The following is a 113,815-nucleotide window of genomic DNA, read 5'->3' on the forward strand; positions in this document are numbered from 1 at the left end:
CTCAAGCGGTCGGCAGGAGGTGGTGGCTGCGGCCGGTCGAGCCTCGTCACGAGAACGGTACCCATGCCGACGGGGCTACGGAGTGGATCCTGCCCGGGCAACCGCTTCGGCAGGGACAGCGCCGGCGAACTCATCCGCTCCTGGGCGTCCTGCGACCAGTGGTGGTTGTCGCGCTGCCGGCTGTGGCGGAGGCGGACCCGCGTCCGTCTGAGCCCGGAGAAAGGGCCGCGCCCGGCCCGCGGGTTCCGGGTGGGGAACTGGCGGGCCGGGCGCGGAAGGAAGGACCGGTGGGTCCTGGACGGGCCGGGGACGGGCCCCGGAACCCGGGTCAGGCCTTCTTGGTCTCCCAGAAGATCTTGTCGATCTCGGCGATGAGGTCCAGCAGCTTCTGGCCCGTGGCCGGGTCGGTGGAGCCCTTGGCGGCCGAGGCGGCCTTGAGGGCGTCGTTCACCAGCTGGTGGAGCTGCGGGTACTTCTCGAAGTGCGGGGCCTTGAAGTAGTCGCTCCACAGCACCGAGATGTGGTGCTTGGCGAGCTCGGCCCGGTTCTCCTTGATGTACGTCGCACGAGCCCGGTAGTGCGGGTCGTCGTTCGCCTGGTACTTCTCCTGGATGGCCTTGACCGACTCGGCCTCGATGCGGGCCTGGGCCGGGTCGTAGACGCCGCAGGGAAGGTCGCAGTGGGCGCTGACCTTCACCTTCGGGGCGAACAGGCGGGAGAGCATAGAGCTGTCCTTCCTCGTGATCGTCTTCTCACGTGCGAGATTACTCCGTGAGGAGCGCCTTTTCGCGTGTGCCCCCGCATCCCTGGGACAAAAGTCCGAGGGATGCGGGGACCAGGGGGGTACACGGGCAGGGCGCAGGGGCGAGCACGGGACCGGGAGGTACGGCGGATGCCGGAGCGGGCGGACGAGCAGGAGGGCCGCGGGCTGCTGCGGACCGGGCTGGCCGAGGTCTACAACCCGTCGATGGAGCCGACGCTGCGCCCCGGCGATCTGCTGGTGGTGCGCTACGGGGGAGCGGTGCGGCCCGGGCACGTGGTCGTGGTGCGGCATCCCTTCCAGCACGACCTGCTGATCGTCAAGCGGGCCGTGGAGCGGCGGGACGGCGGCTGGTGGGTGCGGGGCGACAACCCGTCGGTGCGCAACGACAGCCGCGAGTTCGGGGTGGTGCCCGACGAGCTCGTGGTGGCGCGGGCGTGGATGCGGCTGCGGCCCCTGCGGCGGGTTCAGCGCACCCCGGGGGCGTTGCTGGGCTGGGTCTTCTCGGCGCTGCGGCCGCTGCTCTCCAGGCGTTTGCGGGCCCGGTAGGCGGCGACGTTGGCGCGGGTGGCGCAGCGGTCGGAGCAGTAGCGCCGGGAGCGGTTGGTCGAGGTGTCCAGGTAGGCGTTGCGGCAGGGGTCGGCCTGGCAGACGCCCAGCCGGTCCACGCCCAGGTCGGTGAGGTGGAAGGCCAGGCCCATGCAGGCGACGGCCGCGTATCCGGCGGTGGCGTTGGCGGGGTGGTCGGCCAGGTGCATGTGCCAGCGGGGGCGGCCGGCGTCGTCCAGATGGCCGTGGCCGGAGATCTGCGGGCTGGCCGGGAACTCCAGCAGCAGGGCGTTGAGCAGGTCCACGGCCCTGGTTTCGTCGCCTTCCGAGGCGGCCGTGAAGACCGCGCGCAGCCGGGTGCGCACTCCCCGCAGCCGGGTCACGTCGGCCTCCGTGGCGCGCCGCGCGGCGCTCTGGCCCGGTCCGAAGAGGGCGCGTACGGCCTCCACGGAGGTGAGCGTGTCCTCGCCTCGCCGCGGCTGCTCGGTGTTGACCAGCCGCACCGCGAAGTCCGAGTAATAGTTCAGTTCCACTTGTGGTCCTTACGGGCGCGCTCTATGGTCGGGGAGAGGGGTGGGTAAGGGTTGCCTCTCGGTACAGGCTATTACGTATCCAGGGTGCGGGAGGCTGTCGTGACACGGGCGGACACGGAGACCGGGACGGGGTCGGGCGAGCCGGCGGGCACGGCCGAGGGCGAGCGGTGGAGGCACTGGCAGGAGAGCTGGGACCGGCAGCAGGAGTGGTACCTGCCCGACCGGGAGGAGCGCTTCGCGGCGATGCTCGACGCCGTCGAGGCGCTGGTGGGGACCGAGCCGAAGGTGCTGGACCTGGCCTGCGGCACGGGGAGCATCACCGGTCGGCTGCTGCGCCGGTTCCCCGGGGCCGCCGGCACCGGGGTCGATCTGGACCCGGCCCTGCTGGCCATCGCGCGCGGCCACTTCGCCGCCGAGCCCCGCGCCGCGTTCGTCACCGCGGACCTGCGCGACCCGCGGTGGACGGACGCCCTGCCGCACCGGTCGTACGACGCCGTGCTCACCTCCACCGCGCTGCACTGGCTGCGCACCGACGAACTGCGGGCGCTGTACGGGCGGCTCGCGGGCGTCCTGAGGGACGGCGGGGTCCTGATCAACGCCGACCACATGCCCGACCCCGCCACGCCCCGGATCAACGAGGCCGTGAACGCCTTCCACCGGGCGCGGCGCGAGCGGGAGAAGGCCGCGGGCACCCAGGACTGGGCGGACTGGTGGGCGGCGGCCGCCGCCGACCCGGTGCTGGCCGAGCCGGCCGCCGAGCGCTTCCGGATCTTCGGCGACCCGGTGGCGGGGGACCACGCCGACGGTGAGACGCAGTCCGCGGCCTGGCACATGGAGGCGCTGCGCGCGGCGGGCTTCGCCGAGGCGCGGACGGTGTGGGCGTCGCCGGCCGACGCGATGGTGCTCGGCCTGAAGTGACCGGGCCGGCGGCCCGGAGACGGCTCGCGGGTGGAAAGGCTGCGGGGGGCGGTACGGGCCTGGTCCCGTACCGCCCCCCGCGGCCGTGTCACACAGTGGGCGCTCAGCCGGCGCTCAGCGCCGCGCCACGCCCTCCGCGCGGGCGGCGGCGGCGACGGCGGAGGTCACCGCCGGGGCGACCCGCTCGTCGAACGGGGAGGGGATCACACAGTCGGCGCTCAGCTCGTCGGCGACCACCGCGGCCAGCGCCTCGGCGGCGGCCAGCTTCATACCCTCGGTGATCTTCGAGGCCCGCACCTGGAGGGCGCCGGCGAAGATGCCGGGGAAGGCGAGGACGTTGTTGATCTGGTTCGGGTAGTCGCTGCGGCCGGTGGCGACGACCGAGGCGTACTTACGGGCGACGTCCGGGTGGATCTCCGGAGTGGGGTTGGCCATGGCGAAGACGAAGGCGTCCTTCGCCATCCTCGCGACGGCCTCCTCGGGGACCGTGCCGCCGGACACGCCGATGAAGACGTCCGCGCCGTCCATCGCGGAATCCAGCGATCCGCTCAGCTTGGCCTTGTTGGTGAAGCCCGCCAGCTCCCGCTTGACGTCGGTGAGGTCGGTGCGGTCGGCCGAGACGATGCCCTTGCGGTCGCAGACCGCCACGTCGCCGATGCCGGCCTCCACCAGGATCCGTGCGATGGCCACCCCGGCCGCACCGGCCCCGGAGATGACCGCGCGCAGCTCGCCGAGCGCGACCCCGCGCAGCCGGGCGGCGTTGCGCAGCGCGGCGAGCGTGACGACCGCCGTGCCGTGCTGGTCGTCGTGGAAGACCGGGATGTCAAGGCGCTCCTGGAGCCTGCGCTCGATCTCGAAGCAGCGCGGAGCGGAGATGTCCTCCAGGTTGACGCCCCCGAAGGAGGGCGCCAGCCGGACGACGGTCTCCACGATCTCGTCCACGTCGGTGCAGTCCAGCGCGATCGGGACCGCGTCCACGCCGCCGAACTGCTTGAAGAGGATCGCCTTGCCCTCCATCACCGGCAGCGACGCCTGCGGGCCGATGTCGCCCAGGCCCAGCACCGCGGTGCCGTCCGTGACGACCGCGACGACCTGCGACTTCCAGGTGTAGTCGTGGACCAGTTCCGGCTGCTCGGCGATGGCGCTGCACACCTTGGCCACACCCGGCGTGTAGGCCAGGGAAAGGTCGTCCGCGTCCCGCACCGGCACGGTCGCCCGGACCGCCATCTTGCCGCCGCGGTGCAGGGCGAACGCCGGATCGATGGCCGACTCGACGCCGCCGTCCAGCTCGCCCTGGGAATTGACGATCTCCGCTGCCACTGTTTGACCCCTTTGCTGAAATTCCTGATCGAGGGTGGCCGCTGCCTGGTCGAGGCGCGGGCGGGCACCACGTCCGCGGCCTCTCCGGCGGATGGGGCCGCCGTCGAGGTGGTAACGGACGCCGGGCGCGTCGCACTCACGCCCTGGTCCCCGGGTGAGGGGTGTAACTGCTCTTTCTACCGGATGAGCACCACCACGCACGAATGTCTTCCGTCTCACCGGCTGCCCGCGAAGTACGCCGGACATGGGGCATCCTGGGCAAAGGGCCTGTAGAGAGGGTGGAAGGCCGATCGACACCCCGGGAGGGGAGTGACGAAGCTCTCCCCCTGTGTGCACGCCTCCGCTCATTCGAGCGGAGCGGACGATCGGGCGGGCTGTGGCATACGTCTCGCCTGGCGCCGATCGTTCCCGGTCGCCCGTTATCCGATTTTGACATGCCAGGCATCCTGGCCTCGGGTGTCCGGATGGCAAGATGCCCACATCACGCAGTGTCGCCGCGCGCCCCGGGCGTGCCCGGACGACCCCGGACACTCCACATCACCCCGCAGGAGGACCCCCTCATGACCGCACGCACCGACCGCCCCCTGCCCTCGGTGGAGGGCTCCCGCAGGCCGTCCGCGCGCCGGCGCCTGGCCGCCGCCGCGGCCGTCGCGATCACCGGCTCCCTGCTGCTGACCGCGTGCGGGGACCAGACCGACGAGGGCGGCAAGGGGGGCGGCGGCGAGGCCAAGAGCTCCGAGGCGCCGCTGTTCGACAAGCTCCCCAAGGACATCCAGTCCGCCGGCGTCATCAAGGTCGGCTCGGACATCGCCTACGCGCCGGTCGAGTTCTACGACGAGAACGACGAAATCGCCGGTATCGACCCGGACATCGCCGAGGCCCTGGAGAAGCAGCTCGGCGTCGAGCTGGAGTTCGGCAACGGCACCTTCGACGGGCTGATCACCGGTCTGAACTCCGGCCGCCACGACATCATCATGTCGGCGATGACCGACACCAAGCAGCGCCAGGAAGGCCTGGACGACAAGGGCGAGAAGGTCGGAGAGGGCGTCGACTTCGTCGACTACTTCCGGGCCGGCTCCACGATCCTGGTCAAGAAGGGCAACCCGGAGGGCATCAAGTCCCTGGAGGACCTCTGCGGCGAGACCGTCGCGCTCCAGCGCGGCACGGCGAACGAGGAGCTCGCCGAGACGCAGAGCGAGAAGTGCGACAAGCCGATCAAGATCCTCGCCTTCGACAAGGACACCGAGGCCCTCCTCCAGGTCAAGCAGGGCCGCGCGGTCGCAGACATCAACGACTACCCGGTCGCCGCGTACAACGCCAAGACCTCCGGTGGCGGTGAGGACTTCGAGGTCGTCGGCGACCAGATCGACGCCGCCCCCTACGGCATCGCCGTCAGCAAGGAGAACACCGAGCTGCGCGACGCCATCAAGGCGGCCCTGGACGCCATCATCGAGAACGGCGAGTACCAGAAGGTGCTGGAGAAGTGGGAGGTCACCGACGCCGGAGTCGAGGAGGCCACCGTCAACGGCGGTAAGTGAGCCGCAGCGAACCTCCGTAGTTCCACAGCAAAGGTAACTCTCCGTGTCCGAACCTGAAGACAAGGCACCATCCGCGCCGGTGCCGGCCTCCAACACCGAGGGCGGTGGAGCCGGGGCGGGCGGTGCGGCACCGGTGGCCAAGAGCTCCCCGGTGCCGCCCGAGGCCGTCAAGGCCATCCCGGTGCGCCACTACGGCCGCTGGATAAGCGCCGCGATCGTGCTCGTCCTGTTCGGCCTGGTGGTGGCGGCCTTCGTCAACGCCGACATCACCTGGCCGACGGTGGGGCGCTACCTCAACCACGAGACGATCCTCACCGGTGCGGTCAACACCCTGTGGATCACCCTGCTCGCCATGTTCATGGGCGTGGTGCTCGGCACCGTCCTCGCGGTGATGCGGCTGTCGAAGAACCCGGTGATGTCGTCCGTCGCCTGGGGCTACATCTGGGTCTTCCGTGGCACCCCCGTCCTGGTGCAGCTGCTGATCTGGTACAACCTGGCGCTGATCTTCCCGATCCTGGACCTGGGCTTCTACCGCGACGAGATGAACGACGTGATGACGCCGTTCCTCGCCGCGCTGCTGGGCCTGGGCCTGAACGAGGCCGCCTACATGGCCGAGATCAGCCGCGCGGGCATCCAGTCGGTGGACGAGGGCCAGACCGAGGCGGCCCACGCGCTCGGCATGACCGGCTCGCGCACCATGCGCCGCATCGTGCTGCCGCAGGCCATGCGGGTCATCATCCCGCCGACGGGCAACGAGTTCATCAACATGCTCAAGACCTCGTCGCTGGCCTACGCCATCCAATACAGCGAGCTGCTGTTCTCCGCCACCAGGATCTCCTCGCGCAACCTGGAGGTGATGGAGCTGCTGCTGGTGGCGACCATCTGGTACCTGATCCTCACCACGATCTTCAGCGTCGGCCAGTTCTACCTGGAGCGCTACTTCCAGCGCGGCTCGTCCCGCAACCTGCCGCCCACGCCGTGGCAGCGGGTGCGCGGGAGCCTCACCTCGTTCCGCACGCCGAGCCGGGTGGGAGGGAAGACGGTATGACCACCCCAGCTGTCCCGATGGTGAAGGCGGAGGGCGTCCACAAGTCCTTCGGCCACGCCCACATCCTCAAGGGCATCGACCTGGAGGTCGCCGCGGGCGAGGTGTTCTGCCTGGTCGGCCCGTCCGGCTCCGGCAAGTCCACCTTCCTGCGCTGCATCAACCACCTGGAGAAGATCAGCGCCGGGCGGCTGTCGGTCGACGGCCATCTGGTCGGCTACCGGCAGAAGGGCGACAAGCTCTACGAGCTCAAGGAGCGCGAGGTCGCCGCCCAGCGCCGCGACATCGGCATGGTCTTCCAGCGCTTCAACCTCTTCCCGCACATGACCGCGGTGGAGAACGTCATAGAGGCGCCCGTCCAGGTCAAGGGCGAGTCGAAGACGGCGGCCCGGGAGCGGGCCCTGAAGCTGCTGGAGCGGGTCGGACTCGGCAACCGGACCGACAACTACCCCTCCCAGCTCTCCGGCGGCCAGCAGCAGCGGGTGGCCATCGCCCGCGCGCTGGCGATGGAGCCCAAGCTGATGCTCTTCGACGAGCCCACCTCGGCGCTCGACCCGGAGCTGGTCGGCGAGGTGCTGGACGTCATGCGCGGGCTGGCCGAGGACGGCATGACGATGGTCGTCGTCACCCATGAGATGGGCTTCGCCCGGGAGGTCGGCGACTCGCTGGTCTTCATGGACGACGGCGTGGTCGTGGAGTCGGGCCATCCGCGCGATGTGCTGACCGATCCGCAGCACGAGCGGACGAAGGCGTTCCTGTCGAAGGTCCTCTGAGAGGCGGACGCCGTCGCGAGGGCGGTGCGGATCCCGGACCGGGGCCCGCACCGCCCTTTTCGCCTTTCCGGCGTCGTCCGCGCCGCCCGGCTGTCCACCCGGCCGTCCGTGCGGGCCGGCGGCGAGTGTCACACGGCCGTCCTGTTTCGCGGCGGCCCGGCTCGGCCTAGGGTTTGGATCATGTTTGCTGCCTATGCCGCGCGCATCGACCGAGACAAGCCGCTGACCGGACTGGAGCTGGGCGAGCGTCCGGAGCCGGACGTTCCGCTCGGCTGGACGACCGTCGACGTCAAGGCGGCGTCCCTCAACCACCACGACCTGTGGTCCCTGCGCGGCGTCGGCCTGGACGAGGAGTCACTGCCGATGATCCTCGGCTGCGACGCGGCCGGGGTGGACGCCGACGGCAACGAGGTCGTGCTCTACTCCGTCATCGGCGCGACCGGGCACGGGGTCGGGCCGCGCGAGCGGCCCTCGATCCTGACCGAGAAGTACCAGGGCACCTTCGCCGAGCGGGTCGCCGTACCGCAGTGGAACGTCCTGCCCAAGCCGAAGGAGCTCTCCTTCGAGGAGGCGGCCTGCCTGCCGACGGCCTGGCTGACCGCGTACCGGATGCTCTTCACCAACGCCGAGGTGCGCCCCGGGGACTCCGTCCTGGTGCAGGGCGCGGGCGGCGGCGTCGCCACGGCCGCCATTGTGCTGGGCGCCGCGGCGGGCCTGCGGGTCTTCGCCACCAGCCGGGACGAGGCCAAGCGCAGGCGGGCCGAGGAACTGGGCGCCGAGGCGGCGTTCGAGAGCGGCGCACGGCTGCCGCACCGGATGGACGCGGTGATCGAGACGGTCGGGGCCGCCACCTGGTCCCACTCGGTGAAGTCCCTCAAGCCCGGCGGCAGGCTGGTCATCTCGGGCGCCACCAGCGGACCGAACCCGCCGGCCACCGAGCTGAACCGGATCTTCTTCCTGGAGCTGAAGGTCGTCGGCTCCACGATGGGGTCCAAGGAGGAGCTGGCCGGGCTGCTGAACTTCTGCGCGGCCAAGGGCGTCCGCCCGGTGATCGACTCCACGCTGCCGCTGGACCGGGCCCGCGAGGGCTTCGAGAAGATGGCGGCGGGCGACCTCTTCGGCAAGATCGTCCTGACGGTCTGACGGTCTGACGGTCTGACGTTCCGGCGGCCCGCCACCGTTCCCGGGGAGGCGGACCGCCGAATTCCCTACGCCCCCGGGTCGCCCGTGCCGCTCGGGCCGTCCGTGCCGCCCGGGCCGGGCGAGCGCAGTAGGGAGACGATGCGGGCCGCCGCCGTCGACAGATGGCGGCGGGCCTCGCGCAGCCGCTCCTCGTCCACGCCGTGGTCGCGGGCCGCGTCCCGCACGTCGTCGCGGAACCGGTCCAGCAGCCGCTCCAGATCGCGCCGGGGGTCGCCGGACGGCGTGGCGGGCTCCTCGGCCCACTCCGGGGCCGCCGCCCGCGCCGCGCCCGCCCGTTCGTCCGGCTCCGCCCGCTTCGGCCGGGGCGCGGCCCGGCCGCCCGTGCCGCCCAGGTCTCCCAGACCGCTCAGGCCTCCCAGACCGCCCAGGTGCCTGCCCAGTTCCGACATGCCCGCGCGCACCGCGCCCTGCCAGTCGCCCTGCTGGACGTGTGACTGGACCTGCTCCTGGACCTGGCGGGCGATCCGCTCGGCCTCCTGGCGGGCGGCGTCCCGCGCCTGCCGGGCCCTGCGCGCCTGGAGCCGGGCCTGCTGGGCCTCCTGGCGGGCGCGGCGGGCCTGCTCCTTCCACTGCTCACCGGCCCGGCGCATCTCCTCGCGCGCGGCCCGCAGTGTGTCCTCGTCGGCCCGGGAGTCCTCCCGGACGCTCTCCCACGCCTTCTCCCAGCCGGGCGCGGACGTGCCGCCGCCCCCGGAGCCTTCGCCTCCTTCGGCGCCCGGAGTCCGCCCGGCTCCGCGGGCCCGCTCGGCCGCCTCGCGCATCTCGCGGCGCAGGTCGCCGGCCGCACCGCTGACGTCCTCGCGGATATCGGCGGCCAGCGCCGCCAGCGACCGGTGGATCTCCAGCTCCAGCTCGGTCAGCTCGCCCTGCCTGTCGGCGAGTTCGGCGCGGCCGGCGTCGGTGAGCGAGTAGACCTTGCGGCCGCCCTCGGTGGTGTGGCTGACCAGCCCCTCGGCCTCCAGCTTGGCCAGCCGCGGGTAGACGGTGCCGGCCGAGGGCGCGTACAGCCCCTGGAAGCGCTCCTCCAGCAACCGGATCACCTCGTAGCCGTGGCGCGGCGCCTCGTCGAGCAGCTTCAGCAGGTACAGGCGCAGTCGGCCGTGGGCGAAGACGGGGGGCATGTCACACGTCCTTACGGGGGGAGGGCTCGGCCGGCGAGGGTGTGCCGCCGGTCGCGAAGGGGGCGCCGGCCTCCTCGCCGGCTTCCGGCTCCGGGCGGCGCAGCAGGGCGATCGAGCCGGAGACGGTGGTGGCCCGCAGCAGTCCGTCGCCCGTGCCGAGGGTGCCGGTGACACGCCTGGTGCCCCACTGCCCCGAGATCCGCAGCTCCTCGAAGGCGCAGGAGACGGCGCCCGCGGCGGTGCCCGCCTCCACGGCGGCGTCGGCCGGCTCCGGCAGCCGCAGGGCTATCCCGCCCGACACGGAACTCAGCCGGACGTCGGTGCGCCGCCGCTCCCGCGCCGGGGCCAGGTCGACCGCCATGTCGCCGCTGACGGAGTCGGCCCGCACCGGCGAGCCGCCGCCGTCGATGACCGTCAGATCGCCGGAGACGGAGTTGAAGCGCAGGCCCCCCGTCACGCCCTGCGCCTGCACGTCGCCGGAGACCGTGTCGGCCCGCGCGTCGCCGCGCAGGCCCACCAGCGTGACGTTGCCGGTGACTCCCCGTACCTCGGTGCCCCCCTCGATGCCGGTGACCATGGCGTCGGCCCCGACCACGCCGACCTCGACCCGGACGCCGGCGGGCACGGCGAGCGAGACGTCGGCGCTGTGCCGCCGGGCATCGCCGTCCAGGAGGGTGAGGAACGCCTTCCAGGGCAGGTCGTCGTAGGCGACCGTGAGCGTGCCGTCCTCCAGCCGGACGGCCAGCGGGGGACCGGTGACGGCCCCGACCTCCAGCCTGGCGGGCGGGGCGTCGGTGCCGACGACGTTCACCGCGCCGCCCACGACGCGCACCCGCAGGGTGTGGACGTCCTCCTCGAAGACGAGCCCGCACGGCGCGTCCACGGACCACTCGGACCGGCCTGGCACGGCGGCCTCCCCTGCATCGGCGTACGACGACATATCGCGTCCCTGGCAAGACACGATATATCGCGGTGGCGGGAAGTCAAGGAGAGGGCACAGCCGCACCGCGGGCGCGCGGGCCGCCCGCCGTCACTCGTCCTCGTCGTCCAGGCGCGCCAGCCAGGTCGCCAGCCGCTCCACGGGCACCTCGAAGTCCGGATTGAGGTCGACGAAGGTCCGCAGCTGCTCGGAGAGCCACTCGAAGGTGACCTCCTCCTCGCCGCGCCGCTGCGCCAGCTCCTCGATACCGCGGTCGGTGAAGTACATGGCCGTCTCCTGTCGGGGCCTGATGGTGTGCGTCGGTACCACGGGCGTGGGGCCCGTACCGTCGACGCGACGGTACGGGCCCCACGGGGCCTGCGGACGGCGGCGGGCCGCCCTCGGCCCCTTTGCCGGCCTTGCCGGTCTCAGAGCCTCAGAGCCTCAGAGGTCGAAGACCTCGTTGACCAGCTGCTGCTGCTCGGCCTGGTGGCGCTTGGCCGAGCCCACCGCCGGAGAGGAGGACGACGGACGCGAGACCCGGCGCAGCCGGTCCGCGTTCGGGGCCTTCCCCGAGCCGATGAACAGGTCGAGGTGGTCCACCAGGTTGAGCGCGATGAACGGCCACGCGCCCTGGTTCGCCGGCTCCTCCTGCGCCCACACGATCGTCGAGGCGCCGGAGTAACGGGCCATCTCGGCCTGGATCTCCTTGCTGGGCAGCGGGTACAGCCGCTCCAGCCGGATGATCGCGGTGTCGGTCACGCCCCGCTTGCTCCGCTCGGCGGCGAGGTCGTAGTAGACCTTGCCGGAGCAGAAGACGACCTTGCGCACCTGGGCCGGGTCCACCGAGGAGTCGCCGATGACCGGGCGGAAGCCGCCGGAGGTGAACTCCGCCGCCTTCGAGGTCGCCGCCTTGAGCCGGAGCATCGACTTCGGGGTGAAGACGATCAGCGGCTTGTGGTGCGGGTTGTGCACCTGCCAGCGCAGCAGGTGGAAGTAGTTCGACGGCAGGGTCGGCGCCGCGACCGTCATGCTGTTCTGCGCGCACAGCTGGAGGAAGCGCTCGATCCGGGCCGAGGAGTGGTCCGGGCCCTGGCCCTCGTAGCCGTGCGGCAGCAGCAGCGTGACGCCGGAGGTCTGGCCCCACTTCTGCTCGGCCGAGGAGATGAACTCGTCCACGACCGTCTGCGCGCCGTTGACGAAGTCGCCGAACTGCGCCTCCCACATCACCAGCGCCTCGGGGCGGGCCAGGGAGTAGCCGTACTCGAAGCCCATCGCCGCGTACTCGCTCAGCAGCGAGTCGTAGACGTTGAAGCGGGCCTGCTCCTCGGACAGGTACAGCAGCGGGGTGTAGTCCTCGCCGGTCTCCCGGTCCACCAGCACCGCGTGGCGCTGGCCGAAGGTGCCGCGGCGGGAGTCCTGGCCGGCCAGCCGGACGGGGGTGCCCTCCATCAGCAGCGAGCCGACGGCGAGCGTCTCGCCCATCGCCCAGTCGATCCTGTCCTCCTCCACCATCGCCGCGCGGCGCTGGAGCTGCGGCAGCAGCCTGGGGTGGACGGTGATCCGCTCGGGGATGTTGACCTGGGACTCGGCGATCCGCTTGAGGACCTCCGCGCTGACGCCGGTGTCCACCGAGACCGGGAACTCCGCCTGCGGGGCCGGAACCTCCGCCGGAGCCGGCTGGCTGGTGGCGTCGCGGACCTCGGTGAAGACCTTCTCCAGCTGCCCCTGGAAGTCCTGGAGCGCCTGCTCGGCCTCCTCCAGCGTGATGTCGCCCCGGCCGATCAGCGACTCGGTGTAGAGCTTGCGCACCGAGCGCTTCTTGTCGATCAGGTTGTACATCACCGGCTGGGTGAAGTGCGGGTTGTCGGCCTCGTTGTGACCGCGGCGGCGGTAGCAGATGAGGTCGATCACCACGTCCTTGTTGAACGCCTGGCGGAACTCGAAGGCCAGCCGCGCCACGCGGACGCAGGCCTCCGGGTCGTCGCCGTTGACGTGGAAGACCGGCGCCTCGATCATCCGGGCCACGTCCGTGGCGTACATCGAGGAGCGCGCCGACTCCGGCGGGGCGGTGAAGCCGACCTGGTTGTTGATCACCACGTGCACGGTGCCGCCGGTGCGGTAGCCGCGCAGCTGCGACATGTTCAGCGTCTCGGCCACCACGCCCTGGCCCGCGAAGGCCGCGTCGCCGTGGAGCTGGACGGGCAGGACGGTGAAGTCCGTGCCGCCCTTGCCGATGATGTCCTGCTTGGCGCGGGCCACGCCCTCCACCACCGGGTCCACGGCCTCCAGGTGGGAGGGGTTGGCGGTGAGGGAGACCTTGATCTCCTCGCCGTCCAGGCCGGTGAAGGTGCCCTCGGCGCCCAGGTGGTACTTCACGTCGCCGGAGCCGTGCATCGACTTCGGGTCGAGGTTGCCCTCGAACTCGCGGAAGATCTGGGCGTAGGACTTGCCCACGATGTTGGCCAGCACGTTGAGGCGGCCGCGGTGGGCCATGCCGACGACGACCTCGTCCAGACGCGCCTCGGCGGCGGCGTCGAGCACGGCGTCCAGCATCGGGATGACGGACTCGCCGCCCTCCAGCGAGAAGCGCTTCTGGCCCACGTACTTGGTCTGCAGGAAGACCTCGAACGCCTCGGCGGCGTTCAGCCTGCGCAGGATGCGCAGCTGCTCGTCGCGCTCCAGCGAGGAGTGCGGACGCTCGACGCGGTCCTGGATCCACTTGCGCTGCTTGGGGTCCTGGATGTGCATGTACTCGATGCCGGTGGTGCGGCAGTACGAGTCGCGCAGCACGCCCAGGATGTCGCGCAGCTTCATCAGGGACTTGCCGGCGAAGCCGCCGACCGCGAACTCCCGCTCCAGGTCCCACAGGGTGAGCCCGTGCTCGGTGATGTCCAGGTCGGGGTGCTTGCGCTGCTTGTACTCCAGCGGGTCGGTGTCGGCCATGACGTGGCCGCGGACCCGGTAGGAGTGGATCAGGTCGAAGACACGGGCGGCCTTGGTGACGTCGTCGTCGTGGGAGACGTCGATGTCGCGCAGCCAGCGCACCGGCTCGTAGGGGATGCGCAGCGCCTTGAAGATCTCGTCGTAGAAGTCGTTCTCGCCGAGCAGCAGCTGGTGCATGATCCGCAGGAACTCGCCGGAGGCGGCGCCCTGGATCACACGGTGGTCGTAGGTGCTGGTCAGCGTCATGACCTTGGAGACGCCCAGCTTGTTCAGGGTGTCCTGCGAGGTGCCCTGGAACTCCGCCGGGTACTCCATCGCGCCGACGCCGATGATCAGGCCCTGGCCGGGCATCAGACGCGGCACCGAGTGGACGGTGCCGATGCCGCCGGGGTTGGTCAGCGACGCGGTGACGCCGGAGAAGTCCTCCATCGTCAGCTTGTTGTTCCGGGCGCGGCGCACGATGTCCTCGTAGGCCTGCCAGAACTCGAAGAAGGTCAGCGTCTCGGCCTTCTTGATGGCGGCCACCACGAGCTGGCGGTCACCGTTGGGCTTGACCAGGTCGATGGCCAGGCCGAGGTTGACGTGGTCGGGCTTGACCAGCGTCGGCTTGCCGTCCTTCTCGGTGTACGAGTGGTTCATCGACGGCATCGCCTTGAGCGCCTGCACCATGGCGTAGCCGATGAGGTGCGTGAAGGACACCTTGCCGCCGCGGGCGCGCTTGAGGTGGTTGTTGATGACGATGCGGTTGTCGATGAGCAGCTTCACCGGGATCGCGCGCACCGACGTGGCGGTGGGCAGCTCCAGCGAGGCGTTCATGTTCCGGGCGACCGCGGCGGACGGGCCGCGCAGCGGCACGTACTCCGGTCCGGCCGCCTGGCCGTCCCCGCTCCCGGCGGGCGCGGGCTTGGCGGCGGGCTCGCTCTTGGGGGGCGCGGCCTTGGCGGCGGGCTCGCTCTTCGGGGGAGCGGGCTCGGCCGCGGGGGCCTTCGCGGCGGGCGCCGTCTGCCGCGGCTGAGAGGCCTGTGACGCCGGGGGCTCACCCGCGGGCTTCGACGCGCTGGGGGCCGCGGCACCTCCGGCGGCCTGTCCCGGCTTGTAGTCGGCGAAGAAGTCCCACCAGGCCCGGTCCACTGAGTTCGGGTCCTGGAGGTACTGCTGGTAGATCTCGTCGACGAGCCACTCGTTGGCACCGAAACCGGCGGCAGGACTCTTGCCCTGCCCGTCCTGTTCGGTCCTGGGAGAACTCGAAGTCTTGGGGGCCTGTGGCGACACGGCGGCAACCGCCCTCTTCCGCTTACCTGTGTGGGTGGACAGCAGAAATAAAGGCTACGCTCCCTGCGCCGTTCGGTGCAGTCGGCATGGTGTTTGCGTCGCCTAAGTCACATCCACAGGTGCGTTTCGGCGCTTTCTTCGGCGGGAAACGAACATGGTTCGACTGCTTCAGGGAAGGAGCGGCCCAGGGAGTGGTCCCTGCCTCGCTCCCTCACCTCGCGACTGCTTCGAGCCTACGTCAACTCCAGTCCGGACGTATCGCCGGGAAGGGTGACGAGGATCCGGCAGCCGCTCGGGGATTCGGCCACCCCGATCCGCCCGCCGTGCAGATCCACCGCCCAGCGCGCGATGGCCAGCCCCAGCCCCGTGCCGCCGTCGCCGCCCTCGGCCGAGGCGGAGCGGCCGAAGCGCTCGAAGACCCTGGCGCGGTCCGCCTCCGGGATGCCCGGGCCCTCGTCCAGCACCTCCAGCTCCAGGCTCAGCGGGGCCCGGCCGGGACGTGCCCGCACCGTCACCCGGCCGTGGGGCGGGCTGTGCTTGACGGCGTTGTCGATCAGGTTGGCGACCACCTGGTGCAGCCGCTCGGTGTCGGCGTACGCGACCATGTCCGAGGGGGTCACCTCCAGATGGAGGTGGACGTCGGTGCGGGAGTGCCCCTGCCCCTTGGTCATGTTGGCCTCCTTGAGCACGCCCGCCAGATAGGGCCACACCTCGAAGCGGCGCGAGTGCAGCGGCACCACGCCGTTGTCGAGCCTGGACAGATCCAGCAGGTGCTCCACCAGGCGGCCCAGGCGCTCGGTCTGCCGCAGCGCGATGTCCATCGTCGCCGGATCGGCCTCGGAGACCCCGTCCACCACGTTCTCCAGCACCGCGCGCAGCGCCGCGATCGGGGTACGCAGCTCGTGCGAGACGTTGGCCACCAGCTCCTTGCGGTGCCGGTCGGCGGCCTCCAGATCGGCGGCCATGCGGTTGAAGGTCCCGGCCAGCTCGCCCAGCTCGTCGCGGCGGTCGACGCGGACCCGCCGGCTGTAGTCGCCGCGGGCCATCCAGCGTGCGGCGTCCGTCATCTCGTCCAGCGGCGCGGCCAGCCCGTGCGCCACGAACTGGGTGACCACCAGCGAGGCGATCACCGCGAGCAGGGCGATCACCCGCAGCTCGATGGCCGAGTGGACCGCGACGATGGTCAGCAGGGTGGTGATGGCCACCGTGACGATCACCAGCGCGCCCAGCGCGGCCTTCACGGAGCGGAACGGGTCCACGGGACGCACGCTCTCCCAGAACCGGTTCCACAGGGAGCGCCGGCGGCGGCCCGCGCCCGCCTCGCTCATGCCCAGTCGGGGGCCGGGGCGGGCGCCTCCAGCGCGTAGCCGACGCCGTGGACGGTGCGTATCCGCTCCGCGCCGATCTTCCGGCGCAGCGCCTTGATGTGGCTGTCGACCGTACGTGTGCCCGAGGCGTCCGCCCAGTCCCACACCTCGGCCAGGAGCTGCTCGCGCGAGAGCACCGCGCGGGGGGAGTTGGCCAGGCAGACCAGCAGGTCGAACTCGGTCGGGGTGAGGTGGACGTCCCGGCCGGACACCCGCACCCGGCGCTGGGCGTTGTCGATCTCCAGCTCGCCCAGCCGCAGCGTGCCCGAGCGGGGGGAGGACGCGGCGATCGTGGCCCGCTCCACGCGGCGCAGCAGGACGTGGGCGCGCGCGACCAGCTCCCGCATGGAGAAGGGCTTGGTCATGTAGTCGTCCGCGCCGACCCCCAGGCCGACCAGCATGTCGGTCTCGTCGTCCCGGGCGGTGAGCATCAGCACCGGAACCGGCCGCTGCGCCTGCACCCGGCGGCAGACCTCCAGGCCGTCGAAGCCCGGCAGCATCACGTCCAGCACCAGCAGGTCGGGCTGCCACACCTCGGCCGCCTCCACCGCCGCCGGGCCGTCCCCGGCGGTGCGGACCTGGAAGCCCTCGGCGCGCAGCCGGGCAGCGACCGCCTCGGTGATGGTCGGGTCGTCCTCCACGACCAGAATCCGGCGCTGGGCGCCCGGGGTGGCCGCCGCGGCGGCGGTGCCGCCGTGGGACTGCGTGGTGTTCCTGTGGTCCATACGTCTCGCCCTACCGCTCGGTTCCTCGCTAGAGCGTAAACGGCACGTGTGCGCCGCGCTACGCCGGTCGGGTGGCGAGGTGGACCACGTCCGGGACGCCTCGGGCGACGGGCACCTCTTCGGTGCGCACCCGTGTGAACCCGGCATTCCGGAGCGCTTCGCCGAACGCCCGGGACGGCTGCGCGGACCACACGGCCAGCACCCCGCCCGGGGTGAGCCGCCGGGCGCAGGCGGCGAGCCCGGCGGGGGTGTAGAGCGAGCCGTTGTCCTCGGTGACCGTCCAGTCGGGGCCGTTGTCGACGTCCAGGCACAGTGCGTCGTACGGTTCGCCGCCGCCGGGGCCGCCGCCGTTCAGGTGCGCCAGGAGGTCGTCGCGGACGACCCGCACCCGGGGGTCGGCCAGCGCGCCGGAGGAGATCTCGCCGAGCGGGCCGTCGCGGTGCCAGTCGATCACCGCCTCCTCACGCTCGACCACCGTGATCCGACCCCAGCGCGACTCGGCCGCCGCCTCGGCCAGCGAGAAGCCGACGCCCAGCCCGCCGATCAGCACGGCCGGGGAGGGCCGGCCGCCGCCGGTGTCCAGCTCCCGGAGCGCGGCCCGCACCAGCAGGCGCTCGGAGCGGCCGTCGGAGGTGTCCATCAGGAAGCAGCCGTTGGCGATGATCTGGAACAGCTCACCGTGCCGCCGCAGCACCACCTCGCCGTGGGGACCGTCGCGGCGGTCCAGGACGCGGGGGGCGCCGGCCCCGTGGCCGGCCGCCGTCTCGTACGCGGGGTGCGGGGAGCGCGGGTTCTGCGTGTCGGCCGTCATACCGGCCATCCTGCCGGTGACGGGCGGAGCGGGGTGGGCTGGCCGGTGAGCGCGGTGATCGCTCGCAGCGAACACGAGACGGGGAACACGGAGCGCCTCCCGGACATTGAACAGGCATTGAGTCGCTTCAGCTCAACTTGTCTGCCGAGGGAGAGATCATGGCTCTGTCGCCCGCAACGCTCACCCTGCCCGTGCTGCCGCTCGACGACGAGGTGGTGCTGCCCGGGATGGTGGTGCCGCTGGACCTGTCCGACACCGAGGTGCGGGCCGCGGTGGAGGCCGCCCAGTCCGCCGCGGGAGACGCCGCGGCCGGCCCCGGCGGCCCCGACGGCAAGGACGGCAAGGACGGCAAGGACGGCAAGGGGGAGAAGCCGCAGGTGCTGCTCGTGCCGCGCGTCGACGGCTCCTACGCGGGCATCGGGGTGCTCGGCCGCGTGGAGCAGGTCGGCCGGCTGGCCGACGGCGACCCCGGCGCCCTGATCCGGGGCGTGAGCCGGGTCCGGATCGGCGCGGGCACCACCGGGCCGGGCGCCGCCCTGTGGGTGGAGGGCACCGAGATCGAGGAGAGGGTCCCCGATCCGCTGCCCGGCGCCGTCGCCGAACTCGTCAGGGAGTACAAGGCGCTGGCCACCAGCTGGCTGCGCAGGCGCGGCGCCTGGCAGGTCGTGGACCGCGTCCAGCAGATCGACGACCCCGGGCAGCTCGCCGACAACTCCGGCTACAGCCCGTTCCTGGGCTCCGGGCAGCGCGTCAGACTGCTGGAGACCACCGACCCGGTGGAGCGGCTGAGACTGGCCGTCACCTGGCTGCGCGACCACCTCGCCGAACAGGACGTCGCCGAGGCCATCGCCAAGGACGTCCAGGAGGGGGTGGACAGACAGCAGCGCGAGTTCCTGCTCCGCCGTCAGCTGGAGGCCGTCCGCAAGGAACTGGCCGAGCTGAGCGGACAGGCGGACGGCGAGGGCGACGACTACCGTGCCCGGGTGGAGGCGGCCGACCTGCCGCCCAGGGTCCGCGAGGCCGCCCTGAAGGAGGCCGACCGCCTGGAGCGCGCCCCCGAGCAGAGCCCCGAGAGCGGCTGGATCCGCACCTGGCTGGACACCGTCCTGGAGATGCCGTGGAACGAGCGGACCGAGGACGCCTACGACATCGTCGGCGCCCGCGCCGTCCTGGACGCCGACCACGCCGGCCTGGAGGACGTCAAGGAGCGCATCACCGAGTACCTGGCCGTCCGCAAGCGCCGGGCCGAACGGGGCATGGGCGTGGTGGGGGGACGCCGGGGCGGGGCGGTGCTGGCCCTGGTCGGGCCGCCCGGAGTCGGCAAGACCTCCCTGGGGGAATCCGTGGCCAGGGCGATGGGGCGGAAGTTCGTCCGCGTCGCGCTCGGCGGGGTGCGCGACGAGGCCGAGATCCGCGGCCACCGCCGCACCTACGTCGGCGCGATGCCGGGCCGGATCGTGCGGGCCGTCAAGGAGGCCGGCTCGATGAACCCGGTCGTGCTGCTCGACGAGATCGACAAGGTCGGCAGCGACTTCCGCGGCGATCCGGCCGCCGCCCTGCTGGAGGTGCTGGACCCCGCGCAGAACCACACCTTCCGCGACCACTACCTGGAGGTCGAACTCGACCTGTCCGACGTGGTGTTCCTGGCCACCGCCAACGTCCTGGAGTCCATCCCCCAGCCCCTGCTGGACCGCATGGAGCTGGTGCGGCTGGACGGCTACACCGAGGACGAGAAGGTCGTCATCGCCCGCGACCACCTGGTGCCCCGCCAGCGCGAGCGCGCCGGGCTGGAGGCCGGCGAGGTGGCGCTTGAGGAGGACGCGCTGCGCAGGCTCGCGGGCGAGTACACCCGCGAGGCGGGGGTGCGCGACCTGGAGCGGTCCGTGGCGCGGCTGCTGCGCAAGGTCGCGGCCCAGCACGAACTGGGCGAGCGCGAGCTGCCGTTCACGGTCGGCGCGGACGATCTGCGCGCCCTGGTCGGCCGCCCGCACCACACCCCGGAGTCCGCCCAGGACCCGGCCGGGCGGCGCACGGCCGTCCCCGGCGTGGCCACCGGGCTGGCCGTCACCGGCGCGGGCGGGGACGTCCTCCACGTCGAGGCGTCGCTGGCCGATCCGGAGACGGGCGGCTCCGGCCTGACGCTGACCGGGCAGCTGGGCGAGGTGATGAGGGAGTCCGCGCACATCGCCCTGTCCTACCTGCGCTCGCGGGGCGCCGAACTGGAGCTGCCGGTGGGCGACCTGAAGGACCGCGGCGTCCACCTCCACGTCCCGGCGGGCGCGGTGCCCAAGGACGGGCCGAGCGCGGGCGTCACCATGACGACCGCGCTGGCCTCGCTGCTGTCGGGCCGCCGGGTCCGCCCGGACGTGGCGATGACCGGTGAGGTGTCGCTGACCGGCCGCGTCCTGCCGGTCGGCGGGGTGAAGCAGAAGCTGCTGGCCGCCCACCGCGCCGGGATCACCACGGTGGTCATCCCCGAGCGGAACGAGCCGGACCTGGACGACGTGCCCGAGGAGGTGCTGCGCAAGCTGGAGGTCCACCCGGTCTCGGACGTCCGCCGGGTGCTGGAACTGGCCCTGGCCCCGGCCGAGGCGGACCTGCCGGTCGCGGTCTGAGCGGGCGGGCCGGAACGGGCGCCCCGGGCGCCCGGAGCCGCGTCAGCCGGGGTTCACCCCGGCTGACGCGGCCCTAGAACTCCACCAGCACGGCCGTCGCGTCGTCGTGCGCCTTGCCTCGCGGGAAGGCCGCGCCGGCGCGGTCGGCCGACTCGGCGGTGCGCACCCGCCCGATCAGCGACCGGGGTCCCTCCTTGCGGAGCACCGCCATCAGCGCGGTCCAGTCGCCCAGGCGGAAGGTGTCGGTCCAGCGCGTGACGCCGTCGCTCAGCGCGGCCAGCGCGCGCACCCGTTCGCGGGGCGCCGAGCCCACCACCGCGCGTCCGGCCACCGCCGGGTCGGCCGCCGCGGTGAAGAAGCCGCCCTCGGCGTTGCGCAGGGACTCCAGATACGCGGCCCGTTCGGCCGGCGGCAGCGCCCGCGCGGCGGGCCGCAGCCCGTCCAGCCGGGAATCGAGGACGGGCGTCACCGATCCGTCCGTGCCCTCCACCAGCAGCGCCGAGTCCGAGAGCACCAGATGCTCGACGGCCGAGTCGTCCCAGCGGACCAGCACCACCGTCGCCTGCGGGGTTCGGGAGTGAGAAAGGTCACACCCCGGGCCGTGGGAGGAGGCGGTCCGGCCGATGGCGGAGGCGAGGCACTCCCCGAGCGTCATATCCCGGCGCGAACCGGACAGTTCGAGCAGCGCCCCGCCCAGCCGGGCCACGTACCACGGCACGTCGTGCGCGCACCCGGTGTCGTCCGGGGGCGGGGTCACGCCGTCCAGCACCACCAGCGTCCCGCCCCTTCCCGCCGCAGGTAGGGCTACCGACGCGTAGTCCTCGTTGGGGACCTGGGGGCTGCCGGGTTCGCTCGCCATCTCGATCCGCATGCGCGCCAGTGTGCCGGAGGGGCCGGAGGGGAAGCGCGGGGCGGACGCCGCCGGCAGGGCGGGCGGGGGGAGCGGAATACAGGTCTGAACCACTGTCACGACCTGCGGGTTCTTCGCCGGAGTTCTACCGGAATCAGAGTGTCCGTGAAACGGTGGGCGCGAATATTGCCAAAAGGCCGGGCGGATTTCCAACCCCTGACCGGTGTGTGGCCGAACCGGTCGCGGCATCGGAGTTGTTCGGCAACTCCCCCGTGATGTTCACTCCTTCGAGTGGCCCGGCAGGGGGACCGCCTCCGCACCCGCCGCGACGATGGAAACGTCGGCCGCCGCGGGCAGCCGTGAACGGACGGGATACGGTCCCCTGCCGCACACATTGGACTGTCGCGTCCCGGACTGGTCCGGGACCGCGGAACGAGATTGCGAGCACGGGTGGGGAAGAAGCGACACCGGAGCAGCCGGCAGGACCTCCAGGACGGCACGGCCTCCGCACCGCCCCCCGCCGGGCGCCGGGCGCGGGTGCGCAACAGACTCCTCGCCTCCGTCGTCCTGTGCGCCGCCGCCGTACTCGCCGCGGGCGCGCCCTCGGTGGCCACGGCCTCGCGCGATCTGACCGACTCCCAGCGGCTGGTCGACCGCGCCGACCTGGGCCGCCGCGCGGTCTCGCTCTCCCACGCCCTGGCCGACGAGCGCGACGCCGTCGTCCGCCGCATCGCCGCGGGCAGCACCACCGGGGACGGCGAGGGGCTCTCGGAGCGGGAGCGCGCCCGGGTGGACCGCGCCATCCGGGAGCTGAGTACCGACGCCCCCGCCGACATACGCAGGCTGCTCGACGCCTTCCCCGACACCCGCCGGCAGGCCGTGGCCGGAGAGAGCGGCGCCGTCGAGACGTACGAGGCGTACACCCAGCTCATCCAGTCCCTCGGCGGCATCACCGCCGCCACCACCCGCGCCCTGCCCGCACGCGCGGAGAACGCGACGGCCGACGCGCTGCCCGACCTCGGGCGCGCCGTCGAGCAGGCCTCCGCCGCCCGCGGGCTGCTGCTGGCCGCGCTCGCCGGCGAGGGCGAGCAGCCGCGTCTGACCGCCGCCGCCCAGCAGGCGCACCTGCGCGAGCAGGCCGCCCTCGCCGACTTCGACCAGACCGCGCTCGCCGACGACCGCGACGCTTACGCCAGGACCGTCACCGGCACCGACGTGACGCTGGCCGAGCGCTATCTGGTCCGCCTCACCGACCAGCCGCGGCTGGACTACCAGGACCGCTCCCTGAACTCCGACCGCGTGGCGTCCGCGCTGACCGCCCGGGTGGACCGCATGCGCAGCATGGAGTCCTCGCTGGCGGCCGCCGAGGTGAAGAGGCTGGAGGGGCTGCGCGACGACGACGTCACGGCGCTGGAGCTGCGCGCCGCCCTGCTGGGGGTCTGCCTGCTGCTCGCGGTGGGCATCAGCGTGCAGACCGCCCGTTCGATGGCCCGGCCGCTGGCCGTCCTGCGGCGCGGCGGCGAGCGGGTGGCCGCCGACCCGGTGGGCGAGGAGCCGGTGGCGTACACCGGCCGCAACGACGAGTTCGCCGATGTCGTACGTGCCGTCAACCGCCTGCGGGCCACCGCCGCCGAGCTGCACGAGCGCGCCGTCCGGGCCGAGGCCGCGGCCGGCTCCGAGGCGGCCGGTTCCAAGCGGTCCGCCGACTCCGCGGGCGAGGCCGGAGCCGCCCCGCTCGCCGCCGAACTCGCGGCCGTACGCGAGCGGTTGACCGCTCTGACGGCCGAGAACGAGAGGCTGCTGCGCGAGCACGAGTCCGCCAGGGCCGCCGCCGGGCCCGCCGAGTCCGCCAAGGACGCCGGGGGCGAGCGCCCGGAGCGCCGCCAGGGCGCCTCCAACGGCACGTTCGTCCACCTCGGGCTGCGGACCCTGGGGCTGGTGGAGCGGCAGCTCGCCCTGATCGAGTCCATGGAGCACGAGGAGAAGGAGCCGGAGCGGCTCGCCTCCCTGTTCAAACTCGACCACCTCGCCACCCGGATGCGCCGCCACAGCGAGAACCTGCTCCTCCTGGCGGGCTCCGAGCACACCACCGGTCATCTGGAGCCGGTGCCGCTGCTGGACGTGCTGCGCGCCGCGGTCAGCGAGATCGAGCGCTACGAGCGGGTGGAGATCGCCACGCTGCCGCCGCACGCCCAGGTCTCCGGCTCCGCCGCCGACGACATCAGCCACCTGATCGCCGAACTGGTGGACAACGCCACCGCCTTCTCGCCGCCGGAGGCCGAGGTACGGCTGTCGGGCTGGATGCTGGAGAACGGCGAGATCATGCTCTCCGTCCAGGACGAGGGCATCGGCTCCTCCCCCGAGCGGCTGGCCGAGCTCAACGCCAAGCTGGCCGACGGAGCATTTGCCGCCCCCGAGGACGACGACGCGCTGGGCATGGGCCTGTACGTGGTGGCCCGGCTCGCCGCGCGGCACGGCGTACGGGTGCAGCTGCGCGAGCAGAAGCAGGGGGGCATCGCCGCGGTCGCCGTCCTGCCGCGCGCCCTGCTGCCCGACCGCCCGGTGCCCGGGGCCCTCGCGGGGGCCAGGACCGCCACCGCGGGCACGGCGCAGCCCCTGCCGGGCACGGTCGCCGAGGCCAACGGCAACGCGCTGCCGCCCCGCCCCGACCGCGCACGCCCGGCGGTGACGGACGCGCCGGACACGGGAGCGGACGCCACCGACGGCGCCGCCGCCCGCCCCGCCGATGTCACCGAGACCGCGCCGATCCCCCGGATCACCGAGGACACCGCGCCTCCCCGGGCGGCCAGGGCCGTCGACGCCGCCGACGCCACCGGTGTCGCGGAGGCCGACGAGGCCGCGGCCGACCCCGCGCGCGACGCCCTGGTCCGGGCCGCGGGCCCGTACTACGTCGAGCCCGGGGACCTCCGCGAGCACAGCCGGACCCCGGACGAGGCACCGGCAGCGGTTCCGGAAGCGGCGCCCGAACCCGCCCCGGCCTCCGCTCCGGAGGACGGGACCCCGCCCGCCCCGCGGACCGTCACCGCCAAGGGGCTCCCCAAGCGCACACCGCAGACCGTGGAGACCGGAGCCGATGTCCCCCGCCCCCGTAAGGGCGGGCTGAAGGCCGAGGAGCTGCGCAGACGGCTCGGCGGCTTCCAGCAGGGCGCCAGGGACGGCCAGCGCGACGCGGAGGCGCAGATCGCCGCCGAGCAGGTCGCCACCGGCCGGAGCGACGGCCCGGCGGACGACCGCGCGGAGGCGACGGACACGGGTGGCACTGTCGAGGAGGCACGCAAGTGAACGCGCCCACCACCGCACACACGCCCAGCAGGCAGGCACGCAACCTGCGCTGGCTGCTGTCCAATCTGGTCGACGAGGTCCCCGGCGTACGGTCCGTCGCCGTGGTGTCCTCCGACGGCCTGCTCCTGCTCTCCTCCGAACCGGGCGGAACCGCCGGCGCCGCCGGCCCCGGCGCCACCGGTCCCGGCGGCGGGCCGGACCGCGGGGAGCACGGCGGGGAGCGCGCGGACGGCCCCGCCCCGCGCCGGGAACCGGGCGGGCGGCCGGAGCGCGGCCCCAGGGACTCCGGCGCCGACCTGGCCACCATCGTCTCCGGCCTCGGCTCCCTCACCCAGGGCGCGTCCAAGCTGATGGACGCCGGGCCCGTCAAGCAGACCATGGTCGCGATGGACGAGGGCAGCCTGTTCGTGATGTCGATCAGCGACGGCTCGCTGCTCGGCGTCCACGCCGCGCCCGACTGCGACATGAGCGTCGTCGCGTACCACATGGCCCTCTTCGTCGGCCGGGCCGGACACGTCCTCACCCCCGAACTCCGCACCGAACTGCGCACGTCGATGGAGCTGGACCAGTGACCTCCCACAGCCCGCTGCCCCTACGCAAACCCGCGCGCGTGCGCCCCTACTCCCTGACCGGCGGCCGTACCCGCTTCGGGCACGTCCTGCTGGTGGAGACCCTCGTCGCCGCCATCGAGGCCCCCGAAGCACGCCTGGAGCTGACCTCGGGGGGCCTGCGCGACCGGGTGATGCCCGAGATGCGGGCCATCGTCGAGCTGTGCCGCCGGATGCGCTCGGTCGCCGAGATCGCCGCCCGCCTGCGGATGCCGCTGGGCGTGGTGCGCGTACTGCTCAGCGACCTCGCCGACCAGGGGCGCATCCGGGTCTACGGCACCGGCTACGACAACGACCGCCCCGACCGCGCACTGCTGGAGAGGGTGCTGGGCGGACTCCGCAGGCTCTGACGGCCCCTCCCGCACCCCGTCCGGCGCGGAAGCCGGGCACAGACACCGAAGCAGACCCGAAGCAGACCCCGAGAAAGACCCGTGGTGGACGCCGTGAACGACCCGGCACAGAGCGCCGAGAAGCTCCAGCCCTGGCAGGAGGAGCGCGGACGCGCCCCGATCTCCGTCAAGATCGTGGTGGCGGGAGGCTTCGGCGTGGGCAAGACGACCTTCGTCGGCTCGGTCTCCGAGATCGAACCGCTGACCACCGAGGCGGTGATGACCCAGGCCAGCGAGGACACCGACGACCTCACCGCCACCCCCGAGAAGACCACGACCACGGTCGCCATGGACTTCGGCCGCGTCACCCTCGACGCCGACCTGGTGCTGTACCTGTTCGGCACCCCCGGCCAGCGGCGCTTCTGGTTCATGTGGGACGACCTGGCGCGCGGCGCGATCGGCGCGGTGGTGATGGCCGACACCCGGCGGCTGGAGGACTGCTTCCCGGCGCTCGACTACTTCGAGAGCTGCGCCCTGCCCTACGTCGTCGCCGTCAACCACTTCGAGGGCACGGAGTACTACGAGGCCGAGGACGTGCGCGAGGCGCTGTCCGTCCCCGACCGCGTGCCCGTCGTCATCATGGACGCGCGCAAGCGGGACACGGTCGTCGACTCGCTGACGGCGCTCGTCGGCCACGCGCTGGACCTCACCCCCGCCTGACCGGCGACTCACGGTCCCGCCCCGGCGCTCCACGCCCCGGCGCCCCACGAACCCCCCACACCCAGGCACCCCATCACCCAGGCACCCCAGGGGAGAACCGCCATGCGGAAGATACTCATCGTCGGAGCCGGCCAGTCCGGTCTCCAGCTCGCGCTCGGCCTCCAGTCGCACGGCTACGAGGTCACCGTGATGTCGAACCGCACGGCGGACGAGATCCGCGGCGGCCGGGTCATGTCCACCCAGTGCATGTTCGACCAGGCCCTCCAGCACGAGCGCGACCTGGAGATCAACTTCTGGGAGGACCAGAGCCCGCGCACCGAGGGCCTGGGCGTCTCCGTCGTCGGCCCCGAAGGGTCCCGTGTCATCGACTGGGTGGGCCACCTGGACGGCCACGCCCAGTCGATCGACCAGCGCGTGAAGATGGCCGGCTGGCTGGAGACCTTCGCCCAGCGCGGCGGCCAGCTCGTCATCCACGGCGCGGCCGTCTCCGACCTGGACTTCTTCGCCCGCACCTACGACCTGGTGCTCGTCGCGGCCGGCAAGGGCGAGCTGGTGACGATGTTCGAGCGCGACGCCTCGCGCTCGCCGTACGACAAGCCGCAGCGCGCGCTGGCGGTGTCCTACGTGCACGGGCTGGAGCGGCGCCCGGAGCACCCCGACATGCTGGCGGTGCGCTTCAATCTGGTGCCGGGCGTCGGCGAGCTGTTCATGATCCCCGGTTACACCGTCTCCGGCGCCTGCGACATCATGTTCTGGGAGGGGATCCCCGGCGGCCCGCTGGACGTCTTCCGGGGCGTCAAGGACCCCGCCGAGCACCTGGACCTCACGCTGGAGCTGATGAAGCGCTTCACCCCGTGGGAGTACGAGCGGGCCCGCAAGGTCGAGCTGACCGACGCGGGCGGCACGCTCGCCGGCCGCTACGCGCCGACCGTCCGCAAGCCGATCGGCCGCCTCCCCTCGGGCGGCGCGGTGCTGGGCGTGGCGGACGTGGTGGTGGCCAACGACCCGATCACCGGCCAGGGCTCCAACACTGCCTCCAAGTGCGCCGCCTCCTACCTGGCCTCCATCCTGGAGCACGGGGACAGGCCGTTCGACGAGGAGTGGATGCGGGCCACCTTCGAGCGCTTCTGGGAGGACACGGCCCGGCACGTCACCAAGTGGTCGAACGGGCTGCTGGCGCCGCCGCCGGAGCACGTGCTGCAGCTGATCGGCGCGGGCATGGAGCACCAGGAGCTGGCGAACCGCTTCGCCAATGCCTTCAGCGACCCGTCCGACCTGGAGAACTGGTTCTTCGACCCGGAGAAGGCGCAGGCGTACCTGGCGAGCCTGGCCTCGGCCTGAGCGGCCCTCTCGCCGCCCTGCCGGGCGTCCGTCACCGGCCGCGCCGCGCCGCCTCCGCACGGCGCAGCGCGGCCAGTTCACCGTCGCCGAGCGAGGCGAGCGCCCGCTCCACCTCCGCCAGCCGCCGCCCGGCCGCGTCCCGCCGCCGCCCGCTGTCGGCGGCGAGCGTGAGCTGCCGGTCCAGGGCGCCGCGCGCCCGGGTCGCGAGCCGGTCCAGCCGCCGCTCCTCGGCCGACAGCCGGGCCGCCGCGGCCGCCCGGTCGCCCAGCACCCGCTCCACCGCCCGTCCGTGCTCCAGCACCGTGCGCACCTCCCGCTCGTCACGGCCGAACAGCAGCCGCAGGGAGGGCGGAAGCGCTCCGGAGGAGCCTTGGTAGTGCTGCCGGGCCAGCCGTCCGGCCTCGTCGCGGGCCTCGGCCAGCCGTACGCGGACGCCGGCCAGTTCGCGCTGGAGCCGGTCGACCTTCCCGCGTCGCTCGGACACCTCCTGTTCGACGGCGCCGTGCGTCTCGCCGGCGGCCTCGGCCCGCCGGTACAGGTCCCGCATCCGGGTCAGCAGTTCGCCGACGGGCGCGTCACCGGCCGCCGGGGCCGCGGCAGGGGGCGGGGGAGAGGGGGAAGCGGCGGCGGACGGCCCCGGCCCCGCGGCGATGGCGGCACCGGTCACCGCCGCCACCACCGCCCGCACCAGACGGACCCGCACCCTCGACACCGGATCACCTCCGCGCTCCGCACCGCCACCGCCACTGCCACCGCCTCGCGGGCTTCCCCGCGAAGGCCCTGCGGCGATCGTGGCACGCGCGGCCGGGGCCCACCTCCGCAGCGGCGCCCCGGCTGCGGCAAACGCCGTAGGGATCCGTGGAGCACGGTGGCCCGGCCGGCGTCTCGGACCGGCCGCTTGACGGTGACGGCCGGCGCCCGGTCGCCGGGCCGCCCGGTGCACATCACCGCACCCGCCGGATCGCTCCCCCCGGTGGACGTGACGCCGTCGCAGGGGAAGGCGTACCCGTGCCGGGGGCCGTGGGTGTGGAACTCGGCGAAGGCTGCCCGCTCAGCGGTCCCCGGTTCCTCCGGTTCCTGTGCCCGGCCGGCTCCACGGCCACCTCGGAGTGCGCCGCTGCCTGCCCTCCGGCTGGTACACGTACCGCCAGCCGCGTGGCAGCACCGACCACCTCCCGCCGCCGGTCACCGCCTCCAGCCGGTAGACGTGGACGACGGGCCGGCCGCCCGCCGGATCGGGGACGGGGATCTCGTAGTACTTCGGCGGACGCCCCGTGGGGCCGAGCAGGACGGGCAGCACCCGCCCGTCCATCGGCCCGCCGGTGAACGCCGTCTCCTCGCTTCTCACCGCTCCAGTGTCACAGCAGGTGAAGGGCGTCGCCGACCACCGGAGCCACCTGCCGGACCAGCCGGCCCGCCGGTCCGTCCGGCCGCTCCAGCGCCAGCGCGGCGCGGGCGATCCGCGCCGCCCGCGCATCACCGGCGGCGGTGGCGGCCAGCAGGGCGAGGAAGTGGTCCACCAGCCAGTCGCGCAGCTCGGGCAGCGAGGGCTGCTTGCCCTCGTCGAGCCAGATCAGCGAGGCGGCCTCCACCGCGGCGATCCAGGTGCGGACGGCCATCCGCAGCCGCGGGCCCGGTTCCAGACCCGGCTCCACCCTCAGGTGCAGCAGGATCTGCTCGGCCGCGGCCCGCCGCACCCCGTCCACGATCGCGTCCGTCCGGGACGTCTCGGCCACGCTGCCGCCCCTCAGCAGGGCGGCGAACCCCGCGTCGTGCCCGTCGACGAAGGCGAGGTAGCGGTCCAGCGCCCGCGACAGCCTGCGGCTGAGCGGACCGCTCTGCGGTTCGGCGAAGCACCGCCGCAGCTCCTCGGCCGCGCTGCCGAGGGCGGCCTCGTACAACTGCTGCTTGCCACCGGGGAAGTAGCGGTAGACCAGGGGGCGCGAGACGCCGGCCGCGGCGGCCACGTCGTCGAGCGAGACGTCCTCGGGGGCGCGGTGCGCGAAGAGGACCAGCGCGGCGCCGATGAGCTGGTCGCGCCGCTCCTCCACGGTGAGCCTGCGGTATGCCGGGGCGGTCATGCGGGCAGCGTAACCGCCGCCGGGCGCCCCCGTCCCGTCCGCACGGTCCGTCCCGTACCGCCCGGCCCCGTGGCGCCCTACGCCAGCAGCCCGGAGCTCCGCCACAGCCTGCGGCCGGCCCCGCGCAGCACCCCGATCTCGTCCAGGAACTCCGTCAGCCGCCGCGCGCCCGTCTGCATCACCTCGCGGCGGTGGCCGCTGGCCCTCACCTGGGCGACCGCCTCGCGGCGGTCGAGTCCGACGTCCGTGTACACCTGTGGGTTGACGAAGGATATGGACATCACCCGGGCCGCCTGGCCGGAGCTGATCCGGGTCAGCTCCGCCTCCCAGCGCGGACAGCTCACCATCTGGCGGCGCAGCTCCTCGCGCGCGTAGCGCACGTGCCGGGCCTCCTCGACGACGTGGATGCGGGTGATGCCGCGCACCAGCGGCTGGACGCGCTCGTCGGGGAACGTCAGCCGCTGCATCCAGTCCAGGACCTCCTCGCCCAGCAGGGTCGCGGTGAACGAACCGGGCGTGGTGGAGACGGTCTTGAGGACCCGGGCCAGGTTGTGGTGGAACCGAGAGACCGGGTACGGCCGCACGCCCGCCCGGGAGATGAAGCGGGTGAACATCTTGGAGTGCCGGCACTCGTCCTCGATCTCGGTGAGGGCGTAGCGCACGTGCGAGCTGTCCATGGGCTTGTCGTAGATGTGCCGCACCAGCAGCTGGATGAGGATGATCTCGAACCAGACGCCGAGCGAGGCGAGCGAGGCGGCCTCGCGGCGGGCGAGGTCCATTTGCTGCTCCTCGGACATCCGCCTCCACAGCGGGGTGCCGTAGAGGGAGACCAGCTCCGGCGGCCAGAACCACTTGCCCTCCTCGAAGGGCGCGTCCCAGTCCAGCTCCTTGTCGGGGTCGAAGGAGTGCTTGGCCGACGACTCGAGCAGGCGCTCGGCCACCTGTTCGCGGTCCTTGAGCAGCCCGAGGGCGTCCCGGAGCCGTCCGGCATCGGTCGCGGTCGTCATCGCACGGCCACCTCACTGTCGGGTTACTGACGGTCACACCTGAGTCGCCTCTTATGAGACCGCTCGTCAGCAAGCCCGTCAATCCCCCGCGCACGGCCGGCCGGACGCGCGAGCGCGTCCGGCCGGCCGTGGATCAGTTCCTCCGGCCGTGCGGATCGAAGGTCGTGCGCAGGTCGAACGCGTACGGCGTCGGCCCGTGCTCCCGCAGGTGCAGCAGGCGCTCCTCGGCCTCCGCCACGGTGGGCCGGTGCCCGTCCGCCACCCACCACAGGGCGGCCATCGCCTCGCCGATCCGCTCGAACCACTCGTGGCGCCGCTTGAGCAGCTCCCGGTGGCGGCCGGTGTACATGAACGCCGTGAGCGAGGGGAGGTCCCGCCACACCGACATGTTGATGATCAGCCACTCGTCCCCGAGCACGGGCACGTCCGTCGCGTTGCCCGAATCGCTCTGCAGCCGCCACAGGAAGCCGTCGGCTCCGTCGGCGGTGGCGTTGACCGGGTCGAGGGCCTCGGTGAAGTCCCGCAGCAGGGGGGAGTCCAGTGGAGCCTTGAGCCGTGCGATGTTGACCTGGGCGAGGTGGTGCGCGGCGTTGGTCGTCATGGACCGCACGCTAGCGGTGGATGCGCCGGCGGTGCGGGGGTTTTCGCCCCTCGGACGGCCCGCGCACGGCGGCGCCCGCCCCCGCCGCCGGATGGGCGACGGGGACGGGCGCTCGGAGGGCCGGCCGCGGCCGTCAGCGGTGGCAGTACTTCGGGGCCGGACCGATGTTCTGCACGTAGCGGGCGGAGACCCAGCCGTTGTGGTGGTGGTACTTGCGGTCCAGCTTGTACCAGCGCGGGTTGCCGTCGATGTTCTGGCTGTTGACCTTGCACTCGATGTGGACGATCTTGCCGTGGGGCAGGGTCGCCAGAACCCGGCTGTGGGTGGTGGGCTTGCTGCGGACGTTCAGGCCGGTGCGGGCGATGACCCGGCCCTTGTAGGTGTGGTGGTGCCTGACGTCCATCGACTCCGGCGCCATCTCCGGGTTGCGCGTCTCGGCACCGGCGCGCGGGGCCTCGACGCTCTGCCGGCCGAGGTCGGCGGAGGGGGCGGGCGGCTCGGCGAAGGCCGGCCCGGCGGCGGTGGCGAGTGCGACGGCGCCACCGGCGGCGACCAGGGCGAGCTTGCTGAGCTTCGACTTGACCATCGTGGAGAAACCTCCTGGGAGGGGAGGGCCCGGTGCGGGACCGGGCCCGGGGAAAGGACACATGGACTGCGTCACGGCCCGTGATGAGCCGATCACTACCACGCGCAATTCACGTTAAATCGGCACATATGCGCACGCAATCCATCACGGCCGGTAGCCGAATCGGCTAAGTCCCAGCTCAGAGCCCTTGTGGCCGCCCGGGGGCGCCTCCCGTCCCATTGCCCCGCACGAGTGAAGGGAGAGGTGTTTTCTCGCAGGTCAGCGGCCCGCCCCGTCACCCGTACGCCCTCGCCGCGCCGCGGCGGGTGCGTCAGTGCCCGTCCGGAGGTGCGGGTCGCCGGACCGGCCGAATCCGCGGGGCCCGTCCATGCGTGTGCCCCGCCGGACGCCTCCGGCGGGGCACACGCATGGACGGACCCGGGGGGACGCGGACGGGCACGGAAGAGCCCCGCCGGAGGAGTCCGGCGGGGCCCGGTGGGGTCAGCGCGTCCCCGGTGCGGGGCGCCTGCCGGTCACCACGTCACGTTGCCGTTGCCGCCGTCGAAGACGACGTCGGAGCAGGAGTAGAAGTTCTCCTGGCTGTCGGAGCGGGTCCAGTGGATGTACATGAGGTGCTGGCCGGAACGCTGCGGCAGCCGGACGTCCCAGTAGTAGTGACCGGTCTCGGAGCCGACGTTGCCCGACTGCGGCGGGTTGGTCACGGTGTTGATCTTCTCCAGGTCGCCCCAGGCCAGGGCCTTGTTCGGGGACCAGCCCTGCTTGGTGATGTAGACGTCGAAGCGGCCCGGGTGGTGCGCCCAGTTGCTGTGCTTGATCCGGACGTTCGCGCCGGAGGTGAGGTGGGTCTTCGGCCAGTCGCCGCGGGCGGCGTTGTACGAGGAGAAGTCGAACGGTCCCCGGTCGCCGCCGCTGCACAGCTTGCCGTCCGGGATGTAGCCCGTGGTGCGTCCGCCGCCGTTGGAGTCGAGCACGGCGAACCAGTTGTACAGCCCGGTGGTCCCGTCCTCCCGGACCGCGGCCGCGCAGGCCGGGTTGGCGGGCGTCTGGTGTCCGCTCCTGACCAGGTCCTGGTAGCACAGGTAGGTGCGCGAGCCCGGCATCATGGTCGCGCCGTGCGCCGTGGCCGGAGTGGGCGCGGAGGCCATGACGAGGCCGAACAGTGCAGCCCCGAGGAGGGCTAAGGAGCGGGGGGAGCGGGCCGGCGCCATGCGCCGGGCGGTGTGCTGAACAGCCATGGTGGGGGGTCTCCTTCGGAGTCTTCCGCGTCGGCGGGCGGCTGCCGGCTCCCGCCCGCGGAGCGGGCCGGGCCGACAGCGATCCGCCGGCTGGTGTGCGGCCATACACGGGGCGCTCCCGTTGCCGGGGTCGGCGGGAGGGGGCGTGGGGGTCATCCGCCAACCGCGTTGCTGGGAGCGCTCCCATTGCTTCAAGGTATCGCCGTATGAAGCGCTCGTAAACGTCTTCTCGCGATACGGCTTCCAAGGTTCCGTGAGATCCGGGCGGAAACCACCGCGAAACGGCCCGCGTCACCGCCCCGGCCCCCTGTATCGCCCCCTGTATCGCCCCCGGTACCGGCCCGCCGCCCCGGGCCCTGAGCGGCGCCGCCCTACACGGCCGGGCCGGCGGCCTCCCCCGCCAGATACCCGCGCATCACCTCGGTGTGCGCCGGGAAGGCCAGCTCGGCCGGCTCCTCCAGCACCATCCACTCCGTGGCCTCGGCCGTGGGCGCCGACGGGGGGAGGGAGGCGGCGTCCCGCTCGGGCAGCAGACCGAAGACGAGGAGGCTGGTGCCCCCGTTGTGGACGTCGACGAGGGCCACCTCCCGCGCCGCCGCCTCCAGCCCGGTCTCCTCCCACAGCTCACGCACCGCGGCCTGCCGCCAGCTTTCGCCCAGCTCCATGTAACCGCCGGGCAGAGCCAGCTCGCCGCGGAAGGGCTCGATGTCCCGCCGCACCACCACCAGCCCCCGGCCGCCCTGGGCGGTGGCGACGGGCTGGAGCGCGACCGCGACGGGCAGGGGGTTGGCCCAGCTCGTCTCGCCGCAGCCCGCGCAGTCCCTGGGCCACCCGGCGCCGTCCGCGTAGCGCGTCCCGCAGTACGGGCAGTGGGTGATGCGGCGGCCCGGCGTGAATCCCATGTGCTGACTGCCCCTCTTCCGCGTAAGGCCGCCCGCCGATGCACTGGCGGCGCTCCGCCCATCCAACCCGATGGACCGACCGGACGGAACGAAGGGGCCCGACCGTACGGCCGGGCCCCGAAGTCGCGTTCCGTCGCGCCGCGCGTCAGCAGTTCGGTACGCCCGGCAGCTTGGCGTAGGGGTGGTCGATGTAGATGTTGGAGATGAAGCCGCCCTGGTCGCGGAGCTTGCTCCACCAGTTGTTGGTGTAGCCCTCGGCGTTGACGGTGTCGCCCTGCTTCTGGCAGACGACCGTGACCCGGGTGGGACCGGCCAGGGTGGTCACCACGGCCGAGGAGAGGTAGGCGTCGGCGCGCACGCGCACGCCCGAACCCCAGGTGGTGAAGTTGCTCCCGCCGCCGCAGCCGTTGTCGCTGGTGAGGTAGTACTGGTAGTAGCCGCCGGGGTAGGCCAGGGCCGAGCCGTTGATGCGGATGTTCTGCCCGACGCCGTTGTAGAGCTGCTCGTAGTGGATGTGGGCGCCGGAGGAGTTGCCGGTGCTGCCGGTGGTGCCGATCTGCTGCCCCTGCCCGACCCAGGCGCCGCTCGCCACGGAGAAGGACGCCAGGTGGAAGTAGTACGTCTTCCAGCCGCCGCCGTGGTCGATGACGACGTAGTTGCCCGCGCCGCCCGCCTGGTAGTGCCGGGTGGCCGTGCCCGCCGCCGAGGCCAGGACGGGGGCGCCCGCGGTGGAGCCGCCGTCGGCGCGGACGAAGTCCAGCGCGCGGCGCACCTCAGCGGAGTGGTGGCTGTAGGTCCATCTCTGGCCGCAGGCGTAGGGGGCCTTGAAGTTGGGGGCGGCCAGCGTGCCGGCCTCCGCCGCCGCGGCGGCCGGAGCCGCGGTGAGTGTTCCGGCCAGTACGGCCAGCATCCCGGCCAGCGCGGCCAGGAGCCGCCCGAGCGGCCGGCGCCGCGAGGCGGGGGGCGTGAGGGATCGCGAAGACATGCGGTGGCTCCTCGTGGTGTGAGGGTGGGGGCGCAGCCCGCGGAACGCGCCGGCCGCCGGCTGCGGGACGGTGGGAACGTAACCGGACCGGCGCCGGCTCACAACGGGCGGCGGGAGCCTTTCGAACCAGCTGGAATGTCTTGCACCTGACAAGCTCTGGCTCTCACGATGACCGCGCCCGTCCGCCGCGACCGCGGCTCCTTCCCATCCCTCCCCTTCCCCCACCCCTGCCCCGAGGAGCCCGCACACGATGTACGCACACCTCCCGGCCACGTCCCCACCCGTACCACCGTCCGCACCGTGCGGGGCGGCCCGGCGGCGCACCACCCCGCGCCGCGTACGGGCCCCGCTCACCGTCGTCCTGCTCGCCCTGGGGATGCTCGGCACGGGCCTGGCGGCCCCCGCGTCGGCCGCCCGGAACGGGCCGGGGCCGCAGGCCCGCATCCCGGCCGGGGTCACCGCGGGCGTCGCCGTCTTCGACCGCGGCGCCGGCGCCTTCACCGAGCGGATCAACGCGGACACGCGCTTCCGCGCCGCCTCGGTGATGAAACTGCTCATCGCACTGGACCTGCTGTGGGACCGCGGCCCGGACACCCTCCCGGACGCCGACCGCGTCCGTCTGACGGCCATGCTGCGCAGCAGCGACGACTTCGCCGCGAGCCATTACTGGTCCACCCGGGGAGGCGCTGCGATCGTGAACCGGATGGTCTCCCGGCTCGCCCTCACCGGCACCGCCCCGCCGCCGTCCACCCACCCCGGCTACTGGGGCTACACCGCCACCACCGCCGCGGACACCGTACGGATCTACCGCCACGTCCTCGACGCCGCACCCGCGGCCGTACGCGACTTCGTCATGGGCAACCTGCGGCAGGCCACCCGCTGCGCGAGCGACGGCTACGACCAGTACTCCGGCATCGCCTCCGCCTTCGAGCGGCCCTGGGCGGTCAAGCAGGGCTGGTCCGGCTTCGGCTCCGGCGGCTGCACCGCCGACACCCCGGCCACGGCGTCCGCGTCCACTGCCTCCGCCGCGTCCACTGCCTCCGCCGCGTCCATCGCCTCCGCCGCGCCCACTGCCTCCGCCGCATCCGCCGGGGAACTGGACCTGGTGAGCGAGGCCCTGCACTCCACGGGCACGGTCGGCGGCGACGACCGCGCCATCGTGGCCGTCCTCACCCTCCACCCCGACGGCACCCCGTACGGCACCGCCTACTCCCGGCTCACCGAGCTGACCGGCTCGCTCGACGTCCCCGGAGCCCGGCGCCCGGCGGGCACCTGGGCCGGCACCTGGGGCTCCGGCGTCCGCGTCCGCACCGGGCCCACCACCGGCTCCTCCGTGGTGACCACCCTGCCGGCCGGCGTCGACGTCCTGGTCGGCTGCCAGAGGCGCGGCCAGACGGTCTCCGTGCCGCCCTACACCAACGACTGGTGGGCCTACCTGCCCCAGTACGGCGGCTACATGACGAACATCTACGCCGCCACCCCGGACAACAGGATCCCTGGCGTCCCCGACTGCCCGTAGGCCGCGCGACCCGTGTCCGGGCGCCCGTCCGGGGGCGCCCGGCTCAGGGCACGGGCCCGTCCAGAAGGGCGGTGCCCAGCGGGGTGCGGCGGTGCAGCACCCGCGTCCCGTCCCGCCGGGAGGCCACCAGCCCCGCGTCCCGCAGCACCGCCACGTGGTGGCTCACCGTCGACGGCGCCAGGCCCGTGAGCGATGCCAGGCCGGTGGTCGTCACCGGCTCCTCCAGCAACTCCAGCACCCGTGAGCGCGTACCGCCGATCAGCTGCGCCACCGGCGGCGCCGCCTCGTCCCGCCGCAGCCGGGGCAACCAGCCGGGCGCGGGGGAGAGCGGATGCACCAGGACCGGCGGCAGCGAGTCGTCCGCCAGCACCAGCGGGGTGCGGACGCAGAAGAAGCCGGGCATCAGCGTCAACGCCCTTCCTCGCAGAGGCAGTTCACGCTCCAGCGGATAAGGCGCCCGCAGCGCGCGCCCGCCGTACTCCCACCCCTCGGGCGCGGCGTAACTCGCCAGCAGCGCCTCCGCGCCCCCCGCCAGGGCGGCCTCGCCCCGGCGGGCGCGGTCGGCCGCGGCCTGTGCCCGGACGGCCGCCAGATACGGGGCCACCGCCACGCCGTGGTAGCGGCGCAGGGCCTCGCCCAGCCAGCGCAGCGCCTCCGCCCCGCCCTCGGCCACCCACCGCACGCTCCGCGGCACCGGACCGCGCACGTACACCCGCGCCAGCTCCTCGGCCAGCCGCCGCCGGGGCGTGGCCAGCACCCGCTCCAGGGCCGCGTCCAGGTCGTCCTCACCGCGGCCGGGGGTGAGGAAGTCGGGGAAGTACGGGGCCGGCGGGCACAGTCGCATCAGCTCCCGGACCAACGGGACCATCCGGCGCCGCTCCAGCGCGGCGCGCACCTCCTGGCGCCAGGGATCGAAGACGAGCGCGGCCTGCCGGTTCTGCAGCAGGTGCAGGCTCAGTACGGCCTCCCACAGCGGATCGGTCCGCCGCGCCACCCGCAACCGGGCCAACTCCCCGCTGTCGAAGCGCACATGCAACATGGGCACATCCCGTCGAGGCCGCGGCCCCGCCGGGCCGATTCCAGCGGAAACCTTCCCACCGCCGAACCGGGTTGAACGGCCCCGCGCGACCGTGCCACCGCGTGCCCGTGATCGGATCAGTCGCCGTGGTACAGACGGACGGGATCGATCAGCTGGACGGTGGGGTCGTCCTCGGCGAGGCGGCGCAGTTCGCCGGTGAAGCCGGCGCCGCTGTAGCACTGCAGCCGGGTCGTGTCGTGTGCGGTGCCGCGCGCGACGAGGAGGGCGCGGATCTGCCGGAGGCGTTCGAGGTGCCCCATGCCCATGACGTCGTTCCACTTGGCCTCGCCGATGGCGAGCAGTGCCTCGCGGCCGTTGTCGGTCTCGCCGTGCACCGCGACGTCGACTTCGTGGCCGGTCTTCGCGGCGGGATCGTTGACGGTCCCGGCGGCGACCCGGGTGACCTGCCCGCCGTGGGTGGCGGGGGCCGCGTGCCAGCGGGCCCACTCGCGGCAGACCTGCTCGAAGTGCGGGCCGACGACCTTGCTGCGGAAGGTGGACTGGGCGCGGCGCCAGACGGCGGGCGCGCGTCCCGGTCGCTCCAGGTCGCCCCAGGCGGGGCGCATGACCGCGTGGTAGAAGGCGATCAGGGGTTCGGCGATGCGGTAGGCGGAGCGATTGCGGCGGAAGGCGTCGGCCTCGTGGGTGATCATGCCTACGTCATGGAGAACGCTGAGTGGGTGGGCCAGGTCGGTGGACTTGCGGCCGAGGTAGTCGGCGATGCCGCCGCGTGAGGTGTTCCCGGCGGCGATGGCGGCCAGGACGGAGTGGTAGAGCGCGGTGTCGTGGAGTTCGGGCTCCTCCGCGAGCAGATAGCGGGCCTCGCGGAAGAGAGGACGGGCGGGGTTGAGGACGGCGCGGGCGACCCACGCGTCGAAGTCCTCGGGTCCAGTGGGGGCATCGCCCTGGGTGAACTCACGACGGTAGGCGGGGGTGCCGCCGACGATGGCGTGGGTGAGCAGCGCGGTGCGCGGGTCGGTGATCTCCCAGAACTCGGCGGCGAGGCGGAAGTCCAGGGTGGGGACGATGAGTTCCAGCCCGGCACGGCCGCGCAGCGGGGCGTCACCGGCGAGGAGCCCGCCCATGAAGGACAGGGCGGAACCGCACAGCAGGAGCCGTACGGGAGTGTTGGTGTGCTGGGCGGCGGGGTCGAGGGCGCGCTGGATGATCGAGGGGAGGGCGGGGGAGGCCTTGGCGAGGAAGGGGAACTCGTCGATGACCGCGGCGGTGGGGCCACCTCCGTCGGCGATGCGCATGAGCTCGGTCACCGCCTCGTCCCAGTGGGCGAAGCGGAACGGCGTGGGCTGGCCGCGGTAGCGGGCGAGCGCTTCTCCGAACTGGCGCAGGGCGTCGGCCTCGGTGGTCTCGGTGGCGGTGAACATGAAGCCGCCGCTCGCCCGTGTGACGGCGTCCAGGAGGAAGGTCTTGCCCTGGCGGCGCCGGCCGGAGACCACGCCCAGGGTGGCGCGCGGGCCGGGCAGGGTGGCGAAGCGGGTCAGTTCGGCCCACTCGAAGTCGCGGTCGAACATCTCGGCGGGCTTGTCCACAGTGCACCTCTGCATGAATAGGTGCATCTATTATAACTGGAGTTATTCATGCTGTCGGGGCTCGTTCACGATCGGCTGACCGGCGTCCGTCCGAGGACGCTCGACTCGGTGAGGCGCGCATCCCGAGCCGCTACCGACGCGTCCGGCTACGCAGGGCCCGTACCCAACTCCCGGCGGTGCGGGCCGCCTTCCGTCACAGCGGACCTGGGCGAGTTCGCTGAGGTCGTCGTGCTCGACCTGACGGGCGGGGAAGCGTCCCGGGTTCGTGCCAGGCACTGCAAAACCCGTCCTGCGGATCGAACCTTCCTGTGCAGGCGTGCCGCCGTCGTCGAAGATGTACGCGTGACCAACCGCATCAGCACGCTGATCTCAGCCTTCGGCGTCCTCGGCGGCGCGATGTTCCTCTTCATCGGCATAGGTGAGCACCAGGCAGGGACGTCCGCGCTGTGGGCAGTAGGCGGGGCCCTCGTCTTTCTGATCGCCGTCTACGCACTCGTTCGTGATCTTCGCGCTGCCGGGAAGCCGGTAGCGGGACGAGACGGCGAGGGGCGTGCCCGCTGAGCCTATGAGCCCCGGAGAGATCCGGGGCTCTCGGCATGTCCGGGGACTGGTCCGCGCGTGGTCCGAAACCGGGACTCGAACTGGGCGGAAGCGGCTTCCGGTTACTGCGGCATTACTACATGATCGCTGTCATGGGGCTGCCTTCGGCGGCGTCCGGCTGCACACGTACGAAGACCCCGCACCCAGCGTCGTGGCTGGTGACGGGGTCTGTCGGCACCTACTGCGAGGTACCCCCGGCAGGATTCGAACCTGCGCACACGGCTCCGGAGGCCACGAGCGGGCGAACCGGCACACGGGTGCTGACCTGCGGGGGAGCGGGGGCGAGAGCCGGTCGGACCCAAGATCATTACGCCATTACTACGCGGACCGCCTGTCACGTGTGCGAGGCGGCCGGTAGCGTCGTTCGCATGATCCGAGGTGATGACGAGTCTCAGGGCGGCGCGGAGGAGTTCACGGCCGAGACCGCGGGAGCCGTCCTCCTCGAAGCATGCCGTACGGCCGGGCTGGACGCGTCCGGTGCGGAGCTGCTGCGGCTCGGCTCCAACGCGGTGTACCGCCTGGCGGCCTCCCCGGTCATCGTCCGCATCGCGCGCGACCGGGACAGCCTGGAGGAGATGGAGCGGGCCGTGCGGGTGGCGCGCTGGCTGGAGGAGCAGGACTTCCCGGCCGCCCGCGTCGTCCCCGGCGTGGAGCAACCTGCGGTGATCGGCGGGCGTGTCGTCACGTACTGGGTGAACGCGCAGGACCGCACCGAGTACGCGCGCCTGGACGAGTTGGCCGACCTGCTCCGCCGGCTGCACTGGCTGGAGGAACCGGAGACGCTGGGGCTGCCGTACTTCGATCCGGCCGCCAAGGTGCGGGACTCCTTCCGTGGCCTCGACGGCGTCGCGGAAGACGACCGGGCCTTCCTGGAGGAGCGGGCCGGACGACTGCTCAAGGAGTACGACCGACTGGACTTCGTCCTCCCCTTCGGCATGATCCACGGCGACGCGAACGTCGGGAACGCGCTCCGCGACCGCGACGGCCGGGCCATCCTCATCGACCTCGACGGCCTCGCGCTCGCTCCCCGGGAGTGGGACCTCGTCCTGACCGCGCTCTACTACGACCGCTTCGGCTGGCACACCCGAGCCGAGTACGAGTCGTTCGTCCACCATTACGGCTTCGACCTCATGAACTGGCCCGGCTATCCCGTCCTCGCCGACCTGCGCGAGCTGATGATGACGCTCTGGCTCGGCCACCGGGTGACCACAGATCCCAGGTCGGCCGAGGAGTTCCCCCGCCGCGTCCGCGCCCTGCGCACGGATGGCAGCCGGAAGGACTGGCAGCCGTTCTGAGCCGCGCTCAGACCTCCGACGCTGCCGGATCGGATCACCGCTGGATCCGATCGCCTTCTTCGGTGAGGGTCAGGGTGAGCGCCCCCATGAACTCGAAGTCCGCGGTGTACTCCCAATTCGGCTCGTCTGCGAGGAGGCCGGGGAGGCTTACGCGTGGCAGCGGAGGGCCGGGTTGGAAGCCGGCGGTTCCGTCGGGAGCTGTCCAGGGGATGACGCGCGAGACGTTGATCCACCCCTTGTCCACAAGAGACAGGAGGGTGGGGACGAGTTCGGAAGCCGGGCCGCTGGCCAGAGGCTCGGGCAGATCTCCCCACACTCCGGGCAGGATGTCGATCTCGGAAGCGTTGATCATGAAGGCGCGTTCGGCAGAGGACAGATCCTCCGTAGCGGGGTAAACCATGCGTGGATCATCCCAGTCCATCGTGCTCGGGCCAGGGGCTACGTGGTGGGAAGCCTGTCGGCTGCCTCCCACAGCCGGTGATCCGCTGCCTGCTCGTAGAAGTCACGGACGACGGCCGTGGAGCCGATACGTGCCAGACGCTGCCGGAACTCGGCGAGGTAGCTGACGCAGCGGGCGGACTTGAGCTGTTCGCCGAGATCGAGGGCGTCCAGTGCCACCCGGCACGCCTCCTCCGGGTCGCCGGCCCGTAGGTGGGCGTCGGCGAGCACCATGGTCGCGAAGAAGTCGCTGCGGACGTGCGTGCCGCTCATGGCGTTCTCGGCGTGGGCGACGGCTCGGCGCGCGTGGTCGACGTCGCGGAAGCAGTGGGCGGCCTCCGCCGCGAGTTCGGCCTCGTCGAAGTAGGTGATCCACTCCGGTTCGTCGCCGCTGTTGCGGCTCTCCAGGGCCCGGGTCGCCTCGGTGAGGGCCTGCTCGCACGCTCGCGTGTCGCCGGTACGGGCCAGGGCGCGGGCCTCCATGGCGTGGAACTGGGCCAGCAGCGTCGGCGTGGCCACCCCGGAGATGCCCATACGGGCCGCGCGGGCGAGCGTGGCGGCCTGGGCGTAGTGGCCGAGGAACGTCGCCTGGTGACTCATCGCGGACAGGATGCTTCCGGCGAGTCGCCGGTCGTCGCCGTCCTGCGCGAGTCGGAGGGCCTGGAGGAAGTACCGCTGGGCGAGGCCGTGATGACAGGCGTCGTAGGACATCCACGCGGCCAGAAGCGTGGCCTCCGCGACGGTGGAGAACAGCGCGCGTCCGACGGATGCCTTGTACTGGCCGGTGAGCAGTGGCGCCACGTCTCGGCTGAGGTACTGGATCAGGGTATGCCGGGCGTGGTCTCCGCCGAAGCGGTCGTCCAACTGCGCGAACATCTCGCTCGTCGTCTTGATGGCGGCCACATCGGCGAGCCCTACACGGACGCCGCTCCGCTCCTCGACCGCCGGCGGTGAAGGCTTCGGGGCCACAAGCCAGCGGAGGGACGCCTCGCTCCACGCGGGCTCGGACGGCGCGGCATGGAGCAGCGGCTCGTACTCGTTGAGATCGGCACGCCACAACTGGGCGAGTGAGTCGATCGCGCTCTCGGGAGCCGGTGGATACCTGGTCTCCAGAAGCCGGGCGTCGTGGCCGGTGAGGTGGTTCAGCCCGAGCTCGGCACCGGTCTTGCCGAGGGCTTCGCACAGCAGCGGCCCGTAGAACTCGTCCGGAACGCTGTGGTCGTTCTCCCAACTGGCGATCCTACGCTTCACGCTGGAGTCGGCCGGGAGTGTCTGGCCCTGGCGGGCGGCGGCCTGGCGCATCTCACGTACAAGCCTCAACTGACCCCACCCGCGGTCCCTGCGGGCACCGCGTAGAAGACCCCCTATCGACTGGGCCGTTGCCACCGCCACCACTCCCTGCACGAACAGCCGTCGCGGCCTCCACTCACCATGACTCTACGCATCCGACAAGTCACACGGAACCGAAAAGCGGGGGTGCCTGCCGACTGGGGGATGACGAGGGGTGACGTGGTCGCCCCATGCGCGTCACCCCTCGTCGCCTCTCGTCATCTCCCCAGCTCAAGGCCCCGGAACCGAGTCTGATCACACGGCGGCCGAGGGGTCGCCGCATCGGTCAACCGAGGTGGTATCAGGTGCAGATGATGACGCGGCGGGGCGTTCAGTGGCTGTCCGCCGCCGCTGACGATCCGGGGGCATGCCGTGCGGCGTGGCTGGACGATCCCCGCCGACCGTACGCGCTGCCGGCCGGTCGCCTCTTCGACGTGGTGGTACTCGACCAGCGGATCGGCCTGGAGACCTTCGACCAGCTCGACCGGCGCGGGATGCCGCTCGGGCCGGTCTCGGCCGACTGGGCGGCGAAGCGGGTGGGCTTCTTCCTGCCGCCGAACTCCCGGAGCCGCTTCACGCGGATGGTGACGGGGGAGTCCCCGAGCCCTCCCGACTACCGCTACCTGGACGACGGCTCGGTCATCGTCGTTCCCGGCCCCATGCCGCTCAGCGGCGACCGCTACACCTGGCTGCGCGCTCCCATGCGACCGCCGGGCATCAGCCCGGCCCGGCTGGCGGCACTGGCAGCCATGTTCATCGCGGCCTCGGAACTGCTCGCACGGGCGGACCGGTACGGCGAGGAGCACACGCACGCGGACGGCGCGGGTCAGGAGACGGCTCGTGCACGGTGACGGCGAGGAACCGAACGACGAGGCGAGCTGGTCGCCGATCGACAGCCGTGAGTGGTACGCGGCCCGGGACGCGGTCGCGGCGCTGCGCGACGTGTTGATCGCGGCAGGGCTGTACAAGGACTTCCCCTATCTGCGAGCGGACCTCAACGCATTCGGACAAGGACTGATCGAACTGGGCCGTGTCTCCCCGCAGACGGCGGAACGACTGGCCGAACTGCTGCGGCTCGCCATGGAGTGCCCGCACGGCGCTGGAGGACATGGCGCCGCGTCGGCCGGCGACCCGCGCGGCCGACACAACGACGGAACCCAGACGTAAGTGGTGGATGACATGACAGAGCCGCTGGGCGTTCGCGGTGAGATCGCGAACAAGGAAGGCCGGGAGCTGTGATGCAGGGCGGCAACCGTGTGTATATCCGGTGCGAGTTGTCGGCGACTCCGCTCGATCAGGCGTCGCGGATCGTGCTCGGAAGTCACTGGGCCTCCACTCCGCGTCTGGCGGTCCGATGGATGCGCGGGCAGGCAGAACGAGTGGCCAGGGCGCTCGATCCCGAACCCGACGCTTCCTGGCTGCCCTCGGGATGTGCGCACGTAATCGGTCCAGGAGGTCTCGACCCTGGCGGGGGCATGCGGGAATGGGCCCGAAGTTCGTACGCGGGGGAAGACGCGCTGGCGGCTCTGAAGGAGGGACGGCCCTACACTTTCGCTGTCTGTGACGAGACAGCCTGTTATGAGCTGACTGCTGGACTGCCACTGGTTCTGCCCACGACTTTCCGGGTGTACCGGCGCGTCCGCACGGTTGCGTTGGCTGTCCTCGGCCTGCGGCAGGGCGCGAGCCTGCCCGAGAGCGCGGCTGTGAGGGGAACATGGCGTTGAGGCGGAAAGGATCACGGCGCATCGTGGTCGACGGCACGGCCTATCGCTGGCGCCTGCGCGGGAGACCCACGTACGGCCAGGGCATGTGCTGGTCTCCCTGCGCCTACGCAGTCGAGGACGCCGGCCGGCCGGGCACCGTGCTCGTCGTCACGACCGGCCGGCCGCACACCGGCAACTGGGTCGGCGTACCCGCCGACCCCGTGCTGCCCGGGGAGGTCGCGTATGCCGTCCGCACCGCCCTCGCGCGCGGCTGGAAGCCGGAGCGCCCCGGCTCTCCATTCCATCTGGACCGGTCGGACGGCTTCGTCCCGTGGGGCTGAGGGGCGGGTGACGTCCTGGGATCGCAGGTCCAAGTGCACATACGAAGACCCCGCACCCAGCGTCGTGGCTGGTGGCGAGGTCTGTCGGTACCTTCTGCGAGGTACCCCCGGCAGGATTCGAACCTGCGCACACGGCTCCGGAGGCCGTTGCTCTATCCCCTGAGCTACGGGGGCCTGTCGGCGGCGATCGGTTGATCGCTGCGACAGGTAGAACACTACCAGCTTCCCGGGGGTGGATCGGACAGGGTTTGCCGGCGCCGGGCGGGCGGAAAAGGGCGAAAGCCGGACGCAGGCGGAGGTGCGGGCCTACTCTCTGGGGTGTGCCTGGCATGTCCGGCCGGATCCTTGTGGTGGACGACAGCAGGGTCATCCGGCAGCTGATCAGGGTCAACCTCGAACTCGAAGGCTTCGAGGTCGTGACCGCGGCCGACGGTGCCGAGTGTCTGGAGATCGTGGAGCGGGTGCGGCCCGACGTGATCACGCTCGATGTGGTCATGCCCCGGCTCGACGGCCTGCGGACCGCCGAGCGGCTGCGCGCCGGCGAGCGGACGCGCGGCATCCCCCTGGCGATCGTCAGCGCCTGCATGCGGTCGGAGCTGGCCGGCGAGCGGGCGCGGGCGGCGGCGGTGGACGCGTTCGTGGCCAAGCCGTTCGAGCCGGTGGAGCTGGTGCGGACGGTGCGGCGGCTGGCCGCCGGCGGGTGCGGCGGCGGCGCGTGCGGGACGGAGCCCGCCGTGGGGCAGCCGGGGTGATACGGCAGCCCTGGTGAGCGGGACGAGCCCCGCGGTACGGGGCGGTGGGCACGGGCCGGTGTGAGGTGCGTGTCACCCCTTGAAACACGTTCGCGCCTCCCCACCCTCCCTCCCATACCCTTGACGCGTGACTCCCGCCCAGCTCTCGCGCACCGTGCTGCGCACCGTGCGCCGTGTGGCCGGCGACGGCGCGCTGGGCGAGCTGTCCCCGGGCGCGCTGGAGGCGCTGGACGGGCTGCCGGAGCGGATCACCGTGGGGCGTCCACCGCGGCCGGGCTGCGGGGACTACGCCACCAACGCCGCGCTGCGGCTGGCCGCCGTCACCGGACGGCCCGCCCGGAGCGTGGCCGAGGTTCTGCGGGAGAGGCTGGCGCGCGAGGCCGGCATCGCCGAGGTGGCGGTCGCCGGGCCCGGGTTCCTCAACATCACCGTGGCGGGCGGGGCCCGGGCGGAGCTGGTGGAGGCCCTGGCGGCGCGGGAGGGGGAGTACGCGCTCGCGGAGCGCACCGACCCCGCGCGCGATGTCCGCGGGTGGGCCGCCGCCACCGGCGTGGAGCCCGGCCCGAAGCTGCTGGAGCAGCGCGAGTCCAACCCCCTCTTCCTCGTCCAGTACGCCCACGCCCGCGCCCGCGCGCTGCTGCGCGGCGCACGCGCCCTGGGCTTCGCGCCCGAGGCCGGGGCGGGCGGGTACGCCTACGACGCGCCGCGCGAGGCGGAGCTGCTGGGGGCGCTGGCCGAGTACGAGCGGGTCGCCGCGCTGGGGGACACCGGCCGGCTCGCCCGCCGTCTGGAGACGGTCGCCGACGGCCTCCTCGGCATACACGCGTCCGTGCTGCCGGCCGGGGAGCACAAACCCCTGGCCGCCCACCGCGCCCGGCTGGCCCTCGCCCAGGCCGCCGGGACGGTGCTGGCCGGCGGCCTGTCCCGGCTGGGCGTCACCGCACCCGTACATCTGTGATGGAGAGCACGAAGCGACCATGAGCCGTTCCGCACACCCCGCCGGGCCCCGCCACGCCGACGTCCTGCCCGAGGGGCACTACACCCCGCCGCCCGCCGACCTCAATGCCCTCGACCCGCGCGTGTGGTCCCGTACCGTCGCCCGCGACGAGCGGGGGGTGACCACCGTCGGCGGGCTGGACGTCGTCGCGCTGGCCGAGGAGTTCGGCACCCCCGCCTACGTCCTGGACGAGGACGACTTCCGGGCCCGCTGCCGCGCCTGGCGCGAGGCCTTCGGCGACGAGGCCGACGTGTTCTACGCGGGGAAGGCCTTCCTGTGCCGCGCGGTGGTGCGCTGGCTGACCGAGGAGGGCCTCAACCTCGACGTCTGCTCCGGCGGCGAGCTGGCCACCGCGCTGGCCGGCGGGATGCCCGCCGAGCGCATCGCGCTGCACGGCAACAACAAGTCCACCGCCGAGATCGAGCGGGCCGTGGAGGCCGGGGTCGGCCGGATCGTGCTGGACTCCTTCCAGGAGATCGCCCGCGTCGCGCACATCGCCGAGCGGCTCGGCAGGCGCCAGCGGGTGCAGATCCGGGTGACGGTGGGCGTGGAGGCGCACACCCACGAGTTCATCGCCACCGCCCACGAGGACCAGAAGTTCGGGCTCGCGCTCGCCGACGGGCAGGCCGCCGAGGCGGTGCGGCGGGTGCTGAAGCTGGACAGCCTGGAGCTGGTGGGCATCCACTCCCACATCGGCTCGCAGATCTTCGACATGGCCGGTTTCGAGGTCGCCGCGCGCCGTGTGGTGCAGCTGCTGACCGAGGTCCGCGACGAGCACGGCGTGGAGCTGCCCGAGATCGACCTCGGCGGCGGTCTGGGCATCGCCTACACCCCCGAGGACGACCCGCGCGAGCCCCACGAGATCGCCAAGTCGCTGCACGAGATCGTCGCCCACGAGTGCCGGGCCGCCGGGCTGGCCGCGCCGCGGCTGTCGGTCGAGCCGGGCCGGGCCATCGCCGGCCCGACGACCTTCACCCTCTACGAGGTCGGCACCGTCAAGGAGCTTCCGGGGCTGCGCACCTACGTCAGTGTGGACGGCGGCATGTCCGACAACATCCGCACCGCGCTGTACGACGCCGAGTACTCCGTGGCGCTGGCCTCCCGCACCTCCGGGGCCGCGCCGATGCTCTCGCGCGTGGTCGGCAAGCACTGCGAGAGCGGCGACATCGTGGTGCGCGACGCCTTCCTCCCCGCCGACCTGGCCCCCGGCGACCTGCTCGCCGTCCCGGCCACCGGCGCGTACTGCCGGTCCATGGCGAGCAACTACAACCACTCCCTGCGGCCGCCGGTGGTGGCGGTCTCGGGCGGGGAGGCCCGGGTGATCGTGCGGCGCGAGACGGAGGAGGACCTGCTCGGCCTGGATGTCGGCTGAGCCCGGCCCGGACGGCGTCCGGACACCGCCCGGACGCCGTCCGGGCGGCGGCCCCTCACCGGGGCATCTCAAAAACGGAGGATGACGTCTCGCATGCTGGATGGAGCGGGGGATCCCGCCACCCGTGCGTGAGACTTGAGTCCTCAGGACTGTGGAGAAGCGAGGTCTGATGATGCGTACGCGTCCGCTGAAGGTGGCGCTGCTGGGCTGTGGGGTCGTCGGCTCAGAGGTGGCACGCATCATGACGACGCACGCGGAGGATCTCGCCGCCCGGATCGGGGCCCCGGTCGAGCTGGCCGGGGTCGCCGTCCGCCGTCCCGGGAGGGTCCGCGAGGGCATAGCGCCCGAGCTGGTCACCACCGACGCCGCCGCGCTGGCGGCCCGGGACGACATCGACGTGGTGATCGAGGTCATCGGCGGCATCGAGCCGGCCCGCACCCTGATCACCACCGCCTTCGAACACGGCGCCGGTGTGGTCACGGCCAACAAGGCACTGCTGGCCGAGGACGGTCCGGCCCTCCACGAGGCGGCCGAGAAACACGGGGCGGACCTCTACTACGAGGCCGCCGCCGCGGCCGCGATCCCGCTGGTGCGCCCGCTGCGCGAGTCCCTGGCCGGCGACAAGGTCAACCGCGTCCTGGGCATCGTCAACGGCACCACCAACTTCATCCTCGACCGGATGGACTCCACCGGCGCCGGGTACTCCGAGGCGCTGGACGAGGCCACCGCCCTGGGGTATGCCGAGGCCGACCCGACCGCCGACGTCGAGGGCTTCGACGCCGCCGCCAAGGCCGCGATCCTGGCCGGTATCGCCTTCCACACCCGCGTCCGCCTGGACGACGTGCACCGCGAGGGGCTGACCGAGGTCACCGCCGCCGACATCGCCTCCGCGCGGCGCATGGGCTGCACGGTCAAGCTGCTGGCCATCTGCGAGCGCGCCGCCGACGGGCGCTCGGTCACCGCCCGCGTCCACCCGGCGATGATCCCGCTGACCCACCCGCTCGCCTCCGTCCGCGAGGCGTACAACGCGGTCTTCGTCGAGGCGGAGGCCGCCGGTCAGCTGATGTTCTACGGGCCCGGCGCGGGCGGCGCGCCCACCGCCTCGGCGGTGCTGGGCGATCTGGTCGCCGTCTGCCGCAACAAGCTCGCCGGCGCCCGGGGGCCGGGGGAGTCGGCCTACGCCCAGCTCCCGGTGAGCCCGATGGGCGAGGTGGTCACCCGCTACCACATCAGCCTGGACGTCGCCGACAAACCGGGCGTCCTCGCCCAGTGCGCCACCGTCTTCGCCGAGCACGGGGTCTCCATCGACACCGTGCGCCAGCAGGGCATCGACGGCCCCGGCGACGGTGCGTCGCTGGTCGTCGTCACCCACCGCGCCTCGGACGCGGCCCTGTCGGCGACCGTCGAGGCGCTGCGCAGACTGGACACCGTACGCGGCGTCGCGAGCACCATGCGGGTCGAAGGGGAATGAGGAAGATGACCGTCACCACCGCCAGTCCTGGCAGCACCAGCGCTCCTCGAATGTCCGGCACCCACCAGTGGCGGGGCATCATCGAGGAGTACCGCGACCGGCTTCCGGTCACCGAAGACACCCCCGTCGTCACCCTGCGCGAGGGCGGCACTCCGCTCGTGCCCGCACAGGTGCTCTCCGAGCGCACCGGCTGCGAGGTCCATCTCAAGGTCGAGGGCGCCAATCCCACCGGGTCCTTCAAGGACCGCGGGATGACGATGGCCATCAGCCGTGCCAAGGAGGAGGGCGCGAAGGCCGTCATCTGCGCCTCCACCGGCAACACCTCCGCATCGGCCGCCGCCTACGCGGTGCGCGCGGGGATGGTCTGCGCGGTGCTGGTGCCGCAGGGCAAGATCGCGATGGGCAAGATGGGCCAGGCGCTGGTGCACGGCGCCAGCATCCTCCAGGTCGACGGCAACTTCGACGACTGCCTCACCCTGGCGCGCGGACTGTCCGACAACTACCCGGTGTCGCTGGTCAACTCGGTCAACCCGGTGCGGATCGAGGGCCAGAAGACCGCCGCGTTCGAGGTCGTCGACATGCTCGGCGACGCCCCCGACATCCACGTCCTGCCGGTCGGCAACGCGGGCAACATCACCGCCTACTGGAGGGGCTACCGGGAGTACGCCGCGCCCGGCCCCGACGGCGGGGTCCACGCCTCGCGCACACCGCGGATGTGGGGCTTCCAGGCCTCCGGCTCGGCGCCCATCGTGCGGGGCGAGCCCGTCAAGGACCCGCGCACCATCGCCACCGCCATCCGCATCGGCAACCCGGCCTCCTGGGAGTACGCGGAGGCGGCCCGCGACGAGTCCGGCGGGCTCATCGACGAGGTGACCGACCGTCAGATCCTGGCCGCCTACCGGCTGCTGGCCGCGCAGGAGGGCGTCTTCGTCGAGCCGGCCTCGGCCGCCTCGGTCGCCGGCCTGCTCAAGGCGGCCGAGCAGGGGAAGGTCGACCCCGGCCAGCGGATCGTCTGCACCGTCACGGGCAACGGCCTGAAGGACCCGGACTGGGCCGTGCAGGGCGCTCCGCAGCCGACCGTCGTCCCCGTCGACGCGGACGCCGCGGCGGAGCGCCTCGGCCTGGTGTGAGGGCGCCGGGCCTGTGACCCCCCGCGCCGGGTGCGCGCCCGCCGGGGCCGCACCCGGCGCGGGGGCGCATCGACGGCGCGCGACACGCATCGTGCGCCTCCCGTACGCCCTGTACCGCCACCGAACCGTCCTTCGATAGGGTGGGAGTGAAGTCCCGACCTGTCATACGGCATGTGCCAGAGGTCAGTGGACCGGTCCGGCCCCCAGCCGCGGTTTTCGAAGGCGTCGCGCCGCGCGTCCGCGACCCGCGCCGGACCGGCGTCCGCCCGCACATCCGACCGAGCATCCGAGCAGCACAGTCCCCGCAGTCCCACAGGACAGTCACATCAAGGAGAGTCAACGAGCGATGGCCGGTCCCGCGTTCCGCGCCGCCGCCGTCCGGGTGCGCACCCCCGCCACCAGCGCAAACCTCGGCCCCGGCTTCGACGCCCTCGGTCTGGCCCTCGGCCTGTACGACGACGTCGTGGTCCGCGTCGCCGACTCCGGACTGCACATCGACATCGCCGGCGAGGGCGCCGACACCCTGCCCCGCGACGAGAGCCACCTGCTCGTACGCTCCCTGCGCACGGCCTTCGACCTGCTGGGCGGCCAGCCGCGCGGCCTGGAGGTCGTCTGCGCCAACCGCATCCCGCACGGCCGCGGCCTGGGCTCCTCCTCCGCGGCCATCTGCGCGGGCATCATCGCCGCCCGCGCGGTGACCACCGGCGGCGCCGAGAAACTCGACGACACCGCCCTGCTGGAGCTGGCCACGGAGATAGAGGGGCACCCCGACAACGTGGCGGCCTGCCTGCTCGGCGGCTTCACCCTCGCCTGGACCGACGGCGGCGCCGCCCGGGCGATCAGGATGGACCCGGACCCCGCCGTCGTCCCGGTGGTCTTCGTCCCCGACCGGCCGGTGCTCACCGAGACCGCCCGCGGACTGCTGCCCCGTACCGTCCCCCATGTGGACGCCGCCGCCAACGCGGGCCGCGCCGCCCTGCTCGTCGAGGCGCTGACCCGCCGCCCCGAACTCCTGCTGCCCGCCACCGAGGACCGGCTCCATCAGGAGTACCGGGCCCCCGCGATGGAGGAGAGCGTGGAACTGGTGCACCGGCTGCGCGCCGACGGGGTGCCGGCCGTCATCTCCGGCGCCGGGCCCACGGTCCTGGCGCTGGCGCGGGACGCCACGGCCGACAAGGTCGCGCGTCTGGCGGGCGATGGATGGGCGGCCAACCGGCTGTCCCTCGACACGGCGGGAGCCGGTGTGCTGCCGCTGGCCGGCACGGGCCGGTGACACGAATGCGGGCCTTGGAGAGGGGGAATGTTTGTTGGGTCCGGTAGTGTTAACCTCAAGTCTGCACTCGCAGCCTCCTGGGACGACCCGAGGGCGGTGCGGTGCTCTCCGTGATCCCATGGGTACAGTCCCATACGGGGCCACTCCTTCTTCCGGGAGCCTCCAGAACTGCCTGAGCAGCCTGCCGAGCAGTGCCGAGCTCGCTCCGGAACGGCGTGATTGACGCACGTCATCCCCTCACGCCACACCATGTATTGACCATGTCCTGATTCCTCCGCCGTACATCCGGGCGGAACCACCGCCCCGGCCCGGTCGAGACGAAGACCGCCGCCGGACAGCACAACCGGTCGCCGAGCCAGACAGGCCGACGCCCGCTCCAGGGAAGGACCCTTCGTGAGCGATACCACCGATCTGATGGGCGTGGACGCCGCCGAAGCCGCCGCGCCCGCCACGGACGCCCCTGCCGCGCCCGCATCCGGTACCGCCCCCAGGCGTCGCCGCTCCGGCACGGGCCTCGAGGGCATGGTTCTCGCCGAACTGCAGCAAGTAGCCTCCGGCCTCGGTATCAAGGGCACGGCGCGGATGCGCAAGAGCCAGCTGATCGAGACGATCCGGGCCAAGCAGGCCGAGAACGGCTCGGGCTCCGCCGCCGCAGCCGCCGAGGCCCCCGCTGCCCCCGCCGAGAGCAAGCCGCGCCGCCGCGCGACCTCCAAGGCGCGTACGGGCGAGAGCGCCGAGGGCGCCGCCGGCGAGGCCGCTCAGCAGCAGATCGACATCCCCGGCCAGCCCGTCAGCGACGAACCCGCCGGCGAGCGCCGCCGCCGCGGCGGCAAGGGCGGCGAGGGCAGGGGCACCGAGGCCCAGGCCACCGCCGAGACCGCCGAGGACAGGCCCGCCGAGGGCCGGGGCGACGGCGGCAGGCAGGACAAGCAGGAAAAGCAGCAGGACAAGGGCGGCGACCGCCAGGACAAGGGCGGCGACCGCCAGGGCAAGGGCCGCCAGCGCGACCGACGCGGCAAGGACGGCGGTCAGCAGGGCCAGGACGGCGGCAACCGCCAGGGCCGCGGCGACCGTGACAACCGCGGCGACCGCGACAACCGCGACGACGACTTCGAGGGCGGCCGCCGCGGACGCCGGGGCCGCTACCGCGACCGCCGGGGCCGCCGGGGCCGCGACGACTTCGCCGCCGAGCCGCAGATCTCCGAGGACGACGTCCTGATCCCGGTCGCCGGAATCCTGGACATCCTCGACAACTACGCGTTCGTGCGCACCTCCGGCTACCTGCCCGGCCCGAACGACGTGTACGTCTCCCTGGCCCAGGTCCGCAAGAACGGCCTGCGCAAGGGCGACCACGTCACCGGCGCGGTCCGCCAGCCGCGCGAGGGCGAGCGGCGCGAGAAGTTCAACGCGCTGGTGCGCCTGGACTCGGTGAACGGCATGTCGCCCGAGAGCGGCAAGGGCCGGCCCGAGTTCGGCAAGCTCACCCCGCTGTACCCGCAGGAGCGGCTGCGGCTGGAGACCGAGCCGAACCACCTCACCTCGCGGATCATCGACCTGGTCTCGCCCATCGGCAAGGGGCAGCGCGGTCTGATCGTGGCCCCGCCCAAGGCGGGCAAGACCACGGTCCTGCAGTCGATCGCCAACTCCATCACCCGCAACAACCCCGAGTGCCACCTGATGGTCGTGCTCGTGGACGAGCGGCCGGAGGAGGTCACCGACATGCAGCGGTCGGTCAAGGGCGAGGTCATCTCCTCCACCTTCGACCGCCCCGCCGAGGACCACACCACCATCGCCGAGCTGGCCATCGAGCGGGCCAAGCGGCTGGTGGAGCTCGGCCACGACGTGGTGGTGCTGCTGGACAACATCACCCGCCTGGGCCGCGCGTACAACCTGGCCGCTCCCGCGTCGGGCCGCATCCTGTCCGGCGGTGTCGACTCCACCGCGCTCTACCCGCCGAAGAAGTTCTTCGGCGCCGCGCGGAACATCGAGGACGGCGGCTCCCTGACGATCCTGGCCGCCGCGCTGGTCGAGACCGGCTCGCGGATGGACGAGGTCATCTTCGAGGAGTTCAAGGGCACCGGCAACATGGAGCTCAAGCTCGACCGGAAGCTCGCCGACAAGCGGATCTTCCCGGCGGTGGACGTCGACGCGTCCGGCACCCGCAAGGAGGAGATCCTGATGGGCTCCGACGAGCTGGGCATCGTCTGGAAGCTGCGGCGCGTCCTGCACGCGCTGGACCAGCAGCAGGCCATCGAGCTGCTGCTGGACAAGATGAAGCAGACGAAGTCGAACGCCGAGTTCCTGATGCAGATCCAGAAGACGACGCCGGCGCCCGGCAACGGCGACTGACCGGCGTCCCGCACGGACAGCACCACAGCACGGCACAGCACGGCAAGGCACGGCGAGGGCCGCCCCACCGCACACGGTGGGGCGGCCCTCGCCGTGTGCCACGGGCCCGTCACCGCCCGGGCCCGTCACCGCCCGGGCCCGTGCCGCCCGCCGGAGCGGGCGGCACGGAGTGATCAGGCCCGATAGGGGTACGCCGTCGCAAGTGGAGAGGGAGGTCCCTCGCCGACCGCTGTCCGTCCGGCCCGGCCCGGTCCGACGGCTCCGACAGGCGCCGGACGGCCCCGCGGCAGTCCCGCACGGCAGGGGAGAGGCACGGCAGACGAGGAACGACATGGCGGACGAGGACACCACCACCGGTGGCGGGGAGAGCGGCGGGCAGGAACGCCGGAGCCCGCGCCCGCGGCGGCGCAGGGGGCTGTACGCGGCCGCGTGGGCCGCGGTCGGCGTCCTCGTGCTGGCCGGGGCCGGACTCGGGCTCGTCTACTCCAGGATCGACGGCAACATCGCCGGCATCGACATCGACTCCGTCCTGGGGCCGAACCGGCCCGCCGACGTCCCCGACGGCACCCTGGACATCCTCCTGCTCGGTTCCGACACCCGCGCCGGGGACAACTCCCGCTACGGCCGCGACGACGGCACCGCCCGCTCCGACACCGCGATGATCGTCCACGTCAACAAGGAGCACGACCGGGCGTCCGTCGTCTCCATCCCCCGCGACACCCTCGTCGAGCGGCCCGAGTGCGAGAAGACCGACGGCGGCACGGCGCCCGCCGCCCGGCGCACGATGTTCAACCGGGCGTACGAGATCGGCGGCCCGGCCTGCACCGTCAAGACGGTCGAGTCGATGACCGGAATCCGCATGGACCACTACGTGGAACTCGACTTCGACGGCTTCGAGAAGGTGGTCGACGAACTGGGCGGGGTGGAGATGACCGTCACCGAACCGATCGAGGACGAGGACAGCCGGCTGGACCTGGAGCCGGGACGCCACACCCTGGACGGGGAGCAGGCCCTGGCCCTGGTCCGCACCCGCAAGGGCGTGGGCAACGGCAGCGACCTGGGCCGCATAAAGCTCCAGCAGGCCTTCGTCAAGGCCCTCGCCGACCGGGTGGGGGACGTCGGGGTGTTCTCCGACCCCAAGAAGACCTACGACCTCCTCGACGCCGTCACCTCCCATCTCACCACCGACGCGGCCCTGGCGTCGGTCTCCGACCTGGCCGGTCTGGCCGGTGTTGTGAAGGGCGTCGACCCGGACGACATCGAGATGGTCACCCTGCCGGTGCGCTACTCATCCGCCGACCCCAACCGGGTGGTGCCGATCGGGGTGCAGACGGAGCGGGTCTGGGACGCGCTCAAGACGGACCGGCCGATCCCCGACTCCGCCACCAAGGGGTCGGCGGCCCGGGAGGCCACGGAGGCCGAGAACGCCGTGGAGGCCGGGGAGGCCGGGGAGGCCGGGGAATAGCATCCTCTGCCATCTGGTTTTGGGAGGTGCGGCCAGTAGTGGCAGACTGGTGCGTCGGTCCCGGTTCACGCGCAGGCAGCCATCCCCGTCGCCCGACCGTCGGGCGCGAGGAGCCGGTGCGACCCGGAACCCTCCCGATACCTAGGAGAGACCTTGAAGCGCGACATCCACCCGGAGTACGTGGAGACCCAGGTCAGCTGCACCTGCGGAAACTCCTTCACCACCCGTAGCACCGTCACCGAGGGCGCCATCCGTGCCGACGTGTGCTCCGCGTGCCACCCGTTCTACACGGGCAAGCAGAAGATCCTCGACACCGGTGGCCGTGTGGCCCGCTTCGAGGCCCGCTTCGGCAAGAACGCCGGGTCGAGGAACAAGAAGTAGCGACCCCGAACGCCGGTCCTCGGCCGTCCCCCAGGGAGGGCCGGACCGGCGTTTTGCCGTCCCGGCAGCCCTCTCCCCACACGAAGGACTCAACGATGTTCGAGGCGGTCGAGGAACTGATCGGCGAGCACGCCGACCTCGAGAAGCGGCTCGCCGATCCCGCCGTCCACGCGGACCAGGCCAACGCCCGCAGACTGGGCAAGCGCTACGCCGAGCTGACCCCGGTCGTGGGCGCCTACCACGAGTGGAAGCGCACCGGTGACGACATCGCCACCGCCCGCGAGCTGGCCGCCGACGACCCGGAGTTCGCCGCCGAGGTCAAGGAGCTGGAGGCCCGGCGCGAGGAGCTCACCGAACGGCTGCGGCTGCTGCTCGTCCCGCGCGACCCCAGCGACGACAAGGACGTCATCCTGGAGATCAAGGCGGGCGAGGGCGGCGAGGAGTCCGCGCTGTTCGCCGGCGACCTGCTGCGCATGTACCTGCGCTACGCCGAGCGGCAGGGCTGGAAGACCGAGGTCATCGAGGCCAACGAGTCCGACCTCGGCGGCTACAAGGACGTCCAGGTCGCGGTGAAGGCCCGCCAGTCCTCCGGCGGGAATCCCGCCGAGCCCGGCCAGGGCGTGTGGGCCCGGCTGAAGTACGAGGGCGGCGTCCACCGCGTCCAGCGGGTGCCCGCCACCGAGTCCCAGGGCCGCATCCACACCTCCGCCGCAGGCGTCCTCGTCCTGCCCGAGGCCGAGGACGTCGACGTCGAGATCAATCCGAACGACCTGCGCATCGACGTCTACCGCTCCTCCGGCCCCGGCGGCCAGTCCGTGAACACCACCGACTCGGCCGTCCGCATCACCCACGGGCCCACCGGCATCGTCGTCTCCTGCCAGAACGAGAAGAGCCAGCTGCAGAACAAGGAGCAGGCGCTGCGCATCCTGCGCGCCCGCCTGCTGGCGGCGGCCCAGGAGGAGGCGGAGAGGGAGGCCTCCGACGCGCGCCGCAGCCAGGTGCGTACGGTGGACCGGTCGGAGCGGGTGCGCACCTACAACTTCCCGGAGAACCGGATCTCGGACCACCGGGTGGGCTTCAAGGCGTACAACCTGGACCAGGTGCTGGACGGCGACCTGGACGCGGTGGTCCAGGCGTGCGTGGACGCCGACTCCGCGGCCAAGCTGGCCGCGGCTCAGTAACCGTGCGGCGCCCCGGGGCGGGGCACGCGGGGACGGGTGGAGGACGAGGAACGTGAACGTACTGCTCGCCGAGGTGGCCCAGGCCACCCAGCGGCTCGCCGACGCCGGAGTGCCCTCCCCGCGCTTCGACGCGGAGGAGCTGGCGGCGTACGTGCACGGCGTAAAGCGGGGGGAGCTGCACCGCGTCGCCGACGCCGACTTCGACGCCCGCTACTGGGAGGCCGTCGCCCGCCGCGAGGCCCGCGAACCGCTCCAGCACATCACGGGGCGGGCCTTCTTCCGCTACCTGGAACTCCGGGTGGGCCCGGGGGTGTTCGTGCCGCGCCCCGAGACCGAGTCCGTGGTCGGCTGGGCGATAGACGCGGTGCGCGCCATGGACGTCGCCGAGCCTTTGATCGTCGACCTGTGCACCGGCTCCGGAGCCATCGCGCTCGCGCTCGCCCAGGAGGTGCCGCGCTCGCGCGTGCACGCCGTGGAGCTGGACGAGGGGGCGCTGGAGTGGGCCCGCAGGAACACCGAGGGCTCCCGCGTCACCCTGCACCACGGCGACGCGACGACCGCCCTGCCCGAGCTGGACGGCCAGGTCGACCTCGTCATCTCCAACCCGCCCTACATCCCGCTCACCGAATGGGAGTACGTCGCCCCCGAGGCACGTGACCACGACCCGCAGATGGCGTTGTTCTCCGGCGAGGACGGACTGGACGTCATCCGCGGCATCGAACGCACCGCGCACCGCCTGCTGCGCCCCGGCGGCCTGGTCGTCATCGAGCACGCCGACACCCAGGGCGGCCAGGTCCCCTGGATCTTCACCGAGGACCGCGGCTGGGCGGATGCCGCGGACCACCCCGACCTCAACAACCGGCCCCGTTTTGCCACAGCCCGCAGGGAGGTGCCGTAAATGGCACGGCGTTACGACTGCTCCGACGCGACCGACCGCGCGACCGGCCTGCGCGAGGCCGCCTCGGCGGTCCGCCGAGGCGAACTCGTCGTGCTGCCCACGGACACGGTCTACGGCATCGGCGCCGACGCCTTCACCCCGGAGGCCGTCGGCGACCTGCTGGAGGCCAAGGGGCGCGGGCGCGGCATGCCCTCGCCCGTCCTGATCGGCTCCCCGAACACCCTGCACGGCCTGGTCACCGACTTCTCCGAGCAGGCGTGGGAGCTGGTGGACGCCTTCTGGCCCGGCGCGCTCACCCTCGTCGCCCGCCACCAGCCGTCGCTGACCTGGGACCTGGGCGAGACCGGCGGCACGGTCGCCGTCCGCATGCCGCTGCACCCGGTGGCGATCGAGCTGCTGACCGAGACCGGCCCGATGGCGGTGTCGTCGGCCAACCTCACCGGCCACCCCGCCCCGCAGACCTGCGACGCCGCCCAGGAGATGCTGGGCGACTCCGTCGCCGTCTACCTCGACGGCGGCCCCACCCCCGACTCCGTGCCCTCCTCGATCGTCGACGTCACGGCCCCGGTGCCCAGGCTGCTGCGTGCGGGCGCGATCAGCGCGGAGGAGCTGCGCAAGGTCGTACCCGGCCTCGAGGCCGCCAGTTGACCCCGCCCGCCGGGGCGTCCGAGGAGCATGGCATACCGGTCTTCCGCATCCTCCACGTCTCCACCGGAAACGTCTGCCGCTCACCCATCACCGAGCGGCTGACCAGGCATGCCCTGGTGGCCAGACTCGGCGACGAGCGGGCCGGCGGGCTGGTGGTGGAGAGCGCGGGGACATGGGGGCACGAGGGCGCGCCGATGGAGGAGCACGCGGCGGAGGTCCTGCTGGAGTACGGCGCGGACCCGTCCGGCTTCCTCGGCCGCGAACTGCTGGACGAGCACGTCATCAGAGCCGATCTGGTGCTGACCGCCACCCGCGACCACCGGGCGCAGGTGATCTCCATGGGGCACTCGGCGGGGCTGCGGACCTTCACGCTCAAGGAGTTCACCCGTCTGGTGCGGGCCATCGACCCGGCCACCCTGCCCGGCCCGGACGCCGACGGCGGGGTGGTCGGGCGCGCCCGGGCCCTGGTGCGGGCCGCCGCGGCGCTGCGCGGCTGGCTGCTGGCGCCCAGTGCGGAGGCCGACGAGGTCTACGATCCCTACGGCGCCCCCATCACCTACTTCCGCAGTGTCGGCGAGGAGATCAACGCGGCGCTGGATCCGGTGGTCACGGCCCTGACGGGTGTCCCGGCGCGGACGTGAGACCGTGCCGGGCGCGCAACCGTCCGCACCGGGCCGTTGTCTAAGGTGTGGTGTCCCGGGCGTGAGCCCGGGGAGCCCGCGAGAATTCTGGGGAATCCGTGCGTGAATACCTGCTGACGCTGTGCGTCACGGCCGCGGTCACCTACCTCCTCACCGGCCCGGTGAGGAAGTTCGCGATCGTGGCGGGCGCGATGCCCGAGATCCGGGCCCGCGACGTGCACCGCGAACCGACGCCCCGGCTCGGCGGCATCGCCATGTTCGGCGGGCTGTGCGCGGGTCTGCTGGCGGCCTCCCAGCTCACCAACGTAGGCGACGTCTTCCGGCTCTCCGACGAGCCCCGCGCCCTGCTGGCCGGCGCCGGCCTGATCTGGCTGCTGGGGGTCCTGGACGACAAGTGGGGCGTGGACGCGCTGATCAAGCTCGGCGGCCAGATGATCGCCGCGGGCGTGATGGTCTGGCAGGGCCTGACGATCCTGTGGCTGCCGGTGCCGGGCGTGGGCAACGTCGCGCTGACCCCGCTGCAGGGCACGCTGCTGACGGTGGCGGTGGTCGTCGTCACCATCAACGCGGTCAACTTCGTCGACGGTCTGGACGGCCTGGCCTCGGGCATGGTCGGCATCGCGGCCGCGGCGTTCTTCATGTACGCCTACCGGATCTGGTACGGCTACGGCATCGAGGCCGCCGCCCCCGCGACGCTCTTCGCCGCCGTCCTGATGGGCATGTGCCTGGGCTTCCTGCCGCACAACATGCACCCCGCGCGGATCTTCATGGGCGACTCCGGGTCGATGCTCATCGGCCTGGTGCTGGCCGCCGGGGCGGTCTCCATCACCGGCCAGGTCGACCCGGACGTCATCACCGACACCACCGGCTCGGTCAAGACCACGGTCCAGACGATGGTGCCGGTCTACATGCCGGTTCTGCTGCCGCTGACGATCATCGCGGTGCCCATCGCCGACCTGGTGCTGGCGGTGGTGCGGCGCACCTGGCGGGGCCAGTCGCCGTTCGCCGCCGACCGCGGCCATCTGCACCACCGGCTGCTGGAGATCGGCCACTCCCACAGCCGCGCGGTGCTGATCATGTACTTCTGGTCGGCGCTGATCGCCTTCGGCGCGGTGGCCTTCTCGGTGCGCTCCTCCAGCCTGGTCATCGTGCTCGCGATCGTGCTGCTGAGCGCGGTGGGGCTGGTGATCCTGCTGTTGCCGAGGTTCACCCCGAGGGTGCCGGGCTGGGCGCAGCGGCTCGTGCCGCCGCGCTACCGCGCCCGGCGCGGTCCGGCCGAGCGGCCCGGGGAGGAAACGGCGCGGCGGCCCCCGGCGGAGGCGGACGGCGTGGACGAGGGGGCCGCGCGGACCGGCCCGGGGGCCGGGCGGCGTCCCGCGGGGGCGACGGCGCTCGGCGAGTACGATCGTGCGGTGCGCGGCGGCCGTCCCAGGGTGGACAACCGCTCCTAGCAGTCCCGCCGCCGTTCGTCACCGCGGAGTACCGCCGGCTGACCCGCTCGTGTGACAGTCCGCACACGAACTAGGTAAAGACCTCATCAAATAGTTTGTGATACCGTTCACGAGTCCGGTGAGAAGGCCGGTGGCCTCCAGTGCCCCCGATCAGCGAGTCCGTTCCGCCGGACGACCACAGCTTTCGAAGGTCACGCACCGCCCCCCGTAGACCACCCTGCTGGAGCAGCGTTTATGCAGTCGAACGACGCCCGGATCCTTCGTGGCGCCGCGATTCCCTCAGCCGGTGCCGGCCTGGTCGGCGTGATCGTCGGCGCGGTCGTCTCGGGAGGCGAGGGCGCCCTGGGAGCAGGCCTGGGCACCGCGGTGGTCCTCGCGTTCTTCAGCGTGGGCCTCCATGTGCTCGGCCGGATCGGACGGCAGTGGCCCGAACTCCTCCTCGGTGCGGGATTCCTGGTCTACACGACCCAGGTGATCGCCATGTTCGTGGTGATGAGGCTCCTGCGGGACGCCACCTTCATGGACGGCCGCGTGTTCGGTTTCACGGTGCTGGCCTGTCTCCTGGTGTGGCTCGCCGCCCAGGCGTGGACACAGACCCGGCTCAAGACCCCGTACGTGGAGCCCTCCGGGACCGGCAAGGCCTCCCCGGGCTCCCCCACCGCGGAATCCCGCGCGTGATCGCGAACAGAGCGAAGGCTCGGGGCAGGGGCGGTGGTAAGCCGCACCCGCCGGGCTGCTATCGTCCGACGCCGAGAGGGCCGCGAGCCTTGGCGAAGGCGCTGTGCGGGACAGCGCCGGACGCTCCTCGCCTCTTCACGGGGCCGTCCTGTCGCATAGCCGGCCGGTCCCTTCCCGCCCACCCCCAGTCCAGTGCCGCCCCGTGGCCCAGCGCCATGCCGACACCCCGAGGTAGCCGTATCCATGCGTCCGACCGAAGGAGCTCGCGGTGAGTAGTGACCAGTTGCTCGCCTTCGAGGTTGACTGCCACCTGTTCAAGGACTGTGGCTTCCAGGCCCCCAGTGTGTGGTCGTTCATCTTCGACCCGATCTTCGAGGTCGGCGGGTTCGAGTTCAACAAGCCGATGCTCCTCGCGATCATCGGCACGGCCGCGATCCTCACCTTCTTCTGGATGGCCTTCTCCAAGCCCAAGGTGGTCCCCGGCAAGCTGCAGATGGTCGCCGAGGCGCTGTACGAGTTCGTGCGCCGGGGCATCGCCCGGGAGGTGATGGGGAAGAAGGGCGACGCCTTCATCCCGCTGCTGGTGTCGCTGTTCTTCTTCGTGTGGATGCTGAACCTCTGGGCGATCATCCCCATCGCCCAGTTCCCGGTCAGCTCGGTCATCGCCTACCCGGCCGGCCTCGCGGCCGTGGTCTGGGTCACCTACATGACGGTGACGTTCAAGACGAACGGATTCATCGGCGGCATCCGCAACCTCTGCGTCCCCAGCGGACTGCCGAAGCCGATCTACGTGGTGCTCACGCCGATGGAGTTCATCTCCAGCGTCTTCGTGCGGCCCTTCACGCTGACGGTCCGGCTCTTCGCGAACATGTTCGCCGGCCACATCCTGATCCTGATCTTCACGATCGCCACCTGGTACATGCTCGGGACCTTCCTCGGCACCCTCTACGCGACCGCCTCGTTCGCGATGACGGTGGTGCTGACGGTCTTCGAGCTGTTCATCCAGGCGCTGCAGGCCTACGTCTTCACCGTGCTGACCGCCACCTACCTCTCCCAGGCCCTGGAAGAGGCGCACTGACCGGGCCAGCACCGCGGTCCCGACCAGCCACCACCCGCCCAACCCCAGACGTCCGGTGGACCAACCACCCACCGGCCCACCAAGAGAAGGAACCCAAGGAATGTCTGCTCTGGAGACCCTCGCAGCTGTCGAAGGCAACGTCGGCGCCATCGGCTACGGCCTCGCCGCGATCGGCCCCGGTATCGGCATCGGCATCATCTTCGGTAACGGTGTGCAGGCCATCGCCCGCCAGCCCGAGGCCGCCGGCCTCATCCGCCAGAACATGCTGCTCGGCTTCGCCGTCGTCGAGGCCCTGGCGCTGATCGGCTTCGTCGTTCCCTTCATCCTCTGACGAAGCCGCAAACGGAACCGACGAAAGGTCCACCATGATGAACCTGGCAGCTTCGGAAGCGCAGTCCCCGCTGCTTCCGGTCTGGCCCGAGGTCGTCATCGGCCTGATCGCCTTCGGCATCGTCTTCTTCGTGTTCGCCAAGAAGCTCCTCCCGGCCATCAACAAGGCCCTGGACGAGCGCCGCGAGGCGATCGAGGGAGGCATCGAGAAGGCCGAAGCTGCTCAGGCCGAGGCGCAGCAGACGCTCGAGGAGTACCGAGTCCAGCTCGCCGAGGCTCGTCACGAGGCCGCGCGCCTGCGGCAGGAGGCGCAGGAGCAGGGCGCCGCGCTCATCGCCGAGATGCGCGAGGAAGGCCAGCGGCAGCGTGAGGAGATCATCGCCGCGGGCCACGCCCAGATCGAGGCCGACCGTCGGCAGGCCGCGCAGTCGCTGCGCCAGGACGTGGGCAAGCTCGCCACCGACCTGGCCGGCAAGCTGGTCGGCGAGTCCCTGGAGGACGTCGCCCGGCAGAGCCGCACGATCGACCGCTTCCTCGACGAGCTCGAGGGGAAGGCGGCCTCCGCCGAGTCCTCTGGAGCCGCCCGATGAACGGAGCGAGTCGCGAGGCACTGGCCGCCGCCCGCGAGCGACTGGACGCGCTGACGGACTCCACGTCCGCCGACGCGGCCCGGCTCGCCGAGGAACTGGCCGCGGTCACCGCGCTGCTCGACCGCGAGGTGTCGCTGCGCCGGGTCCTGACCGACCCGGCGCAGCCCGGCGAGGCCAAGGCCGAGCTGGTCGGACGCCTGCTGGGCGGCCAGGTCGGCGGCGAGGCCGTCGATCTGGTCTCCGGCATGGTCCGCTCCCGCTGGTCGCGCTCGCGCGACCTGGCGGACGCGGTCGAGCAGCTCGCCGACGTCGCCGACCTCACCGCGGCCGAGCGCGACGGCACGCTGGACGACGTGGAGGACGAACTGTTCCGGTTCTCCCGGACGGTGGCCTCCTCCCCGGAGCTGCGTGCGGCTCTCGGCGGCAAGATCACCGACGACGCCCTGAAGGCGGCCAAGACCGAGCTGCTGCGGCGGCTGCTGGGGGGACGGGCCAAGCCCGCCACCGAGCGACTGGTCGTCCGCCTCGTGCGCCAGCCGCGTGGACGTAGTCTTGAAGGAGGGCTCGAAGCCCTCTCCGGGCTGGCCGCCGAGCGTCGCAACCGCTCGGTGGCGGTGGTCACCTCGGCCGTACCGCTCAGCGACCGCCAGAAGCAGCGCCTGGGCGCCGCCCTGGCGCGGCTCTTCGGACGCGAGATGCACCTCAACCTGGACGTGGACCCGGAGGTCCTCGGCGGAATCCGGGTGCGGGTCGGCGACGAGATCATCGACGGCACCGTCTCGGAGCGTCTCGAAGGGGCGACCCGGCGGATGGCGAGCTGAGCCCACGGCCGGCGGACACCGCGGGCGGTAGGCCACACCAACTCAAGAAGCAGTACTGGCGGCCCGAGTTGGGCCGTAGCAGACACATACGGGCCCAACAAGGAGAGCAGGGAACCCAGATGGCGGAGCTCACGATCCGGCCGGATGAGATCCGGGACGCGCTGGAGAACTTCGTCCAGTCGTACAAGCCGGACGCGGCCTCGCGCGAAGAGGTCGGGACGGTCAGCCTTGCCGGTGACGGCATTGCGAAGGTCGAGGGTCTTCCCTCGACCATGGCGAACGAGCTGCTGAAGTTCGAGGACGGCACCCTCGGCCTCGCCCTCAACCTCGAGGAGCGCGAGATCGGCGCGGTCGTCCTCGGCGAGTTCAGCGGCATCGAGGAGGGCCAGACGGTGCGCCGCACCGGCGAGGTCCTCTCCGTCGCGGTCGGCGACGGTTACCTCGGCCGTGTCGTCGACCCGCTGGGCAACCCGGTCGACGGCCTCGGCGAGATCGAGACCGAGGGCCGCCGCGCCCTCGAGCTGCAGGCCCCCACGGTCATGCAGCGCAAGTCGGTGCACGAGCCGATGGAGACGGGCTACAAGGCCGTCGACGCGATGACCCCGATCGGCCGCGGCCAGCGCCAGCTGATCATCGGCGACCGCCAGACCGGCAAGACCGCCCTGGCGATCGACACGATCATCAACCAGCGCGACAACTGGCGCTCCGGCGACCCGAGCAAGCAGGTCCGCTGCATCTACGTCGCCGTCGGCCAGAAGGGCTCCACCATCGCCTCCGTGCGCGCGGCGCTGGAGGAGAACGGCGCGCTGGAGTACACCACCATCGTCGCCGCCCCGGCGTCCGACCCGGCGGGCTTCAAGTACCTGGCGCCCTACACCGGCTCGGCCATCGGCCAGCACTGGATGTACCAGGGCAAGCACGTCCTGATCATCTTCGACGACCTGTCCAAGCAGGCCGACGCCTACCGCGCCGTGTCCCTGCTGCTGCGCCGTCCGCCGGGCCGCGAGGCCTACCCGGGCGACGTCTTCTACCTGCACTCCCGGCTGCTGGAGCGCTGCGCCAAGCTCTCGGACGAGATGGGCGCCGGCTCGATGACCGGTCTGCCGATCATCGAGACCAAGGCGAACGACGTGTCGGCGTTCATCCCGACCAACGTCATCTCCATCACCGACGGCCAGTGCTTCCTGGAGTCCGACCTGTTCAACGCGGGCCAGCGCCCGGCGCTGAACGTCGGTATCTCCGTCTCCCGAGTCGGTGGCTCGGCCCAGCACAAGGCCATGAAGCAGGTCTCCGGCCGGCTCCGTGTGGACCTCGCCCAGTTCCGCGAGCTGGAGGCGTTCGCCGCCTTCGGCTCCGACCTGGACGACGCCTCCAAGGCGGCGCTGGAGCGCGGTAAGCGCATGGTCGAGCTGCTCAAGCAGTCGCAGTACGCGCCGTACCCGACCGAGGACCAGGTCGTCTCCATCTGGGCGGGCACCACCGGCCGTATGGACGACGTCCCCGTCGAGGACATCCGGCGCTTCGAGAGCGACCTGCTGGAGCACCTGCACCGCGAGCGCAAGGACCTGATGACCGGCATCCGCGAGGGCGGCAAGATGTCCGACGACACCCTTCAGGTGCTGTCGGACGCCATCGCCTCCTTCAAGAAGCAGTTCGAGACCTCGGACGGCAAGCTGCTGGGCGAGGTCTGAGCATGGGCGCGCAGGTCAGGATCTACAAGCGGCGGATTCGCTCCGTCAGCGCGACCAAGAAGATCACCAAGGCGATGGAGATGATCTCCGCGTCGCGCATCGTCAAGGCACAGCGCCAGGTGGCCGCGTCGACTCCGTACGCCGAGGAGCTGACCCGGGCCGTCGCGGCCGTCGCCACCGGTTCCGACACCCAGCACCCGCTGACCACCGAGACCGAGAAGCCGACCCGGGCCGCGGTCCTGCTCGTCACGAGCGACCGCGGTCTGGCGGGCGGCTACTCGGCCAACGCGATCAAGGCGGCCGACCGGCTGACCGAGCGGCTGCGGGCCGAGGGCAAGGAGGTCGACTCCTACATCATCGGGCGCAAGGGCGTGGCCTACTACGGCTTCCGCGACCGGAAGATCGCCCAGTCGTGGACGGGCTTCACCGACCGGCCGTCGTACGCCGACGCCAAGGCCGTCTCCGGGCCGCTGATCGAGGCGGTCCGCAGGGACACGGCCGAAGGCGGCGTGGACGAGCTGCACATCGTCTTCACGGAGTTCGTGTCGATGATGACGCAGAACCCGGTCGAGAAGCGGATGCTGCCGCTCAGCCTCGACGAGGTCACGCGGCAGGTGGAGAAGCAGGAGCGGATCCGCCCGCTGTACGACTTCGAGCCGTCGGCGGAGGAGGTTCTGGACGCGCTGCTGCCGCGGTACGTCGAGAGCCGCATCTACAACGCGCTGCTCCAGTCCGCCGCCTCCGAGCACGCCGCCCGCCGGCGCGCGATGAAGTCGGCGACGGACAACGCCGAGGACCTCATCAAGTCGCTCACGCGGCTTGCCAACCAGGCCCGCCAGGCCGACATCACCCAGGAAATCAGCGAGATCGTCGGTGGTGCCAGCGCGCTGGCCGACGCTTCTGCGGGGAGTGACTGACAACTATGACCACCACTGTTGAGCCGACCGCTGCGGCGGGCGTGGCCACCGGCCGCGTCGCGCGGGTCATCGGCCCGGTCGTCGACGTGGAGTTCCCCGTCGACGCGATGCCGGAGATCTACAACGCGCTGACCGTCGAGGTCGCCGACCCGGCCGAGGAGGGTGCGAAGAAGACCCTCACCCTCGAGGTCGCCCAGCACCTGGGCGAGGGCCTGGTCCGCGCGATCTCCATGGAGCCGACCGACGGCCTGGTCCGCCAGGCCCCGGTGACCAACACCGGCCGCGGCATCACCGTGCCCGTCGGCGACGTCACCAAGGGCCGGGTGTTCAACACCCTGGGCCGCATCCTGAACGAGCCGGAGGCCGAGTCCGAGGTCACCGAGCGCTGGGAGATCCACCGCAAGGCCCCGGCCTTCGACCAGCTCGAGTCCAAGACCGAGATGTTCGAGACCGGCCTGAAGGTCGTCGACCTGCTGACCCCGTACGTCAAGGGCGGCAAGATCGGCCTGTTCGGCGGCGCGGGCGTCGGCAAGACCGTCCTCATCCAGGAAATGATCATGCGTGTGGCCAAGCTGCACGAGGGCGTTTCCGTGTTCGCCGGCGTCGGCGAGCGCACCCGTGAGGGCAACGACCTCATCGAGGAGATGGCCGAGTCCGGCGTTCTCCCGCAGACCGCGCTGGTCTTCGGCCAGATGGACGAGCCCCCGGGCACCCGTCTGCGCGTGGCCCTGGCCGGTCTGACGATGGCGGAGTACTTCCGCGACGTCCAGAAGCAGGACGTGCTGTTCTTCATCGACAACATCTTCCGCTTCACCCAGGCCGGTTCCGAGGTCTCCACCCTGCTGGGCCGTATGCCCTCCGCGGTGGGCTACCAGCCGAACCTGGCGGACGAGATGGGTCTGCTCCAGGAGCGCATCACCTCCACCCGCGGCCACTCGATCACCTCGATGCAGGCGATCTACGTGCCCGCGGACGACCTGACCGACCCGGCCCCGGCGACGACCTTCGCCCACCTGGACGCGACCACCGTTCTGTCGCGTCCGATCTCGGAGAAGGGCATCTACCCGGCGGTGGACCCGCTGGACTCCACCTCCCGGATCCTGGACCCGCGCTACATCTCGCAGGAGCACTACCAGTGCGCCACCCGCGTCAAGGGGATCCTGCAGAAGTACAAGGACCTCCAGGACATCATCGCCATCCTCGGCATCGACGAGCTCGGCGAGGAGGACAAGCTGGTCGTCCACCGCGCCCGCCGTATCGAGCGCTTCCTGTCGCAGAACACCCACGCGGCGAAGCAGTTCACCGGCCTGGACGGATCGGACGTTCCGCTGGACGAGTCGATCGCGGCGTTCAACGCGATCGCCGACGGTGAGTACGACCACTTCCCGGAGCAGGCGTTCTTCATGTGCGGTGGCCTGGACGACCTCAAGGCCAAGGCCAAGGAGCTGGGCGTCTCCTGACGTCCGCGCCCCACGACAGGGGGCGGGTGAAGCCCGCCCCCTGTCCCGCGCACCGTTATTCTGTGAAAACCCCAGTTTCGAGGAGCCACTGTGGCTGAGCTGCACGTCGAGTTGGTCGCCGCGGACCGCAAGGTCTGGTCGGGCGAGGCCAGCCTGGTCGTCGCGCGCACCTCGTCGGGTGATATCGGCGTCATGCCCGGCCACCAGCCGCTGCTCGGTGTGCTGAAGCCGGGCCCGGTGACGATCCGTACGACCGGCGAGAGCGGGGGCGGCACCGTCGTCGCCGCGGTGCACGGCGGCTTCATCTCCTTCGCGGACAACAAGCTGTCGCTGCTCGCGGAGATCGCGGAGCTGTCCGAGGAGATCGATGTCCAGCGCGCCGAGCGCGCGCTGGAGCGGGCGAAGTCGGAGGCGGACGCCGCCGCCGAGCGCCGCGCCGAGATCCGGCTTCGGGCCGCCTTGGCGAGCGCGCGCTGAGACCCGCGCGCATGTACGTGCCTCAGCCGCGGACCGCTTCGGAGCATCGCTCCGGCGCGGTCCGCGGCTGAGGCGATTGCTGGCTGCTGTACGGACGGACGAGGCGAGGAGGTCGGTGAAGATGGTCCTCGCTCTCGTGCTGTCCGGGGCGGTGCTGGCTCTGGTGCTGCTGGGGCTGTTCGCCTTCGGGTTGCGGCGGCGGCTGATCCAGCGGTCGGGCGGCACCTTCGACTGCAGTCTGCGGTGGGACGCGCCGGATCCCGGCGAGGGAGCCGAGGCCGGCGGCAAGGGCTGGGTGTACGGCGTCTCCCGCTACAGCGGGGACCGGGTCGAGTGGTTCCGGGTCTTCTCCTACGCGCCGCGGCCGCGCCGGCTGCTGGAGCGGGAGGCGATCGAGGTGCTGGAGCGCCGCAGGCCCGAGGGGGACGAGGAGTTGGCGCTCCTGTCGGACTCGGTGATCCTGGCCTGCTCGCACCGCGGCACCCGGGTGGAGCTGGCGATGAGCGAGGACGCCCTGACGGGCTTCCTCGCCTGGCTCGAAGCAGCCCCCCCAGGCCAGAGGGTGAATGTCGCCTGAGCGGTGCCCCCGGTGCCTGGGGGTGCCCCCGGACGGAGTCCGGGGGAGTAAGGACAGCGAACCGGGGAGACGGCGTGCGGGCCGTCTCCCCGGTTCTGTCACTTCAGGTGGTGCGTGGGGCGGATCACCGCCCGGGCGTCACTTGTTCAGCCCGTTGTGGATGGCGGTGATCAGCTCGCCGTTCGCGGTGTCCCCGCTGATCTCCCAGAAGAAGGCCCCGCCGAGCTTCTGCTGCTTGGCGTAGTCCATCTTCCCCGCGATGGTGGCCGGGGTGTCGTAGCTCCACCACTCGTCGCCGCAGTGCGCGTACGCGGTGCCGGCTATGACTCCGTTGGCCGGGCAGCGCTCCTTGAGGATCTTGTAGTCCTCGATGCCCGCCTCGTACTTGCCCGGTGCGGCGCCGGTGGCGGTGCCGCCCGGCTCCTTCTGGGTCACGCCGGTCCAGCCGCGGCCGTAGAAGCCGATGCCGAGCAGCAGCTTCTCGGCCGGGACGCCCTTGGCCTTGAGCTTCTTGATCGCGGCATCGGTGTTGAACGCCTCGTTCGGGATGCCGTCGTACGAGGTCAGCGGCGAGTGCGGGGCGGTCGGCCCGGTCTTGTCCCAGGCGCCGAAGTAGTCGTACGTCATCACGTTGTACCAGTCGAGGTACTGGGCGGCGCCGCCGTAGTCCGCGGAGTCGATCTTGCCGCCGCTGGAGGCGTCGGCGGTGATCGCGGCGGTCACGAGCTGGTCGCCGAACTCGGCGCGGAAGGCCTGAGCCATGGTCCTCATCACGGCCGGGCCGCTGGTGTCACAGGTCAGACCGCAGGCGTTGGGGTACTCCCAGTCCAGGTCGATGCCGTCGAACAGGCCCTGCCAGCGCGGGTCGTTGACCAGCTCGTTGCAGGACTTGGCGAACGCGGCCGGATTCTTCATGGCGTCGGGGAAGCCCCCGGACCAGGTCCAGCCGCCGAAGGACCACAGGACCTTGATGTGCGGGTACATCTTCTTCAGCTTCAGCAGCTGGTTGAAGTTGCCGCGCAGCGGCTGGTCCCAGGTGTCGGCCTTGCCGTCGACGCTCTGCTCGGCGGTGTAGGCCTTGTCGGTCGCGGCGAAGGCGTCACCGATGGTGCACTTGCCGCCCTGAACGTTGCCGAACGAGTAGTTGATGTGGGTCAGCTTCTCGGCGGAGCCGGAGGTGACGATGTCCTTCACGTGGTAGTTGCGGCCGTAGATGCCCCACTCGGTGAAGTAGCCCAGGTTGACGTACTCGCCCGGGTCGCCGCCGCCGTCGCCGCCGCCGGTGGTCTTCACCGTGACGGAACCGCTGGCCGGCCCGGTCTGGTCGGCGGTGTCGCGTGCCACCACCGAGTAGGTGTAGGTGGTGCCCGCCGTCAGGCCGGAGTCGGTGTACGAGGTGCCGGTGACGGTGGTGACCTTGGCGCCGTCGCGCAGGACGTCGTAGTTCTTGACGCCCTTGTCGTCGCTCGCGGCGCCCCAGTTCAGCTTCACCGATGTGTCGGTGATGCCGCTCGCGGTGGGGGTGCCGGGTGCGCCGGGCGGGGCGTCGTCGGGGTTCCCCCCGTCCGAGCCGTCGCACGGGCGGCCGTTGAGGGTGCAGTCGGAGGGGGAGCCGGTGCCGGTGCCGTTGAAGCCGAAGCTGACGCTGGCCCCGGGGGACAGGGTGCCGTTCCAGCCCATGTTCTTGGCGGTGTAGGTGTTGCCGGAGCTGGTGACGGCGGCGTCCCAGGCGGAGCCGACCTTGGTGCCGGTGGGGAAGTCCCACTTCAGCGTCCAGCCGCTGATGGTGGTGTCACCGGTGTTCTTGATCGTCCACTTGCCCTCGAAGCCGCTGCCCCAGTCGGAGGGCTTGGAGAAGGTGGCGGTCGCCTGCTCGGCGGCCTGGGCCGGGGAGGCCAGGGCGACCAGGGCGCCGAGGGGCATCAGCATCGCGGCCGCGGCCGCTACGGCTTTCCGTCTGATGCGATGTGCGGTGGTGTTCGTTCTCAAGAGCGCTCCTCGCACAGGGCCCGGTGCCGGACCGGGCCGTTGGGGGTCTCCTGCGCCGCTCGTGGAGAGTGCCATGTGCATGGCATGGGCGTGCAGTTGAACTGGAGCGTAGATTGGTCTGGACCACCGGTCAACAGGTATGCACCAATGAGGAATTCAACCTCCGGTCACCCCCAACTCCTGCGCCAGCACCGCGGCCTGCACCCTGCTGCGCAGCTCCAGCTTCGCCAGCAGCCGGCTGACGTGCGTCTTCACCGTCGCCTCCGCCATCGACAACCGCGCGGCGACCTCCGCGTTGGACAGCCCCTCGCCCAGGCACGCCAGCACCTCGCGCTCGCGCCGGGTGAGGGCGTCGAGCACGGCGGGATCGGTCCGGCGCCCGCCCCCGGGTGCGGCGGAGGAGCGGGCGAACTCCCGGATCAGCCGCCGCGTCACGACCGGGGCGATCACCCCCTCACCGCGCGCCACCGCCCGTACCGCGTCCACCAGTTGCGCCGCCTCGCTGTCCTTGAGCAGGAAGCCCGCGGCCCCCGCGCGCAGCGCGCCGAAGACATAGGCGTCGAGGTCGAAGGTGGTCAGCACCAGCACATCGGCCAGCCCCTCGCCGACCACCCGCTCGGTCGCCGACACCCCGTCCAGACGCGGCATCCGCACATCCATCAGCACCAGATCCGGCCGGAGTTCACGGGCCAGCCGCACCGCCTCCTCGCCGTCCGGCGCCTCCCCGACGACCTCGATGTCCGGCGCGCCGCGCAGGATCAGGACGAGCCCGGCGCGCACCGCCGACTGGTCCTCGGCCACGAGCACCCGGATGGTCATGCCCCGTCTCCTCTCCTCGTACCGGCACCGCCGTCCGCGCCGTCCGCGCCGTCCGCGACGCCGTGGACGGCGTCCCCCAGGGGCAGCACCGCCCGCACCTCCCACCGCGTGCCGCCGGCCGCCCCGGCCGGGCCCGCGCCGAAGACGCCGCCCAGCAACTCGGCGCGCTCGCGCATCCCGACCAGCCCGGCGCCCGAGCCGGGGGCGCGCGGTCCGGGGTGCCGGTCGCAGGGGCTGGTGACGGTGACGCTCAGCGCGCCGCCACCGCTGCCGCCGCCCTCCCGGCCGGGCGACTCCAGCACGACGGTCACCTCTCCCGGGGAGGCGTGCTTGAGCGCGTTCGTCAGAGCCTCCTGCACGATGCGGTAGGCCGCCAGCTCCACGGGCGCCGGCAGGGGGCCGCCGGAGCGCTCGTCGCGCAGGGTGAAACGGAGCCCTCCGGCCGCACCGTGCCTGCGGGCATGGGCCAGCAGCGCCTCCAGGCCGTCCAGGGTCGGCGCGGCGGACACCTCCTCGTCAACCCCCGCGGTCCGCAGCAGACCGATCAGACGGCGCATCTCGGCCAGCCCGTGCACGCTGTTCTCGCGGATGACCGCCAGCGCCTCCCCGGTGGCGGCGCGGTCGTCGAGCGACTGCGCCGCGGTGGCGTGGATGGCGATGGCGGAGAGGTGGTTCGCCACCACGTCGTGCAGTTCGCGGGCCATCCGGGCGCGCTCGGCGGTGACGGCCTGGACGCGGTCCATCTCCGCCAGCAGCGCGGTCTGCTGGGCGCGCAGCCGCTCGGCGGCCGCGGCGTTGCGGTGGTCGCGGACGATGACCCCCGTCCACGCCGGGCCGACCGTGAGCAGCCCGCAGACGACGCCCACCAGCAGCGCCTGGGGTTCGCGGGTGGCGGCCAGGGTGCCCACGGTCACGGCGGCGGTCAGCGCGGCGCTCGCCGGCGGCACGGCCCGTGACAGCCTCGGTCCGCCGTAGAGCACGGCCGCGTAGACCACGTCGGAGAACATCACGATCGTCGCCAGCAGCGACCGGGTGAGCAGGTCGCCGACCAGCGCGACCGCCCCCAGCACCAGCGCCGCGGACGGAGCGGTACGGCGCAGCGCCTCCGCCAGCGCCACCACCGCCAGCGGCAGCAGCACCCAGCCGTCCCCCAGCGGAGGGTGCGGGTTGTTGAACAGCCCCAGGGCCCACGACGCCAGCCCGCCCACCAGGCCGGCGGCGGCGATCAGCAGGTCCCCGCGGGGAGGGAGGGGCAAGCGGAGACGGGCGGTGCTCACCCGGCCATCCAACACCGCCGCGCCGGCCGCCCGCCTCCGCGTACGGGCCGGTACGGAAGCGGGCGGGATACATCGAAGGATGCAGTCCGGGATCGTCGCGGCGGACGACGTGCCGGGGCCGGACGGCGGCCAGGCTGGAGGCAGCGAGGGAAGAGGAGTGGTCCGCCGTGGTCGTCACACTGATCATCGCCTGCGAGGTGGCCTTCTGGGTGCTGCTGGCGGCCGGGCTGGTGCTGCGCTACCCCGCCCGGAGACCCCGTCTGGGAGCCGCCGTGCTGCTGTGCGAGCCGCTGCTGGAGGTGGTGCTGCTGGTCGTCACCGCGATCGACCTGAGAAACGGTGCCGAGGGCGACTGGAAGCACGGCCTGGCGGCCGTCTACATCGGCTTCACCGCGGCCTACGGCCACTACATGGTCAAGTGGGCGGACGGCCACTTCGCCCACCGCTTCGCGGGCGGTCCGCCGCCGGTGAGGCCGCCGAAGTACGGGATGGCGCGTGCCGTCCACGAATGGAAGATGTGCGCCCGCTCGGTGCTCGGCGCGATGGTCGCCCTGGCACTGCTCCAGGGCGCGGTCTGGTACGTCGGCGACGCCGGGCGGAGCGAGTCGCTGACGCAGTGGCAGCACAAGATGCTCTTCGTCATCGGCATCAGCGTGGTCATCGCGGCCAGTTACACGATCTGGCCCAAGAAGCCGAAGACGCCCTCCGGCGAACCGCGTGACCCCGCCGGTACCAGGCCCGCCGGTGACGGGCCCGCCGGTACCAGGCCCGCCGGGCGGGAGACGGCCGGGCACTGAAGCCCCGCGCCGGCATCACGCGCCGGAGACGGCAGAGGCCCCCGTCCCCGGAAGGGGGACGGGGGCCTCGGCCTCCGCGCGTCAGCGGTTCTCGCCGGGGACCCAGAGGATGTCGCCCACCTCCTTGTTGGCGGACCTGGCCAGGATGAACAGCAGATCCGACAGCCGGTTGAGGTAGGTGGCCGTCAGACGGTTCATGACCTCGCCGTGCTCCTCCAGCGCCGCCCACGTCGAGCGCTCGGCGCGGCGCACGACCGTGCACGCCTGGTGGAGCAGGGCCGCGCCCGGGGTGCCGCCGGGGAGGATGAAGCTGCGCAGCTTCTCCAGATCGGCCAGGAAGCGGTCGCAGTCCTCCTCCAGCTTGTCGATGTAGCTCTGCCGCACCCGCAGCGGCGGGTACTCGGGGTTCTCGGCCACCGGCGTGGCCAGATCCGCACCCACGTCGAACAGGTCGTTCTGCACCCGGACCAGGACCTTGGTGATCTCCTCGGGCAGGTCGCCGAGCGCGATGGCCACCCCGATCGCGGCGTTGGCCTCGTTGGAGTCGGCGTAGGCGGAGATGCGGGAGTCGGTCTTGGCGGTACGGCTCATGTCGCCGAGGGCGGTGGTGCCGTCGTCGCCGGTGCGCGTGTAGATGCGTGTCAGATTGACCATGGGCCGAGCCTAGCCACGCGCGGGCTCCGCGGAGCGCAGGTGTGCCCACCGTCACGGGGCCCGCCGTGCTCCCCGCCCGCCGCCCCGCCCAACTGCGCACGGCGGGCCGCCGAATGACCCGCGCGAGTGTGATGTCCGCCATGTGAGACGTGACGCGCATCTCTTCCCCGCCCACCGCGCGCTCACGGGCGCTAGGGTCCGCCTGAGAGTCGCACCGCAAAGCCGCAGAGGGGACATACACGTGGCCAAGAAGCTCGCCGTCATCGGAGCCGGACTCATGGGATCGGGCATCGCCCAGGTCTCCGCCCAGGCAGGCTGGGACGTGGTGCTGCGCGACGTCACCGACGAGGCGCTCGGGCGCGGCACGGACGGGATCCGGGCCTCGTACGACAAGTTCGTGTCCAAGGGGAAGCTGACCGCCGAGGACGCGGAGGCGGCACTCGGCCGCATCACCGCCACCACCGACCTCGACGCCGCGTCCGACGCCGACATCGTGGTCGAGGCCGTCTTCGAGCGGATCGACGTCAAGCAGGAGATCTTCCGCACGCTCGACGGTCTGGTGAAGGACGAGGCCGTGCTCGCCTCCAACACCTCCGCCATCCCGATCACCAAGATCGCGGCGGTGACGGAGCGCCCCGAGCGGGTCGTGGGCACCCACTTCTTCTCCCCGGTGCCGATGATGCAGCTGTGCGAGCTGGTGCGCGGGTACAAGACGAGCGACGAAACCCTCGCGGCGGCAAGGGAGTTCGCCGAGGGCGTCGGCAAGACCTGTATCGTCGTCAACCGGGATGTCGCGGGCTTCGTCACCACCCGGCTGATCTCCGCCCTGGTCGTCGAGGCCGCCAAGCTCCACGAGTCGGGCGTGGCGACCGCCGAGGACATCGACATCGCCTGCAAGCTGGGTTTCGGGCACGCCATGGGCCCGCTGGCCACCGCGGACCTCACCGGCGTCGACATCCTGCTGCACGCCACGGAGAACATCTACACCGAGTCGCAGGACGAGAAGTTCGCCCCGCCGGAGGGGATGCGGCGCATGGTGGACGCCGGGGACATCGGCCGCAAGAGCGGCCAGGGCTTCTACCGCTACTGAACGGACCCGTACGGCACACAGGCGGGTCGCCCCTACGGGTGAATTCGGCGCCGATTCGGCGGCGGACGGCAACTCCGCCGCCGAACAGGCGGTCAGTTGTGGTGAGACATAGGCAGACAGCAGTCACAGACGGACCACTTCTTTTCCGGGGGAGCGGATATGCACATCAGGGGCGACCACGCTGAACTGGTCGTCGGAGGTCGCCTCGACGTCCGCAGCGCGGCGGACGCCCGTTCGGTCCTGCACACCGCGGTCGACTCCGGAGAGGGCGATCTCGTGCTGGACCTCGCCGAGCTGGACTCCTGGGACGCCACCGGTCTCGGCGTGATCATGGGCGCGCACCGGCGGGCGGGCCGGTGCGGGCGCCGCCTCGTCCTGCGGGACGTACCGCCCCAGATGCAGCGCCTGCTGGTGGCCACCCGTCTGCACCGCATCCTGGCCATCGAGGGAGGCGGGCTCGCCGAGGGCGGAACCCTGACCAAGCCATAACTATTGGGTCAGGGCTCCCGCCCGGGCTTGCCCCCACGCCCGGGCCAGGCAATAGGGTTCTGGAACCCGCCGCCTACACTGCGCTGCGGACGGCCACCGGACCACGAGCGAAGGCCAGCGTACGGTCGGCCCTGGAGAGCTGAGCTTCGAGTACGCACCGCATCTGGGGGCACCCACCATGGACCCGAACGACCGGGGACCCGAGGAACAGGACAGCGGGAGCACCACCCGCGCGATCCCGCTCATAGCGGGCGAGTACCTGCTGACCGTCAATCCCGTCGACGGCAGCGAGATCGAGCCCTGCCCGCCCGGCGAGCACCCCGGCGCGCCCCGCAGGCGCACCCCTGAGTCCCGCGCCGAGCGGGAGCGTGCCGCCGTGGCCCCGCTCCCGACCGGAATCTCCCTGCCCGACCTGCCGCTGCTGGAGCGCACGGCGGAGCGCGAGCGCCTCCTCCAACTGCTCAGGCGCGGACGCTCGGTCCGGCTCACCGGGGCGCCCGGCTCCGGACGCAGCTCCCTGCTGGCCGCCGTCGCCACCGAGTGCGCCGACCTCGCCCCGGACGGCGTCATCCGGCTCAGCGGCTGCCGGCGCACGGCCTCGGACGTGCTGTACGAACTGTTCGCCGCGGTCCACGACGCGCCCCGGCACCGGCCCGACCGCGCCGAGCTGGAGGAGGCGGTGCGCGGCGTGGGAGCGATCGTCCTGCTGGACGACGCCGAGTTCGGCGGTCAGGCGCTCGACTCCCTCCTCGACGCCACCCCCGAGTGCGCCTTCCTGATCGCGGCCGCGCCCGGCTCCCCCGCGCCCTCCGCAGACGCGCCCCTGGAGGAGGTCGCCCTCTCGGGCATCAGCCGCGCCGCCTGCCGGGAGCTGATGGAGCACATCGTCCGCCGCCCGCTGACCGAGGACGAGGCGGGCTGGGTCGGGGATCTGTGGTTCGAGTCCGAGGGACTGCCGCTGCGCTTCGTCCAGGCCGGCGCGCTGCTGCGGCAGCGCGACGCGGAGGCGGAGGCCGCGCGGACCGCGGCCGACGGCGGCGGTGACGGTGACGGAGCCGCCGGTGGTGACGGTGGCGACGGCGGTGACGGTGGTGAGGCGGACACCGAGGACGCCGGGAGCGCCGAGGGGAACGGCCCGGCCGGCGCACCGCTGCCCACGCTGGCCGAGGGCGCGGCCCCCGCCGCCCTTCTGGCCGCCCGGCTGTCCGAGAGCACCCGCGAGGTGCTGCGCTTCGCCGTGGCGCTCGGCGGCGTGCTGCCGCACCCGGCCCATCTGCCCGCGCTGGTGGACGACGCCGACGCCGACGCCTCCCTGGGCGAGCTGCTCGCCTGCGGCCTGGTCACCACCGCCGGCACGTACTACCGGCTCGCCCCGGACGTGACCGGGCAACTGGCCGACGCCGGATACGCCGACGGAGCCGACGACCGCGCCCGTACCGCCGCCCAGCACTACGCCTGGTGGACCGGCCACCCCTCGGTCACCCCGGAGCGGGTGGCGCAGGAGGCCGAGGCGGTGCTCGCCGCCGTCCAGGGCGCCCGGCGCGGCGGCCACGCGAGCGCGGCCGTGCTGCTGGCCCGTACCGCCGCGCCCATCCTCGCCGCCTCGCTGCACTGGGGCCCCTGGGAGCGGATCCTGCGCGGCGGGCAGGAGGCGGCGCGTACGGCGGGTGAGGTCGCCGAGGAGGCGTACTTCCACCACGACCTCGGCGTGCTCGCCCTGTGCACCGGCCACCTGGACCGGGCCCGCGCCGAACTCGAGGCCTCCATCGGGCTGCGCGGAGTGCTCGCGGACCGCCGGGGCACGGTCGCCGGACGGCGTGCGCTGGCCCTGGTCGAGGACCGCTTCACGATCGAGGCCGAGGGCGGCCCGGACAAGGCGGCCGGGGGATTCGGGGACGGCGGGAAGGCCCTCGGCGGGTCGCTGCCGGCCGTCGCCGTACCGCCCGCCGCGCCCGACGCCTCCACCCCGCCCGCGCTCCCCAGACGCCAGAGCACGGCGAAGCCGCCCGGGGCCTCCGTACCGCGGCCCGTGGCGCCGGCCGCGGCACAGACCCCCTCCGGACCGCAGAGCACCGGCAGCACGCCGGCGCTCGACAAGCTTCCGCCCGCCCTGGCGGTTCCGCCGGTGACGGTGGGCAGCGCCTTCGACGAGACTCCCGGCGGCGGCACTTTCGGCAGCGAGGCGCTGACCCGGCCGACGCCGCTGGCACGGACCGCGCACGGCGCGGACGGCCCGGACGACGGCCGCCGCGGCCCGCGCGGGCTCGCCCTCCGTGGAGCCCGGCGCAACGTCTTCGCGGCGGGCGCGGGCGCGCTGCTGGCCGCGCTGGTGGGCACGGTCGTCACGATCGGCATGACCTCGGGGAGCGAGGAGCCCGCCGGCAGCGTCAACCCGGCGGTCACCTCCCGGGAGGACGACGGCATCACCGTCGACGAACCCGCGCCGAGCTCCAGCGACGAGCGGGGGAAGAAGCCGGGGGCGAGCAGCGCGCCGGCCGTCCCCGGCGGACCGTCCGGCAGCGGGACGGGCTCGGCCTCTCCGGAGACCTCCGAGTCGGATGAAGCGTCCGAGGAGACGGAGGAGGAGAACGGCACGACCTCCGGGGGCGGAGGGGAGGACACCGAGAAGCCCGGTGGGTCGACCACCTCGGGCGGCGGTTCGGGCGGTGCAGGTGGTTCGGAGTCCGGTGGCTCGGATTCCGGCGGCACGGAGTCCGGTGGTTCGGAGTCCGGTGGCACGGGCTCTGGTGGCACGGAGTCCGGTGGTTCGGAGTCCGGTGGCTCCGATTCCGGCGGCACGGAACCCGGGGGCTCCGACTCCCCGTCCCCGTCCCCGTCCACATCCACTCCCTCTGAGCCGACGACGGGCGGAGCCGGCGGGAGCGTCACAGCCAGTGGGACCGCGTCGAACACCGCCGCGCCGAGCAGCGGTCAGGCGTCCCAGGAGTCCACGGAGAGCCCGCTCATCTGACCCGGAGCCCGTAAGCCACGCACGCCGGGGCCGCAGCCGCGCTCGAAGCGCGGTCGCGGCCCCGGCGTGCGTACCGGGCAGGCCGGAGTGGTCAGAACAGCCGCAGCTTGTCGTCCTCGATGCCGCGCAGCGCGTCGTAGTCGAGGACGACGCAGTCGATGCCGCGGTCCGTGGCCAGCACGCGCGCCTGCGGCTTGATCTCCTGTGCCGCGAACACCCCCCGGACCGGGGAGAGGTGGGGGTCGCGGTTGAGCAGTTCCAGATAGCGGGTGAGCTGCTCGACGCCGTCGATCTCGCCGCGTCGCTTGATCTCGATCGCGACGGTGGTCCCCTCCGCGTCCCGGCACAGGATGTCCACCGGTCCGATGGCGGTGGGGTACTCACGCCGTATCAGCGACCAGCCCTCGCCGAGGGTCTCCATTCGGTCAGCGAGGAGTTCCTGAAGGTGTGCCTCCACACCGTCCTTGATCAGGCCGGGATCGACGCCGAGTTCGTGCGAGGAGTCGTGCAGGACCTCCTCCATGGTGATGATGAGTTTCTCCCCCGTTTTGTTGACCACCGTCCAGACGCCGACGCCGTTCTCCTCGCCCTCCTTGAGGGTGCATGGCGGAGACATCCAGTTGAGGGGCTTGTAGGCCCTGTCGTCCGCATGGACCGAGACCGATCCGTCGGCCTTCACCAGGATGAGGCGGGGGGCCGAGGGGAGGTGGGCGGTGAGCCTTCCGGCGTAGTCCACGGAGCAGCGGGCGATGACGAGACGCATGGTCGGTCACGCTACTGGACGACGGGCGGTCCACGCGATTCGCCCCTGCTTCTCCCTGTTCGATCACCGTTCGGGCGTGGCCGGTTGTGTGCCCACGAGCCTGGTGCGGCGGTACGCGCGGGCATAACGTTGCAGCCTGGGGGTCGCCGTACGAGATCGTCCGATTACGCGCAGCCCCGGCATTCCGTCCCTGAGGTCCCGGTATGTCCGGGATCGCGAGAGGAGAACTCATGTCGCTCGACGTCTCACCGGCCCTCCTGGAGCAGGCCGAGCGAGGCGAGGTCGATGAGGCGGCCTTCGTCGACTGCGTCCGTACGTCCCTGCCCTACGCATGGGACATGATCAGTTCTCTGGTGGCCCGACTCAGGGTGGACGGCGGGGAGTTCGCCGACAACCAGACGCCCCCGCCGGACGAGCGGGCGCGGGGCCAGCTGCTGCGCGCACTCGCCAGCGACGCGATACGCGGCGCGCTGGAGCGCCACTTCGGGGTGAGACTGGCCTTCCAGAACTGCCACCGGGTCGCGGTCTTCCCGCTGGACTCCTCCGTGGACGAGCGGCTCGCACGCTTCACCTCCGTCCGCGGCCAGCTCCTCAACCAGTCGCCGGAACTGCGCGACTGCTGATCGCGGGCGGACGGTGAGCGGGTGGGCGGCGAGCGGGCGGGCGGCCGGTCAGGGTGCCGTGCCCGTCCCCGTGCCCTCGTCGTCCGGCGCTGTTCCCGGCGCTGTTCCCGGCGTTGTGTCCGACGGTGCGGGAGCTGCCGCTGCTCGGGGGAGGAGCGGCAGCACCTCGGAACCCAGCCGCCAGATGTTCAGTTCGGTGGCGGCCAGGTCGCCGGAGCCCTCGGCCAGCAGCGCGAACCGGCCGATCCCGGTCCGTTCGGCGGTGGCCGTGAGCCGGTCCGCGCACAGTCGCGGCGGGCCGACCGGGTGCAGCGAGCACAGCAACTCGGTGTAGGCGAGCGGGTCGCGCATCGAACGCGCCCGGCCGTCCACGGTCGTATGGGCCTCCAACCCCTGCCGCAGCCAGCCGGGCATCGCCTTGGTGAGCGTCTCCACGGCCTCGTCGCGGGTGTCGGCCACCTGCGCCACCCCGGCCGACACGTGCCCGGCCGCCGCCACGGCCTCCGGGTCCGCTCCCGCCGCCAGCGCCTCGCGCCGCCACAGGGCGACCATGTCCGCCTTCTCCTCGTCCCCGCAGTGCATCCCCAGCAGCATCGGCAGCCCGCGCGCCGCGGCCAGCCGCACGGAGCCGGGGGAGGTGCAGGCGATCAGCACGGGCGGCGCCTCCGGCCCGCCGAGGCCCTGGTCCGGGCGCGGTACGACGGGGACCTCGCGGAAGTGGTAGCGCTCGCCGTCCGCGCCGACGCGCGGCTCGCGCAGCCAGCGCAGCAGCAGGTCCAGCGACTCGGGGAAGCCCCGTTCGTACGCCTCGACGCCGCCGCCGAAGACCTCCAGGTCCACCCAGGGGCCGCCGCGGCCGACGCCGAGGGTGAACCGGCCGCCGGAGACGAGGTGCAGCAGCGCGGTCTGCTCGCCCAGGGCGACCGGATGCACGGTGGGGAGCACGCTCACGGCCGTGCCCACCCCGATGCGCCGGGTGCGCCCCAGCAGCAGCGCGGCCAGGGTGATCGCCGAGGGGCAGACCCCGTAGGGGACGAAGTGGTGCTCGGCCACCCACACGGAGTCCAGGCCGGCCCGCTCGGCGGCCTCCGCGGAGCGCAGGGCGCGGTGGAGCGCCTCTCCCTGCCCCTGCCCCGGGAACTGCCCCGCCGGCACGAAAGTCCCGATGTGCATCGCCACAGCCTCCTGCCCGGTACCGGGACCGCCCCGGCGCCGTCCCGGCACCGCCGCGCGGCGGTGCCGGGACGGCGCCGGGGCGGTCTGCGGCGGCCCTCCGAACGGACCGCCGGACGGTCCCCTTGAGGCAACAACGCCTGACACGTGCCAAGGGCACGGCCTGCCGGGAATCCGCCGGGAATTTTTTCGGACCGCACGGGAGGGCGAGGGGGAGAGGCGCCGCGGGTGCGCGGCACAAGGCCGCCCGCGACCTGCGTAGGCTGGACGGAGCAGTCCGCCGACGGGCCCCGAAGGCCCCCGAGACCACGTGAGGTGCCTGTTGTCCCCGCGTCGAAACCGCCCGCGCGGCGGTGGCAGGTCCGCCCGCCGCGACGGGGAGGCGGACGGCCGCTACGGCATGGAGAACACCGACGAGTGGCGCGGCGAGGAGTGGGTGGTGCGGCAGGTCAGCGGACAGTCCGCGGCCAAGCACTACCGCTGCCCCGGCTGCGACCAGGAGATCCCGCCCGGGGTGCCGCACGTGGTGGCCTGGCAGCGCGAGGGGCGGGTGGACGACCGGCGGCACTGGCACCGGGCGTGCTGGAACGCCAGGGACCGCCGGAGCGCGCGGCTCCAGCGGTCCCGTCAGGCCCCCAGGTACTGACCTTGCGGGGTGGCGGCGCCCGTCAGACGTCGCGGGTGGAGATGCGGGCGTACGCGCCGGTCAGCGCGGCGAGCGTGACGCCCGCCAGCAGCCACAGCAGCGGCCACCCGGTGTCGGCCGAACCGCCCTCGAACGGGATGCGGAACAGCGAGGACAGGCCGTTGAGCACCGAGTACTCGCGCAGTTTCCCGCCGAACTCCCGCACGCTCTCGGTGAAGAGGAACAGCGAGACGATGAAGGGCAGCAGCACCAGCCCGATCATGGTGGTGATCGCGCCCGGGGTGCTGCGCAGCAGCGTGCCGACCGCCAGCGACAGCAGGCCCAGCAGCGCCACGTAGAGCGCGGCGCCGACCGTCGCGCCCAGCCACTCGCCGGCGGACGCGACGGCCTGCCCGGTGGCGGCCGTCTCCTCGTTGAGCATCCGCGGGTCGATGTACTCGGGGACGGGCTTGCCCTCGATCATCGCCGTCTGGACCAGCGCGGTCAGCGTGCAGGCGGCCAGCGTCACCGTGAAGGACAGCAGGAAGAAGACCAGAGCCTTGGCGAGCAGCACCCGGCCGCGCTGCGGGCAGGCGGTGAGGGTGGTGCGGATCATCCCGGTGCTGTACTCGGAGGTGATCACCAGCACCCCGAGCGTGATCACGCACAGCTGGCCCAGCATCAGGCCGAAGAAACCCCCGGCCAGCACCGGCATCTCCAGGGTGTCCTGGCCGCCGAGGGCGAAGGCCGTGAGGAGGCCGATGCCGAGGACGAGGACGAACATCACCGCGAGCGTCCACACCGTCGAGCGCACCGAGCGGATCTTGGTCCACTCCGAGGCGACGGCGTGCCCGAGACGGGTGCGCCGGACCGGGATCGGCGAGGCGTAGCCGTGGCCGCCGGGGGGCGGGCCGGAGGGCGCCTGCGACGCGGCCCGGGGGGGCGTCCGGCTGCGCGGGGGGTACGGGGGGCACGGCCTGGCTCGGCTGGGGAGTGCTCATCGGGCGTCCTCGCTGTCACGCTCGGTCGGGTCGGCGGGGGCGGGTACCGGCGCGGCCGCGGGCGGCTGCGGCGGCTGCCAGGTCTGCTGCGGCGTTACCGCGTACGGGTTGGGCTGTCCGGGGGCCTGTCCCGGCACCGGCGCCGCGTACCCCGCCGGCGGGCCCGCGTACCCCGCCGGCGGCTGCGCCAGGAGCCCGGCCCGCGTGTCCTCGGTGGACCGGTAGTCCACCGCGCCCTGCGTCATGCGCATGTACGCCTCCTCCAGGGAGGCCGAGTGCGGGGAGAGTTCCCACAGCCGTACGTCCGCCCCGTGCGCCAGGTCGCTGATCCGCGGCAGCGGCAGCCCGGACACCCGCAGCGCACCGTCCGGCTCCGGCCGGACGTGGCCGCCGGCCTCGGCGAGGGCGGCGGTCAGCTTGTCGCGCTGCTCCGGTGCGCCGTCGGGGGTGCGGACCCGGGCGAACTCGGCGGAGTTGTGCGCGATGAAGTCCTTCACGGACATGTCCGCGAGCAGCTGGCCGCGGCCGATGACGATCAGATGATCGGCCGTCAGGGCCATCTCGCTCATCAGATGGCTGGAGACGAAGACCGTGCGCCCCTCGGACGCCAGCCTCTTCATCAGGTTGCGGATCCAGAGGATGCCCTCCGGGTCCAGGCCGTTGACCGGCTCGTCGAACAGCAGCACCTGCGGGTCGCCCAGCAGCGCCGCCGCGATGCCCAGCCGCTGGCCCATGCCGAGGGAGAAGCCCTTGGAGCGCTTCTTCGCCACGTCCCGCAGGCCCACGACGCCCAGCACCTCGTCCACGCGCCGCGCGGGGATGCCGGAGAGCTGCGCCAGGCAGAGCAGGTGGTTGTAGGCGCTGCGCCCGCCGTGCACCGCCTTGGCGTCCAGCAGGGCACCCACCTGCCGGGGCGCGTTGGGGAGCCTGCGGTACGGGTGGCCGCCGATGGTCACGTGCCCCTCGGTGGGGGCGTCCAGACCCAGGATCATCCGCATGGTGGTGGACTTCCCCGAGCCGTTGGGCCCCAGGAAGCCGGTGACCATCCCCGGCCTCACCTGGAAGGAGAGGTTGTACACGGCCGTCTTCGCGCCGTAGCGCTTCGTCAGGCCGACTGCTTCGATCATGCTTCTTCCGCCCCTGCTGGCCGTCGCGGTCCGGGTGCTGGGCCCCCGTCTTGGACCAGGAGGCTACCGGGAGGGGTTCGGTTCCCGTCCGCCCGTGGGGCTCCTGCGGGACGTGCGTGGGGCGCGGCGCCCGTGAGAGGCGGTGGTGGAAGACGGCGGCGCCCCGCACCGCACAAGGGCGGTACGGGGCGCGGTGTCCCCCGTCTGCCGGCGCCGCCGGCCCGTGTCCGGCCTCAGCGCGACTGCTGGGCGGGAACGCCCAGCGACTCCTCGCCGCCGTCGGTGTTCGGCTGCCCGGTCGCGGCGACGGCCGCGCCGGTGAGCGTGGCCAGCATCTCGCGGACGTTGGTGAGCTGGGCGTTGATGCTGTCGCGGCGGTTGGTGAGAGCGGCCAGCTCGCGCTCGGACTCGCTGCGGATGCGGTCGGCCTTGGCGTTGGCGTCGGCCACGATGTCCTCGGCCTGGCGCTGGGCGGTCTCCACCGTCTGGCGGGCGCGGCGCTCGGCGTCGGTGCGCAGCTTCTCGGCCTCCAGGCGGAGCTGCTCGGCGCGGTGCTCGATCTCCGCCAGCCGCTTCTCGGCCTTGGCCTGACGGGAGGCCAGGTCGCGCTCGGACTGCTCGCGGCGCTTGGCCAGGTTGGTCTCGAAGTCGGCGGCGGCCTGCGCGGCCTTGGCCCGGGTGTCCTCGAAGAGGGCGTCGGCCTCCTCGCGCTTGGCCTGGGCGTCCTTCTGCGCGTCCGCACGCAGCGTGGCGGCCTCACCCTTGGCCTTCTCGACGATCCGGGCTCCCTCGTCCTCCGCCTTGGCCTTGCGGTCGGAGGCGTACGACTCGGCGTCGTTGCGCACCTGCTGCGCGGCGGACTCGGCCAGCTCCCGGTGCTGCTCGGCGGCCCGGCGGGCCTCCTCGCGCAGGTCCTTGGCCTCCTCCTCGGCGAGACGGAGGATCTTCTCGACACGGGCGCCCAGTCCGGCGTACGAAGGCTCGGAGTCGTTGATCTGCGCCTGTGCGTTCTGCGTCTCGAGGTGCAGCTCCTCGATTCGCTTCTCCAGCGAGGCGATACGGGCCAGTGCGTTGTCACGGTCGGCGACGAGCTTCGCGATGCGGTCGTCCACCTGACCGCGGTCGTAGCCGCGCCGCACGAGCTCGAAGCCGAAGGGAGAGGTGTTGTCGCTCATGGGGTTCCTGTCGGTCAGACGGGGTCGGACGGGAGAGTGATAGAGGGAATCCTAGGGGGGAAAACGGCGTGTCTTCGAGAAGATGCCGGTTTGATATGCAGAATGTACGCCCGTTCGAGTGGCTCAGTTCTTGCCCTGTTTGCCGCCGCCATGCGCCGCTCCCGCTCCCGCACCGGCCTTGACCGCTCCGTTCGATCCCCCGTCAGAACCCTTTCCCCCCTTGCCGTCCTTGTCGGACTTGCCCTTACCGGGTGACTCGAAGGACTCCAGTGCCTCCAGCACGTCCTGCACGCGCGAGATCTCGGCGTTGATGTCCTCGCGACGGCGGGTCAGCACATCCAGCTCGCGCTTGCCCTTCTCCAGGGTCCGCTTCGCCTCGGCCTCCGCCTCGGCGAGCACCTTCTCGGCCTCCCGGACGATCGCGGCCTTCTTCTGCTCGGCCTCCTTGAGCAGCCCCTCGGCCTTGCGCACCGCGGCGATACGGACCCTGCTCGCCTCGGAGTCGGCCTCCGAGCGGGTCCGACGGGCCTTCTCCTGAGCCTCGGCCAACTGCTCCTCGGCCGCCTTCACCAGCTTGTCCACACGCTCGCCGGCGGACCGCATCGCCTCCGCGGCCTCCCGGCGCGCCCGCTCGTGCAGCTCCTCGACCTCGGCCTCGGTGCGCGAGCGCAGCTCCTCGGCCCGCTCCCGGATGGCGCTCGCGTCGCGGCGGGCCTCCTCCAGCATGGTGTCGGAGTCGCTGCGGGACTTCTCCACCAGCGAGGTGCTCTCGGTCCGCGCCCCGGCCACCAGCCGCTCGGCCTCCTTGCGGGCGGCGCCCACCATGGTGTCCGCCTGCTCCTCGGCGGACGCCGCGATGCGTACGGCCTCCTCGCGGGCCTCGGCGACCAGCCGGTCGGCCTGCTCGGCCGCCTCGCCCAGCCGGCGCGCCGCCGCCTCACGGGCCTCGTCCCGTACGCGGTCGGCCTCGGAGCGCGTGCGCTCGGCCTCCTCGTCGGCGGTGGCCCGGACCCGGTCCGCCTCGGCGATCGCCTCCGAAACGGTGCGCTCCGCCAGTGACTTGGCGGCGTCCGTCTCCTCCTTCGCCTCCTGGCGCAGGGTGGCCGCGGCATGCTCGGCCGCGGAGCGCAGACCGGCGATCTCCTCCTCGGCCTGCTGGTGCAGTCCCGCGACCGAGTCGCGCACCTGCTGGGCCTTCTGCTCGGCGGCGGAGACCAGTTCGGCGGCCCGCCGCTCGGCCTCGGCCACCAGCCGCTCGGCCTCCGCCTGCGCCTCCTCGACCCGCTTGCGGGCCGAGGCGAGCAACTCCTCGCTCTGCTCCCGGGCCTGGGCCCGCTCCCGGTCCGCCTCCTGGCGGGCGCCGGTGAGCAGTTCCTCGGCCTCGCGGCGGCGCCTGGAGGCCTCCTCCTGGGCGGCGGTCAGCGCCTCGGCTGCCTCGGCGCCCATCCGCTCGGCGGCGGCGTCCGCCTCCGCCCGCACCCGGTCGGCGGTCTCCTGCGCCTCCGCGCGCAGCCGCTCGGCCTCGGTCGCCGCCTCGGTGCGCAGCCGCACCGCCACGGCCTCGCCCTCGGCGCGGGCCTGAGCGGCGTCGGAGACCGCCTCGGTGCGCAGCCGCTCGGACTCCTCCTCGGCCTGCTCGCGCAGGGCGCGCAGCCGCTGTGCCGACTCCGTGCGCAGCCGCTCGGTCTCGGCGCGGGTCTCCTCGCGCAGCCGCTCGGCCTCCTCGTGGGCCCCGCGCAGCTCCTCCTCGGCGGCGGTCAGCCGCTGCTCGGCCTCCTCGCGCAGCCGCTCCAGCTCCGCGTCGGCCTCGGCGCGGCGTGCGGCGACGGCCTCCTCGGCCTCCTCGCGCAGCCGCCGGCCGGCCTCCTCGGCCTCGGCGCGGGCCCGCTCGGCCTGCTGCTCGGCCGCCGTCCGCAGTTCCTCGGCCTCGGCGCGGGCCCGCTCCAGGGCCTCCTCGGCCTGGCGGCGCAGGGCGGTGGCCCGCTCGATCGCCTCGGTGCGCACCCGCTCGCCCTCGGTCACCGCGGCGCCGCGGGTCTCCTCGGCGTCCGCCTTGGCCTGGCTGAGCAGTTCCTCGGCGCGGCTGGCGGCCTCCTCGATCTGCTGGACGGCCTCGCGGCGGGCCTCACCGCGGATCCGCTCGCCCTCCTCGACCGCGTCGGCGCGCAACTGCTCGGCCTCGCCGCGCAGCCGCCGCGCGTCCTCCTGGAGCTCGACGGTCTTGGCGCGGTACTCCTCGGTGTCGTCCTTGGCCGCACCCTTGAGCTGCTCGGCCAGATCGTGCGCCTCGGCGCGCAGCCGGTCGGCCTCCGCCTCGGCCTCCGCGCGCAGCCGCTCGGCCTCCTCGGTGGCGGCCCGGGTGGTGGCCTTGGCCTCCTCGGACGCCTTGGTGAGCACCTCCTCGGCGGTGCGCGCGGCCTCGGCGAGCTGGGCGGCCGACTCCTCGGCCGACTTGGCGCGGGCGCTCTCGCGGGCCTCGGCGATCAGCCGCTCGGCCTCGGCGCGGGCGTCGGCCCGCACCTGCTCGGCCTCGGCCTCGGCGGCCTCGGCGTCCTTGGTGGCCTCGGCGACCATGCGCGCGATCTCGGCCTTGGCGGTACGCCCGCGCTGCTCGTTCTCCGACTCGGCGTCGGCCAGCCGCTTCGCGGCGGCCTCGCGTGCCTCGGCCAGGACGCGGTCGGCCTCGGCGCGGGCCTCGCGCAGCGCCGTCTCGGCCTCCTGCATCCGCTGCTCGGCCTGGCGGGCCAGCGCGGTGGCCTCGCGGCGGGCGGTCTCGGACTCGGCGGCGGTGGAGGTGCGCAGCCGCTCGGCGTGCTCGGTGGCCTCCTGCGCCTGGGTGGAGGCCGCGTTCAGCAGCCGCTCGGCGTCCGCGCGGGCCCGGCGCAGCACCTGTTCGGCCTCGGCCTTGGCGGCCTCCGCCTCCGAGTTCAGGCGCTGGCGGGACTGTTCGGTCAGCCGCTGCACCTCGGCGCGGGCCGCGGCCAGGGTCTGCTCGGCCTCGGCCCGCGCCTCGTCCGTCAGCCGGCGGGCCTGCGACTCGCTGCGGGCGCGCAGCTGCTCGGCCCAGGCGACGTTCTCGTTGACGTGCGACTCGACGGTCGCGCGGCGCTCGGCCAGCTCCTCGTCCAGCCGCTGGCGCCGGGCGACCGCCTCGGCGTGCAGCTCGGCCTCCATACGGGCCTGCCGCTCGGCGTGCTCCTGGAGGATCCGCTGGGTCTGGGCCCGGGCCTCGCGCAGCTCGCGCTCGGCGTCGGCGCGCAACTGCTCGGCCTGTGCCTGGGCGTTGCGCAGCAACTGCTCGGCCTGGTGCGACAGGTTGTCGTAGCCGGCCGGGCGCGCGGCGAGAGCGCGGCGCGCCTCGTGCAGCTTGGCGCGCAGCACTTCGACCTGGTAGCCGAGGTCGTCGGCGTGGTCGACCGCCTTGTCCCGCTCGTCCTTCAGCCGCTTCATCTCGGCTTCGAGCTGAGAGAGGTGGTCGTCAGCCTCGTAGCGGTCGTAGCCCCGCACTGCGCGGTCCCATCCGTCCCCTGGTCGTGGTGAAGGTGAACTGACCCTTCGGAGAAATGGTGTCAGATCATCGGCGGAACATGGGACGGGCCCCTGCCGGCCCGCAGCCCCGGCCGAACGGCCACTCTACCGGCCGGGGGAGCGGTCGTCAGTGGTGTGAGGAAGCGGAGGTGACCAGTTCTGTGAGCACGCCGTGGCAGTCCTTGGGGTGGAGGAAGGTGATCCGCGACCCCATCGAACCGGTGCGCGGCTCGTCGTACAGCACCCGGACGCCCTTGTCCCGGATCGCCTCGGCCTCGCCGTCGACGTCCGCGGTGCCGAAGGCGATGTGGTGCACGCCCTCACCGTTCTTCGCCAGCCACTTGGCCACCGTGGAGTCGTCGCGGGTCGGTTCCAGGAGCTGGAGGTAGGAGGCGCCGCCGTCGTCCGTGCCGTTGATCCGCAGCATGGCCTCGCGCACCCCCTGCTCCTCGTTCACCTCGGTGTGGAACACCTCGAAGCCGTAGGTGGCACGGTAGAACTCCACCGTCTTGTCCAGGTCGAAACAGGCGATACCGATGTGGTCGATGCGCGTCAGCATGGAAGACAGTGCACCGTCTCGGAGTGTGGTTACGCAACGTGCGCACGGTCACACCGACCGACCGGTGACCGGGGGCGGTACCGCTCAGTACATTGGCGATAACCCTCGTTAACTCCCTGCTCCGAAGGGGCCGCACCGTGACCGAAAAGACGAACCCCGAGACCCGTTCGGCGTCCGCCACCACCTCCGTGATCGTCGCGGGCGCCCGTACGCCCATGGGCCGCCTGCTGGGCTCGCTGAAGACCTTCTCCGGCGCCGACCTGGGCGGCTTCGCCATCAAGGCCGCCCTGGACCGCGCGGGCATCGGCGGGGACCAGGTCGAGTACGTGATCATGGGCCAGGTGCTCCAGGCCGGCGCCGGGCAGATTCCCGCGCGCCAGGCCGCGGTCAAGGCCGGCATCCCGATGAACGTCCCCGCGCTGACGGTCAACAAGGTCTGCCTGTCGGGCCTGGACGCCATCGCGCTGGCCGACCAGCTCATCCGCGCCGGCGAGTTCGACGTGGTCGTCGCCGGCGGCCAGGAGTCCATGACGAACGCCCCCCACCTGCTGCCGAAGTCCCGCGAGGGCTTCAAGTACGGCGCTGTGCAGATGCTGGACGCCATGGCCCACGACGGCCTGACCGACTCCTTCGAGAACGTCGCCATGGGCGAGTCCACCGAGAAGCACAACACCCGTCTGGGCATCGGCCGCGCCGAGCAGGACGAGATCGCCGCCCTCTCCCACCAGCGGGCCGCCGCCGCGCAGAAGAACGGCCTGTTCGACGCCGAGATCACCCCGGTGGAGATCCCGCAGCGCAAGGGCGACCCGATCCTGTTCTCCAAGGACGAGGGCATCCGGGCCGAGACCACCACCGAGTCCCTGGGCAGGCTGCGCCCGGCCTTCGCCAAGGACGGCACCATCACCGCCGGCACCTCCTCGCAGATCTCCGACGGCGCCGCCGCCGTGGTCGTGATGAGCAAGGCCAGGGCCGAGGAGCTGGGCCTGGAGTGGATCGCCGAGATCGGCGCCCACGGCAACGTGGCCGGCCCGGACAACTCCCTGCAGTCGCAGCCGTCCAACGCCATCCGCCACGCCCTGAGGAAGGACGGCCTGGAGGCCGGCGACCTCGACCTGATCGAGATCAACGAGGCGTTCGCGGCCGTCGCGGTGCAGTCGATGAAGGACCTCGGCATCGACCACGAAAAGGTGAACGTCAACGGTGGCGCGATCGCGCTGGGTCACCCGATCGGTATGTCCGGCGCGCGCATCGTGCTCCACCTCGCCCTGGAGCTCAAGCGCCGCGGCGGCGGTGTCGGCGCCGCCGCGCTGTGCGGTGGCGGCGGCCAGGGCGACGCCCTGATCGTGCGGGTGCCGAAGAAGTGACGGCGCGGTCGCACGGGCCCGTGACACCGCACACGACGGATGCGGGCCCGTGTGACCGGCGGCACGGCGGCGCGCGAGCGGCGCGGGAAGAATGACGGCTGGAACAGGTGGCCGACCACAGCGGCCGACCACAGCGGCCGACCGGCGGCCGACGAGGGCCGGCGACGGCCGAGTATCGCGAGGAGCGCAGCACGTATGGCGGTGGACGTCCCCGGACTGGTGGAGCAGGCACGGCAGGGCAGGCCCCGGGCCGTGGCCCGGCTGATCTCGCTGGTTGAGGGGGCGTCCCCGCAGCTCAGGGAGGTCATGGCGGCGCTGGCGCCGCTGACGGGCAACGCGTACGTCGTCGGTCTGACCGGCTCGCCGGGGGTGGGCAAGTCCACCTCCACCTCGGCGCTGGTGACCGCGTACCGCAAGGCCGGCAGGCGGGTCGGCGTCCTCGCGGTGGACCCCTCCTCGCCCTTCTCCGGCGGCGCGCTGCTGGGCGACCGGGTGCGGATGTCCGAGCACGCCTCCGACCCCGGCGTCTACATCCGCTCCATGGCCACCCGCGGCCACCTCGGCGGCCTGGCCTGGGCCGCCCCGCAGGCCATCCGCGTCCTGGACGCGGCCGGCTGCGACGTCGTCCTGGTCGAGACGGTCGGCGTCGGCCAGTCCGAGGTCGAGATCGCCTCGCAGGCCGACACCTCCGTCGTCCTCCTGGCGCCCGGCATGGGCGACGGCATCCAGGCCGCCAAGGCCGGGATCCTGGAGATCGGCGACGTGTACGTGGTCAACAAGGCCGACCGCGACGGCGCGGACGCCACCGCCCGCGAGCTCAACCACATGCTGGGCCTCGGCGAGGCACGGAAGCCCGGCGACTGGCGCCCGCCGATCGTCAAGACCGTCGCCGCGCGCGGCGAGGGCGTCGACGAGGTCGTCGAGGCGCTGGAGAAGCACCGCGCCTGGATGGAGGAGCGCGGAGTGCTCGCCGAGCGCCGCCGGGCGCGCGCGGCCCGCGAGGTGGAGACCATCGCGGTGACCGCGCTGCGCGAGCGCATCGGCGACCTGCACGGCGACCGGCGCCTGGAGGCGCTGGCCGAGCGGATCACGGGCGGGACGCTCGACCCGTACGCGGCGGCCGACGAGCTGGTGGCGGGGCTGACGGGGGAGTGAGCCCCGCCGGGGGCGGCCGTCAGTCCTCGCGGCGGTCGTCCCTGTCATCGCTGTCATCGCTGTCGTCGCTGTCGTCGTCGCTCCGGCTGTCGTCGCCGTCGTCCCGGCTGTCGTCGTCCCGGTCGTCGGCGTCGTCGTCCCGGCCGTCCGACCCGGCGCCCCGCTCCAGCACGTCGGCGCTGCCCGCGTCCACCGCGACCTCGTGCCAGGTGCCGTCCTCGCCCAGGACCTCGACCTCCCAGACCGGCCGGTCGCCGTCGTCGTCCTCCAGCTCGGCGGACTCCGCCGTGCCCGGTACGGCCTTCAGCGCGGCCGCGACGGCCTCCCGGAGGGTGACCTCGGCGCCGCGCAGCGTCCGCGACTCGTCCCGGTCGTCACCGCCCCTGTCGTCGTCCCGGCTGTCGTCGTCGCGGTCGCCGGCGTCGTCGTCCCGGTCACCGGTGTCGGCGCCGGCCCGCAGGCTCGCGGCCAGGGCGTCCTGAGCGGTGTCGTCGCCGGCGAAGGCGAGGGTGCTCCCGCCGACGGCGAGGGCGGCGGTGGCGACGGCGGCGACGACCAGCTTTCGGTTCATGGTTGGTTTCCTCCCTGGAGACGGGGTCTCGCGTCTGACGTGGAACACCGTCGCAGGGCGCGGCTGAAGGCATCCTGAAAGCACCTGAAGATCTCTTCAGGTCCCTTTTGGCAGGCTGACCCCATGCGCGTACTGATCGTGGAGGACGAGAAACGGCTCGCCCTGTCGTTGGCCAGGGGCCTGACGGCCGAGGGGTTCGCCGTCGACGTGGCCCACGACGGGACAGACGGGCTGCACCGGGCGACCGAGGGCTCGTACGACCTGATCGTCCTCGACATCATGCTGCCGGGCATGAACGGCTACCGCGTCTGCTCGGCCCTGCGCGCCGCCGGGGACGAGACGCCGATCCTGATGCTGACCGCCAAGGACGGCGAGTACGACGAGGCCGAGGGGCTGGACACCGGCGCCGACGACTACCTCACCAAGCCGTTCTCCTACGTGGTGCTGCTCGCCCGGGTGAGGGCGCTGCTGCGCCGTCGCACCCGGGGCGGGGCGTCCGTACTGCGGGTGGGCGGGCTGACCGTGGACCCCGCCGCGCGGCGGGTGACCCAGGAGGGGCGTGAAGTGGCGCTGACCGCCAAGGAGTTCGCCGTACTGGAGTACCTGGCGGTACGCGCCGGGGAGGTGGTCTCCAAGTCGGAGGTCCTCGAACACGTCTGGGACTTCGCCTACGAGGGCGACGTCAACATCGTCGAGGTGTACGTCAGCGCGCTGCGCCGCAAGCTGGGCAGCGCGGCGATCGCCACCGTGCGCGGCGCCGGATACCGGCTGGTGAGGACCAGTGCGTAGGCCCGTGCCCTCCCCGCTCGCCCGGCTCACCGTCCGGGTGCGCGCCGCGCTCGGCGCCACGCTCGTGGTGGCGGTGGCCCTGGTGGTCGCCGGGATCGCGGTGGTCGAGGTGCTCCGTGGGGGCCTCACCGAGAACGCCCGGCTGCACGCCGAGACCACCGCCCGCGAGGTCGCCGCCGGGGTCGCCGACGTGCCGGCGGACGAGGTGGCGGGGGTGGAGGCGCTGGCGGACGACGAGCCGGTGCAGGTCGTGGACGCCTCCGGCGCGGTGCTCGGAGCCGGTGAGCCGCTGCGCGGACGCGGGCCCGTGGCCGGCTTCAACCGGCCCGTCGAACCCCGGAAGACGCCCGCCGTCCCCTCCCCGGAGGACAGCGGCGGCGACGACCGGGACGACGACGGTGACGACGACGGTGACGACGACGACCGGGACGACGACGATGACCGCGACGACGGCACCACCCCGGCGCCGTCCGACGAGCCCGTCGCGGTGGACCGCAACAGCGTCACCCGGACCGTCGCCCTGCCCGTCGACGGGGACGGCGAGGTGACCTACGACCGCTCCCGGGCGGTGACGACGCAGGACTTCCGCCTGGTCGCCGTGCAGAGCGTCACCCGCGACCGCGTCCCCGTCACCGTCTACGCCGGCGCCTCCCTCGCCGAGCAGGAGGAGGCCGTCTCGACCGTCACCGGCACCATGCTCGCCGGGCTGCCCGCGCTGCTCGCCGTCGTCGGGGGCGTCACCTGGCTGGTCACCCGGGGCGCGCTGCGCCCGGTGGAGGGCATCCGGCGGGAGATGGCGGCCATCGCGGCCGGCAGCGACCTGTCCCGGCGCGTTCCCGAGCCACCCTCCCGCGACGAGGTGGCACGCCTGGCGCGGACCACCAACGAGACCCTGAGCGCCCTGGAGGCGTCCGTCGAGCGGCAGCGCCGCTTCGTCGCCGACGCCTCGCACGAACTGCGCAGCCCGATCGCCTCCCTGCGCACCCAGCTGGAGGTCGCCGCCGCCCACCCCGGGCTGCTCGACATCGACGGCGCGGTCCACGACACCGTACGGCTGCAGGCCCTGGCCGCCGATCTGCTGCTGCTGGCCCGCCTGGACGCCGGGGAGCGCCCCGGGGACGCGCGGGTGGACCTGTACGCGCTGGTGCGGGAGGAACTGGCGCAGCGCACCGGGGACCGGGTCACGGTCGTCCTGGAGGACGGCGAGGACGGCGAGGGAGGCGAACCGGTGGAGGTGGCGGGCTCGCGCGGCCAGCTCGCCCGGGTGCTCGGCAACCTCCTGGACAACGCCCGGCGCCACGCGGCCTCCCGCGTCCGGGTGCGGGTGGGCCGCGAGCACGGACAGGCCGTGCTGGAGGTCGCCGACGACGGCGCCGGGGTGCCGCAGGAGGAGCGGGAGCGGATCTTCGAGCGGTTCGTACGGCTGGACGACGCGCGCAGCCGGGACGACGGCGGCGCCGGGCTGGGGCTGGCCATCGCCCGCGACGTGGCCGCCCGGCACGGCGGCGGTCTCACCGCCGGCCGGGCGGCCGAGGGCGGCGCGCTGTTCACCCTGCGGCTGCCCGCCGCGGCCCCGGCCTCACCCGGACGGGCCGGGCGGGCCGGGGAGTCCGGGTAGCCCGGGCGGGGTTAGGGAACGTTGCTGTCGCCGATCCAGTCGAGGGTGTCGGTCCCGCCCCCGTCGTCCCACTTGATCTTGATGCTCTCGCCGTCCGAGGTCTTGCTGGCGGTACCGGCGATGTACTCCTCGTCGTCGCCCTCGCCGCACTTGAGCGCCATCCGGTAGCCGCGGCTCTGGTTCTCGCCGATCCCCACGCATATGCCGTCGCCGCCGAACTCGATCCAGGAGACCGAGTTCTTCCCCTCGGCCTCCCCGCTCTCGAACGCCTTGCCGACGGTCAGCGTCCTGGCGCCCTCGCCCTGCCACTGCCCCCTGAAGTCGTTTCCGGCGGGAGGCTCCCCGGCCGGTTCGTCGGTGGGCTCGTAGTCGTCGAGCGGATCCTCCGTCGTCTCCTCGGGGGTCGGCTCCGCCGTCTCCTCCGCCTCCTGCGTCGGTTCGGAGGAGACGCTCGGGGACGGGCTCACGGTGGCGGCTGCGCCGGGCTCGCCGTCGTCGTCGCCGACCGCCAGATAGACCCCGCCGCCGATGAGGGCGAGCGCCACCACGGCGCCGCCGACGATGAGGGCCACCCTGCCCTTCGCGCCCTTCGGGCCCCCGCCGCCCTGCGGGGGCGGCGGATAGGCGGCGTACGGGTTGGGCTGCCCGTAGGGCTGCTGGGGCGGCTGCCCGCCCGGGGGGTAGGCGTAGCCGGGCTGCCCGCCCTGGGGGTACGCCGCCGGGCCGCCGTAACCCTGCGGCGGCCCGGCCTGCGGCGGCCCGGCCTGCGGCGGCGGGGGCGGCGGCTGTTGGGGCTGCTGCTGCCCGCCCGGATACCGCGGAGGGCCGAAACCGTCGTGCGGGGGCTGGCCCGGTGGTGGCTGGCTCATCGGAGGTCACCTCTGGCGCGGGTCCGGCGGCAGAGGACCCTCCCGCTCGTCCGGTCCAGCGCTCCCCCGGAAAGGGCCGGTCAGCCGCGGACCCGCCGCGTCTTGTCCGTCACGGCAGTCGAGCGGGTCGCCCTCATCATCCCCCAAGAACCACCCCCGGGGCGCAGGGGTTCGGCGGGGCGCCTCAGCCGCGCCCGCGCAGTGACCGCAGATGCTCGGCGACCGGGACCAGCGAGCCGTGCAGTCCGTCGAGCGCCCCGGGCGGGAGCAGGTCGACGAAGTGGCGCCGCACGGAGGCGACGTGGTGCGGCGCCACCTCGCGCATCGTCCTCCAGCCGTGCTCGGTCAGCACCGCGAACAGCCCGCGCCTGTCGGACTCGCAGTTCTCCCGGCGTACCAGCCCGGCCTTCTCCATGCGGGTGATCTGGTGGGACAGACGGCTCTTGGACTGCAGGGTGGCGGCGGCCAGATCGCTCATCCGCATCCGGTGGTCGTCCGACTCGGAGAGGTTCACCAGGATCTCGTAGTCGTTCATGGTCAGCCCGAACGGCTGGAGGTCCCGCTCCAGTTGGTGCGTGAGGAGCCTGTTGACGTCGAGGTGGACGCGCCAGGCACGCTGCTCCTCTCCGCTCAGCCAGCGGGTTTCCTTGTCGCTCTCCATACCGTCGGACTCTACCCGGCGGCCGGGAGCGCTCTCTGCGCGGATCCTCACCACGGGAAGCGATCCGGTCACAGTCCGAAGCGGCGCTGGATGTCGCCCAACTGGCCCGGGAGCTGCGGCATCTGCTGCCCGCCGTGCCTGCCCTGCCCGCCGTGGCCGCCCGGTCCGCCGCCCGCGCCGGGGACGCCCGGCTGCGACGGCGGGGGCGTGCCGGTGTCCCGCTCCTCCATCAGCACCTCGGTCGACTGGATCAGCACCGTGCCCGCACCGGTGAAGTCGAACTGGTGCTCCTCGCCGGAGACGCCGCCGATCCCGGTCATCGCCCGCAGCCCCCCGAGCACGCCGCGCATGTACTGGTGGTCGTAGTGGTGGCAGGGCGAGGGGCAGTCCGCCCAGCCGACCAGCGCCTGTGGATCGACCCGCACCGGCGGCTCCACGAAGTGCACCTCGCCGTTGGAGGCCGCCACGAACTTCCCCGTCCCCAGCAGGGTCACGAAACCGGGGACGATGGACTGCTTCAGCGCCAGGCTCGGCTCGAAGGCCAGCAGGTTGCCCGAACGGATGGTGAGGTTGCCGTCCTCGAGATCGTAGGAGTTGACGTCGAAGGCGCGGTCGGCGAGCAGCATCCTGCCCCTGCCCTCGGCGACCACCCAGTCCGAGGCGTGCAGCGGGGAGTGGAAGCTGGTGGCGACCAGCCGGTCCAGGGGACCGTGGCCGATGCCGTTGAAGGTGATCTGCCCGTAGTAGGCGATCATCTTCCCCTTCTGCAGGAACCACCGGCCCGACAGGTCGACGCAGAACGCGTAGGGGTTGACGTTGTCGTTCGACGGCAGGGTGTGGGCGTCGTGGACGATCGGACCGTTCAAAGCTTCTCCTCGCTGGCCTGTACGAACACCTCGCCCTGCCCGGACAGCTCCAGCTGGAACGCCTCGCCCGAGCCGCGCCCGATCATGTCCCGCCAGCCGAGCGCCGTGGAGAGCTTGTTGCGTACGTCCCCGTGGTGGGCGACGTACGCCTGCGGGTCGACGTGGACGGGGCGGCCCGGGGCGATCGGGAGCCGGATCACCCCGCCGTGGGCCATCACGGCCACCGAGCCGTGCCCGGAGAGCGTCGTGGTGAACAGCCCCTGCCCGGTCACCTGGCCGCGCACCATGCCCATGACCCCGCCCTGGGAGCCCATGAACATCGTGCCCTGCTCCAGCGTCCCGTCGAAGGCGAGCAGCCGGTCGGCCTCCACGTAGAGGGTGTCGCCGGACAGTTCGACCACCTCGACGTGGTGGCCGCCGTGGCCGAACAGCACCGTGCCGTCGCCCTCGACCGTCATCAGCGGAGCCGCCTCGCCGGCCAGCCGCCGCCCGATCATCGAGCCGATGCCGCCCTGGCCGCCCTGGATGCTGGGGGTGAAGGAGACCTCGCCCTTGTACGCGATCATCGCGCCGCGCTGGCTGAACATCCGCTGCCCGGGCGCCACCCGGGCCTCGACCATCTTGGAACCGATCTCCCGGAACGGCATCAAGCACCCCCTTCGTGAGCTTCTCCGCCCGTGCGGCGCGGAGGTGCGGGTTTGGTGGGCGTCTGCGGGCCGGTGGCCGCACGTGCGTCGCTCACGGTCAGACATCACCGCCGATCGTGTTCCGTTCGCTGGGCTGGACGTAGACCAGTCCCTCGCCCTCGAAGCGGATCTGGAAGGACTCGCCCGACCCCTCGCCCATGAAGGTCCGGAAGTTCACGCCCGTCTGGAACTCCTGCCGCAGATCCCCGGTGTGGGCCACGTACGCGCCCGGGTCCACCTGGAGCGGCGTCTGCGGTGTGACGCGCAGCACCACCGCCGGGCCGTCCGACATCAGCGCGGCCGTGCCGGTGCCCTCTACGGTGGTGGTGAACAGGCCGTTGCCCTGGGAGGCGCCGCGCAGCCCGGTGAAGGTGGTGCCGGTGCGCAGGGAGCCGTCGGCGCACAGCAGGTTGCTGGACTCCACATGGAGCTTCTGCCCCTGGAGCGCCACCAGGGCGATGTCGCTCGCGCGGTCGGCGAAGTAGCAGGTGCCCTGCCCTTTCACCTCCATCATCTCCATCTGCTCGCCGGTGAGGCGGCGGGTGACCATGCCGCGCAGGCCCTCGCCGCCGCCGGTGAGCTTCTTGAAGGCCATCTGGCCGTCGTAGGCGACCATCGAGCCGTTCTTGGCCCTGACGGTGTCGCCTGCCAGGTCGACGGCGAGGACCTTGCCGCCTTGGAGTCGGAACTGAGCCACGGTGCGAATCTACCCGGACGCGGGTCTCCGGCGGGAGGCTGCCACAATGGCAGAGCTTGTGCATCCCTTCACAAAGGATCTCCCGTGGACCTCAAGACCGCTTCGGCGCTCCGCCGCCTCCGGCTCGTCTCCACCCCGGAGGCAGTCTCCTTCCTGCTGCTGCTGGTGTGCTCCGTGCTCAAGCGCACGACCGAGTTCAACGCGGTGCCGGTGATGGGCGCCGTCCACGGCGCTCTCTTCGTGCTCTACGTGATCTTCTGGCTGGACGCCTGGAACCGCGCCAGGTGGCCGCTGGGCCGCGCCGCGCTCTACTTCGCGCTCTCGGTGCTGCCCGGCGGCGGTTTCTACGCCGACAGGCTGCTGCGCCGCGAGACCGAGGCGAGCGTGATCGCCGCCCGGGCCCGCGCCGAGCGCGCCAAGCAGACCGAGCGCCCCCGTACGGGGGCGGTGGACGCGTGATCGTCGCCTTCTCGGTCACTCCGCTCGGGGTCGGCGAGGACGTGGGGGAGTACGTCGCCGACGCGGTGCGCGTGGTCCGCGAGTCCGGGCTGCCCAACCGCACCGACGCGATGTTCACCTCGGTCGAGGGCGAGTGGGAGGAGTGCATGGAGGTCGTGCGGCGGGCGGTGGCCGCCGTCGAGGCCCGGGCGCCGCGTGTCTCGCTCGTCCTCAAGGCCGATATCCGCCCCGGTGTCACCGACGGTCTGACCTCCAAGGTCGCCACCGTCGAGCGGCACCTGGGCTGACCGCCGGCCCCCGCCCGGCCGCCCGGCGGCGTCGCCGCCGGGCGGCCCGAGTGCTGAGACGGAGCTGACCACGATATGACCGGCCGGTAAGGTCGTAGCCGTGCCGAAGCCGCTCAGCCTGACGTTCGACCCGATCGCCCGCGCCGACGAACTGTGGAAGCAGCGATGGGGTTCCGTGCCCTCGATGGCCGCGATCACCTCGGTCATGCGCGCGCACCAGATCCTGCTCGCCGAGGTCGACGCCGTCGTCAAGCCCTACGGGCTGACCTTCGCCCGCTACGAGGCGCTGGTGCTGCTGACCTTCTCCAAGGCGGGCGAGCTGCCGATGTCGAAGATCGGCGAGCGGCTGATGGTCCACCCCACCTCCGTGACCAACACCGTCGACCGCCTGGTGAGGTCCGGTCTGGTGGCCAAGCGACCCAACCCCAACGACGGCCGCGGCACGCTCGCCTCCATCACCGACCGGGGGCGCGAGGTGTGCGAGGCGGCCACCCGCGACCTGATGGCGATGGACTTCGGGCTGGGCGCGTACGACGACGAGGAGTGCGACGAGATCTTCGCGCTGCTCAGGCCGCTGCGTGTGGCCGCGGGGGACTTCAGGGAGGGCTGAGCCGGGCCCCCGCCGGGTCCCGCGGAGCGCCGGTTACGCTCGTGTGCATGAAGAAGAGCGTGCTCACCCGCTACCGGGTGATGGCCTACGTCACCGGTGTCCTGCTGGTCCTGCTGGTCATCGGCATGATCGGCAAGTACCTGCTGGAGATGGACGGCGCCGAGGGCTTCACCTACGTCGTCAGCCTCGCCCACGGCTGGCTGTACGTGCTGTACCTGATCTTCGCCTTCGACCTGGGCTCCAAGGCGAAGTGGAAGTTCGGCAAGCTGGCCTGGGTGCTGCTCGCGGGCACCGTCCCCACCGCCGCGTTCTTCGTCGAGCGGAAGGTGTCGCGCGAGGTCGAGCCGCTGATCGAGGACGACGAGGCCGTCCCCGCCGAGGCCTGAGGGCTCCCCGGGAGCCCGGGCCCCGCGGTCGAGGCCCGCTGGACCGTCCGTGTGCGCCACGCCGCACCGGGCGGTCCTCCATCGACAATTACTTGGACGTCCTAGTAAATTTGTGCGTATGGACGCTGACGCCATCGCAGAGGGCCGCCGCCGCTGGCAGGCCCGGTACGACGCCGCACGCAAGCGGGACGCCGACTTCACCACGCTCTCCGGCGACCCCGTCGAGCCGGTCTACGGCCCCGCGCCCGGCGACACCGTCGAGGGGTTCGAGCGGATCGGCTGGCCCGGTGAGTTCCCCTTCACCCGCGGTCTGTATCCCACCGGCTACCGCGGCCGGACCTGGACCATCCGCCAGTTCGCGGGCTTCGGCAACGCCGAGCAGACCAACGAGCGCTACAAGATGATCCTCGCGGCCGGCGGCGGAGGGCTGTCGGTCGCCTTCGACATGCCCACCCTGATGGGCCGCGACTCCGACGACCCGCGCTCGCTGGGCGAGGTCGGCCACTGCGGTGTCGCCATCGACTCCGCCGCCGACATGGAGACCCTCTTCCGGGACATCCCGCTGGGCGACGTCACCACCTCGATGACGATCAGCGGCCCGGCCGTGCCGGTGTTCTGCATGTACCTGGTGGCCGCCGAGCGGCAGGGCGTGGACCCCGCCGTCCTCAACGGCACGCTCCAGACGGACATCTTCAAGGAGTACATCGCGCAGAAGGAGTGGCTCTTCGAGCCGGAGCCGCACCTGCGCCTGATCGGCGACCTGATGGAGCACTGCGCCCGGGGCATCCCGGCGTACAAGCCGCTGTCGGTCTCCGGTTACCACATCCGCGAGGCCGGCTCGACGGCCGCGCAGGAGCTGGCGTACACCCTCGCCGACGGCTTCGGCTACGTGGAACTGGGCCTCTCGCGCGGCCTGGACGTGGACGCCTTCGCGCCCGGCCTGTCGTTCTTCTTCGACGCGCACCTGGACTTCTTCGAGGAGATCGCCAAGTTCCGCGCCGCCCGGCGGATCTGGGCCCGCTGGATGCGGGACGTGTACGGCGCGAAGAGCGAGAAGGCGCAGTGGCTGCGCTTCCACACCCAGACCGCGGGCGTCTCGCTCACCGCCCAGCAGCCGTACAACAACGTGGTGCGCACCGCCGTGGAGGCGCTGGCGGCGGTGCTGGGCGGCACCAACTCCCTGCACACCAACGCCCTGGACGAGACCCTCGCCCTGCCCAGCGAGCAGGCCGCGGAGATCGCCCTGCGCACCCAGCAGGTGCTGATGGAGGAGACGGGCGTGGCCAACGTGGCCGACCCGCTGGGCGGTTCCTGGTACATCGAGGCGCTGACCGACCGGATCGAGGCCGACGCCGAGAAGATCTTCGAGCAGATCAGGGAGCGCGGACGCCGCGCGGTGCCCGACGGGCAGCATCCCATCGGCCCGATCACCTCCGGCATCCTGCGCGGCATCGAGGACGGCTGGTTCACCGGGGAGATCGCCGAGGCAGCCTTCCGCTACCAGCAGTCGCTGGAGAAGGGCGAGAAGAAGGTCGTCGGCGTCAACTGCCACACCGGCTCGGTCACCGGGGACCTGGAGATCCTGCGGGTCAGCCACGAGGTCGAGCGCGAGCAGGTGCGCGTGCTGGCCGACCGCAAGGCCGCGCGCGACGACGCGCGCGTGCGCGCCGCGCTGGACGGGATGCTGGCCGCCGCCCGGGACGGCTCCAACATGATCGAGCCCATGCTGGAGGCGGTGCGCGCCGAGGCGACGCTGGGCGAGATCTGCGGGGTGCTGCGCGAGGAGTGGGGCGTCTACACCGAGCCCGCCGGCTTCTGAGGCGGACCGGCGCGCGACCGGCCGCCGCGCGCCGTGCCGTGTTCCGGGCCCCGCCCGGCTCCCGTCCTTCCGGCACGGGAGCCGGGCCTCCGGCCTGTCACGGCAGGACGGAGGCCCGCCGGGCGGCATCAGAGCCGTCGTCCGGGGCCGTCCGGGGCCGTCAGGCGTCCACGGGGCCGCCAAGGCCGTCCGGGGCGGGCTCGGCGGGTCCGGCGGCGGAGGGCAGTCCGTGCAGCAGCAGGGCGGTCAGGGCGCGGGCCCACACCGGGGTGACGCTCTCCGCACTGACCAGTGAGCGGTGGACGACCGCGCCCGCGATCACGTCGAAGATCAGGTCGACGGCGCGGTCCGCCGCGGCGGCGCCCTCCGGGCCGGGCGGGTCGGGCGGGAGTTCGCCGCGGGCCTGGGCGCGGCGGCGGCCCTCGATCACCAGATGCTTCTGGCGCTCCACGATGGCGGTGCGGATGCGGGTGCGCAGCGCGTCGTCGCGGGTGGCCTCGGCGACGACGGCCATCAGGGCCGTCTTCGTCTCCGGCCGCTCCAGCAGCGCGGCGAAGGCGAGCACCACGTTCTCGACGTCCGCCCGCAGGCTGCCGAGGTCGGGCAGCGCCAGCTCGTCGAAGAGGACGGCGACGGCGTCCACGACCATCTCGCTCTTGTTCGCCCAGCGGCGGTAGAGGGTGGTTTTGGCCACCCCCGCGCGCATGGCCACGTCCCCCATGGTCAGCCCGCCCCACCCCAGCTCGACCAGCGCCGAGCGCGTCGCGTCGAGGATCGCGCGGTCGGCCGCGGCGCTGCGCGGCCTGCCCGTGCGTCGAGCGGAATCGGCCATGGGGTGACTGTAGCCGGGGCCGTGAGTTACGCTACGAGGCGTATCGAAAAGCTGGTTCCGGGATATCCGGAACAGGCGGCGATCACGCGACAACCACTGGCGCCGGACGGGGACCCGGCGCCGATGTGCGACACGCTGCACGGAACGGTCCGGGAACGGGGGAGACTGGTCACATGCAGCCACGCAACATGTCCATGAGCGGAGTGGTCGACCTCGCCGCGGTGAAGGCGGCCGGGGAGGCCAAGCAGAAGGCCGAGGAGGCCCGTGCCCGGGCCGCACGGCAGCAGGGCGGCGCCGGCGGTGCCGGTGCGGAGGGAGCGGCCGGAGCGGCCCCGGTGTCCCTGGTGATCGACGTCGAGGAGGCGGACTTCGAGCAGGAGGTGCTCCAGCGCTCCGCCGAGGTCCCGGTGGTCATCGACTTCTGGGCCGAGTGGTGCGGCCCGTGCAAGCAGCTCGGGCCGCTGCTGGAGCGGCTGGCGCACGAGTACGCCGGGCGCTTCCTCCTCGCCAAGATCGACGTCGACCGCAACCAGGCGCTCTTCCAGCAGTTCGGGGTGCAGGGCATCCCGGCCGTCTTCGCGGTGGTGGCCGGCCAGGCCCTGCCGCTGTTCCAGGGCGCGGCGCCCGAGCAGCAGGTGCGCGAGGTGCTGGACCAGCTCGTCCAGGTCTCCGAGCAGCGCTTCGGCATCACCGGTATCTCCGTGGAGGGCGGCGAGCAGGCCCCGGCCGCGCCCGTCGTTCCGGAGGACCCGGCGCTGGCGGCCGCCCACTCCGCGCTGGACGCGGGGGACCTGGGCGGCGCGGTCCAGGCGTACCGGAACGTGCTCGCCGGCGACCCGGCCAACACCGAGGCCAAGCTGGGCCTGGCCCAGGCCGAGCTCCTGCAGCGCGTCCAGGGGCTGGACGCGGCCCGGGTGCGCAAGGAGGCGGCCGAGGCGCCCGCCGACGTCCGGGCGCAGCTGAGGGCGGCCGACCTCGACCTGGCGGGCGGGCACGTCGAGGACGCCTTCGGGCGGCTGGTGGAGACGGTCCGCCGTACGGCGGGGGACGACCGGGAGGCCGCCCGCGTCCGTCTGCTGGAACTCTTCGAGGTGGTCGGACACGAGGACCCGAGGGTGGTCGCGGCACGCGGTGCCCTTGCCCGGGTGCTCTTCTGACCTGCCGGTTCCGGTGGTCCGGGACTTATTGACATAACGATCAACAGCGGCCGTGACTTTACCGAAACTTGGTAATCACGGCCGCTGTTACTCGCAGTAAACCACCTGGGGTGTTCGGTCCCGCAAAGTCCGTTTGATCCGATCGCCCATCGTTTCTCCCGGCAACCCTGGGTGTCCGCGTGATCACTTTCGGCGCAGCGCCTGTCATCTCCCCGTTACTCGCAAGTAACGAGCCCCTTGTGCCCCGGCCTCTCATGCACCACGATCGGCCACGCTCGGTCCATCGTCCGCAGCCCGGCACACCACATCTGGGCAGAGCCGGACCATGGGTCCCCACCGGGTGGGCCGGCGTCGGTGACGCCGGTCGCGGACAGGGGGGTCTCTGCCGAAGGGCAGGGCCTGTCCGGCAGGTTGCGCGAGAGCGTGGCCAGTGGTTGTCGCTCGGGGGTGATCGCCGGCGCTCCGGAATCAGGTGAATCCGGGGAACGGCGCTCTCCTTCCCGAGGACGTAGCACTTCTCCCATCCCGTCCGGGTCCGGCCCGGGCCGGAGATGTACGTCCGAGAAGGAGGAAAGTCATGGAGTCTGTGGCTCGTGGCGGGACCAGATGGAAGCGGTTCGCCGTCGTCATGGTCCCCAGCGTCGCCGCCACGGCGGCGGTCGGGGTCGCCCTGGCACAGGGTGCACTCGCCGCGTCGTTCAGCGTTTCCGGTCAGCAGGCGAAGGTCTCGGTCGACCGGCTGGACGGCAAGGGGTTCGTGCAGTACGGCACGATCGACACCGTGCACGGGGGCAAGAAGGTCCCCGTCGCCGTGTCGGCCTTCAAGAGTGCCGAGCTCAGGGGCCTGTGCCAGTCCGTCGTGATCCCCGTTCCGCTCTTCGGCGATGTCTCGGTGAAGCTGAACGCGGGCAACGACGGCAAGGTCGTCGAGGCGAAGAACCTCTACATCGACCTCGACCAGCTCGACGCCGATGCCACGTTCAAGAACATCAACATCGGTGTCTCGGCGAACGACACGAGCAAGGGTCCGGGTCTGAAGGACGGCGACGCCGTGCTTCCGGGCTCCTTCGCCCAGGAGGCCGACGAGGCCCTGCTCACCGACGTCAAGCAGACGTCCTGGGCCACCAGCGCCGGCACCTTCAAGCTCTCCGGCCTTTCGCTGAATGTCGCCAAGGGCAAGAACGAGTGCTTCTGACGCACTGAGCGGAGAGGGGGCGGGGGACCGCCGAGCCGGTCCCCCGCCTCCCCCCAGTGCCATCGATCTTTATGGACAGTTCGGCCCTAGGGAGCTGTTTTCTGATGAGTGCCGAGTCGCCGGTGAGTGCCGAGTCGCCGGGAGCGCGTGAACGCATCAGCCACTGGCGGCAGTCGTTCCGTCTGTGGCGCTGGCAGCGCCCCTTCTGGGCGGGACTGCTGACGCTGCTGGGCGGCGTGCCGATCATCTGGATCCCGTACGCCGATCCCAGCCTGAACCAGCTGTCCTTCCGGCTGGCGACCACCACGGGATCCGGATCGCTGATCATCGGCGTGCTGCTGTTCGTGCTGGGCCTGACCCTGTGGTTCCAGCCGCACTCCCGGGTGTTCAGCGGAGTCGCCGCCATCCTGCTGGCCCTGGTCTCGCTGGTGGTCTCCAACCTCGGAGGCCTCTTCGCCGGCTTCCTGCTGGCGATGATCGGCGGTGCGATGGCCGTCTCCTGGGTGCAGAGCAAGGAGCGGCCGGCCGAGCCCGCGGAGACCGGGGAGGTTCCCGGTGACCCCGCGCCCGAAGAGGCTCCGCGGGAGGTGGGCCTGGCCGTCGTCGAGCCGGCTCCCGCCGGGGCGGACGACGGACAGAACGGGGCGCACCGTGACGCCTGAGGAGTTGAACCGGAAGGACCGGGAAGGCCGGGACGAGGCGGCCGCGACCGCGCCGGACCGGCGTACGAGGACCGGGCCGCGCCACGCGGCCCCGAGGAAGCCGCTGCTGACCCGGCTGCACGTTCCCGCGGGCAAGGCGATAGCCCTGGCCGCCATGCCGTCGGCCGTGCTCATGGGCATGGGGCTCACCCCCAGGCTCGCCCTCGCCGAGCCGCTGCCCGAGAACCCCTTCAGGGACGGGCCGTGCGTGACCGCGCCCGACAGGGAGGCGGAGCAGGACAGCGGGCAGAAGGCGGAGAAGGACGAGTCCGGCCAGGACGGCCAGGACGGCGGGGCCGGCCGGGACGAGTCCGGCCAGGAGGCGAAGCCGGGCACCACCCCCGCACCGGAGCCCGGCACCACGGAGCCCGCCGAGCCCCCGGCCGACGGCGGCACCGGAGGCGGGGAGGAGGACGCCGGTACGCCGGAGCCCGAGCCGAGTCCCTCGGAGTCCGAGAAGCGCAACCCGCTGGACCCGCTGGGCATCGGCGAGGCCATCAGGGACCTGTTCACCCCGGACGACGAGAAGGACGACAGCGCGCAGGCCGAGGCCGCCGCCGAGCCCTCCGCCTCGCCGAGCCCGTCGCAGCCCGGGGAGTCCGGGGACGGCGGCTCCGACACCCCGGTGAAGGACGCCGTCGAGGACGCCGCCGACAGTGTCGGGAAGGGGCTGAAGGACACCACCGACCGCGTCGGCGACGCGGTCGAGGACACCGCCGGCAAGGCGCGCGAGAAGGCCGGGGAAGCGGCGGACGACGCCGCCGTCCCCGGGACGGACGCCTCGGGCAAGGAGCCCTTCCCCTGCCCGACCTACGACGCCGAGGCGCTGGCCGAGGCCGAGGAGGAACGGACCGAGGCGGTGCTGCCCAACGCCCCGTGGCTGCTGGAGACCAGTCTGCTGGCCCTCCACGGCCTGGACTACCACGGCATCGTCAAGGTCCGCACCCACAACGGCACGGTCAAGGACGTCCTGAAGTTCACCGCCCGCTCGGTGGACATCAGGGACCTGCACCAGCTGGTGGAGGGCCCCGGCGGCAGCACCGCGCACGTCAAGGCCGCCAAGGGCAGCACCTCCACCATCCGCAACGGCACGGTGACGATGTACACCGAGGAACTGAAGGGCAAGCTCTTCGGGCTCATCCCGATCACCTTCAGCCCCGAGTCGCCGCCGCCGCTGAACATCCCCGAGGTGTTCTTCACGGACGTGTCGGTCAGGCAGGCCGGCCAGTTCGGCGGAGACCTGCACGTCCCGGGCATGAACCTCTACAACGAGAACTGACGCCCGCGGCGAACGGCGGCGGCCCGCGTACCCCCGGAGGTACGCGGGCCGCCGCCGCTCATCGCGCCGCGGAGGAGGGGCCGGGAGGCCGACCGGTCAGCGCTGGTCGCTGCCCAGGTGGTGCACCAGCACCATGTTGGTGGTGCCGGGGATGCCCGGAGGCGAGCCGGCCGTCATGATCATGGTGTCGCCGATGTTGTACCGCTGGAGCTTGAGCAGTTCGGCGTCGACCAGGTCCACCATGTCGTCGGTGTGGTCCACGTGCGGCACCACGAAGGACTCCACGCCCCAGCTGAGCGTGAGCCGGCAGGCGGTGGAGGGCTCGGTGGTGAAGGCCAGGATCGGCTGGGCGGCCCGGTAGCGGGAGAGCCGCCGGGCGGTGTCGCCGGACTTGGTGAAGGCGACCAGCGCCTTGCCGTTGAGGAAGTCCGCCATCTCGCAGGCCGCGCGGGCCACCGAACCGCCCTGGGTGCGCGGCTTCTTGCCGGGCACCAGCGGCTGGAGGCCGCGCGAGAGCAGCTCCTCCTCGGCGGCCTGGACGATCTTCGACATCGTCTTGACCGTCTCGATCGGGTACTGGCCCACCGAGGACTCCGCCGAGAGCATCACCGCGTCCGCCCCGTCCAGGATCGCGTTGGCCACGTCGGAGGCCTCCGCGCGGGTGGGCCGGGAGTTGGTGATCATCGACTCCATCATCTGGGTCGCCACGATCACCGGCTTGGCGTTGCGGCGGCACATCTCGATCAGCCGCTTCTGCACCATCGGCACCTTCTCCAGCGGGTACTCCACCGCCAGGTCGCCGCGGGCCACCATCACGCCGTCGAACGCGAGGACCACGTCCTCCATGTTCTCCACCGCCTGCGGCTTCTCCACCTTGGCGATCACCGGGACCCGGCGGCCCACCTCGTCCATCACCCGGTGGACGTCGCGGACGTCGGCGGCGTCGCGCACGAAGGACAGCGCCACCATGTCGCAGCCCATCTCCAGCGCGAACCTCAGGTCATCGACGTCCTTGTCCGACAGGGCCGGGACGTTGACCGCCACACCGGGCAGGTTGATGCCCTTGTGGTCGGAGATCACACCGCCCTCGATGACGATGCAGCGCACCCGGGGACCGTCCACGTCGATCACCTGGAGGGCGACGTTGCCGTCGTTGATCAGGACCGTCTCGCCCTTGGAGACGTCGCCCGGCAGGCCCTTGTAGGTGGTGCCGCAGATGGTGCGGTCGCCGGGGACGTCCTCGGTGGTGATGGTGAACTCGTCACCGCGCACCAGCTCGACGGGACCGTCGGCGAAGGTCTCCAGACGGATCTTGGGGCCCTGGAGGTCGGCGAGCACACCGATGGCGCGCCCGGTCTCCTGGGAGGCCTTGCGCAGACGGTGGTAGCGCTCCTCGTGTTCGGCGTGGCTGCCATGGCTCATGTTGAAGCGGGCCACGTTCATGCCGGCCTCGATCAGCGTCTTGAGCTGATCGTAGGAGTCCACGGCGGGGCCCAGGGTGCAGACGATTTTGGAACGGCGCATGGGGCGATCCTATCTTTTGTTCAGTGGCGGAACGTTCCCGGTGGTGAGCCGGCTCACTTCCGTCCCATGGTGCCGCCGCCCACCAGCGCGTACGTCTGGCCGGCGATCTCCAGCTCCTCGTCGGTGGGCACCACGGCCACCGCCACCCGCGCGGTGGGCGGGGACACCAGCCGGGGCCCGCCGCCGTGCGCGGCGTTCAGCTCCGCGTCCACGGCCAGGCCCAGGCCCTCCAGCCCGTCGACGGCGGCCTGCCGCACCGGCGCGGCGTTCTCGCCGACCCCGGCGGTGAAGGCCACCGCGTCCACCCGGCCGAGCACCGCGCAGTAGGCGCCGATGTACTTCTTCAGCCGGTGGACGTAGACGTCGAAGGCCAGCCTCGCCGACTCCGCGTCCGGCCCCTCGCCCGCCATCCGGCGCAGGACCTCCCGCATGTCGTTGTCCCCGCACAGGCCCAGCAGGCCGCTGCGCTTGTTCAGCAGGGTGTCGATCTCGTCCACCGACATCCCGGCGACCCGCGCCAGATGGAAGACCACCGCCGGGTCGACATCACCCGAACGGGTGCCCATCACCAGGCCCTCCAGCGGGGTGAGCCCCATGGAGGTGTCCACGCACCGCCCGCCGCGCACCGCCGAGGCCGACGAGCCGTTGCCCAGGTGCAGCACGATGACGTTCACCTCGGACGGATCCCGGCCCAGCAGCTCGGCCGCCTTGCGCGAGACGTACGCGTGCGAGGTGCCGTGGAAGCCGTAGCGGCGCACCCGGTGGGCGTCGGCGACGGCGGTGTCGATGGCGTACCGGGCGGCATACTCCGGCATCGTCGTGTGGAACGCGGTGTCGAAGACCGCCACCTGCGGCAGATGCGGCGCCAGCGCCATGGCCGTGCGGATGCCCGCCAGGTTGGCCGGGTTGTGCAGCGGCGCGACGGGCACCAGGCGCTCGATCTCGGCCAGCACCGCGTCGTCGATCACGGTCGGCTCGGTGAAGCGGCGGCCGCCGTGCACCACCCGGTGGCCGATGGCGGCCAGTTCGGGGGAGTCCAGCCCCAGCCCGTCGCTGGCCAGTTCGTCGGCGACGGCCTTCAGCGCCGCCTGGTGGTCGGGCACCGGCTCCTCGCGCTCGCGCCGCGGGCCGCCGGCCGGGGCGTGGCGCAGGTACGAGGTGCGCTCGCCGATGCGCTCGACCAGGCCGGCGGCCGGGCGGGAGCCGTCGGCCATGTCCAGGAGCTGGTACTTCACCGACGAGGAACCGGTGTTCAGGACGAGGACGCGGGTGCCTCTCACTCGTTCGCAGCCTTCCCCTCGGGGCCGGTCGGTCCGGTGGACCGCGCGGACCCGGTGGATCGGGTGGGTTGGACGGGTTGGACGGGTTGGACGGGTTCGGTGGGCTCGGTGGGCTCGGTGGGTTCCGCCGGGCCGGCCGCCGCGCCCGCGGCCCGCCGGCTGTGCTGGGCCTGGATCGCGGTGATCGCCACGGTGGTGACGATGTCCTGCACCAGCGCGCCGCGCGAGAGGTCGTTGACCGGCTTGCGCAGACCCTGCAGGACCGGGCCGACGGCCACCGCGCCGGCCGAGCGCTGGACGGCCTTGTAGGTGTTGTTGCCGGTGTTCAGGTCCGGGAAGACCAGCACGGTGGCCCGCCCCGCGACCCTCGACTCCGGCAGCTTGGTCGCCGCCACCGACGGCTCCACCGCCGCGTCGTACTGGATCGGCCCCTCCACCAGCAGGTCCGGGCGGCGCTCGCGCACCAGTTCCGTCGCCCGCCGCACCTTGTCCACGTCCGCGCCGGAGCCGGAGGTGCCGGTGGAGTACGACAGCATCGCGATCCGCGGGTCCACGCCGAACCGGGCGGCGGTGGCGGCGGACTGGACGGCGATGTCGGCGAGCTGCTCGGCGTCCGGGTCGGGGTTGACCGCGCAGTCGCCGTAGACCAGCACCTTCTCGGCCAGGCACATGAAGAACACCGAGGAGACGATCTCGGCGTCCGGCTTGGTGCGGATGATCTCGAAGGCCGGCCGCAGCGTCGCCGCCGTCGAGTGGGCCGCGCCCGAGACCATGCCGTCGGCCAGCCCCTCCTGGACCATCAGGGTGCCGAAGTAGGAGACGTCGGCCACCTGGTCGTAGGCCAGTTCGTGGGTGACGCCCCGGTGGGCGCGCAGCTTCGCGTACAGCTCGGCGAAGCGCTCGCGCAGCGGCGAGGTGTACGGGTCCACGGCGCGGGCGGAGGCGCCCGTCCCCTCTGGCAGCTCCTCGGGCCCCAGCAGGCCCAGGTCGATGCCCAGCTCGGCGGCGCGTTTGCGGATCTCGGTCTCGTCGCCCAGCAGCGTCAGATCGCACACCCCCCGGCGCAGCAGCACCTCGGCCGCCCGCAGCACCCGCTCCTCGGTGCCCTCCGGCAGGACGACGTGGCGGCGGTCGGACCGCGCCCGCTCGATCAGCTCGTGCTCGAACATCATCGGGGTGACCCGGTCGCCGCGGACCACCGAGAGCCGCTCGGTGAGCCGGGCGGTGTCCACATGGCCCTCGAAGAGGCCGAGGGCGATCTCGGCCTTGCGCGGATTGGCCGTGGTCAGCCTGCCCTCCAGGGACATCAGCTCGCCGGCGGTGGAGAACGATCCGCCGGGCACCGACAGCACCGGAGTGCCCGGGGAGAGCCGGGCGGCCAGCGCCATCGTCTCCTCGCCGGGCTCCTGCCCGACGGTCAGCAGCACCCCGGCGATGGCGGGGGAGCCCGCGGAGTGGGCGGCCAGCGCGCCGACGACCAGGTCGGCGCGGTCGCCGGGGGTGAGGACCAGGCATCCCTCGGTGAGGGCGGGCAGGAAGGTCGGCAGCGTGGCACCGCCGAAGACGAAGCCGCGCACATCGCGGGCGAGCCCGGCCGGATCCCCCTGGAGCACCTTCGCCCCCAGCGCCTGGGCGACCTGGACGACGGTCGGCGCGGCCAGCGCGTGGTCCTCGGGCAGGGCGTACACCGGCACCGGCAGGTTCCCGTCCAGGCCGACGGCGCCGACCGCCGCGCCGTCCGCGACCCGGTTGGCGATCATCGCGAGGACCTCGCAGCCCAGCGAGGCGTACGCGTGGTAGGCGTTGCGGATCTCGGCGGTCAGCGAGTCGGTGTCCTGGCCGGTGCCGGCCACCACCGGCAGCACCGGGGCGCCGAACTCGTTGGCCAGCCGGGCGTTGAGCGCCAGCTCGGCGGGCAGACCGGTGTCGGCGAAGTCGGTGCCCAGGACGAGTACGGCCTCGTAGCCGCGGGCGACGGCGTGGAAACGGTCGACCAGCCGGGACACCAGTTCGTCGGTGCCCCGGTCGGCCAGGACGGCCACGGCCTCGTCGTAGCCGAGCCCGACCACGGTCCCGGCGGGCTGGGAGAGCCGGTAGCGGCTGCGCAGCAGGTCGTAGATGGGGTCGGGGCCGTCGTGGGCGAGCGGGCGGAAGACGCCGACCCGGCCGGTCCGCCGGGACAGGAGTTCCATGACTCCCAGCTCCACGACCTGGCGGCCGTCCCCGCGGCCGATACCGGTCACGTACACGCTGCGCGTCACGTGTGCTCTCCCTGCTCGTCGCGCCCGGGCCCCTACCGGCCCTGCTCTTCCCGTCGGGTACCCGGGCACGCCGTGGCGGAAAAGTGCCGGAGGGCCGAACCGGAGGGCCGAAGAGGCCGCGGGGGACCGCGGAGCTCCGGCGGGAACCCCGCCGGAGGCCGCGAGAACCCGCGGAAACCGGCCGGGACCAGCCGGACCAGCCCTTGGAGGGACCCGCTCGGGCACTTGTTCCTCTGACTGATCCCGACCCTACCGCCGTGCCCGTCGACGCCGTGTGCCGGTCGTGTCTCGAACGGTATGTGAGACGGAAGGCGGGGATGCGTTCAGGGCGTGAAACAATCGTGGCGGCGCCCCCGAACCAGCAGCGAGCAGGAGAAGCGATCCCCATGCGCATCGGAGTCCTCACCGCAGGCGGCGACTGCCCCGGTCTGAACGCCGTGATCCGTTCGGTCGTGCACCGCGCCGTGGTCGACCGGAACGACGAAGTCATCGGCTTCGAAGACGGCTTCAAGGGTCTGCTCGACGGCCGCTACCGCGAACTCGACATCGACTCCGTCTCCGGCATCCTCGCCAGGGGCGGCACCATCCTGGGCTCGGCCCGGCTGGAACGCGACCGGCTGCGGGAGGCGTGCCAGAACTCCGAGGAGC

General features: G+C 72.6%; 106 protein-coding genes, 2 tRNA genes and 1 pseudogene (1 of these 109 cut by a window edge). 62 read left to right on the forward strand and 47 right to left on the reverse strand.

Annotation, left to right across the window (positions count from 1 at the left end; genetic code table 11):
* Positions 1-328: 328 nt before the first annotated feature.
* Positions 329-724: a superoxide dismutase, Ni gene (gene sodN / locus CUT83_RS10560; RefSeq protein WP_093661405.1), complete on the reverse strand. Its 396-nt coding sequence runs from the start codon at positions 722-724 to the stop codon at positions 329-331.
* A gap of 168 nt (positions 725-892) precedes the next feature.
* Between sodN and sodX the strand changes: the two genes are divergently transcribed.
* Complete coding sequence (gene sodX, locus CUT83_RS10565; protein WP_101255602.1) at positions 893-1,309, forward strand: nickel-type superoxide dismutase maturation protease; 417 nt, start codon at positions 893-895, stop codon at positions 1,307-1,309.
* On the opposite strand, the gene CUT83_RS10570 is transcribed toward sodX, so the two are convergent.
* Positions 1,228-1,842 carry a CGNR zinc finger domain-containing protein gene (locus tag CUT83_RS10570; RefSeq protein WP_101255603.1) on the reverse strand — a complete coding sequence of 205 codons (615 nt, stop codon included), beginning with the start codon at positions 1,840-1,842 and terminating at the stop codon, positions 1,228-1,230. The two genes, sodX and CUT83_RS10570, sit on opposite strands and share 82 nt — an antisense overlap.
* A 99-nt stretch (positions 1,843-1,941) precedes the next feature.
* Here CUT83_RS10570 and CUT83_RS10575 point away from each other — a divergent pair, with 99 nt between their 5' ends.
* Entirely contained in the window at positions 1,942-2,760 is an 819-nt protein-coding gene (locus CUT83_RS10575) for a class I SAM-dependent methyltransferase (protein ID WP_158238994.1), read from the forward strand.
* Positions 2,761-2,874: 114 nt separating this feature from the next.
* Here CUT83_RS10575 and CUT83_RS10580 read toward each other — a convergent pair whose 3' ends face one another.
* Positions 2,875-4,080, reverse strand: coding sequence for an NAD(P)-dependent malic enzyme (locus tag CUT83_RS10580; RefSeq protein WP_101255604.1), 1,206 nt, complete (start codon positions 4,078-4,080; stop codon positions 2,875-2,877).
* A 560-nt stretch (positions 4,081-4,640) separates the two neighbouring features.
* Here CUT83_RS10580 and CUT83_RS10585 point away from each other — a divergent pair.
* From CUT83_RS10585 to CUT83_RS10600, 4 genes are all read left to right on the forward strand, one after another.
* A complete protein-coding gene (locus CUT83_RS10585) occupies positions 4,641-5,618 on the forward strand; it encodes an ABC transporter substrate-binding protein (protein ID WP_240957924.1) in 978 nt (325 codons plus the stop codon).
* Between the two features lie 43 nt (positions 5,619-5,661).
* Positions 5,662-6,666, forward strand: a complete 1,005-nt coding sequence (locus CUT83_RS10590) for an amino acid ABC transporter permease (RefSeq protein ID WP_101255606.1) — start codon at positions 5,662-5,664, stop codon at positions 6,664-6,666.
* A complete protein-coding gene (locus CUT83_RS10595; RefSeq protein ID WP_101255607.1) occupies positions 6,663-7,436 on the forward strand; it encodes an amino acid ABC transporter ATP-binding protein in 774 nt (257 codons plus the stop codon). The genes CUT83_RS10590 and CUT83_RS10595 overlap by 4 nt, the downstream gene beginning before the upstream one ends.
* Positions 7,437-7,616: 180 nt before the next feature.
* Positions 7,617-8,579, forward strand: a complete 963-nt coding sequence (locus tag CUT83_RS10600; protein ID WP_101255608.1) for a zinc-binding dehydrogenase — start codon at positions 7,617-7,619, stop codon at positions 8,577-8,579.
* 65 nt (positions 8,580-8,644) lie between these two features.
* On the opposite strand, the gene CUT83_RS10605 is transcribed toward CUT83_RS10600, so the two are convergent.
* From CUT83_RS10605 to CUT83_RS10630, 7 genes are all read right to left on the reverse strand, one after another.
* Positions 8,645-9,760 (reverse strand): PadR family transcriptional regulator, encoded by a 1,116-nt coding sequence (locus tag CUT83_RS10605; RefSeq protein WP_101255609.1) that lies wholly within the window; start codon positions 9,758-9,760, stop codon positions 8,645-8,647.
* A 1-nt stretch (position 9,761) separates the two neighbouring features.
* Complete coding sequence (locus tag CUT83_RS10610; protein WP_240957925.1) at positions 9,762-10,667, reverse strand: DUF4097 family beta strand repeat-containing protein; 906 nt, start codon at positions 10,665-10,667, stop codon at positions 9,762-9,764.
* Between the two features lie 123 nt (positions 10,668-10,790).
* Positions 10,791-10,967, reverse strand: coding sequence for a DUF6104 family protein (locus CUT83_RS30290; RefSeq protein ID WP_093847737.1), 177 nt, complete (start codon positions 10,965-10,967; stop codon positions 10,791-10,793).
* A gap of 156 nt (positions 10,968-11,123) precedes the next feature.
* Positions 11,124-14,897 carry a multifunctional oxoglutarate decarboxylase/oxoglutarate dehydrogenase thiamine pyrophosphate-binding subunit/dihydrolipoyllysine-residue succinyltransferase subunit gene (locus CUT83_RS10615; protein ID WP_101255610.1) on the reverse strand — a complete coding sequence of 1,258 codons (3,774 nt, stop codon included), beginning with the start codon at positions 14,895-14,897 and terminating at the stop codon, positions 11,124-11,126.
* 233 nt (positions 14,898-15,130) lie between these two features.
* Positions 15,131-16,225: a HAMP domain-containing sensor histidine kinase gene (locus tag CUT83_RS10620; protein ID WP_101255611.1), complete on the reverse strand. Its 1,095-nt coding sequence runs from the start codon at positions 16,223-16,225 to the stop codon at positions 15,131-15,133.
* On the reverse strand, positions 16,222-16,989 hold the full coding sequence (locus tag CUT83_RS10625; protein ID WP_101255612.1) for a response regulator transcription factor: 768 nt from the start codon (positions 16,987-16,989) through the stop codon (positions 16,222-16,224). The genes CUT83_RS10620 and CUT83_RS10625 overlap by 4 nt, the downstream gene beginning before the upstream one ends.
* A gap of 58 nt (positions 16,990-17,047) precedes the next feature.
* Positions 17,048-17,800: a spermidine synthase family protein gene (locus CUT83_RS10630; RefSeq protein WP_240957926.1), complete on the reverse strand. Its 753-nt coding sequence runs from the start codon at positions 17,798-17,800 to the stop codon at positions 17,048-17,050.
* A gap of 158 nt (positions 17,801-17,958) precedes the next feature.
* On the opposite strand from CUT83_RS10630, the gene lon reads away from it, so the two are divergent.
* A complete protein-coding gene (gene lon, locus CUT83_RS10635; protein WP_101255613.1) occupies positions 17,959-20,415 on the forward strand; it encodes an endopeptidase La in 2,457 nt (818 codons plus the stop codon).
* A 73-nt stretch (positions 20,416-20,488) separates the two neighbouring features.
* On the opposite strand, the gene CUT83_RS10640 is transcribed toward lon, so the two are convergent.
* A complete protein-coding gene (locus tag CUT83_RS10640; RefSeq protein WP_101255691.1) occupies positions 20,489-21,286 on the reverse strand; it encodes a hypothetical protein in 798 nt (265 codons plus the stop codon).
* A 429-nt stretch (positions 21,287-21,715) separates the two neighbouring features.
* On the opposite strand from CUT83_RS10640, the gene CUT83_RS10645 reads away from it, so the two are divergent.
* The 5 genes from CUT83_RS10645 (at position 21,716) to CUT83_RS10665 (ending at position 27,566) form a co-directional block, all read left to right on the forward strand.
* Positions 21,716-24,568, forward strand: a complete 2,853-nt coding sequence (locus CUT83_RS10645; protein ID WP_101255614.1) for a sensor histidine kinase — start codon at positions 21,716-21,718, stop codon at positions 24,566-24,568.
* A complete protein-coding gene (locus CUT83_RS10650) occupies positions 24,565-25,140 on the forward strand; it encodes a roadblock/LC7 domain-containing protein (RefSeq protein WP_101255615.1) in 576 nt (191 codons plus the stop codon). Before CUT83_RS10645 ends, CUT83_RS10650 begins: the two co-directional genes overlap by 4 nt.
* Positions 25,137-25,526: a DUF742 domain-containing protein gene (locus tag CUT83_RS10655; protein ID WP_101255616.1), complete on the forward strand. Its 390-nt coding sequence runs from the start codon at positions 25,137-25,139 to the stop codon at positions 25,524-25,526. The genes CUT83_RS10650 and CUT83_RS10655 overlap by 4 nt, the downstream gene beginning before the upstream one ends.
* Positions 25,527-25,607: 81 nt before the next feature.
* The gene (locus CUT83_RS10660; RefSeq protein ID WP_101255617.1) at positions 25,608-26,225 is read left to right on the forward strand and encodes a GTP-binding protein; all 618 of its coding nucleotides are present in this window, start codon (positions 25,608-25,610) and stop codon (positions 26,223-26,225) included.
* Between the two features lie 102 nt (positions 26,226-26,327).
* A complete protein-coding gene (locus CUT83_RS10665; protein ID WP_101255618.1) occupies positions 26,328-27,566 on the forward strand; it encodes a styrene monooxygenase/indole monooxygenase family protein in 1,239 nt (412 codons plus the stop codon).
* 31 nt (positions 27,567-27,597) lie between these two features.
* Here CUT83_RS10665 and CUT83_RS10670 read toward each other — a convergent pair whose 3' ends face one another.
* The 9 genes and pseudogenes from CUT83_RS10670 to CUT83_RS10710 all read right to left on the reverse strand — a co-directional run bounded on the left by CUT83_RS10670 (position 27,598) and on the right by CUT83_RS10710 (position 34,963).
* Positions 27,598-28,278, reverse strand: coding sequence for a coiled-coil domain-containing protein (locus tag CUT83_RS10670; RefSeq protein WP_143688526.1), 681 nt, complete (start codon positions 28,276-28,278; stop codon positions 27,598-27,600).
* 339 nt (positions 28,279-28,617) lie between these two features.
* Positions 28,618-28,914, reverse strand: coding sequence for a DUF8847 domain-containing protein (locus CUT83_RS10675; protein WP_101255620.1), 297 nt, complete (start codon positions 28,912-28,914; stop codon positions 28,618-28,620).
* A 10-nt stretch (positions 28,915-28,924) separates the two neighbouring features.
* Positions 28,925-29,647 carry a TetR/AcrR family transcriptional regulator gene (locus tag CUT83_RS10680; protein WP_101255621.1) on the reverse strand — a complete coding sequence of 241 codons (723 nt, stop codon included), beginning with the start codon at positions 29,645-29,647 and terminating at the stop codon, positions 28,925-28,927.
* A 77-nt stretch (positions 29,648-29,724) separates the two neighbouring features.
* A complete protein-coding gene (locus CUT83_RS10685; RefSeq protein ID WP_101255622.1) occupies positions 29,725-30,654 on the reverse strand; it encodes an AurF N-oxygenase family protein in 930 nt (309 codons plus the stop codon).
* Positions 30,655-30,787: 133 nt separating this feature from the next.
* Positions 30,788-31,255, reverse strand: coding sequence for a DUF3291 domain-containing protein (locus CUT83_RS10690; RefSeq protein WP_101255623.1), 468 nt, complete (start codon positions 31,253-31,255; stop codon positions 30,788-30,790).
* Between the two features lie 133 nt (positions 31,256-31,388).
* Complete coding sequence (locus CUT83_RS10695) at positions 31,389-31,841, reverse strand: SH3 domain-containing protein (RefSeq protein WP_101255624.1); 453 nt, start codon at positions 31,839-31,841, stop codon at positions 31,389-31,391.
* Positions 31,842-32,359: 518 nt separating this feature from the next.
* A pseudogene (locus CUT83_RS10700) lies at positions 32,360-33,049 on the reverse strand (lytic polysaccharide monooxygenase auxiliary activity family 9 protein); the annotation flags it as partial.
* Between the two features lie 398 nt (positions 33,050-33,447).
* Entirely contained in the window at positions 33,448-33,978 is a 531-nt protein-coding gene (locus CUT83_RS10705) for an NUDIX domain-containing protein (protein WP_101255625.1), read from the reverse strand.
* A 145-nt stretch (positions 33,979-34,123) separates the two neighbouring features.
* Complete coding sequence (locus CUT83_RS10710; protein ID WP_101255626.1) at positions 34,124-34,963, reverse strand: M23 family metallopeptidase; 840 nt, start codon at positions 34,961-34,963, stop codon at positions 34,124-34,126.
* A 376-nt stretch (positions 34,964-35,339) separates the two neighbouring features.
* On the opposite strand from CUT83_RS10710, the gene CUT83_RS10715 reads away from it, so the two are divergent.
* Positions 35,340-36,482 (forward strand): SH3 domain-containing protein, encoded by a 1,143-nt coding sequence (locus tag CUT83_RS10715; protein ID WP_101255692.1) that lies wholly within the window; start codon positions 35,340-35,342, stop codon positions 36,480-36,482.
* Positions 36,483-36,525: 43 nt separating this feature from the next.
* Here the strand turns inward: CUT83_RS10715 and CUT83_RS31375 are convergent, their stop codons facing one another.
* Both CUT83_RS31375 and CUT83_RS10725 read right to left on the reverse strand, forming a co-directional pair.
* On the reverse strand, positions 36,526-37,521 hold the full coding sequence (locus tag CUT83_RS31375; protein ID WP_101255627.1) for an ArsR/SmtB family transcription factor: 996 nt from the start codon (positions 37,519-37,521) through the stop codon (positions 36,526-36,528).
* 116 nt (positions 37,522-37,637) lie between these two features.
* Positions 37,638-39,122 carry an AAA family ATPase gene (locus tag CUT83_RS10725; RefSeq protein ID WP_240958280.1) on the reverse strand — a complete coding sequence of 495 codons (1,485 nt, stop codon included), beginning with the start codon at positions 39,120-39,122 and terminating at the stop codon, positions 37,638-37,640.
* A 327-nt stretch (positions 39,123-39,449) separates the two neighbouring features.
* Between CUT83_RS10725 and CUT83_RS10730 the strand changes: the two genes are divergently transcribed.
* A complete protein-coding gene (locus tag CUT83_RS10730) occupies positions 39,450-39,668 on the forward strand; it encodes a hypothetical protein (RefSeq protein ID WP_101255693.1) in 219 nt (72 codons plus the stop codon).
* A 228-nt stretch (positions 39,669-39,896) separates the two neighbouring features.
* Here the strand turns inward: CUT83_RS10730 and CUT83_RS30070 are convergent.
* A tRNA-Ser gene (locus tag CUT83_RS30070) sits at positions 39,897-39,968 on the reverse strand.
* A 107-nt stretch (positions 39,969-40,075) separates the two neighbouring features.
* Between CUT83_RS30070 and CUT83_RS10735 the strand changes: the two genes are divergently transcribed.
* On the forward strand, positions 40,076-41,002 hold the full coding sequence (locus CUT83_RS10735) for a phosphotransferase enzyme family protein (protein WP_101255629.1): 927 nt from the start codon (positions 40,076-40,078) through the stop codon (positions 41,000-41,002).
* A 34-nt stretch (positions 41,003-41,036) separates the two neighbouring features.
* Here CUT83_RS10735 and CUT83_RS10740 read toward each other — a convergent pair whose 3' ends face one another.
* The gene (locus CUT83_RS10740) at positions 41,037-41,402 is read right to left on the reverse strand and encodes a hypothetical protein (protein WP_101255630.1); all 366 of its coding nucleotides are present in this window, start codon (positions 41,400-41,402) and stop codon (positions 41,037-41,039) included.
* Positions 41,403-41,440: 38 nt separating this feature from the next.
* Entirely contained in the window at positions 41,441-42,844 is a 1,404-nt protein-coding gene (locus CUT83_RS10745; protein ID WP_500691331.1) for an NsdA family TPR-like regulatory protein, read from the reverse strand.
* 236 nt (positions 42,845-43,080) lie between these two features.
* Between CUT83_RS10745 and CUT83_RS10750 the strand changes: the two genes are divergently transcribed.
* From CUT83_RS10750 to CUT83_RS10760, 3 genes are all read left to right on the forward strand, one after another.
* Complete coding sequence (locus CUT83_RS10750; protein WP_240958286.1) at positions 43,081-43,620, forward strand: bifunctional DNA primase/polymerase; 540 nt, start codon at positions 43,081-43,083, stop codon at positions 43,618-43,620.
* On the forward strand, positions 43,610-43,936 hold the full coding sequence (locus tag CUT83_RS10755; RefSeq protein WP_101255633.1) for a hypothetical protein: 327 nt from the start codon (positions 43,610-43,612) through the stop codon (positions 43,934-43,936). The genes CUT83_RS10750 and CUT83_RS10755 overlap by 11 nt, the downstream gene beginning before the upstream one ends.
* 580 nt (positions 43,937-44,516) lie before the next feature.
* The gene (locus CUT83_RS10760) at positions 44,517-44,813 is read left to right on the forward strand and encodes a hypothetical protein (protein WP_420882475.1); all 297 of its coding nucleotides are present in this window, start codon (positions 44,517-44,519) and stop codon (positions 44,811-44,813) included.
* A gap of 102 nt (positions 44,814-44,915) precedes the next feature.
* Here CUT83_RS10760 and CUT83_RS10765 read toward each other — a convergent pair.
* A tRNA-Arg gene (locus CUT83_RS10765) sits at positions 44,916-44,987 on the reverse strand.
* Positions 44,988-45,142: 155 nt separating this feature from the next.
* On the opposite strand from CUT83_RS10765, the gene CUT83_RS10770 reads away from it, so the two are divergent.
* From CUT83_RS10770 to CUT83_RS10885, 24 genes are all read left to right on the forward strand, one after another.
* Complete coding sequence (locus tag CUT83_RS10770; protein WP_101255635.1) at positions 45,143-45,565, forward strand: response regulator; 423 nt, start codon at positions 45,143-45,145, stop codon at positions 45,563-45,565.
* A 127-nt stretch (positions 45,566-45,692) separates the two neighbouring features.
* Positions 45,693-46,523 (forward strand): DALR anticodon-binding domain-containing protein, encoded by an 831-nt coding sequence (locus CUT83_RS10775; RefSeq protein WP_101255636.1) that lies wholly within the window; start codon positions 45,693-45,695, stop codon positions 46,521-46,523.
* 19 nt (positions 46,524-46,542) lie between these two features.
* Positions 46,543-47,934 carry a diaminopimelate decarboxylase gene (gene lysA / locus CUT83_RS10780; protein WP_101255637.1) on the forward strand — a complete coding sequence of 464 codons (1,392 nt, stop codon included), beginning with the start codon at positions 46,543-46,545 and terminating at the stop codon, positions 47,932-47,934.
* Positions 47,935-48,106: 172 nt separating this feature from the next.
* A complete protein-coding gene (locus CUT83_RS10785) occupies positions 48,107-49,405 on the forward strand; it encodes a homoserine dehydrogenase (protein WP_101255694.1) in 1,299 nt (432 codons plus the stop codon).
* A 50-nt stretch (positions 49,406-49,455) separates the two neighbouring features.
* Positions 49,456-50,535, forward strand: coding sequence for a threonine synthase (thrC, locus tag CUT83_RS10790; RefSeq protein WP_101255638.1), 1,080 nt, complete (start codon positions 49,456-49,458; stop codon positions 50,533-50,535).
* Positions 50,536-50,881: 346 nt separating this feature from the next.
* The gene (thrB, locus tag CUT83_RS10795) at positions 50,882-51,808 is read left to right on the forward strand and encodes a homoserine kinase (protein WP_101255639.1); all 927 of its coding nucleotides are present in this window, start codon (positions 50,882-50,884) and stop codon (positions 51,806-51,808) included.
* Positions 51,809-52,201: 393 nt separating this feature from the next.
* Positions 52,202-54,157, forward strand: coding sequence for a transcription termination factor Rho (gene rho / locus CUT83_RS10800; RefSeq protein ID WP_101255640.1), 1,956 nt, complete (start codon positions 52,202-52,204; stop codon positions 54,155-54,157).
* 331 nt (positions 54,158-54,488) lie between these two features.
* The gene (locus CUT83_RS10805; protein ID WP_101255641.1) at positions 54,489-55,622 is read left to right on the forward strand and encodes an LCP family protein; all 1,134 of its coding nucleotides are present in this window, start codon (positions 54,489-54,491) and stop codon (positions 55,620-55,622) included.
* 153 nt (positions 55,623-55,775) lie between these two features.
* Positions 55,776-56,003 carry a 50S ribosomal protein L31 gene (gene rpmE, locus CUT83_RS10810; protein WP_093847685.1) on the forward strand — a complete coding sequence of 76 codons (228 nt, stop codon included), beginning with the start codon at positions 55,776-55,778 and terminating at the stop codon, positions 56,001-56,003.
* A gap of 95 nt (positions 56,004-56,098) precedes the next feature.
* Positions 56,099-57,184 carry a peptide chain release factor 1 gene (prfA, locus tag CUT83_RS10815; RefSeq protein WP_101255642.1) on the forward strand — a complete coding sequence of 362 codons (1,086 nt, stop codon included), beginning with the start codon at positions 56,099-56,101 and terminating at the stop codon, positions 57,182-57,184.
* 52 nt (positions 57,185-57,236) lie between these two features.
* Entirely contained in the window at positions 57,237-58,082 is an 846-nt protein-coding gene (gene prmC / locus CUT83_RS10820; protein ID WP_101255643.1) for a peptide chain release factor N(5)-glutamine methyltransferase, read from the forward strand.
* Positions 58,083-58,730, forward strand: coding sequence for an L-threonylcarbamoyladenylate synthase (locus CUT83_RS10825; RefSeq protein ID WP_101255644.1), 648 nt, complete (start codon positions 58,083-58,085; stop codon positions 58,728-58,730).
* Positions 58,727-59,371 (forward strand): arsenate reductase/protein-tyrosine-phosphatase family protein, encoded by a 645-nt coding sequence (locus CUT83_RS10830; RefSeq protein ID WP_101255645.1) that lies wholly within the window; start codon positions 58,727-58,729, stop codon positions 59,369-59,371. Before CUT83_RS10825 ends, CUT83_RS10830 begins: the two co-directional genes overlap by 4 nt.
* A gap of 98 nt (positions 59,372-59,469) precedes the next feature.
* Positions 59,470-60,822 (forward strand): MraY family glycosyltransferase, encoded by a 1,353-nt coding sequence (locus CUT83_RS10835; protein ID WP_101255646.1) that lies wholly within the window; start codon positions 59,470-59,472, stop codon positions 60,820-60,822.
* Between the two features lie 234 nt (positions 60,823-61,056).
* Positions 61,057-61,500: a Cg1360 family ATP-synthase-associated protein gene (locus tag CUT83_RS10840; protein ID WP_101255647.1), complete on the forward strand. Its 444-nt coding sequence runs from the start codon at positions 61,057-61,059 to the stop codon at positions 61,498-61,500.
* A 268-nt stretch (positions 61,501-61,768) separates the two neighbouring features.
* A complete protein-coding gene (atpB, locus tag CUT83_RS10845; protein WP_101255648.1) occupies positions 61,769-62,578 on the forward strand; it encodes a F0F1 ATP synthase subunit A in 810 nt (269 codons plus the stop codon).
* 100 nt (positions 62,579-62,678) lie between these two features.
* Positions 62,679-62,909, forward strand: coding sequence for an ATP synthase F0 subunit C (gene atpE, locus CUT83_RS10850; protein ID WP_101255649.1), 231 nt, complete (start codon positions 62,679-62,681; stop codon positions 62,907-62,909).
* Positions 62,910-62,943: 34 nt separating this feature from the next.
* Positions 62,944-63,498: a F0F1 ATP synthase subunit B gene (locus tag CUT83_RS10855; RefSeq protein ID WP_093847669.1), complete on the forward strand. Its 555-nt coding sequence runs from the start codon at positions 62,944-62,946 to the stop codon at positions 63,496-63,498.
* Positions 63,495-64,319, forward strand: coding sequence for a F0F1 ATP synthase subunit delta (locus tag CUT83_RS10860; RefSeq protein ID WP_101255650.1), 825 nt, complete (start codon positions 63,495-63,497; stop codon positions 64,317-64,319). The genes CUT83_RS10855 and CUT83_RS10860 overlap by 4 nt, the downstream gene beginning before the upstream one ends.
* A 119-nt stretch (positions 64,320-64,438) precedes the next feature.
* Positions 64,439-66,010 (forward strand): F0F1 ATP synthase subunit alpha, encoded by a 1,572-nt coding sequence (atpA, locus tag CUT83_RS10865; protein ID WP_101255651.1) that lies wholly within the window; start codon positions 64,439-64,441, stop codon positions 66,008-66,010.
* Between the two features lie 2 nt (positions 66,011-66,012).
* Positions 66,013-66,927 carry a F0F1 ATP synthase subunit gamma gene (locus CUT83_RS10870; protein ID WP_093847664.1) on the forward strand — a complete coding sequence of 305 codons (915 nt, stop codon included), beginning with the start codon at positions 66,013-66,015 and terminating at the stop codon, positions 66,925-66,927.
* Between the two features lie 5 nt (positions 66,928-66,932).
* Positions 66,933-68,387, forward strand: a complete 1,455-nt coding sequence (gene atpD / locus CUT83_RS10875) for a F0F1 ATP synthase subunit beta (protein ID WP_093847662.1) — start codon at positions 66,933-66,935, stop codon at positions 68,385-68,387.
* Between the two features lie 90 nt (positions 68,388-68,477).
* A complete protein-coding gene (locus CUT83_RS10880) occupies positions 68,478-68,864 on the forward strand; it encodes a F0F1 ATP synthase subunit epsilon (protein ID WP_093661929.1) in 387 nt (128 codons plus the stop codon).
* Between the two features lie 121 nt (positions 68,865-68,985).
* On the forward strand, positions 68,986-69,441 hold the full coding sequence (locus tag CUT83_RS10885) for a DUF2550 domain-containing protein (protein ID WP_101255695.1): 456 nt from the start codon (positions 68,986-68,988) through the stop codon (positions 69,439-69,441).
* Positions 69,442-69,579: 138 nt separating this feature from the next.
* Here the strand turns inward: CUT83_RS10885 and CUT83_RS10890 are convergent, their stop codons facing one another.
* From CUT83_RS10890 to CUT83_RS10900, 3 genes are all read right to left on the reverse strand, one after another.
* A complete protein-coding gene (locus tag CUT83_RS10890; protein ID WP_240958285.1) occupies positions 69,580-71,370 on the reverse strand; it encodes a glycoside hydrolase family 18 chitinase in 1,791 nt (596 codons plus the stop codon).
* A 216-nt stretch (positions 71,371-71,586) separates the two neighbouring features.
* Entirely contained in the window at positions 71,587-72,249 is a 663-nt protein-coding gene (locus CUT83_RS10895) for a response regulator (protein ID WP_101255652.1), read from the reverse strand.
* Complete coding sequence (locus tag CUT83_RS10900; protein WP_338154109.1) at positions 72,246-73,505, reverse strand: sensor histidine kinase; 1,260 nt, start codon at positions 73,503-73,505, stop codon at positions 72,246-72,248. Before CUT83_RS10900 ends, CUT83_RS10895 begins: the two co-directional genes overlap by 4 nt.
* Positions 73,506-73,693: 188 nt before the next feature.
* Between CUT83_RS10900 and CUT83_RS10905 the strand changes: the two genes are divergently transcribed.
* On the forward strand, positions 73,694-74,323 hold the full coding sequence (locus tag CUT83_RS10905) for a hypothetical protein (RefSeq protein WP_240958279.1): 630 nt from the start codon (positions 73,694-73,696) through the stop codon (positions 74,321-74,323).
* Positions 74,324-74,404: 81 nt separating this feature from the next.
* On the opposite strand, the gene CUT83_RS10910 is transcribed toward CUT83_RS10905, so the two are convergent.
* Positions 74,405-74,977, reverse strand: a complete 573-nt coding sequence (locus CUT83_RS10910; protein ID WP_101255654.1) for a cob(I)yrinic acid a,c-diamide adenosyltransferase — start codon at positions 74,975-74,977, stop codon at positions 74,405-74,407.
* A 241-nt stretch (positions 74,978-75,218) separates the two neighbouring features.
* On the opposite strand from CUT83_RS10910, the gene CUT83_RS10915 reads away from it, so the two are divergent.
* From CUT83_RS10915 to CUT83_RS30470, 3 genes are all read left to right on the forward strand, one after another.
* Positions 75,219-76,067 carry a 3-hydroxyacyl-CoA dehydrogenase family protein gene (locus CUT83_RS10915; RefSeq protein WP_101255655.1) on the forward strand — a complete coding sequence of 283 codons (849 nt, stop codon included), beginning with the start codon at positions 75,219-75,221 and terminating at the stop codon, positions 76,065-76,067.
* 159 nt (positions 76,068-76,226) lie between these two features.
* Positions 76,227-76,556 (forward strand): STAS domain-containing protein, encoded by a 330-nt coding sequence (locus tag CUT83_RS10920; RefSeq protein ID WP_093661921.1) that lies wholly within the window; start codon positions 76,227-76,229, stop codon positions 76,554-76,556.
* Between the two features lie 178 nt (positions 76,557-76,734).
* The gene (locus CUT83_RS30470; protein WP_143688527.1) at positions 76,735-79,527 is read left to right on the forward strand and encodes an ATP-binding protein; all 2,793 of its coding nucleotides are present in this window, start codon (positions 76,735-76,737) and stop codon (positions 79,525-79,527) included.
* A 91-nt stretch (positions 79,528-79,618) separates the two neighbouring features.
* Here CUT83_RS30470 and nucS read toward each other — a convergent pair whose 3' ends face one another.
* Positions 79,619-80,290, reverse strand: a complete 672-nt coding sequence (gene nucS, locus CUT83_RS10930; protein ID WP_101255656.1) for an endonuclease NucS — start codon at positions 80,288-80,290, stop codon at positions 79,619-79,621.
* A 230-nt stretch (positions 80,291-80,520) separates the two neighbouring features.
* Here nucS and CUT83_RS10935 point away from each other — a divergent pair, with 230 nt between their 5' ends.
* Positions 80,521-80,913, forward strand: a complete 393-nt coding sequence (locus tag CUT83_RS10935; RefSeq protein ID WP_101255657.1) for an SCO5389 family protein — start codon at positions 80,521-80,523, stop codon at positions 80,911-80,913.
* A gap of 48 nt (positions 80,914-80,961) precedes the next feature.
* On the opposite strand, the gene CUT83_RS10940 is transcribed toward CUT83_RS10935, so the two are convergent.
* Positions 80,962-82,086, reverse strand: coding sequence for an LLM class flavin-dependent oxidoreductase (locus CUT83_RS10940; RefSeq protein ID WP_101255658.1), 1,125 nt, complete (start codon positions 82,084-82,086; stop codon positions 80,962-80,964).
* 322 nt (positions 82,087-82,408) lie between these two features.
* On the opposite strand from CUT83_RS10940, the gene CUT83_RS10945 reads away from it, so the two are divergent.
* Positions 82,409-82,732 carry an Rv1322 family protein gene (locus CUT83_RS10945; RefSeq protein ID WP_093847645.1) on the forward strand — a complete coding sequence of 108 codons (324 nt, stop codon included), beginning with the start codon at positions 82,409-82,411 and terminating at the stop codon, positions 82,730-82,732.
* A gap of 22 nt (positions 82,733-82,754) precedes the next feature.
* Here CUT83_RS10945 and CUT83_RS10950 read toward each other — a convergent pair whose 3' ends face one another.
* From CUT83_RS10950 to mce, 5 genes are all read right to left on the reverse strand, one after another.
* On the reverse strand, positions 82,755-83,525 hold the full coding sequence (locus tag CUT83_RS10950) for an ABC transporter permease (RefSeq protein ID WP_240958278.1): 771 nt from the start codon (positions 83,523-83,525) through the stop codon (positions 82,755-82,757).
* A gap of 183 nt (positions 83,526-83,708) precedes the next feature.
* The gene (locus CUT83_RS10955; RefSeq protein ID WP_101255660.1) at positions 83,709-84,839 is read right to left on the reverse strand and encodes an ABC transporter ATP-binding protein; all 1,131 of its coding nucleotides are present in this window, start codon (positions 84,837-84,839) and stop codon (positions 83,709-83,711) included.
* 233 nt (positions 84,840-85,072) lie between these two features.
* On the reverse strand, positions 85,073-86,014 hold the full coding sequence (locus CUT83_RS10960; RefSeq protein WP_101255661.1) for a coiled-coil domain-containing protein: 942 nt from the start codon (positions 86,012-86,014) through the stop codon (positions 85,073-85,075).
* A 123-nt stretch (positions 86,015-86,137) separates the two neighbouring features.
* A complete protein-coding gene (gene scy / locus CUT83_RS10965) occupies positions 86,138-89,521 on the reverse strand; it encodes a polarized growth protein Scy (protein WP_101255662.1) in 3,384 nt (1,127 codons plus the stop codon).
* 148 nt (positions 89,522-89,669) lie between these two features.
* Positions 89,670-90,101 (reverse strand): methylmalonyl-CoA epimerase, encoded by a 432-nt coding sequence (mce, locus tag CUT83_RS10970; protein ID WP_101255663.1) that lies wholly within the window; start codon positions 90,099-90,101, stop codon positions 89,670-89,672.
* Between the two features lie 137 nt (positions 90,102-90,238).
* On the opposite strand from mce, the gene CUT83_RS10975 reads away from it, so the two are divergent.
* Positions 90,239-91,465 (forward strand): acetyl-CoA C-acetyltransferase, encoded by a 1,227-nt coding sequence (locus CUT83_RS10975; protein WP_101255664.1) that lies wholly within the window; start codon positions 90,239-90,241, stop codon positions 91,463-91,465.
* A gap of 195 nt (positions 91,466-91,660) precedes the next feature.
* Entirely contained in the window at positions 91,661-92,620 is a 960-nt protein-coding gene (gene meaB, locus CUT83_RS10980; RefSeq protein ID WP_093847634.1) for a methylmalonyl Co-A mutase-associated GTPase MeaB, read from the forward strand.
* 19 nt (positions 92,621-92,639) lie between these two features.
* Here the strand turns inward: meaB and CUT83_RS10985 are convergent, their stop codons facing one another.
* The gene (locus CUT83_RS10985; protein WP_101255665.1) at positions 92,640-93,191 is read right to left on the reverse strand and encodes a PepSY domain-containing protein; all 552 of its coding nucleotides are present in this window, start codon (positions 93,189-93,191) and stop codon (positions 92,640-92,642) included.
* A 123-nt stretch (positions 93,192-93,314) separates the two neighbouring features.
* Between CUT83_RS10985 and CUT83_RS10990 the strand changes: the two genes are divergently transcribed.
* Both CUT83_RS10990 and CUT83_RS10995 read left to right on the forward strand, forming a co-directional pair.
* Positions 93,315-93,980: a response regulator transcription factor gene (locus tag CUT83_RS10990; RefSeq protein WP_101255666.1), complete on the forward strand. Its 666-nt coding sequence runs from the start codon at positions 93,315-93,317 to the stop codon at positions 93,978-93,980.
* Between the two features lie 82 nt (positions 93,981-94,062).
* Positions 94,063-95,598 carry a sensor histidine kinase gene (locus CUT83_RS10995; protein ID WP_420882476.1) on the forward strand — a complete coding sequence of 512 codons (1,536 nt, stop codon included), beginning with the start codon at positions 94,063-94,065 and terminating at the stop codon, positions 95,596-95,598.
* Positions 95,599-95,609: 11 nt separating this feature from the next.
* On the opposite strand, the gene CUT83_RS11000 is transcribed toward CUT83_RS10995, so the two are convergent.
* From CUT83_RS11000 to CUT83_RS11020, 5 genes are all read right to left on the reverse strand, one after another.
* Positions 95,610-96,467, reverse strand: a complete 858-nt coding sequence (locus CUT83_RS11000) for a hypothetical protein (RefSeq protein WP_101255668.1) — start codon at positions 96,465-96,467, stop codon at positions 95,610-95,612.
* A gap of 184 nt (positions 96,468-96,651) precedes the next feature.
* Complete coding sequence (locus tag CUT83_RS11005) at positions 96,652-97,128, reverse strand: MarR family winged helix-turn-helix transcriptional regulator (protein ID WP_101255669.1); 477 nt, start codon at positions 97,126-97,128, stop codon at positions 96,652-96,654.
* 68 nt (positions 97,129-97,196) lie between these two features.
* Entirely contained in the window at positions 97,197-97,994 is a 798-nt protein-coding gene (locus tag CUT83_RS11010; protein ID WP_101255670.1) for an AIM24 family protein, read from the reverse strand.
* Positions 97,991-98,641, reverse strand: coding sequence for an AIM24 family protein (locus CUT83_RS11015; RefSeq protein ID WP_093847621.1), 651 nt, complete (start codon positions 98,639-98,641; stop codon positions 97,991-97,993). Before CUT83_RS11015 ends, CUT83_RS11010 begins: the two co-directional genes overlap by 4 nt.
* A gap of 97 nt (positions 98,642-98,738) precedes the next feature.
* The gene (locus tag CUT83_RS11020) at positions 98,739-99,377 is read right to left on the reverse strand and encodes an AIM24 family protein (protein ID WP_101255671.1); all 639 of its coding nucleotides are present in this window, start codon (positions 99,375-99,377) and stop codon (positions 98,739-98,741) included.
* 84 nt (positions 99,378-99,461) lie between these two features.
* On the opposite strand from CUT83_RS11020, the gene CUT83_RS11025 reads away from it, so the two are divergent.
* The 5 genes from CUT83_RS11025 to icmA all read left to right on the forward strand — a co-directional run bounded on the left by CUT83_RS11025 (position 99,462) and on the right by icmA (position 102,938).
* Entirely contained in the window at positions 99,462-99,836 is a 375-nt protein-coding gene (locus tag CUT83_RS11025) for a DUF3817 domain-containing protein (protein WP_101255672.1), read from the forward strand.
* Positions 99,833-100,123 (forward strand): MTH1187 family thiamine-binding protein, encoded by a 291-nt coding sequence (locus CUT83_RS11030; RefSeq protein ID WP_093847615.1) that lies wholly within the window; start codon positions 99,833-99,835, stop codon positions 100,121-100,123. The genes CUT83_RS11025 and CUT83_RS11030 overlap by 4 nt, the downstream gene beginning before the upstream one ends.
* Positions 100,124-100,223: 100 nt before the next feature.
* Positions 100,224-100,733, forward strand: a complete 510-nt coding sequence (locus CUT83_RS11035) for a MarR family winged helix-turn-helix transcriptional regulator (protein WP_101255673.1) — start codon at positions 100,224-100,226, stop codon at positions 100,731-100,733.
* Positions 100,734-100,780: 47 nt separating this feature from the next.
* Positions 100,781-101,119 (forward strand): DUF3817 domain-containing protein, encoded by a 339-nt coding sequence (locus CUT83_RS11040; RefSeq protein WP_101255674.1) that lies wholly within the window; start codon positions 100,781-100,783, stop codon positions 101,117-101,119.
* Positions 101,120-101,237: 118 nt separating this feature from the next.
* On the forward strand, positions 101,238-102,938 hold the full coding sequence (gene icmA / locus CUT83_RS11045; protein ID WP_101255675.1) for a coenzyme B12-dependent isobutyryl-CoA mutase large subunit: 1,701 nt from the start codon (positions 101,238-101,240) through the stop codon (positions 102,936-102,938).
* Between the two features lie 160 nt (positions 102,939-103,098).
* On the opposite strand, the gene CUT83_RS11050 is transcribed toward icmA, so the two are convergent.
* A complete protein-coding gene (locus tag CUT83_RS11050) occupies positions 103,099-103,770 on the reverse strand; it encodes a TetR/AcrR family transcriptional regulator (protein ID WP_101255676.1) in 672 nt (223 codons plus the stop codon).
* A gap of 173 nt (positions 103,771-103,943) precedes the next feature.
* Here CUT83_RS11050 and CUT83_RS11055 point away from each other — a divergent pair, with 173 nt between their 5' ends.
* From CUT83_RS11055 to CUT83_RS11070, 4 genes are all read left to right on the forward strand, one after another.
* Positions 103,944-104,927: a tetratricopeptide repeat protein gene (locus CUT83_RS11055; protein ID WP_101255677.1), complete on the forward strand. Its 984-nt coding sequence runs from the start codon at positions 103,944-103,946 to the stop codon at positions 104,925-104,927.
* A gap of 577 nt (positions 104,928-105,504) precedes the next feature.
* Positions 105,505-106,122 carry a DUF6230 family protein gene (locus CUT83_RS11060; RefSeq protein ID WP_101255678.1) on the forward strand — a complete coding sequence of 206 codons (618 nt, stop codon included), beginning with the start codon at positions 105,505-105,507 and terminating at the stop codon, positions 106,120-106,122.
* 122 nt (positions 106,123-106,244) lie between these two features.
* Positions 106,245-106,784, forward strand: a complete 540-nt coding sequence (locus CUT83_RS11065; RefSeq protein WP_240958282.1) for a DUF6114 domain-containing protein — start codon at positions 106,245-106,247, stop codon at positions 106,782-106,784.
* Between the two features lie 4 nt (positions 106,785-106,788).
* Positions 106,789-108,102, forward strand: a complete 1,314-nt coding sequence (locus tag CUT83_RS11070; RefSeq protein ID WP_101255680.1) for a hydrogenase expression protein HypF — start codon at positions 106,789-106,791, stop codon at positions 108,100-108,102.
* A 96-nt stretch (positions 108,103-108,198) separates the two neighbouring features.
* On the opposite strand, the gene pyk is transcribed toward CUT83_RS11070, so the two are convergent.
* Genes pyk through pta form a run of 3 tightly spaced genes read right to left on the reverse strand, consistent with a single transcriptional unit; the run spans position 108,199 to position 113,167 of the window.
* A complete protein-coding gene (gene pyk / locus CUT83_RS11075; protein WP_101255681.1) occupies positions 108,199-109,626 on the reverse strand; it encodes a pyruvate kinase in 1,428 nt (475 codons plus the stop codon).
* A gap of 53 nt (positions 109,627-109,679) precedes the next feature.
* Complete coding sequence (locus CUT83_RS11080; RefSeq protein WP_101255682.1) at positions 109,680-110,906, reverse strand: acetate kinase; 1,227 nt, start codon at positions 110,904-110,906, stop codon at positions 109,680-109,682.
* Positions 110,903-113,167, reverse strand: coding sequence for a phosphate acetyltransferase (pta, locus tag CUT83_RS11085; protein ID WP_101255683.1), 2,265 nt, complete (start codon positions 113,165-113,167; stop codon positions 110,903-110,905). The genes CUT83_RS11080 and pta overlap by 4 nt, the downstream gene beginning before the upstream one ends.
* A gap of 386 nt (positions 113,168-113,553) precedes the next feature.
* On the opposite strand from pta, the gene CUT83_RS11090 reads away from it, so the two are divergent.
* Positions 113,554-113,815, forward strand: partial view of an ATP-dependent 6-phosphofructokinase gene (locus tag CUT83_RS11090; RefSeq protein WP_101255684.1) — the beginning only. 764 nt of this gene lie beyond the right edge of the window; 262 of the gene's 1,026 nt are visible here — the first part of the coding sequence; it begins with the start codon at positions 113,554-113,556; its stop codon lies off the right edge, out of view.

The sequence above is a fragment of the Streptomyces barkulensis genome, assembly GCF_002843305.1.
Taxonomy (GTDB): domain Bacteria; phylum Actinomycetota; class Actinomycetes; order Streptomycetales; family Streptomycetaceae; genus Streptomyces; species Streptomyces barkulensis.

Bases quoted from the DNA above. Each gene is read 5' to 3' on its own strand.
- sodN (WP_093661405.1), bottom strand. From the start codon at position 724: ATGCTCTCCCGCCTGTTCGCCCCGAAGGTGAAGGTCAGCGCCCACTGC.
- sodX (WP_101255602.1), top strand. From the start codon at position 893: ATGCCGGAGCGGGCGGACGAGCAGGAGGGCCGCGGGCTGCTGCGGACC.
- CUT83_RS10585 (WP_240957924.1), top strand. From the start codon at position 4,641: ATGACCGCACGCACCGACCGCCCCCTGCCCTCGGTGGAGGGCTCCCGC.
- CUT83_RS10595 (WP_101255607.1), top strand. From the start codon at position 6,663: ATGACCACCCCAGCTGTCCCGATGGTGAAGGCGGAGGGCGTCCACAAG.
- CUT83_RS10600 (WP_101255608.1), top strand. From the start codon at position 7,617: ATGTTTGCTGCCTATGCCGCGCGCATCGACCGAGACAAGCCGCTGACC.
- CUT83_RS10605 (WP_101255609.1), bottom strand. From the start codon at position 9,760: ATGCCCCCCGTCTTCGCCCACGGCCGACTGCGCCTGTACCTGCTGAAG.
- CUT83_RS30290 (WP_093847737.1), bottom strand. From the start codon at position 10,967: ATGTACTTCACCGACCGCGGTATCGAGGAGCTGGCGCAGCGGCGCGGC.
- CUT83_RS10620 (WP_101255611.1), bottom strand. From the start codon at position 16,225: ATGAGCGAGGCGGGCGCGGGCCGCCGCCGGCGCTCCCTGTGGAACCGG.
- CUT83_RS10625 (WP_101255612.1), bottom strand. From the start codon at position 16,989: ATGGACCACAGGAACACCACGCAGTCCCACGGCGGCACCGCCGCCGCG.
- CUT83_RS10630 (WP_240957926.1), bottom strand. From the start codon at position 17,800: ATGACGGCCGACACGCAGAACCCGCGCTCCCCGCACCCCGCGTACGAG.
- lon (WP_101255613.1), top strand. From the start codon at position 17,959: ATGGCTCTGTCGCCCGCAACGCTCACCCTGCCCGTGCTGCCGCTCGAC.
- CUT83_RS10640 (WP_101255691.1), bottom strand. From the start codon at position 21,286: ATGCGGATCGAGATGGCGAGCGAACCCGGCAGCCCCCAGGTCCCCAAC.
- CUT83_RS10665 (WP_101255618.1), top strand. From the start codon at position 26,328: ATGCGGAAGATACTCATCGTCGGAGCCGGCCAGTCCGGTCTCCAGCTC.
- CUT83_RS10680 (WP_101255621.1), bottom strand. From the start codon at position 29,647: ATGACCGCCCCGGCATACCGCAGGCTCACCGTGGAGGAGCGGCGCGAC.
- CUT83_RS10685 (WP_101255622.1), bottom strand. From the start codon at position 30,654: ATGACGACCGCGACCGATGCCGGACGGCTCCGGGACGCCCTCGGGCTG.
- CUT83_RS10690 (WP_101255623.1), bottom strand. From the start codon at position 31,255: ATGACGACCAACGCCGCGCACCACCTCGCCCAGGTCAACATCGCACGG.
- CUT83_RS10695 (WP_101255624.1), bottom strand. From the start codon at position 31,841: ATGGTCAAGTCGAAGCTCAGCAAGCTCGCCCTGGTCGCCGCCGGTGGC.
- CUT83_RS10705 (WP_101255625.1), bottom strand. From the start codon at position 33,978: ATGGGATTCACGCCGGGCCGCCGCATCACCCACTGCCCGTACTGCGGG.
- CUT83_RS10710 (WP_101255626.1), bottom strand. From the start codon at position 34,963: ATGTCTTCGCGATCCCTCACGCCCCCCGCCTCGCGGCGCCGGCCGCTC.
- CUT83_RS10715 (WP_101255692.1), top strand. From the start codon at position 35,340: ATGCTCGGCACGGGCCTGGCGGCCCCCGCGTCGGCCGCCCGGAACGGG.
- CUT83_RS31375 (WP_101255627.1), bottom strand. From the start codon at position 37,521: ATGTTGCATGTGCGCTTCGACAGCGGGGAGTTGGCCCGGTTGCGGGTG.
- CUT83_RS10725 (WP_240958280.1), bottom strand. From the start codon at position 39,122: ATGCAGAGGTGCACTGTGGACAAGCCCGCCGAGATGTTCGACCGCGAC.
- CUT83_RS10735 (WP_101255629.1), top strand. From the start codon at position 40,076: ATGATCCGAGGTGATGACGAGTCTCAGGGCGGCGCGGAGGAGTTCACG.
- CUT83_RS10740 (WP_101255630.1), bottom strand. From the start codon at position 41,402: ATGGTTTACCCCGCTACGGAGGATCTGTCCTCTGCCGAACGCGCCTTC.
- CUT83_RS10750 (WP_240958286.1), top strand. From the start codon at position 43,081: ATGATGACGCGGCGGGGCGTTCAGTGGCTGTCCGCCGCCGCTGACGAT.
- CUT83_RS10770 (WP_101255635.1), top strand. From the start codon at position 45,143: ATGTCCGGCCGGATCCTTGTGGTGGACGACAGCAGGGTCATCCGGCAG.
- lysA (WP_101255637.1), top strand. From the start codon at position 46,543: ATGAGCCGTTCCGCACACCCCGCCGGGCCCCGCCACGCCGACGTCCTG.
- CUT83_RS10785 (WP_101255694.1), top strand. From the start codon at position 48,107: ATGCGTACGCGTCCGCTGAAGGTGGCGCTGCTGGGCTGTGGGGTCGTC.
- thrC (WP_101255638.1), top strand. From the start codon at position 49,456: ATGTCCGGCACCCACCAGTGGCGGGGCATCATCGAGGAGTACCGCGAC.
- thrB (WP_101255639.1), top strand. From the start codon at position 50,882: ATGGCCGGTCCCGCGTTCCGCGCCGCCGCCGTCCGGGTGCGCACCCCC.
- CUT83_RS10805 (WP_101255641.1), top strand. From the start codon at position 54,489: ATGGCGGACGAGGACACCACCACCGGTGGCGGGGAGAGCGGCGGGCAG.
- prfA (WP_101255642.1), top strand. From the start codon at position 56,099: ATGTTCGAGGCGGTCGAGGAACTGATCGGCGAGCACGCCGACCTCGAG.
- CUT83_RS10825 (WP_101255644.1), top strand. From the start codon at position 58,083: ATGGCACGGCGTTACGACTGCTCCGACGCGACCGACCGCGCGACCGGC.
- CUT83_RS10840 (WP_101255647.1), top strand. From the start codon at position 61,057: ATGCAGTCGAACGACGCCCGGATCCTTCGTGGCGCCGCGATTCCCTCA.
- atpE (WP_101255649.1), top strand. From the start codon at position 62,679: ATGTCTGCTCTGGAGACCCTCGCAGCTGTCGAAGGCAACGTCGGCGCC.
- CUT83_RS10855 (WP_093847669.1), top strand. From the start codon at position 62,944: ATGATGAACCTGGCAGCTTCGGAAGCGCAGTCCCCGCTGCTTCCGGTC.
- CUT83_RS10860 (WP_101255650.1), top strand. From the start codon at position 63,495: ATGAACGGAGCGAGTCGCGAGGCACTGGCCGCCGCCCGCGAGCGACTG.
- atpA (WP_101255651.1), top strand. From the start codon at position 64,439: ATGGCGGAGCTCACGATCCGGCCGGATGAGATCCGGGACGCGCTGGAG.
- CUT83_RS10870 (WP_093847664.1), top strand. From the start codon at position 66,013: ATGGGCGCGCAGGTCAGGATCTACAAGCGGCGGATTCGCTCCGTCAGC.
- atpD (WP_093847662.1), top strand. From the start codon at position 66,933: ATGACCACCACTGTTGAGCCGACCGCTGCGGCGGGCGTGGCCACCGGC.
- CUT83_RS10885 (WP_101255695.1), top strand. From the start codon at position 68,986: ATGGTCCTCGCTCTCGTGCTGTCCGGGGCGGTGCTGGCTCTGGTGCTG.
- CUT83_RS10890 (WP_240958285.1), bottom strand. From the start codon at position 71,370: ATGCTGATGCCCCTCGGCGCCCTGGTCGCCCTGGCCTCCCCGGCCCAG.
- CUT83_RS10895 (WP_101255652.1), bottom strand. From the start codon at position 72,249: ATGACCATCCGGGTGCTCGTGGCCGAGGACCAGTCGGCGGTGCGCGCC.
- CUT83_RS10910 (WP_101255654.1), bottom strand. From the start codon at position 74,977: ATGGTCAATCTGACACGCATCTACACGCGCACCGGCGACGACGGCACC.
- CUT83_RS10920 (WP_093661921.1), top strand. From the start codon at position 76,227: ATGCACATCAGGGGCGACCACGCTGAACTGGTCGTCGGAGGTCGCCTC.
- CUT83_RS30470 (WP_143688527.1), top strand. From the start codon at position 76,735: ATGGACCCGAACGACCGGGGACCCGAGGAACAGGACAGCGGGAGCACC.
- nucS (WP_101255656.1), bottom strand. From the start codon at position 80,290: ATGCGTCTCGTCATCGCCCGCTGCTCCGTGGACTACGCCGGAAGGCTC.
- CUT83_RS10935 (WP_101255657.1), top strand. From the start codon at position 80,521: ATGTCGCTCGACGTCTCACCGGCCCTCCTGGAGCAGGCCGAGCGAGGC.
- CUT83_RS10940 (WP_101255658.1), bottom strand. From the start codon at position 82,086: ATGCACATCGGGACTTTCGTGCCGGCGGGGCAGTTCCCGGGGCAGGGG.
- CUT83_RS10955 (WP_101255660.1), bottom strand. From the start codon at position 84,839: ATGATCGAAGCAGTCGGCCTGACGAAGCGCTACGGCGCGAAGACGGCC.
- CUT83_RS10960 (WP_101255661.1), bottom strand. From the start codon at position 86,014: ATGAGCGACAACACCTCTCCCTTCGGCTTCGAGCTCGTGCGGCGCGGC.
- mce (WP_101255663.1), bottom strand. From the start codon at position 90,101: ATGCTGACGCGCATCGACCACATCGGTATCGCCTGTTTCGACCTGGAC.
- meaB (WP_093847634.1), top strand. From the start codon at position 91,661: ATGGCGGTGGACGTCCCCGGACTGGTGGAGCAGGCACGGCAGGGCAGG.
- CUT83_RS10985 (WP_101255665.1), bottom strand. From the start codon at position 93,191: ATGAACCGAAAGCTGGTCGTCGCCGCCGTCGCCACCGCCGCCCTCGCC.
- CUT83_RS10990 (WP_101255666.1), top strand. From the start codon at position 93,315: ATGCGCGTACTGATCGTGGAGGACGAGAAACGGCTCGCCCTGTCGTTG.
- CUT83_RS11000 (WP_101255668.1), bottom strand. From the start codon at position 96,467: ATGAGCCAGCCACCACCGGGCCAGCCCCCGCACGACGGTTTCGGCCCT.
- CUT83_RS11005 (WP_101255669.1), bottom strand. From the start codon at position 97,128: ATGGAGAGCGACAAGGAAACCCGCTGGCTGAGCGGAGAGGAGCAGCGT.
- CUT83_RS11015 (WP_093847621.1), bottom strand. From the start codon at position 98,641: ATGCCGTTCCGGGAGATCGGTTCCAAGATGGTCGAGGCCCGGGTGGCG.
- CUT83_RS11040 (WP_101255674.1), top strand. From the start codon at position 100,781: ATGAAGAAGAGCGTGCTCACCCGCTACCGGGTGATGGCCTACGTCACC.
- icmA (WP_101255675.1), top strand. From the start codon at position 101,238: ATGGACGCTGACGCCATCGCAGAGGGCCGCCGCCGCTGGCAGGCCCGG.
- CUT83_RS11050 (WP_101255676.1), bottom strand. From the start codon at position 103,770: ATGGCCGATTCCGCTCGACGCACGGGCAGGCCGCGCAGCGCCGCGGCC.
- CUT83_RS11055 (WP_101255677.1), top strand. From the start codon at position 103,944: ATGCAGCCACGCAACATGTCCATGAGCGGAGTGGTCGACCTCGCCGCG.
- CUT83_RS11060 (WP_101255678.1), top strand. From the start codon at position 105,505: ATGGAGTCTGTGGCTCGTGGCGGGACCAGATGGAAGCGGTTCGCCGTC.
- pyk (WP_101255681.1), bottom strand. From the start codon at position 109,626: ATGCGCCGTTCCAAAATCGTCTGCACCCTGGGCCCCGCCGTGGACTCC.